This is a genomic window from Thalassospira profundimaris (assembly GCF_003326755.1).
GTDB classification, from domain to species: Bacteria; Pseudomonadota; Alphaproteobacteria; order Rhodospirillales; family Thalassospiraceae; genus Thalassospira; species Thalassospira profundimaris_B.
The window spans coordinates 286341-401683 of record NZ_JPWH01000001.1; the positions used below are offsets into that span (position 1 = coordinate 286341).

96 protein-coding genes, 1 tRNA gene and 1 pseudogene (1 of these 98 only partly in view) are annotated in these 115343 nt (G+C 51.7%); 39 read left to right on the forward strand and 59 right to left on the reverse strand.

Annotation, left to right across the window (positions count from 1 at the left end):
• Positions 1-23 precede the first annotated feature (23 nt).
• Positions 24-2846, reverse strand: a complete 2823-nt coding sequence (polA, locus tag TH25_RS01335; protein ID WP_114086616.1) for a DNA polymerase I — start codon at positions 2844-2846, stop codon at positions 24-26.
• A gap of 192 nt (positions 2847-3038) precedes the next feature.
• On the opposite strand from polA, the gene TH25_RS01340 reads away from it, so the two are divergent.
• Positions 3039-3773, forward strand: coding sequence for a hypothetical protein (locus TH25_RS01340; protein WP_114086617.1), 735 nt, complete (start codon positions 3039-3041; stop codon positions 3771-3773).
• A gap of 485 nt (positions 3774-4258) precedes the next feature.
• Here TH25_RS01340 and TH25_RS01345 read toward each other — a convergent pair whose 3' ends face one another.
• The 6 genes from TH25_RS01345 to TH25_RS01370 form a co-directional block, all read right to left on the reverse strand.
• Positions 4259-5926, reverse strand: coding sequence for a methyl-accepting chemotaxis protein (locus TH25_RS01345; RefSeq protein WP_114086618.1), 1668 nt, complete (start codon positions 5924-5926; stop codon positions 4259-4261).
• A gap of 282 nt (positions 5927-6208) precedes the next feature.
• Complete coding sequence (locus TH25_RS01350) at positions 6209-7510, reverse strand: bifunctional folylpolyglutamate synthase/dihydrofolate synthase (RefSeq protein WP_258548980.1); 1302 nt, start codon at positions 7508-7510, stop codon at positions 6209-6211.
• Between the two features lie 8 nt (positions 7511-7518).
• The gene (gene accD, locus TH25_RS01355; RefSeq protein ID WP_114086620.1) at positions 7519-8451 is read right to left on the reverse strand and encodes an acetyl-CoA carboxylase, carboxyltransferase subunit beta; all 933 of its coding nucleotides are present in this window, start codon (positions 8449-8451) and stop codon (positions 7519-7521) included.
• A gap of 51 nt (positions 8452-8502) precedes the next feature.
• On the reverse strand, positions 8503-9351 hold the full coding sequence (trpA, locus tag TH25_RS01360) for a tryptophan synthase subunit alpha (RefSeq protein ID WP_114086621.1): 849 nt from the start codon (positions 9349-9351) through the stop codon (positions 8503-8505).
• A complete protein-coding gene (trpB, locus tag TH25_RS01365) occupies positions 9348-10571 on the reverse strand; it encodes a tryptophan synthase subunit beta (protein ID WP_114086622.1) in 1224 nt (407 codons plus the stop codon). The genes trpA and trpB overlap by 4 nt, the downstream gene beginning before the upstream one ends.
• A gap of 127 nt (positions 10572-10698) precedes the next feature.
• Positions 10699-10875 (reverse strand): zinc-finger domain-containing protein, encoded by a 177-nt coding sequence (locus TH25_RS01370; RefSeq protein ID WP_073955172.1) that lies wholly within the window; start codon positions 10873-10875, stop codon positions 10699-10701.
• A 135-nt stretch (positions 10876-11010) separates the two neighbouring features.
• Here TH25_RS01370 and TH25_RS01375 point away from each other — a divergent pair, with 135 nt between their 5' ends.
• The 4 genes from TH25_RS01375 (at position 11011) to TH25_RS01390 (ending at position 15559) form a co-directional block, all read left to right on the forward strand.
• Positions 11011-11985, forward strand: a complete 975-nt coding sequence (locus tag TH25_RS01375; protein WP_114086623.1) for an ABC transporter ATP-binding protein — start codon at positions 11011-11013, stop codon at positions 11983-11985.
• 221 nt (positions 11986-12206) lie between these two features.
• The gene (locus TH25_RS01380; RefSeq protein ID WP_258548981.1) at positions 12207-13262 is read left to right on the forward strand and encodes an alpha/beta hydrolase; all 1056 of its coding nucleotides are present in this window, start codon (positions 12207-12209) and stop codon (positions 13260-13262) included.
• Positions 13263-13400: 138 nt separating this feature from the next.
• The gene (locus TH25_RS01385; protein WP_114086624.1) at positions 13401-15137 is read left to right on the forward strand and encodes an adenylate/guanylate cyclase domain-containing protein; all 1737 of its coding nucleotides are present in this window, start codon (positions 13401-13403) and stop codon (positions 15135-15137) included.
• A gap of 345 nt (positions 15138-15482) precedes the next feature.
• A tRNA-Arg gene (locus TH25_RS01390) sits at positions 15483-15559 on the forward strand.
• A gap of 465 nt (positions 15560-16024) precedes the next feature.
• Here TH25_RS01390 and TH25_RS01400 read toward each other — a convergent pair.
• The 7 genes from TH25_RS01400 to TH25_RS01435 form a co-directional block, all read right to left on the reverse strand.
• Positions 16025-17128 carry a glycosyltransferase family 4 protein gene (locus TH25_RS01400; protein ID WP_114086626.1) on the reverse strand — a complete coding sequence of 368 codons (1104 nt, stop codon included), beginning with the start codon at positions 17126-17128 and terminating at the stop codon, positions 16025-16027.
• Complete coding sequence (locus tag TH25_RS01405; protein WP_258548982.1) at positions 17128-18246, reverse strand: glycosyltransferase family 4 protein; 1119 nt, start codon at positions 18244-18246, stop codon at positions 17128-17130. The genes TH25_RS01400 and TH25_RS01405 overlap by 1 nt, the downstream gene beginning before the upstream one ends.
• A gap of 3 nt (positions 18247-18249) precedes the next feature.
• Positions 18250-19203: a glycosyltransferase gene (locus tag TH25_RS01410; protein WP_114086627.1), complete on the reverse strand. Its 954-nt coding sequence runs from the start codon at positions 19201-19203 to the stop codon at positions 18250-18252.
• The gene (locus TH25_RS01415; RefSeq protein ID WP_114086628.1) at positions 19200-20186 is read right to left on the reverse strand and encodes a glycosyltransferase family 2 protein; all 987 of its coding nucleotides are present in this window, start codon (positions 20184-20186) and stop codon (positions 19200-19202) included. Before TH25_RS01415 ends, TH25_RS01410 begins: the two co-directional genes overlap by 4 nt.
• A 372-nt stretch (positions 20187-20558) precedes the next feature.
• Positions 20559-21809 carry a lipopolysaccharide biosynthesis protein gene (locus tag TH25_RS01420; RefSeq protein ID WP_258548983.1) on the reverse strand — a complete coding sequence of 417 codons (1251 nt, stop codon included), beginning with the start codon at positions 21807-21809 and terminating at the stop codon, positions 20559-20561.
• A gap of 409 nt (positions 21810-22218) precedes the next feature.
• Positions 22219-22614 (reverse strand): class I SAM-dependent methyltransferase, encoded by a 396-nt coding sequence (locus TH25_RS01425; RefSeq protein WP_114086630.1) that lies wholly within the window; start codon positions 22612-22614, stop codon positions 22219-22221.
• A gap of 287 nt (positions 22615-22901) precedes the next feature.
• Positions 22902-23513, reverse strand: a complete 612-nt coding sequence (locus TH25_RS01435) for a methionine biosynthesis protein MetW (protein WP_114086632.1) — start codon at positions 23511-23513, stop codon at positions 22902-22904.
• A 459-nt stretch (positions 23514-23972) separates the two neighbouring features.
• Between TH25_RS01435 and TH25_RS01440 the strand changes: the two genes are divergently transcribed.
• The gene (locus tag TH25_RS01440; RefSeq protein WP_114086633.1) at positions 23973-24590 is read left to right on the forward strand and encodes a 5'-methylthioadenosine/S-adenosylhomocysteine nucleosidase; all 618 of its coding nucleotides are present in this window, start codon (positions 23973-23975) and stop codon (positions 24588-24590) included.
• A gap of 151 nt (positions 24591-24741) precedes the next feature.
• Here the strand turns inward: TH25_RS01440 and TH25_RS01445 are convergent, their stop codons facing one another.
• Complete coding sequence (locus tag TH25_RS01445; protein WP_114086634.1) at positions 24742-26409, reverse strand: thiamine pyrophosphate-binding protein; 1668 nt, start codon at positions 26407-26409, stop codon at positions 24742-24744.
• A gap of 463 nt (positions 26410-26872) precedes the next feature.
• Here TH25_RS01445 and TH25_RS01450 point away from each other — a divergent pair, with 463 nt between their 5' ends.
• Complete coding sequence (locus TH25_RS01450; protein WP_114086635.1) at positions 26873-27697, forward strand: SH3 domain-containing protein; 825 nt, start codon at positions 26873-26875, stop codon at positions 27695-27697.
• 90 nt (positions 27698-27787) lie between these two features.
• On the forward strand, positions 27788-28579 hold the full coding sequence (locus TH25_RS01455; RefSeq protein ID WP_114086636.1) for a metallophosphoesterase family protein: 792 nt from the start codon (positions 27788-27790) through the stop codon (positions 28577-28579).
• A gap of 76 nt (positions 28580-28655) precedes the next feature.
• On the opposite strand, the gene TH25_RS01460 is transcribed toward TH25_RS01455, so the two are convergent.
• The 5 genes from TH25_RS01460 to TH25_RS01480 form a co-directional block, all read right to left on the reverse strand.
• Positions 28656-29189 carry a polysaccharide biosynthesis/export family protein gene (locus tag TH25_RS01460; protein WP_114086637.1) on the reverse strand — a complete coding sequence of 178 codons (534 nt, stop codon included), beginning with the start codon at positions 29187-29189 and terminating at the stop codon, positions 28656-28658.
• An 88-nt stretch (positions 29190-29277) separates the two neighbouring features.
• Complete coding sequence (locus tag TH25_RS01465) at positions 29278-30543, reverse strand: outer membrane beta-barrel protein (RefSeq protein WP_181847309.1); 1266 nt, start codon at positions 30541-30543, stop codon at positions 29278-29280.
• 51 nt (positions 30544-30594) lie between these two features.
• Entirely contained in the window at positions 30595-31566 is a 972-nt protein-coding gene (locus TH25_RS01470) for a hypothetical protein (RefSeq protein ID WP_147252964.1), read from the reverse strand.
• A gap of 641 nt (positions 31567-32207) precedes the next feature.
• Complete coding sequence (locus tag TH25_RS01475; RefSeq protein WP_114086640.1) at positions 32208-32900, reverse strand: hypothetical protein; 693 nt, start codon at positions 32898-32900, stop codon at positions 32208-32210.
• 2 nt (positions 32901-32902) lie between these two features.
• On the reverse strand, positions 32903-35113 hold the full coding sequence (locus TH25_RS01480; protein ID WP_114086641.1) for a GumC family protein: 2211 nt from the start codon (positions 35111-35113) through the stop codon (positions 32903-32905).
• Between the two features lie 313 nt (positions 35114-35426).
• Here TH25_RS01480 and TH25_RS01485 point away from each other — a divergent pair, with 313 nt between their 5' ends.
• Together TH25_RS01485 and TH25_RS01490 are read left to right on the forward strand one after the other, a co-directional pair.
• On the forward strand, positions 35427-36815 hold the full coding sequence (locus TH25_RS01485; RefSeq protein ID WP_181847310.1) for an O-antigen ligase family protein: 1389 nt from the start codon (positions 35427-35429) through the stop codon (positions 36813-36815).
• A 230-nt stretch (positions 36816-37045) separates the two neighbouring features.
• On the forward strand, positions 37046-38017 hold the full coding sequence (locus TH25_RS01490; protein WP_181847312.1) for an NAD-dependent epimerase/dehydratase family protein: 972 nt from the start codon (positions 37046-37048) through the stop codon (positions 38015-38017).
• A gap of 78 nt (positions 38018-38095) precedes the next feature.
• On the opposite strand, the gene TH25_RS01495 is transcribed toward TH25_RS01490, so the two are convergent.
• From TH25_RS01495 to hutC, 12 genes are all read right to left on the reverse strand, one after another.
• Positions 38096-39538, reverse strand: coding sequence for a mannose-1-phosphate guanylyltransferase/mannose-6-phosphate isomerase (locus tag TH25_RS01495; RefSeq protein ID WP_181847314.1), 1443 nt, complete (start codon positions 39536-39538; stop codon positions 38096-38098).
• 4 nt (positions 39539-39542) lie between these two features.
• Entirely contained in the window at positions 39543-40568 is a 1026-nt protein-coding gene (locus TH25_RS01500) for an NAD-dependent epimerase/dehydratase family protein (RefSeq protein WP_181847316.1), read from the reverse strand.
• Complete coding sequence (locus TH25_RS01505; RefSeq protein WP_114086645.1) at positions 40565-41692, reverse strand: glycosyltransferase; 1128 nt, start codon at positions 41690-41692, stop codon at positions 40565-40567. Before TH25_RS01505 ends, TH25_RS01500 begins: the two co-directional genes overlap by 4 nt.
• Before the next feature lie 28 nt (positions 41693-41720).
• The gene (locus tag TH25_RS01510) at positions 41721-42773 is read right to left on the reverse strand and encodes a glycosyltransferase family 4 protein (RefSeq protein ID WP_181847318.1); all 1053 of its coding nucleotides are present in this window, start codon (positions 42771-42773) and stop codon (positions 41721-41723) included.
• Between the two features lie 47 nt (positions 42774-42820).
• A complete protein-coding gene (locus TH25_RS24680; RefSeq protein WP_147252965.1) occupies positions 42821-43342 on the reverse strand; it encodes a hypothetical protein in 522 nt (173 codons plus the stop codon).
• A gap of 914 nt (positions 43343-44256) precedes the next feature.
• Positions 44257-45450, reverse strand: coding sequence for a glycosyltransferase family 4 protein (locus TH25_RS01520; protein ID WP_114086648.1), 1194 nt, complete (start codon positions 45448-45450; stop codon positions 44257-44259).
• Between the two features lie 13 nt (positions 45451-45463).
• Positions 45464-46945: a hypothetical protein gene (locus TH25_RS01525; RefSeq protein ID WP_114086649.1), complete on the reverse strand. Its 1482-nt coding sequence runs from the start codon at positions 46943-46945 to the stop codon at positions 45464-45466.
• Between the two features lie 19 nt (positions 46946-46964).
• Positions 46965-47702, reverse strand: a complete 738-nt coding sequence (locus TH25_RS01530; RefSeq protein WP_114086650.1) for a hypothetical protein — start codon at positions 47700-47702, stop codon at positions 46965-46967.
• Positions 47699-48997, reverse strand: coding sequence for a lipopolysaccharide biosynthesis protein (locus TH25_RS01535; protein WP_114086651.1), 1299 nt, complete (start codon positions 48995-48997; stop codon positions 47699-47701). Before TH25_RS01535 ends, TH25_RS01530 begins: the two co-directional genes overlap by 4 nt.
• 38 nt (positions 48998-49035) lie before the next feature.
• Positions 49036-50394: an undecaprenyl-phosphate glucose phosphotransferase gene (locus TH25_RS01540; protein ID WP_181847326.1), complete on the reverse strand. Its 1359-nt coding sequence runs from the start codon at positions 50392-50394 to the stop codon at positions 49036-49038.
• Between the two features lie 463 nt (positions 50395-50857).
• Positions 50858-51334 (reverse strand): VanZ family protein, encoded by a 477-nt coding sequence (locus TH25_RS01545; protein WP_114086653.1) that lies wholly within the window; start codon positions 51332-51334, stop codon positions 50858-50860.
• Positions 51335-51432: 98 nt separating this feature from the next.
• Positions 51433-52224 (reverse strand): histidine utilization repressor, encoded by a 792-nt coding sequence (hutC, locus tag TH25_RS01550; RefSeq protein ID WP_181847328.1) that lies wholly within the window; start codon positions 52222-52224, stop codon positions 51433-51435.
• A gap of 320 nt (positions 52225-52544) precedes the next feature.
• Between hutC and hutH the strand changes: the two genes are divergently transcribed.
• From hutH to TH25_RS01585, 6 genes are all read left to right on the forward strand, one after another.
• Positions 52545-54077, forward strand: a complete 1533-nt coding sequence (hutH, locus tag TH25_RS01560) for a histidine ammonia-lyase (RefSeq protein ID WP_473243019.1) — start codon at positions 52545-52547, stop codon at positions 54075-54077.
• A gap of 135 nt (positions 54078-54212) precedes the next feature.
• A complete protein-coding gene (gene hutI, locus TH25_RS01565) occupies positions 54213-55442 on the forward strand; it encodes an imidazolonepropionase (RefSeq protein ID WP_114086657.1) in 1230 nt (409 codons plus the stop codon).
• A 509-nt stretch (positions 55443-55951) separates the two neighbouring features.
• Entirely contained in the window at positions 55952-56548 is a 597-nt protein-coding gene (locus TH25_RS24845) for a helix-turn-helix transcriptional regulator (RefSeq protein ID WP_181847330.1), read from the forward strand.
• Between the two features lie 110 nt (positions 56549-56658).
• Positions 56659-57900, forward strand: a complete 1242-nt coding sequence (locus TH25_RS01575; protein ID WP_181847332.1) for an MFS transporter — start codon at positions 56659-56661, stop codon at positions 57898-57900.
• A gap of 91 nt (positions 57901-57991) precedes the next feature.
• A complete protein-coding gene (locus tag TH25_RS01580) occupies positions 57992-60109 on the forward strand; it encodes a TonB-dependent receptor (RefSeq protein ID WP_114086660.1) in 2118 nt (705 codons plus the stop codon).
• Positions 60110-60117: 8 nt separating this feature from the next.
• Positions 60118-61113 (forward strand): methyltransferase, encoded by a 996-nt coding sequence (locus tag TH25_RS01585; protein ID WP_258549009.1) that lies wholly within the window; start codon positions 60118-60120, stop codon positions 61111-61113.
• 56 nt (positions 61114-61169) lie between these two features.
• On the opposite strand, the gene TH25_RS01590 is transcribed toward TH25_RS01585, so the two are convergent.
• From TH25_RS01590 to TH25_RS01605, 4 genes are all read right to left on the reverse strand, one after another.
• On the reverse strand, positions 61170-62264 hold the full coding sequence (locus TH25_RS01590) for an AbrB family transcriptional regulator (RefSeq protein ID WP_114086662.1): 1095 nt from the start codon (positions 62262-62264) through the stop codon (positions 61170-61172).
• A 153-nt stretch (positions 62265-62417) separates the two neighbouring features.
• Positions 62418-63935 (reverse strand): tripartite tricarboxylate transporter permease, encoded by a 1518-nt coding sequence (locus TH25_RS01595; protein WP_114086663.1) that lies wholly within the window; start codon positions 63933-63935, stop codon positions 62418-62420.
• A 1-nt stretch (position 63936) separates the two neighbouring features.
• Positions 63937-64368, reverse strand: a complete 432-nt coding sequence (locus TH25_RS01600; RefSeq protein WP_114086664.1) for a tripartite tricarboxylate transporter TctB family protein — start codon at positions 64366-64368, stop codon at positions 63937-63939.
• A 67-nt stretch (positions 64369-64435) separates the two neighbouring features.
• A complete protein-coding gene (locus tag TH25_RS01605; protein WP_114086665.1) occupies positions 64436-65422 on the reverse strand; it encodes a Bug family tripartite tricarboxylate transporter substrate binding protein in 987 nt (328 codons plus the stop codon).
• Between the two features lie 110 nt (positions 65423-65532).
• Here TH25_RS01605 and TH25_RS01610 point away from each other — a divergent pair, with 110 nt between their 5' ends.
• The 3 genes from TH25_RS01610 to TH25_RS01620 are packed head-to-tail and all read left to right on the forward strand — an operon-like array spanning position 65533 to position 68770.
• Entirely contained in the window at positions 65533-66228 is a 696-nt protein-coding gene (locus tag TH25_RS01610; RefSeq protein WP_114086666.1) for a response regulator transcription factor, read from the forward strand.
• Complete coding sequence (locus TH25_RS01615; protein WP_114086667.1) at positions 66225-67616, forward strand: sensor histidine kinase; 1392 nt, start codon at positions 66225-66227, stop codon at positions 67614-67616. The genes TH25_RS01610 and TH25_RS01615 overlap by 4 nt, the downstream gene beginning before the upstream one ends.
• A gap of 17 nt (positions 67617-67633) precedes the next feature.
• Complete coding sequence (locus TH25_RS01620; RefSeq protein WP_181847336.1) at positions 67634-68770, forward strand: ABC transporter substrate-binding protein; 1137 nt, start codon at positions 67634-67636, stop codon at positions 68768-68770.
• 16 nt (positions 68771-68786) lie between these two features.
• Here TH25_RS01620 and TH25_RS01625 read toward each other — a convergent pair whose 3' ends face one another.
• Positions 68787-69758 carry a DNA-binding response regulator gene (locus TH25_RS01625; protein WP_114086669.1) on the reverse strand — a complete coding sequence of 324 codons (972 nt, stop codon included), beginning with the start codon at positions 69756-69758 and terminating at the stop codon, positions 68787-68789.
• 165 nt (positions 69759-69923) lie between these two features.
• Between TH25_RS01625 and TH25_RS01630 the strand changes: the two genes are divergently transcribed.
• From TH25_RS01630 to TH25_RS01640, 3 genes are all read left to right on the forward strand, one after another.
• Positions 69924-71105: an EAL domain-containing response regulator gene (locus TH25_RS01630; protein ID WP_181847338.1), complete on the forward strand. Its 1182-nt coding sequence runs from the start codon at positions 69924-69926 to the stop codon at positions 71103-71105.
• A gap of 70 nt (positions 71106-71175) precedes the next feature.
• Positions 71176-71658 carry a putative pterin-binding protein gene (locus TH25_RS01635; protein WP_114086671.1) on the forward strand — a complete coding sequence of 161 codons (483 nt, stop codon included), beginning with the start codon at positions 71176-71178 and terminating at the stop codon, positions 71656-71658.
• Positions 71645-73120, forward strand: a complete 1476-nt coding sequence (locus TH25_RS01640) for a sensor histidine kinase (protein WP_114086672.1) — start codon at positions 71645-71647, stop codon at positions 73118-73120. The genes TH25_RS01635 and TH25_RS01640 overlap by 14 nt, the downstream gene beginning before the upstream one ends.
• Before the next feature lie 297 nt (positions 73121-73417).
• Here TH25_RS01640 and TH25_RS01645 read toward each other — a convergent pair whose 3' ends face one another.
• The 5 genes from TH25_RS01645 to TH25_RS24685 form a co-directional block, all read right to left on the reverse strand.
• The gene (locus TH25_RS01645; protein WP_181847340.1) at positions 73418-74638 is read right to left on the reverse strand and encodes a response regulator; all 1221 of its coding nucleotides are present in this window, start codon (positions 74636-74638) and stop codon (positions 73418-73420) included.
• Between the two features lie 114 nt (positions 74639-74752).
• Positions 74753-74992 (reverse strand): hypothetical protein, encoded by a 240-nt coding sequence (locus TH25_RS01650; RefSeq protein WP_147252966.1) that lies wholly within the window; start codon positions 74990-74992, stop codon positions 74753-74755.
• 168 nt (positions 74993-75160) lie between these two features.
• Positions 75161-75634 (reverse strand): DoxX family protein, encoded by a 474-nt coding sequence (locus TH25_RS01655; protein ID WP_114086675.1) that lies wholly within the window; start codon positions 75632-75634, stop codon positions 75161-75163.
• A gap of 69 nt (positions 75635-75703) precedes the next feature.
• Positions 75704-76399 (reverse strand): pirin family protein, encoded by a 696-nt coding sequence (locus tag TH25_RS01660; protein WP_114086676.1) that lies wholly within the window; start codon positions 76397-76399, stop codon positions 75704-75706.
• A gap of 105 nt (positions 76400-76504) precedes the next feature.
• Positions 76505-77014 carry an anti-sigma factor family protein gene (locus TH25_RS24685; RefSeq protein WP_147252967.1) on the reverse strand — a complete coding sequence of 170 codons (510 nt, stop codon included), beginning with the start codon at positions 77012-77014 and terminating at the stop codon, positions 76505-76507.
• Between the two features lie 75 nt (positions 77015-77089).
• Here TH25_RS24685 and TH25_RS24690 point away from each other — a divergent pair, with 75 nt between their 5' ends.
• Entirely contained in the window at positions 77090-77455 is a 366-nt protein-coding gene (locus TH25_RS24690) for a hypothetical protein (RefSeq protein WP_147252968.1), read from the forward strand.
• A 144-nt stretch (positions 77456-77599) separates the two neighbouring features.
• Positions 77600-78394, forward strand: coding sequence for a CbiX/SirB N-terminal domain-containing protein (locus TH25_RS01670; protein ID WP_114086678.1), 795 nt, complete (start codon positions 77600-77602; stop codon positions 78392-78394).
• A gap of 118 nt (positions 78395-78512) precedes the next feature.
• On the opposite strand, the gene TH25_RS01675 is transcribed toward TH25_RS01670, so the two are convergent.
• Together TH25_RS01675 and TH25_RS01680 are read right to left on the reverse strand one after the other, a co-directional pair.
• Positions 78513-79436, reverse strand: coding sequence for a LysR family transcriptional regulator (locus tag TH25_RS01675; protein WP_114086679.1), 924 nt, complete (start codon positions 79434-79436; stop codon positions 78513-78515).
• Positions 79437-79516: 80 nt separating this feature from the next.
• Positions 79517-79708 carry a hypothetical protein gene (locus TH25_RS01680; RefSeq protein ID WP_114086680.1) on the reverse strand — a complete coding sequence of 64 codons (192 nt, stop codon included), beginning with the start codon at positions 79706-79708 and terminating at the stop codon, positions 79517-79519.
• Between the two features lie 286 nt (positions 79709-79994).
• Here TH25_RS01680 and TH25_RS01685 point away from each other — a divergent pair, with 286 nt between their 5' ends.
• A complete protein-coding gene (locus TH25_RS01685; RefSeq protein ID WP_114086681.1) occupies positions 79995-80450 on the forward strand; it encodes a PaaI family thioesterase in 456 nt (151 codons plus the stop codon).
• Positions 80451-80547: 97 nt separating this feature from the next.
• Here the strand turns inward: TH25_RS01685 and TH25_RS01690 are convergent, their stop codons facing one another.
• Positions 80548-82125, reverse strand: coding sequence for an aldehyde dehydrogenase (NADP(+)) (locus TH25_RS01690; RefSeq protein ID WP_114086682.1), 1578 nt, complete (start codon positions 82123-82125; stop codon positions 80548-80550).
• A gap of 658 nt (positions 82126-82783) precedes the next feature.
• On the opposite strand from TH25_RS01690, the gene TH25_RS01695 reads away from it, so the two are divergent.
• Positions 82784-84382 carry a gamma-glutamyltransferase family protein gene (locus TH25_RS01695; protein ID WP_114086683.1) on the forward strand — a complete coding sequence of 533 codons (1599 nt, stop codon included), beginning with the start codon at positions 82784-82786 and terminating at the stop codon, positions 84380-84382.
• A 139-nt stretch (positions 84383-84521) separates the two neighbouring features.
• Here TH25_RS01695 and TH25_RS01700 read toward each other — a convergent pair whose 3' ends face one another.
• Entirely contained in the window at positions 84522-85253 is a 732-nt protein-coding gene (locus tag TH25_RS01700) for a GntR family transcriptional regulator (RefSeq protein WP_114086684.1), read from the reverse strand.
• Positions 85254-85566: 313 nt separating this feature from the next.
• On the opposite strand from TH25_RS01700, the gene TH25_RS01705 reads away from it, so the two are divergent.
• The 9 genes from TH25_RS01705 (at position 85567) to TH25_RS01750 (ending at position 96876) form a co-directional block, all read left to right on the forward strand.
• Positions 85567-86652: an ABC transporter ATP-binding protein gene (locus TH25_RS01705; protein ID WP_114086685.1), complete on the forward strand. Its 1086-nt coding sequence runs from the start codon at positions 85567-85569 to the stop codon at positions 86650-86652.
• A gap of 32 nt (positions 86653-86684) precedes the next feature.
• On the forward strand, positions 86685-87998 hold the full coding sequence (locus TH25_RS01710) for an ABC transporter substrate-binding protein (protein ID WP_114086686.1): 1314 nt from the start codon (positions 86685-86687) through the stop codon (positions 87996-87998).
• A 76-nt stretch (positions 87999-88074) separates the two neighbouring features.
• Positions 88075-88932 carry an ABC transporter permease gene (locus TH25_RS01715; protein WP_114086687.1) on the forward strand — a complete coding sequence of 286 codons (858 nt, stop codon included), beginning with the start codon at positions 88075-88077 and terminating at the stop codon, positions 88930-88932.
• 1 nt (position 88933) lies between these two features.
• Positions 88934-89752: an ABC transporter permease gene (locus TH25_RS01720; protein WP_220151325.1), complete on the forward strand. Its 819-nt coding sequence runs from the start codon at positions 88934-88936 to the stop codon at positions 89750-89752.
• Between the two features lie 17 nt (positions 89753-89769).
• Positions 89770-90513, forward strand: coding sequence for an aspartate/glutamate racemase family protein (locus tag TH25_RS01725; protein WP_114086688.1), 744 nt, complete (start codon positions 89770-89772; stop codon positions 90511-90513).
• A gap of 196 nt (positions 90514-90709) precedes the next feature.
• Complete coding sequence (locus TH25_RS01730) at positions 90710-91510, forward strand: nucleotidyltransferase domain-containing protein (RefSeq protein WP_114086689.1); 801 nt, start codon at positions 90710-90712, stop codon at positions 91508-91510.
• A 651-nt stretch (positions 91511-92161) separates the two neighbouring features.
• Positions 92162-94054, forward strand: a complete 1893-nt coding sequence (locus TH25_RS01740; protein ID WP_258548984.1) for an OpgD/OpgG family glucan biosynthesis protein — start codon at positions 92162-92164, stop codon at positions 94052-94054.
• A gap of 73 nt (positions 94055-94127) precedes the next feature.
• Complete coding sequence (gene mdoH, locus TH25_RS01745) at positions 94128-96221, forward strand: glucans biosynthesis glucosyltransferase MdoH (RefSeq protein ID WP_114086691.1); 2094 nt, start codon at positions 94128-94130, stop codon at positions 96219-96221.
• Between the two features lie 175 nt (positions 96222-96396).
• Complete coding sequence (locus tag TH25_RS01750) at positions 96397-96876, forward strand: hypothetical protein (protein ID WP_114086692.1); 480 nt, start codon at positions 96397-96399, stop codon at positions 96874-96876.
• A 244-nt stretch (positions 96877-97120) separates the two neighbouring features.
• Here TH25_RS01750 and TH25_RS01760 read toward each other — a convergent pair whose 3' ends face one another.
• The 13 genes and pseudogenes from TH25_RS01760 to TH25_RS01815 all read right to left on the reverse strand — a co-directional run bounded on the left by TH25_RS01760 (position 97121) and on the right by TH25_RS01815 (position 110372).
• The gene (locus TH25_RS01760; protein ID WP_114086694.1) at positions 97121-98026 is read right to left on the reverse strand and encodes an SDR family oxidoreductase; all 906 of its coding nucleotides are present in this window, start codon (positions 98024-98026) and stop codon (positions 97121-97123) included.
• 54 nt (positions 98027-98080) lie between these two features.
• Positions 98081-98887, reverse strand: coding sequence for an enoyl-CoA hydratase/isomerase family protein (locus tag TH25_RS01765; RefSeq protein ID WP_114086695.1), 807 nt, complete (start codon positions 98885-98887; stop codon positions 98081-98083).
• Between the two features lie 104 nt (positions 98888-98991).
• A complete protein-coding gene (locus TH25_RS01770; protein WP_114086696.1) occupies positions 98992-99525 on the reverse strand; it encodes a thioesterase family protein in 534 nt (177 codons plus the stop codon).
• 62 nt (positions 99526-99587) lie between these two features.
• Positions 99588-101372, reverse strand: coding sequence for an acyl-CoA dehydrogenase C-terminal domain-containing protein (locus TH25_RS01775; RefSeq protein ID WP_114086697.1), 1785 nt, complete (start codon positions 101370-101372; stop codon positions 99588-99590).
• 11 nt (positions 101373-101383) lie between these two features.
• Complete coding sequence (locus TH25_RS01780) at positions 101384-103708, reverse strand: 3-hydroxyacyl-CoA dehydrogenase/enoyl-CoA hydratase family protein (protein ID WP_114086698.1); 2325 nt, start codon at positions 103706-103708, stop codon at positions 101384-101386.
• Positions 103708-104844 (reverse strand): thiolase family protein, encoded by a 1137-nt coding sequence (locus TH25_RS01785; protein WP_114086699.1) that lies wholly within the window; start codon positions 104842-104844, stop codon positions 103708-103710. The genes TH25_RS01780 and TH25_RS01785 overlap by 1 nt, the downstream gene beginning before the upstream one ends.
• A 43-nt stretch (positions 104845-104887) precedes the next feature.
• Positions 104888-105295, reverse strand: coding sequence for a MerR family transcriptional regulator (locus TH25_RS01790; RefSeq protein WP_114086700.1), 408 nt, complete (start codon positions 105293-105295; stop codon positions 104888-104890).
• 101 nt (positions 105296-105396) lie between these two features.
• Positions 105397-107085, reverse strand: coding sequence for a long-chain-fatty-acid--CoA ligase (locus TH25_RS01795; protein ID WP_309471278.1), 1689 nt, complete (start codon positions 107083-107085; stop codon positions 105397-105399).
• 105 nt (positions 107086-107190) lie between these two features.
• Positions 107191-108063, reverse strand: a pseudogene (locus TH25_RS01800) (OmpP1/FadL family transporter).
• A 17-nt stretch (positions 108064-108080) separates the two neighbouring features.
• Positions 108081-108467: an outer membrane protein transport protein gene (locus TH25_RS25665; protein ID WP_404969408.1), complete on the reverse strand. Its 387-nt coding sequence runs from the start codon at positions 108465-108467 to the stop codon at positions 108081-108083.
• A gap of 54 nt (positions 108468-108521) precedes the next feature.
• A complete protein-coding gene (locus tag TH25_RS01805; RefSeq protein WP_309471279.1) occupies positions 108522-109097 on the reverse strand; it encodes a DUF6134 family protein in 576 nt (191 codons plus the stop codon).
• A 115-nt stretch (positions 109098-109212) separates the two neighbouring features.
• Positions 109213-109512 carry an SCP2 sterol-binding domain-containing protein gene (locus TH25_RS01810; protein WP_114086703.1) on the reverse strand — a complete coding sequence of 100 codons (300 nt, stop codon included), beginning with the start codon at positions 109510-109512 and terminating at the stop codon, positions 109213-109215.
• Positions 109513-109733: 221 nt separating this feature from the next.
• Complete coding sequence (locus TH25_RS01815) at positions 109734-110372, reverse strand: glycine zipper 2TM domain-containing protein (RefSeq protein WP_258548985.1); 639 nt, start codon at positions 110370-110372, stop codon at positions 109734-109736.
• Positions 110373-110996: 624 nt separating this feature from the next.
• Here TH25_RS01815 and TH25_RS01820 point away from each other — a divergent pair.
• The 4 genes from TH25_RS01820 to TH25_RS01835 form a co-directional block, all read left to right on the forward strand.
• Entirely contained in the window at positions 110997-111641 is a 645-nt protein-coding gene (locus TH25_RS01820; protein ID WP_114086704.1) for a LysE family translocator, read from the forward strand.
• A 133-nt stretch (positions 111642-111774) separates the two neighbouring features.
• The gene (locus TH25_RS01825; protein ID WP_114086943.1) at positions 111775-113046 is read left to right on the forward strand and encodes a CynX/NimT family MFS transporter; all 1272 of its coding nucleotides are present in this window, start codon (positions 111775-111777) and stop codon (positions 113044-113046) included.
• A gap of 366 nt (positions 113047-113412) precedes the next feature.
• Entirely contained in the window at positions 113413-114324 is a 912-nt protein-coding gene (locus tag TH25_RS01830) for a heme/hemin ABC transporter substrate-binding protein (protein ID WP_114086705.1), read from the forward strand.
• On the forward strand, positions 114321-115343 hold the 5' portion of the coding sequence (locus TH25_RS01835) for a FecCD family ABC transporter permease (protein WP_114086706.1). 84 nt of this gene lie beyond the right edge of the window; only the first 1023 of its 1107 coding nucleotides appear in the window; the start codon lies at positions 114321-114323; the stop codon falls past the right edge of the window. Before TH25_RS01830 ends, TH25_RS01835 begins: the two co-directional genes overlap by 4 nt.

The window sequence follows — 115343 nt, forward strand, 5'->3', positions numbered from 1 at the left end:
CCAAAGCAATCCAATTGATCTTACTAATGTGCATCGGCCCAGCTATCGCCGATGCCGGCATCAGCGATGAGCGGCACACTCAGATGGGCGGCGTTTTCCATCACGTCGCGAATGATTTTGATCGCCTGTTCGGTTTCGGCTTCCGGGGCTTCAAAAATCAGTTCATCGTGGACCTGCAACAGCATGCGGGTTTTCAACCCGGCATCTTGCAGGGCATCGGGAACCGCGATCATGGCGCGTTTGATGATGTCGGCCGCACCGCCCTGGATCGGGGCGTTGATGGCCGCACGTTCGCCAAAGCTGCGGCGCATGCCGTTTTTATCATTGATGCCATTGATGAAAATCTTGCGGCCAAACAGGGTGCGTACCATGCCATGGGTTTTGGCAAAGTCCTTGGCACGCTCCATATAATCGCGAATGCCGGGATAGATTTCAAAATAGGCGTTGATGAATTCCTTGGCTTCCTTTTGCGGAATGCCAAGCTGGTTGGCCAGACCAAAAGCCGAAATGCCGTAAATGATGCCAAAGTTGATCGCCTTGGCCTTGCGGCGGACCATCGGGTCCATGCCTTCAATCGGTACCCCAAACACCTTGGAAGCGGTGGAGGCATGAATATCCTCGCCATTTTTAAAGGCGGTGCGCAGGGCATCAATCTCGGCGACATGGGCCAAAAGGCGCAATTCGATTTGCGAATAGTCGGCTGAAATCAGTTTGCAGCCTTCATCAGCGATAAAGGCGGTACGGATTTTACGGCCTTCTTCACTGCGGATGGGGATGTTCTGCAGGTTCGGATCGTTCGAGGACAAACGGCCGGTATTGACATTGGTCTGCCCATAACTGGTGTGCACCCGCCCGGTTTGCGGGTTGATATGGTTTGCCAGCGCATCGGTATAGGTGCTTTTGAGTTTGGAGAGCTGGCGCCAGTCCAGGATGCGGGCGGGCAGGTCATGGCCCTGTGCGGCCAGCCCTTCGAGCACATCGGCCCCGGTCTGCCAGGCGCCGGTTTTGGTTTTTTTGCCGCCCGGCAGGCTCATGCGTTCAAACAGAATTTCGCCAAGCTGTTTGGGGCTGCCAAGGTTAAAGGTTTCGCCCGCCATTTCATGGATGTTTTTTTCCAGGACCTCCATACGGCTGGCAAAGTCCGATGACAGTTCGCGCAGTTTATCTGCATCGACCTTGACGCCCAGAGCCTCCATTGTTGCCAGAACCGGCACCAGGGGGCGGTCCAGCGTTTCATAAACGCTGGCCATATGTTCCTGGGCGATGCGCGGTTTTAACAGCCGATGCAGGCGCAGGGTGATGTCGGCATCCTCGGCGGCGTAATCAAGCGCCTTGTCCAGCGGGACCTGATCAAAGGTCAGCTGGTTTTTGCCGGATCCGGCAACATCGGCGAATTTGATGGTTTTATAGCCCAGATGCAGATCGGCCAGTTCATCCATGCCATGACCGTGGCTGGTGCCATCGAGCACATAGGACAGCACCATCGTGTCATCAATCGGTGCCACATCGATGCCATGCCGGGCAAAGATGATTTTATCATATTTGATATTCTGCCCGACCTTGAGGACACCGCGATCCTCCAGCAGGGGTTTCAGCAGTTCGATGGCGCGGTTAAGCGGGATCTGTTGGGGGATGTCGGCCTTTGCTGTGTCATCGGCAGTGTCGCTGCCAAAATCAAACCCGCCCTGGGCCGCCTTGGGTTCGGTTTCTTCGTCACCCATGCCATGCGTCAACGGGATATAGCAGGCCTCGCCGGGTTTAACGGCCATGGAAATACCAACCAGACGCGCCTGATGGGCATTCAGCGACGTGGTTTCGGTATCAACCGCCAAAATGCCTTCATAATCGGCCTTGGCGATCCATTTTTTCAGGCTTTCTTCATCCTGCACCAGTTCATATTCCGCCTTGGTGACGGAAACGTCATTCACACCGGTTCCGGCTTCAACAAGGCCGGTTTCGTCAATATTGCCGCCAAACTTGGCTTTTACTTTTGCTGTTAGCGATTTGAAACCATGTGTGGCGATGAAAGACAGCAACACATCGGCATCCGGGTCGCGCAGGTCAAAATCATCGACCGGATGTGTGACCGGAACATCGGTTTTCAAACGGACCAGATCGCGCGAAATGCGGGCCATTTCAGCATTCTCGATCAGCTTTTCGCGGCGTTTGGGCTGTTTGATTTCGCCCGCACGTTCCAGCAGCGAATCGAGGTCGCCATATTCGGTGATCAACTGGGCGGCGGTTTTAACGCCAATGCCTGGCACACCGGGCACGTTATCGACCGGGTCGCCAGCCAGAGCCTGTACGTCAATGACTTTGTCCGGGCCGACACCAAATTTTTCCATCACCTCGCTCGCGCGAATGGTGCGGTTTTTCATCGCATCAAACATTTCAACGCGGTCGGTGACAAGCTGCATCAAATCCTTGTCCGAGGACACGATGATCACATCGGCACCCTGTTCGGCGGCCTGGCGGGCATAGGTTGCGATCAGGTCGTCGGCTTCATAGCCTTCAAGTTCGATGGAGGGCAGGTTGAAGGCACGCACGGCATCGCGGATCAGGCCAAATTGCGGGACCAGTTCTTCGGGGGGCGGCGGACGGTGCGCCTTGTAATCGGGATAAAAGTCGTTGCGGAACGATTTGCCCTTGGTGTCGAAAATAACCGCCATATGGTCGGGTTTTGTATCTTCGCGCAATTTCATCAGCATGGTGCAAAAGCCATAAACGGCATTGACGGGGGTTCCGTCGGGGCTGTTCATGGGGGGCAGGGCGTGAAACGCACGGAAAATAAAGCCGGACCCGTCAACCAGGACGACGCGGCGGGGGGGCTGGGCAGTATCGGTCATACGATGGATGCTCGTTTTTCTCGATGAATTGAATGGGCGCAGAATGCCGCATAAGGTGCGAGAAGTCGAGTAGGGCAAGGCTGATTTGTCAGGATCCGTGCTTTGTGCTGACAATATCGTGTTTGTGTTGATATGGTTTGCAACCAAAGGCTTCTTTTGGAGGTCGCCCCAAAGTGCGAGGGACAGGGCCAGGTGACGCGGCGCAACGAAAAAAACGTAAGTAAACGGGGAGAAAAACCCGTTTATCGGCCTTTTGGAAAAGGAGTCGAGGCGGCGGGTTTTTCGCGCGAAATTCACGATAATATGAAGCTGGCAAACCGTCGCAAGGGGCGCAAAAAAGGGCAAAAGAAAAAAAACGACCGGCGGCTTGGCAATGGCAGCGAGGAAAAATGGCTGTCACGCGGGCCGGTTTTACGCACAGTGTTAACCCTTGCGCTGTTTGGCGGGATGCTACACGGGCTTTTTCGGCTTTTTGGCATTTATGAACGCAACCAGAGCCTGTCAAATGGCGACCAGGTTGTTTTGCTGATCAAACTGCTGGTTTTTGTGGTGCTGATGCACCTGTTTTATCTGATGCTGATGCACTATCGGCCGATCCGATCGCGGGTACGGGGTTTGTTTTTTATGGCTTTGGCCCCGGTGGCGGCCGTTTGCATTTTCATGATTTATGGCGGCGCGGGCATGTTTGGCCGCTTTTTGCCCTTGCTTCAGTTTCTGACCCTGACCATCGGTGTCGGGGGTTTTATTTTATATGTTGTCATTTATACCTGGTTTTCGCAAAGGGCGGTGCGCCGACGCGATATTTCCGCGCCCGATGATGAAGGCGGCACCAATGGTGATACTGTCAGACCAGGGGCAACGAGCCCTGCCCGCCGCGATAACAGGAATTTATCCAGCCGAAAAAATGCGTCCTATGATGCAAGGTGACGGGATTTAGTTCTACGAGGATGGAATGACGCTGCCATAAATGCGCTGCAGGGCGGTTTTTTTGACGGGATTACACAGCATTCACACCGGTTGGTATGTTTTAAATATTTGATATTAAAAAATTTATTCTCAAATTCCCATTAAGATGGCATCGCATCTGTTTGCTGCGGTTTTGCGCCGTCCTGATGCGGGTCTTGTGTCGTGTTTTGCGCCAAATTTTGCGGTATTCGTTGTTTTCACCCGTGTTTCATATGTCTTGACGGGCTTTGCACGAACTCTGCTTGCAGGGGGAAAATCGTGTGTTGAGGGCGGGTGTTGGAGAGAATACGGATTTTATGTCGGTATCGAAACAAGAGGGTTTGGACCTCATTTCTGCTGCCAGGACAGGGGATGGATTGCTGAAGCGAACGCGAATTGACGCAGGATAGATACGGAATTGACCGGTGTATGATGTTGTGCCGGTCAATTCCGCAGCCTGTTTGCGGTTACTGACCGGCTGTTTTGGTCTTGATCAGTGCATCAAGCAGACGAATGACCTCGACCGAGGCCTTTTCGACTTTGCCATACAGCTCAAGGGCGCCTTCGACGTCCCCTTTATTGTACAGCCGCACGGCTTCGATTCCGCAATCATGGACAATTTTGTGGGGCTCTTCGAGCTGCCGGAAAGCCGGGGTATCGCGCAGGGGTCTGGCATCTTCGCTCCGATACCAGCGGCCAAGGTTACAACTGGTGTGTTGTGCCAGCTCGTCGGCTTTCAGACTTTCGCGACCAATCAGCATATCGGCCAGACGTTTTTTCCAGATCACATGGTCCGACTTGGCGATCCGGATGCTTTTGTTCGGAACATCGAATTTGGCGAGGATGGCGATTTGTTCGCCAACCTTGTCAACGACATGATCGGTGGCATTGGCACTGGTGCGGATGACGTTGACATTATCGGCGGTTTCACCGGCAATTTTGCTGATTCGTTGGGAAACCTCGGTCGAGGCCTGTTTTTGTTGCTGCAAGATACCGGCAATTTCAGTGGACCGGCGCGATATATCGCTGATCAGATTGCGGATCTGTTCAATGGATTTGACCGAATCCTGCATTGATTCCTCGCCAGCACTGACGGCTTGTGCCCCCTTGTTCATCGACTGAACGATACCGTCGATCTCGACGGTCAGTGCCTCGATGGTATTGCGAACATCGACTGTGACCCGGGCGGTCTGGCTGGAGAGGTTTTTGACTTCACCGGCAACAACGGCGAAGCCCTTGCCAGCGTCACCGGCGCGCGCGGCTTCAATGGTGGCGTTCAATGCCAGCAAATTGGTTTGCGAGGCGATGTCGTCGATAATGCCGATCATATCGACAATACGGCTGGACGTTTCGGCCAGCAATTCAACGCGCTGGCTGGCCTCTGTCACAGCCTGGGCGACAAGGTGCATGCTTTCGGCGGTGTCCTTGATAATGCTGCTGCCGTTTTCTGCGGTCGAATTTGCCGTTTCTACCTGTTGGGCAACCTGGGCGGTATTTTCGCTGATTCCGGCAATGCCGGTCGCCATTTCCTCGACAGCGGTGGAAATGGACTGGGTTTGGGATTCGACTTCACCCATTTCGCGCATCATCGACGCATTTGAACTGGCAACTTCATTGATCGACATTGATAAATCGACATTGTTGTCGAGCATTTGATCGGCAAAACGATTTCCGGCATCCCGGATGGCCTGGTCACAAGACACCTTGAAAAAATCCCGCAGGGTTTCTTCAAGGGACAGGGTCATGACGTGATTGAGGTTTTGGGTCAGGGTTTCAAGATGAGCGTGTTTCCAGCGGCAATGGTGCGACAGATCGTTTGCCAACAGGGTAAAGGCGCGGTGATAAAGCCGGGAAATATCGCGGCTGTCAAAATCGAGTTGATAATAAAGTTGCCCCAGTTGTCCGGTGTTTTTCGGCATATCGGACGACGGTTCAAGAGCGTGGATCCAGGTGCGAACCTGATTGGCGACCAGTTGGTCTGCGTTTTCCGTTCCTTTGGGCAGAACAGATTCGGAAACGTTATCAAAAGCTGCTTTCAGGATGGGATCAAGGTCATCAGAGAGCTTGTGACGCAGGGCGCGAACATCAATTGCAGGGTCGTCATTTATCTTTGACTGAAAGGATAGTTTGTTCATCTCTTGGCACCTCTCTATCAGGTCGTTCGGCCAAGGCCACAAGGCCGGCCCTTGACCATATGTCCGGATTTAATTTTGGCGTGCCTAGAGGTTTATCGATGAAATGACGGTTTTTAAATGTAAAATTAAACCGCTATTATTTTCTTGTTAAATTTGAAATTAATATAATGAAAGGGTGTGTTTTAAGCGCAGCAAAGCAGGGGGATTTATAAAAAATTCCCCGGAAATTTATTTTTGCAAATCAGGGTTGCCATAAACAGGATTGTTGGAAAAAGCTGACTTTCAGGCGTTTTCCGCCAGAACAAGCCCTGCCAGATAGAGAGACCCCAAAATCAGAAACCGGCGAGCCTGCGGATGGGTATGGCACAGGGTTTCGATGGCGTGGGTTGTCCCCGAACAGGCCGTGGCGGGAATGTTGAGTGCGGTGGCGGCATCTGCCAGGGTTTGCGGCACATGGGCCTGATGTTCACCGGGAATATCCACAGCCGCCAGACCGGAAACAAAAGGCGCAAGCGGACGTAAAAAGGCCAATGGGTCGCGGTTGTTAAGCATACCCATGACGACCACCGTATCCCCTCTGGCGGGTGTACGTTCCAGCCATTTGGCAATAACATCGGCGGCAGCAATATTGTGGCCGCCATCGACATAGAGTTCCGCTTCTTCGGGCAGAAGGTCGATCAGCGGGCCCTGTTCAAGGCGCTGAAGGCGGGCGGGCCAGCGGGCGCTTTTGAGGCCCGCAGAAATCGTTTCGGTATCAATATCATTGCCATTTGCCGCCTTGATACCGGCTGTGCGCACGGCAACGGTGGCGACCATCGCATTGACATATTGGTGGCGGCCCGGCAGGGCCGGGGCGGGCAGGCGCAGGGCTTCGTCATTAATATGAATGTCAAAACCGTCGTCATCTTCGGCGGTGATGGCGAAATTGGTGACGAGGGGGGTATCAATTTTGCTGGCGTGACGTACCAGCACATCAAAGGCGGGCAGCATTTGCGGGGCAACAACACAGGGAATGCCCGTTTTCATGATGCCGGCCTTTTGGAAGGCGATTTTTTCCACCGTGTCGCCCAGAAAAGCCTGGTGGTCGATCGAGATCGGGGTGATGACACTCAGCGCCGGATTGGACAGCACATTGGTGGCGTCATAACGCCCGCCCAGCCCGGTTTCGAGCAACAGGACATCCGCTTCCACCCGTGAATAGGCCAGGAAAGCGGCCGCCTGGGTGATTTCAAAATAGGTGATTTGGGCGCCATCATTGATGCGTTCGACTTCTTCGAGCAAATCGCAGAGATCGTCCTCGCTGATTTGCTGCCCTGCCAGAACAATGCGTTCATGGAAAGTGACAAGATGCGGCGAGGTCGAGGTATGGACCCGAAGACCCGCTGCCTCGTAGATGGCGCGCAAATAGGCAAGGGTTGATCCCTTGCCATTTGTCCCGGCAATATGAATGACAGGCGGAAGTTTAAGGTGCGGGTTGCCCAGTTTTTGCAGCAATGTGGCAATACGGCCCAGGGATAAGTCAATTATCTTGGGATGAAGCAGGCCGAGCCGGCCCAGAATGGCACTGCTTCTTGGTGTGGGCACCTGCATCTTCAGTCAGCTTTTTCCGCAGTTGTGGTTTTCTTTTTGTCGTCGGCTTTTTTATCGTTCTTGATCGGCACCACGGAAGCGCCGGGTTTGGGACGACGGATCATGTCGATCAGGCGACCAAAGGTTGCGTTAAGTTCGCTGCGCGGCACCACCATATCAACCATGCCATGTTCCAGCAGATATTCAGCCGTCTGGAAGTTATCCGGCAGTTTTTCGCGAATGGTGTTTTCGATCACGCGGCGCCCGGCAAAGCCGATTTGTGCGCCCGGTTCGGCAACCTGAATATCGCCCAGCATGGCAAAGGAGGCCGAAACACCCCCGGTGGTCGGATCGGTCAGCAGAACGAAATAGGGCAGGCCCTTTTCCTTGACCTTTTCAATCGCGGCGGTGGTGCGCGCCATTTGCATCAGCGACAGAATACCTTCCTGCATGCGGGCCCCGCCCGATGCCGGAACGATAATGAGGGCGGCGTCCTGCACCACGGCCAGTTCGGCTGCGGCAACAATGCCTTCGCCAACCGCCATGCCCATTGACCCGGCCATAAAGGAAAAGTCAAATACGGCAATAACGGTGTCATGGCCGCCAACGGTGCCATGCGCAACGGCCAGGGCATCCTTGAAGTCGGCCTTGGCCTGGGCGGTCTTCAGGCGGTCGGTATATTTTTTCTGATCGCGAAAACGCAGCGGATCAACCGGGACGGAGGGCAGTTCGATGGTCTGGAATTTGCCGCTGTCAAACATCAGCTCCAGACGGTTGCGCGCGGAAATCCGCATATGGTGGCCGCAATGCTGACAGACATGGTTGTTCTTCGCGAGATCGCGATGAAAAATCATCTGTTCGCAGGACGGGCATTTGTGCCAGAGATTTTCGGGCACATCGCTGCGGCGAACCAGTTTCTGAATTTTGGGTCGGACGAATTCAGTCAGCCACGACATATCGGATATTGATCCTCGGTTTTGCCTATATCGGTCTTGCGGCGGGCAACATTATTTGCGGGCGTTGCGCACGCCGTCGGCCAGTTCACGTACCAGACCAGTGACCACACGGGCGGTGTTATCGGTGGCCTTGCCGTTTTCGTCAAGGCTTTCTGCGATTTTTGATACAATCGCCGAGCCAACAACAGCGGCATCGGCCTCTCGCGCGACGTCGGCGGCCTGGGCAGGCGTTTTGATACCAAAACCAACCGCGATGGGCAAATCGGTATGGCGCCGCAGGCGGGCCATGGCCTCGACAATTTGCTCATTGGTGGCCGAACCGGCCCCGGTCACACCGGCAACCGACACATAATAAACAAAGCCGCTGGTGTTCTGAACCAGCTTGGGCAGGCGTTTGTCATCGGATGTCGGGGTGGTCAGACGAATGAAGCTCAGTCCCTTATTGTTGGTGGGAATGCACAATTCGTCATCTTCTTCGGGCGGCAGGTCCACCACGATCAGGCCATCGACACCGGCATTGCGGGCATCTTCCAGAAACTCGTTCACCCCGTAAATAAAGATGGGGTTGTAATAGCCCATCAGGATGATCGGGGTTTCGTGGTCCTGATCGCGAAAGCCGCGTACCAGCGAAAGTGTTTTGCGCATGTGCATGCCCGCAGCAAGGGCGCGGTTCGAGGCCTCCTGAATCGCGGGGCCATCGGCCATCGGGTCGGTAAAGGGCATGCCCAGTTCGATGATGTCGGCACCGGCCCCGGGCAGGGATTTCAGAATTTCAAACGATGTTTCCGGGTCCGGGTCGCCCGCCGTTACGAAGGTAACAAGACCGGCACGATCTTCCGCGCGCAGTTTTTCAAACCGTTTGGCGATGCGGTCCTGGCCGCCGATGATTGCGTCACTCACAGTTTGACTCCCAGTGCTTCAGCCACGGTAAAGATGTCCTTGTCGCCGCGTCCGCTCAGGCACATCAGAATGATCTGGTCTTTGTTCATTTTGGGCGCGGTTTTCATAATTTGCGCAATGGCATGGCTGCATTCCAGGGCGGGAATGATGCCTTCCTTTTCCGAACACAGAGTAAAGGCATCCAGGGCTTCCTTGTCCGTGATTGAGACATAGGTGGCCCGGCCAATATCCTTCAGCCAGGAATGTTCCGGCCCGATGCCGGGATAATCCAGCCCTGCGGAAATCGAGTCGGCTTCCTTGATCTGGCCGTCATCATCCATCAATAGATAGGTGCGGTTGCCATGCAGAACCCCCGGGCGGCCTGCGCTCAGGCTGGCGGCATGGTGGCCGGTATGAACACCGTGGCCTGCGGCCTCGACACCGGTAATGGCAACATCCTTGTCATCCAGGAAGGGATGAAACAGGCCCATCGCATTTGACCCGCCACCAACAGCGGCAATGACTTCATCGGGCAGGCGGCCTTCGGCGTCCAAAATTTGTGCGCGGGCCTCGTTGCCGATCACGCACTGGAAATCACGCACCAGTTCCGGGTAGGGGTGCGGGCCTGCAACCGTGCCGATGATGTAAAAAGTATCGGCAACGTTCGTAACCCAGTCACGCAGGGCTTCGTTCATTGCGTCCTTGAGCGAGCGGGAACCCGATGTGACCGGTTTGACCTCGGCGCCGAGCAAACGCATGCGGAACACGTTGGGCGACTGACGTTCGATGTCTTTCGCACCCATATAGATCGTGCAGGGCAGGCCAAAACGGGCGCAAACCGTGGCGGTTGCCACTCCATGCTGCCCGGCACCGGTTTCGGCGATGATGCGGGTTTTGCCCATACGTTTTGCCAGCAAAATTTGCCCGATGCAGTTATTGATTTTGTGCGCGCCGGTATGGTTCAGGTCTTCGCGCTTGAAATAGATTTTGGCCCCGCCCAGATGGTTGGTCAGGCCTTCGGCGAAATAAAGCGGGTTGGGACGCCCGACATAATATTTCAGGAAGTAATCCATTTCCTTGCGGAATTCGGGGTCTTCCTTGGCATCCTTGTAGGCTTGCTCCAGCTCCAGGATCAGCGGCATCAGGGTTTCGGCAACAAAGCGACCGCCAAAGTTGCCAAAATGTCCGTCAGGGTCGGGCATGGAGCGAAAACTGTTTACGGAAGTCGGAGCAGACGTCATGGAAAGTCCCCGGTTTGGGCCGCAGTATGAGGGCTGCGACGGGTAAGGCAGGCAAATGAAGGTAACACCGTATTGTCTACGCAGTCAGGCGTGGGTTGGATGACCGGCCCGTTGCGGACGGGCGACCTTAGTGGTCGGCGTGAGCCAGCTCTTTGTCAAAGATATATTTCTTGGAGCAATAGGGGCAAACAACTTCGCCCTTTTCTTCAAGATTGAGATAAACGGTCGGATGACCAAGGTGGCCTTTGCCACCATCGCAGGCGATATTCAGGCTGCCAACTTTGATTTCTTCGCTGATCTTCATATATCAAGTTCCCAGTTTGCGGCGATATTGACCCCGGTTTGACCGGGATGATACCCATAACGCATATTCAATCAACACTTCCGCATCGGTTTAGCGCAATTGCGCCATGTGGAAAAGAGCGGAGATCATTCATTTATGAATGCCATGCCTGATTATGCCATCGAGGTTGAAGGACTGACCAAGATCTATAAAAGTGCCCAGGGGGAAAAGCTCGCCCTTGATAATGTATCGCTGAAAATTCCCCGTGGCTCGTTTTTTGCCCTGTTGGGGCCAAACGGGGCGGGAAAATCGACCTTTATCAACATTTTATCCGGTTTGGTGACGAAAACTGGCGGTTCGGCCAAAATCTGGAATTATGATATTGTCGATCAAATGCGCCAGGCGCGCTGTTCGATTGGTATCGTGCCGCAGGAATTGAACCTGGATGCCTTTTTTACCCCGCGCCAGGCGATGGAATTGCAGGCCGGGCTGTATGGCGTGCCCAAATCCGAACGGCGCACCGAAGAAATTCTGAATGCGATTGGCCTGCTGGACAAGGCGGATTCGTATGCCCGTTCGCTGTCGGGCGGAATGCGTCGTCGTCTGTTGGTGGGCAAGGCAATGGTGCATAATCCGCCGGTTCTGGTGCTTGATGAACCCACCGCCGGGGTGGATATTGAACTGCGCCAGCAATTGTGGGCTTACGTCAAGGAACTGAACAAGGCGGGTGTGACGATTGTTCTGACGACCCATTATCTGGAAGAGGCCGAAGAGCTGTGTGATGAAATTGCCATCATCAACAAAGGCAGGGTCATTGCCCATGAAGACAAGAAAACCCTGTTGCGCCGCATTGATCACAAGGCCCTGGTGCTGACCGTGAAGGGCACCCTGAATGCGGTGCCCGATGCTCTGGCCCCGTGGGGGGCGGAGCAGAAAGGTGAAAACCAGATTGCCCTGCATTATCGCCCCAGTGAAAACAGCATGTCCGATATTTTGCATGCCATTCAGACCAGCGGTCTTGAGATCAATGATCTTTCGACCGATGAAGGCGATCTGGAAGATATTTTCCTGATGCTGACGCGCGAGAACAACAAATCACTGGCTGAAGGCACGTCCGGTCAGGCGGCCTGATACGGTGAGATGCGTTTGTAAAAAACGGACATATTGATGTTGTGCATCCCTCCCGGCGGGAACTGTTTCCCTGCCGGGAGTTTTGTTTTGCCGGATATTTTACGGTGGTTATGATCCGGGATTGGAAATAAAGCCCCTAAAACCGGTAGCAGGAGAACAGGCAGGTGGGCTGGAAACGAAATCTGCGATGCCAGCGGCGAAACGGCATAGGTCAGTATTTGGTGCGGTTTGCGATTCTGCCAGTTGGGTTGCTGGTCGCCGCCTGTGCGCCGACCCTTGAGGCGGCGGATGACCCGGTGGCAACGGTTTCGTTTGTTGCGTCTTCGGGTGTTTCGGATGCGTCTGGTGACGTGAAGACATCTGGACATCTTCTGAACAGCACGAATAAAGATTATCAGACCGCCGATGGTACCTTGCTGGCCCTGCAACGCTGGCTGCCTGGCAAGGCAACAGAGGATCGTCGGCAGGCCGAACCCAGGGCGGTGATCCTGGCGTTGCATGGCTTTGGCGATTATGCCAATGGCCTGGATGAAGCCGGGCAGATTTTGCGCCAGCACGGTATTGCGGTTTATGCCTATGACCAGCGTGGTTTTGGCCGTTCGCCCACCCGTGGTTTTTGGCCGGGAACGGCAACATTGGTGCAGGATGCCAGCGACGCGCTGGGGCTGTTGCACCACAAATATCCGGGGCGACCGGTGTATCTGGCCGGGGTTTCGATGGGTGCGGCGGTGGCAACGGTAACGGCGGCAACGCGCCCTTATTTGATGGATGGGGTGATTCTGGTGTCGCCTGCGGTGTGGGACCGTGACGACATGCCGTGGTATCAGACGCTGCCCCTGTCGGTTTTGTCGTACAGTTTGCCGTGGTTGCCGGTATCGGGCCGGGGGCTGGATATTTGGCCGTCGGATAATATTGAAATGTTGCGCCGACTGGCCCGTGATCCGAATATGTTATCGTCGGTCAGGGTTGATATGGTGGCCGGGCTTGCCAATTTGATGGATGAGGCCCGCAAACGTGCCAGCGACGTGCAGGTGCCTGCATTGATCATGATGGGGCGGCATGACCAGGTTATTCCGCCGGACGTGATGGCGGCCTTTGCCCGTGATGTTGCGGAACATGACAAAGATGGTGACGTTGATAAGGGATCGGCAACAATTTGTGTGTATGACAAGGGATATCACATGCTGCTGCGCGATTTGAACGGGCCCCGTGTGATTGCCGATATGGCGGCGTGGGTAAAAGGTGGCACGGATTCAAAACCGGCTGATTGCCGGTAACGGATTGCTTTTTGACCGCAGAGCCATGATCAGGTAACATTTTGAAGCGTTTGAAAAATAAGGGCTGACAGGCCATTGGGCGGCATTTTGGGATGCGGTTGTGATGGGTCAGTCCATTGCGGAAGGATCAGGGCCGGTATGCTGCGGACCGTTCGAGCAAAGTTTGTGGGGGTCGCGGCGTTTTTTGTCGTTTGCCTGACCATTGGAACCGGTTTCTCCGTTATTCAGTCGCTGGGCATTAATGGGGATCTTGAGGCGGTGTCGCGCTATGTAACGCCGGTAAAGGATGCCCTTTCCGATGTGCGCGCCCGCCAGCTTGAACAGATTGCCCTGCTGGACCGCTATATGCGGGTGGTGGAAAGCGAGGGTGCTGATGCCTCTTTGCTCAGTGGCCTCGAGATTGAGATCAAGGCCAAGCAAACCCAGATTGAACAGGCCTTTCGCAAGGCTTTTACCTCGGCCGCACTGGGGCGGGCGCAGGCCAGTTCGCATTTTGACCAGGGTGTTTTGCTTAATCTTGATGTGCGGATGCGCGAATTTGCCGATATTTCGTCCCAGTTCAATATCGGGATGGAAAAGCTGCTGGATGCGGTGCATGAAGGCAATATTGCCACCGCCCAGCGCCAGGAAAATGTCGTGCGCGGTATTCACCGCAACATTGTTCTGAATTTGCGCAGCGAGATTTTGCGCCTTGAACGCTATGTTGCCGAGACGGTTGAGGCCGTTTCGATGCGCGAGGATTTCCTGATCCAGGCGGAATTCATCATGATGCTGATTGCGGCGGTGGCGGGGCTTGGCATTGCCTATTACCTTGGCATTGGTGTGGCCCGCACGGTGAATGACACCACCAAGGCAATCAACAATGTGCAGTCTGGCCAGCTTGATACCAGCCTGGATTTCAAGGGGCAGGGCGATTTTTCCGCGCTGGCCAATGCCTTTAACCGCATGACGCGCGAGTTGCGGGTGCGCTTTCGCATGCGCGAACGGTTTGGCAAATATGTGGATCCCAAGGTTCTGAACAATCTGCTGTCGCAGGAAACCGCGCTTGAAACCTCGCAAAAGCGGGTGATGACGGTCAGTGTGGTTAACCTTACCGGCTTTGACTGGCTGGCGGAACATACCGCGCCGGAAAAACTGGTGGATTTTCTGAATGACTATCTGACCGCGATGACAGAGCCGATTTCCGGCCATAGTGGCATTATCGACAATTTTATCGGCGACCGGGTGATGGGCTTTTGGGGCCCGCCTTTTTGCAATGAAAAAAGCCACGCGATGCACGCCTGCAAGGCGGCACTGGAGCAGATGGCGCGCTTTAACGCGCTTAAAACCAAATATGCCGATTTGATTGGCGATCATGGCCTTGATATTCGTATTGGCATTGCCACGGGAGAGGTGGTTGTCGGCTCGATCGGGACTGATAAATCGCGGGCTTATACGGTGGTCGGCGATTGCGTGAACTATGCCCACCGGCTTGAAAAGGCCAACCGCATTTATGGCACACGCATTCTGGCCTCGAACGAGACGGCCAGCCTGGCGTCATCGGATGTCGAAATGCGCGATCTGGACCATGTGGTGCTGCTGGGCACGGAAAAGGTGGTTTATCTTTACGAGGTGCTGGCTGAAAACGGGCAGCTAAGTGACGAACGCCGGGAATGGCGCAAGGATTATGAAACGGCGATGGGTTTTTATCGCGAGGGGGCCTTTGAGGAGGCGACGCCGCTGTTTGAAAAGGTGCTGGATTTCAACAATGGTGACTTTGCCGCCCAGTTGATGATCAATCGCATGGAACGCCTGCGTCGCCGTGAACAGGACCGTGAATGGAACGGCACCTGGGTGGTGCGCGATCCTTATGAACGGCGGGATGTTGAAAGCTGATGTGATGATATGATGTCGCGGCTTAGCGGGTATTGAGCCGGCGTCGGCGTGACGATAATGATGTGTTGTGCCGAGCTTTCCGTACAATGTCGTTCCATTGCAGTTCTGCTATGGTCAAAAGTCGACACCCCCGGTTTTCGCCGTGTCACTATGTGTGCTTGTGCTGCGGATCAGGAGAGGTTGATTGCCTGGCATGAGGCCAGGGCGGGCTTCTGACTTTTGATAATCTGTGCGGTGGATCGTCCTTGACGGGTTATTGTGCGAAAACCTGTCAAAAACCCTTGCCCGCACGGCGCAAAACCTGTATCACCCAAACCGCTTGGTGAGCTTTCACCAATGCCCTGCGCACCCGTAGCTCAGCTGGATAGAGCGTTGCCCTCCGAAGGCAAAGGCCACAGGTTCGAATCCTGTCGGGTGCGCCATTTTCCCCATGCACATCTCCGAAAAACCAACTGATTTCATTGATGAAAATCGCCCAAATAGCGATGTTGGTGCGACGCATGGTAGAGCAGTTTTTAGGTCAAAGCTTGGTCTATACCTTTCGAAAGAGGGGTATTTTCTATTTTTCTTATCGAGTGCATGCTGGCATAAAATTAAAATACGCCTTTAAGTGCATCTTCCTTAAGCTTATAACTCGGCCAGAAAGCGAATATAAAGCGCACATGGATGATTTCTAGTGAGTTAGAGATTTATTTGGACGATTTTTGTTGGGGAGATCTGCTAGGGTGTTTTAAGGTTGGGTTTTAAGATATTAATGATCTTAAAAAATGGGATATTCCTTAACCTGTCGCCTGATGCTGGTATGTGTCATTAAGGAATCTTATTTTAAGTATAATTAAAAATATTGTATCGTGAAAATTATGGCGAAATTAGTTTTGCGAGGTTTTTTATTTCTCTTTTCTCGTCGATTCATATATTAATTTTTCCAATCGAGCGCCTATTGTCTTTATGTTGAATTTTTCCAAAACATCATCTTTTGCTGATTCGCCTAGTTTTTTCCTAAATTCATCGTTTTTTATTAAATTTCTTAAGCTTGCTGCTAGTGTTTCTGGAGTCATAGGGCCAGATGCAAGAAGACCGGTTTTACTATTTTGAATAAGGCTGTTAACTCCAGGGCAATCGGCGAAGGCTACACAGGGTATTCCCGCGGACATGGCTTCGACCAATACGATTCCAAAACTTTCGTAACGTGAAGCTAGGGCAAAAATTTGAGCCTTTTGAAGCTCGGGTTCTACAGGATGAGTTATGCCAGGCATTGCCACTCGTGATTCGAGTTTCAGCTCTTTGACTCGATGAAGTAGGCGAGGACGAAGAGGTCCATCACCTAAAATCCTTAGATCCCACTGAGGGTTTTCGTCTGCTATACTTGCAAAAGCTTCCAAAAGTACTTGATGGCCTTTTGATTCGTCAAATCGACCGATAGATATAATTCTTTTTTTTCGTTGGAAAAAAGGAACAAATGACTGAGATTTTGTATTAACTGGATTGGATATAACAGTCATTTTTTTTCTTATAGATGCAGGGTATTCTGCGCGAACAGATTCCATAGGAATGGTTATGTGGCGCAAAAAAGGAAGTGCTATCCAATAAAGAAGTCTTTCAATTGGTCGGTTTTTATAATGTTCAATGCTTGTATGTTCGCAGGCAATGACGGGTATTCCGCTACCGACTAAAGCCAAAGAAACAGGTATAAAGCTGCTATGCATAAAAGCAAGAACTACATCAGGTTTGTATTGAATTATTTTTTTTCTTAATTCTATTGTGCGGCGTATTAGAACTATTGCATTGGAAGGTTCGTGTGGGTCTCCTATACCCATGCTAATGCGTTCAATTTTTGGTGGGAAGGGGTAAAATGGTTCCTGTCCAATAGCGTCAGAAGTTAATGATATTACCGTGTGTTTACTATTAAGATATGTGGCAATTTCACAGAAAACATTTTCTGCGCCTCCAACTGCTTGATGGAGGCCCTTTATCACCATCATTATTTTCATCACTTAGGCCTTTTTGCCAAATCTGTGAAAAGCTTCTGCCATCTATCAAATATATGAGAGGCTTCGTAGTTTTTCACAGATTCAATAGCCATCTTTCCCATGTCTTGGAGCATATCAGGAGAGACAATCATGCGCTGCATTGCGTCTGCGAAAGCTGCCTCTGTAGATGTAACGAGTAAACCATTATAGCCATCTTGAAGCAGTTCATTGACGCCAGATGTAGATTGTAATCCAATTGCAGGAATTCCATGGCTCAGGGCCTCAACCAGCGCATTTGGGAAGCCCTCCCACAGAGATGGGAAAGCCAGAAAAGCACTTTTTTCGTACCAATCTGATACGTTTTTCACCGAGCCAGCGAAGATTACTTGATCTGTTAGTTTAAGTTCATCTGCAAGTTTACGTAATTCCGAAGCTGCTTCGCCGTCGCCCACCAGAGCCAGCGTCCAATCGGGGTTTTTGTTAGCTATCAATGCAAATGCGCGGAGCAGGAAGGTTTGGTTTTTTTGGTAAGACAATCGTCCCATGCTAAGGATTAGCTGTTTGGGTGCAGCCTGACTATTGATATGGGGTGACTTTAAGGGCTGCCATACCGGATTTGGAATAGAGACGATACGTTTGCGCAAGAATGCTGGGTATTTCATACGGTAGCTTTCTAGTTGTACCGTAATGCAGTCTGATGTTGCCAAAAATAAATTCGACCTGCGGCGAAGCCGTTTGCCATGTTGAATGTGGTCAAATAAGTCTGGAGAGTTACGTTCTGCTGCAATGATTGGGATTTTCGTTCCCAGCAATGCAGTTTTTGTGGCGATGAAGGCCCCGACTTGAAAAGCAATGGTTACATCAGGTTTGAAGTTTTTGATTAAGCTCCGAATACGGATTTGCCGGCGCAAACGTAAGCGCCACCCTGCTGCTTTGTCAGGATGGCCCATATCCAGTTGCATCCATTCAATTTGGGGGGCCAGATCGTAATGTGCTTCAGCGTTTTTCTCATCCCAAGTGAGCAGACCTACTTTGAAGCCCCGTTTGACCATCTCGTTCATCATCGCCGTTGCCATGCGTTCAACGCCGCCAGCCATACGATGAAAATTACGGCAGACGAATAAAACAGAGATAGACATTTTTCACGCTTTCATTCGATGTTCGTGAATAAAACGAGCTAGCGCCGTTCGGGAGAAGTGACGCATGGTACGGAGCGGATGTGTAAAGAGTAATTGAATTAGAATACTTGCTGCGGCTGCGGGCCGACCGCTGAAATGTCTAAAGCGAAGCTCTGCCCAGCGCCGCATGTAGGTATAATCTCGATTTTTTAGCAAGTATTTTTTATTCTTTTCCAGGAGGTACAGAAAGCTCTCGTGTTCGTGTCGTGCAGTTTTGTCTGAACCTTGGGACGCATATTGTGTTAATACATTTTCAGAGACGCCTATGAAGTGACCTCCGCAAAGAGCAAGCCTGATAGCAAAATCGGCATCTTCCTGCCGGCGCATGTTTTCGTCAAATTTTCCGACCTTTTGGAAGATCGTTTTGCGGGCCATCAGGGAGCAGGTCGGAGTACCTCCGCCATAAAAAATGCCGCTACGATAGCGTGCACATAATAAATAGTCGGCCAACTCTGTTCCAACCGGTCCCGGCCCTCTTGATCCAATAGCTTTGATAGGCATTTCATAGCCATTGTCGTAAATTCTTTGACCAGAAGCATAGCAGGCGATCAAGTCTGTTTCTATGGTCTGCTCGTATGTAATGATTCGCGTATATTGGAGGCGAAGCCGGTCTTTCCGACTGACGTCATCGTCGTCGAAAAAGGCGATAAAATCGCCTTTTGATTCGTTAAGAAGTGTGTTGCGTGCCGCGGCACATCCTTTGTTTTCAGGATGTTCTATTATTCGAAGCCGATAATCTTGTGCTGCCCTTTGTCGCAGTATCTTTTGACTGCCATCATGAGAAAAATCATCGACTACTAAAACCTCAAAGTTTTCCCAGTCTTGATTTAATGCACTGTCTAAGGCGCGATCTATTGTTTTCGCTGCATTGAAGCATGTCATTCCGATGGTAATCAGAGGAACTGGCTGGGGTGTCATGGCGATTCCGCTATATTATGCGCATTGTGCCAACGTTTCTGTTGCCGTCGGGTTTTGGAGGCTGGCAGGGACCAAAGTAATTTTTGTACCGTTTTTAATGGGTATCGAATACCGATTAAAGCGAGTTTTCTCAATAGGGCGGCCTTCTGACCTTTTAGATGAAGTAAGCGAGCATCTTGCCATAGTTCAAAGAACCCTAGCCAGCCGTGAAGAGCAAGAAATTCGCGGTGTTTGTGTAGCAGTGCAACATAGGCTTCATGTTCGGCTTCCAGGCGCTTTTCAGTGCCAGGAGTTATTAACTGTTGCACTAATGCTTCGTCTACACCTGCAAAAGCGCCCCCTGCCAACGCAAGTCGGATTGCAAAGTCAGTATCCTCGGCTCGGCGTAGTTTTTCGTCGAAGCACCCCAGTCGCTGATAAACCGTCTTGCGTCCTAATTGTGAGCATGTTGCGCACGAGCCAATGACATTGGGCGTTACGCGGCCAAGAAGAATTCGTTCAACGACAGCATCACCTGAAGGTATTTCGCCAGTCTGTCCGCCCATTGTTTGCTCATAGTGTATCACCCCATTGGGATAAATCTGTTGGCGTGCAGAATGACAAATTGCCAAGTCTTTGCCGATAAAAGCTTCTGCTTCTGCGAGTCTCGCCATCTGTATTGAAATACGTTGTGGCTGACTAATGTCGTCATCGTCGAAGAATGCAATAAATTCGCCGTTAGCAGCATCTATAAGGCGATTGCGACAAGATGCCACGCCAAGATTCTCTTGGTTTTGTAAGACGCGAATTGGCGGGTTTTTTTTGTTGTTCTGAATGAATTCTTCTATCGCACTAAGGGTGTCGTCAGTTGATGCGTCATCAATTACAAGCACTTCCAAGGCTGGCCAGTCCTGCGAGGCTGCTGAACTGAGCGCTGAAGTAATGGTTTGCGCTGCATTAAAACTGCAGATCGCGGCTGTTACCATTGGCGTTGAAAGTGTCATCGACGTATTTTACCTGGGTGAAGCTTTAATAAAAATGAGTAACTGGTGCGCAGCGTATCAGATCATCCTGGACGGTAAACATTTTGTCTTGTCTACGAAAGTTCTTTTAAGTTGAGGAACTGGTTCTTTGTGTGTCTTATGCTTCTGAAGAGGGCCGGTAGATCTGTGCTTCAGTTGGTTATGGAAAAGGGCCAATGTTAGAGGTTCAATATTGACGTTCTCAAGTTTATGATAATAAATTAATTTTTCCTAAAAGTTAGGTATTCAGTGGCCGTAGTCTCGTGGTTCTTTATGCACGGAGAGCAGGATTGGAACAACCAAAATCAGTTATGTGTCATTGCTCCCTGGTCGGTGACAGGAATAAATTTTCCGTCATTGGTCTTCGTTGCAGATGGGTGCTGATTTTTGATGGTATTTACGGTAAACTATAAAGGCAGTGATTAAGCTGATGGTCACACCTTTCAGGATGAAAGCAGCAACAGCTCCTTTTATGCCAAAATAAAACGTCAGTAAAAGTATGGTTGGTCCATCGATAGCTGCTTGGGTCAGCGTAATCTGTAGGAATGCCTTGCTGTCCAGTTTTGACTTTACATAGCGAAAGTAGATTTGGCCGATTGTCCCAATAGCAATTCCTGTTGTTAATATTTGTGCGTATAAAATAGAGTCATCGTATTTGGGGCCTGAGAGAAGTGGCAAAATGTATGGTATGGCTATAAACGAAAATAATAAACAGGCAGTAAGAAAGATTGCGGTAATTAGAAACGTAAATCGATGCAAAGATCTGTCATAACTTTCTTGGCGCGCAAATACTGGTCCAAGAACAGCGATCGCCTCGCCGATCATGGCTTGCAATAATTGAGGAATACGTACAGCTACGCTGTAAACTGCCAGAGCCTCTGGGCTAATAAAGTAAAAAAGCGCAATCCGGTCGAGCTGTTGAACTGCCAGAGAAGGGATTTCATACATGCTCACCTTGATCCCATAACGAAGTGCATTTGGTTCTCGTGATGCAGATATCGGAATCTGGTGCGCTTGCCAAAATGTTGCAAGAATGTTTACTAATGCGGGCATGAGAAGAGCAAGAAGAATAACTAGGAATATATACTGAGGAAAAGTAAGGGCGCATATTGAAACCGCGACAGAGCGTAGAGTAAAAGAGGCGCTATCGAAAAATAGCAATCGCCAAAATTTCTCGTCGCCAAAAAGAGTATTGCGCCAGTAGAGAAAACCGGAATATAGCGGAAAGCCAATACTTGCAGCTAAAAAAGCAGAAGCCATATTCTTGTCCCCGGTATACATGTGCCACCACGCTGCGATAGCCAGTACGAGCATACCGAGTAGAGATGTTTTTGCTGATAATTTTACCGCACGACGGAAGTCACCTCGATGGCCGCGCGCAAATGACTGGGCGAGTGCAACGCCAATTCCGGGAAGAGATGTTAGTCGTGCGAAGCTGATGAGGCCTAAAATCAGGCTGTAGATTGCGAAATTCTCAGGTGACAATGCGCGTGCTAAAATAGCAAACGTAGCCATTCCGCAAACTAATTCAACAATTTTTCTGCTTACAAGTACTGGCGCTCGCTTGCTAATATGGTATGCTAGATTGCTTAATCTTAAGGCCAAGATTCTTATTTCCCCAAGAGTTCCAGCAGCTGATCCGTTGATCGAACATCTACGGTGTAAGATCGGTATGGAAGATGTTCGGTCGCTTCATTTTGTGCTTTTATCAAAATAACAGTTAAAGCGAATTTGTGTTTGTTTTTCCTTGTTAAGGATCGTACGTGTTTCAGTGATCGAGGCTTGTAAACTGACTGGATCGTTGAGCATAACTTTCATCCATTTTCGGGGATTATAAGTAATTATCATAAAATATTTCTCAGATGTGCTTTTGAAAGGATTTTGAGTTGTGGTAGGATATTTAATAGGGTGCGTTTTTTGATGTAATATCTTGTTTTTTGATAGTATTATTAAACTTGTGAGGTCTTGGGTGACTATCTGAATTCGGCATTAGATGGGTGGAGGTGGATGCTGATTATTTTTTTCTCGCTTCTATGAAAAATCCAAGGGAGAAGTAAGATATATTTTTAATAAAAGGTTTTTGAAGGTTTTGTCCCAGTTGGATATAGAGCCAATCTTTGAGTAATGCAATATGAAGACGCATCGTTTTGAATGGACCAGGAGTGCCGGAGCAAACCAAGCCAGTGCTAAAATGTCCCCATAATAGTGGTGTAACTTTTATATCAATAAATCCAATTTCCTGTAGTGTTTCTTTCCACCACATATCTGTGGGTCTGAAATAGTCTTGAGGGTAAGCGTGTATCGGATAGAGAAATGGTGTCGCGCATACTAGTTCCCCACCTTCTTTAAGTGCATTATGAAGCTGTTCTAGAGAAAATCGCGCGTCAAAAATATGCTCAAATGTGTTCATTGAGAGTGCGGTGTCATACCCTCCCTGAGGGCAAGATAGTTTTTCTCCAATAGAGCTTAGTCATGTAGGGTCCATAGAATCGTCTATGTTTACCGATTCATATGTTTCAAAGGAAACAACTTGGTGGTAATCAGATTTGGCTCCACCTCCAAAATCAAGAGTTTTCCCTTTGAATGTCTTTTTTCTTAATATCTCATATTGTAAAATACGTAAAACGCTGAAATTTTCAGTCTTAAAGAAAGATAGGTCTTTGTATCGTTGCCATGAAGGGAGAACAAAGAGATCTATCATTTTTCTTGCTTTCTGATCATAAACAAAACTCCGTAAGAAAAAGTGTCAGGAAAATTTTCTGACAGCCAGGTTTCAATAGGTTCAGCAATCATTTTCATGCGACCGCGCGCAGGGATAATTTTATGAATACTGACTTCATGTTTTTTCGTGTTTTCTTGAATAAAGTTTACAGCTTCAGAGAAAGAAAGAACCCAGCGATGTCTATCCATGATAGGTCGGGTAGGGAAAGCATATTTGCCGGATAGCCCTTTACCCATCAGAAAATTCAACCGAAACTTGATGTAGTACATATTTGGCAGGGATACAAAGACAGCCTTCTTTGCAACGCGCAGAGCTTCATCAAGAGCTTTATGAGAATTTTCAAGATGCTCAAGAACATCTAGGGCCGTTACAATATCGAAGGAATTGCTTTCAAATTGAGGTAACCCTTCTTCTAAGTTGCATTGAAATACACCTTCTGCAGCAATAAAGTCTGTTCCATGGTATTCTTTGCAGCTGTGCAGGAGTGGTTTTAGATCCATGGTTCTGCAACCTAAATCTAGAAGGCTGTAATCTTCAAAGTTCTGATTGATGAGGTCTGCGCACATAGGTAAACGGCTAAGAGACATTTGGTTTTGATCCCGTTCTGGTTGTCAGCTAGAAGACAATTTTTCTTTTTCCATTTGGATGTTTTATATCGGTGATTTATATAAATTATGAATCTTTCTTCTTTAAAATATTAATCAATTTATTTTTTGATTAAAACCATTTAGCCCAATTTTAGATTCTGCCTGTTTGATGCCAATCTTTGCGTGGCAAGGCCATCCAGGCGACCTGTTTTGCGAGGTTTCCTCGGCGTTCCTAGAAATAAGAGGGATCAGCTGCTGTCACAGGTAGCCCTTAGTGCTTATCTATGTTTTGATTGGTCGTAGATATTGTGTTGACTGCCAACTATAGTAAAGTGCTATCGTATAATGATAGTACGCTGGAGTGTCAATCACGACTGAAGTTCCAATATAGAATTGCGCTCTTGTGCGAAAAGTTTGATCAATCGTTATGGTATTGCTTGTCAAACTGGATGAGGAAATATGAAAGACAGTGTGCTTTGTGTCATGGCTGCCCCTGCTGAATATGGTCCTCATCTGCAGGCGCGGATCAAGCCGGAGATGATTGGGGTTGGCCCGGTTGAGGCGGCAGTCAACTTGACGGCGGCAATAGCCAGGCGCGAAGCGCAGGGGCAGCTTCCGGATGTGGTTGTGTCTTTGGGGTCGGCTGGTTCGCGTGATCTGGTTCAGGCGGAGATTTATCAAGTGACCGCCGTGTCCTACCGCGACATGGATGCGTCGCCTTTGGGATTTGAAAAGGGGTGTACTCCCTTTGTCGAGTTTCCGGCAATTGTTGCGCTGCCTCATCGTATTCCCGGTATCGCAGAGGCAACCCTGTCGACGGGCGGCAATATCGTCTCTGGTGCGGCCTATGATGCGATTGCTGCCGATATGGTGGATATGGAAACCTATGCCGTGTGGCGTGTTTGTGAGAAATTTGGTCTGCCTTTGATCGGTCTGCGAGGTATTTCCGATGGCAAAAAGGAACTGACCCATATTTCCGACTGGACCGAATATTTGCACATCATTGATGAGAAAATGAGCCTGGCGGTTGATCGGCTGGAACGAGCGATTGAGAGCGGAGATGTCGTTTTGTCGTAAAGCGGTTGGATGGCTTCATCGACCTGACCGTCTTTGTCGTTCAGTGGCAACGTGAAAGCGAAATATACCTTTTGGGTAGATGAAACTGCCGCCAGGAAAAACAACTGGCGGCAGTTTCAATAACTATCAGCGTTGGGTCCAAGCGATTTGCTTAACAACCATTTCTTATCTCATCCAGCGTCTTTACCGGTGTTAAGGCCTGCGGGTCGACTTGCACTTCGATGATTGCCGGTTTGTTGGCGGCGATTGCGCGTTCCAGGGCTGGGCCGAAATCCTCTGTCTTCGTGACGGTTTCGCCGTGACCGCCAAAGACGCGGGCATAGCCGGCGAAATCGGGGTTGTGTAATTGGGTGCCAGAAACGCGGGCCGGATAATTGCGTTCCTGATGCATGCGGATCGTGCCGAACATGCCGTTATTGACCACCACAACAATGATATTGGCGCCATATTGCACAGCTGTGGCAAATTCCTGGCCGTGCATCAAAAAGCAGCCGTCGCCAGCCAGGCAAACTACCGGGCGGTCCGGATGGTGCAATTTTGCCGATACCGATGCCGGCAGGCCATAGCCCATCGAACCCGATGTCGGGGCCAATTCGGTACGATAGCTGCGATAGCGATAAAAACGGTGCAGAAAGGCGGCATAATTGCCCGCACCATTAGTGACAATGGCATTATCTGGCAGCACATCGCGCAAATGGCCGATGACATGGGCCATTTTCACATCGCCCGGGGTATCGAGTGGGGTTGAAAACGCCAGATAGGCGTCCCGTGCCTGTTTGATCTGCTCTGCACGGGCAGAACCATCCACCGGCTCCATATGGGCAAGGGCGCGCATGAAAGAACGCTGGGATGCATTGATGGCGATATCCGGGCGATAAACCCGGCCGAGCTCATCGGGGCCTGGATAAACATGGATCAGCCGCTGTTTGGGGCAGGGAATTTCGAGCAGGCTATACCCACTGCTGGTCATTTCCCCCATGCGCGAGCCGACCAATATGACCAGATCGGCATCGCGGATAAACGTAGCCAGCTTGGGATTGATGCCAATGCCAACATCGCCAATAAAATTGGGATGGGTGTTGGGCATATAATCCTGACAGCGAAACGAGGTGGCAATTGCCACATTGTTGGCTTCGGCGAAGGCAACCAGATTTTGGCTGGTTTCGGCGGTCCAGCCGCCGCCGCCCACAATCATTACCGGCTGGCGTGCTTTTTCCAGCTCCGCACGGAACAGGGTGATGTCTTCTGGCGCCGTTCGGGCTTCAACCTCGACATAGGGTTTGCCATCGGCAACTTCTGCACTGGAAGACAGCATGTCTTCGGGAAGGGCGAGCACAACCGGCCCGGGGCGGCCAGAGGTGGCAATATGATAGGCGTGGCTGATATATTCGGGAATGCGTTCAATACTGTCGATCTGGCCGACCCATTTGCAAAGGGGCTCGAACATTTTGCGATAATCGACTTCCTGGAACGCTTCGCGGTCCACCATGTCCCGGCCAATCTGGCCGACAAACAGGATCATCGGGGTTGAATCCTGATGCGCAACATGAACACCGGCAGAGGCATTGGTCGCGCCGGGGCCGCGCGTAACCATGCAAATGCCGGGTTTGCCAGTGAGTTTGCCATAGGCCTCGGCCATGATGGCAGCACCGCCTTCCTGACGGCAGACGACAGGGGTGATTTCAGGGTGATCAACCATGCCGTCAAGCACGGCCAGAAAGCTTTCGCCAGGCACCAGAAAGGCGCGTTCACAGCCATGAATTTGCAGTTGATCGACAAGGATGCGACCGCCGTGGCGCAAACCGGGTTGTATGGACATGTTATTCCTCGTTGGTGGCAGATGGTGGCGTTAGTGAATTGTCCTAACGCCAAGGATATCACCATGACCAGCGCGTAAGGTAAAGAACGGATATTTGATAAAGCACCGGATAAGGGATGCTTTCTTATGCCTGGAAAAGAAGGTTGCCGTTTTGGACGCTTTCACATGGTCGACGAACGGCATCGCTGTGGGTGGCGATGGTGCAAATCGTCTTACCTCGAGCTTATAATCATTCTGTTTTGGGGTGTGGTTTTCGCATATGCCACGGTGTTGTGGCCGTAATGGGCTTTAAAACCGTGGCAATCGAGATTTAATCGTGCAGATTGCATGAAATTTCAATTTGTGACTGGATTCAATGGGATCAGGTTCATAGGATGCGGTCAGGATAACTGGTAGTCTGGAACGGACTGGGAAATCAGGTTGATTTCCCGATGTGTCAGATAATCGATAAAAGCGGGTGCGAATGAAAAAGCTGATCGTCGGAATCGTTGTTTTTGGGCTTGTCGTTGCCGGAGGGGTCTTTTACTGGACCCAGCAACAGGCAAAGCAGCAAAAAATGGCCAATCACTTTCAGCCATCGCCTGCCGCGCTTTATACCGGTATGGCAGATCAGATTTCGCCTGTTTTTGATTTGCACGGCTATAAAATTGCCATGCTGGTTCCGGGTGACCGGACCAACGGGGATAGCTGGGTTTTTCGCGGGACGGCGCGCAGCGGCAATCTTTCGCCAGCCTATTATGGCCAGGTGGATTATACCTGCGGACCAACGGGGGGAGATACTGGAAACTGCTGGAAATTGAGCCAACTGGTAGTTGATGGCCGTCCGTTAAAACTGGTTGGCACGGTGTCTGACGCCGGGGCGACTGGCGATGCGGCCGATACGCCTGATGAAACAGCAGCCCTTGAAAGCCGCGAATCACAAGCCCTTGGCATGAATAACGCGCTTGATACCGAGATGCCAGGCGATGATGCGGATCAGCCCGTTGCCCCGGAGGCCGGAGCGGATTCTGCTGATACAACGGCACAAGTGACGGCAGATACAGCGGATGCCGATTCTGCCAATGGCGATGTAAATCCGATAAAAGTCGATGTCTGGCGCACCACGTCAGACAATGTCAATGCCCGCATGGGGCCGGGAACGGATTATGAAATTGCCTTTGCCATGCCGCAAAGCACGCCGATGCAATTGCTTGAGCAGAAAGATAATTGGGGCCATTTCTCCTATGTCGGGCCGGATGGCAAGACATATCGCGTTTGGATTTATATGAATCTGGTTGCCAAAGACTAGGCCCCTCAGGCGCTGGCGGCCATTGACCGGGGAGGCCCGGTTTGTTGCTTTCGGATTGTCCTGATTCGGAAGAAAAAACGAGGATATTTTATGTTTGGGTGGTTCGGCAAAAAGAAGCAGCCGACGGAAACGACAATCAGGTCAAAGGCCGGAAAAGTCGGGCTTGACCAGGCTTCTGTGCCCGAAGGTGTTGTTGTTTACGCCATTGGCGATATTCACGGTCGGGCGGATTTACTTGAACAGAAGCTGGCGCGGATTATGGCCGACCCCGTGACGGGCAGCCAGAAAAAGACGGTTATCTATCTTGGGGATCTGGTGGATCGCGGCTTGAAAAGCCGACAGGTCATTGACCTTATTCTTACCCATGAAGAAACCCATGAGATCGATCAGGTCTGGCTGATGGGAAATCATGAGGAATTTATGGTGCGTTTTCTGGAGGACCCGGAAAACAGCATGGAATGGCTGACCTATGGCGGGGCCGAAACCTTGCTGAGTTACAATATTTCGGTCGCGGCGGGGGCTTTTAACGCCCAAAAGGCCATCAAGGCGGCAGAAGATTTACAGGTCGCCCTGCAGGAAGCAGGACATGACCGCTTTTTTGCCCGGTTTAAAGACAGTTTCGAGCTGGGAGATTATCTGTTTGTTCATGCCGGGATTGACCCGGAAAAGCCAATTGCCGGGCAGGGGCCAGAGATTCTACGCTGGATACGTGAGCCGTTTCTAAGCTTCTCGGGCACCTTAGCCAAGGTTGTGGTGCATGGACATACGGTGACGGAAGAGCCAACAGTTCGCAATCATCGTATCGGGTTGGATACCGGGGCCTATTATTCCGGCCAATTGACGTGCCTTCGCCTGGAGGGGCGGGACTATCGCTTCTTATGACCGGGGCGTGATGATAAAAAGACCGGCACGGGGCCGGTCTTTGATGCTTTGAGGTCTCTTATTTCTTTTATTTCGATCAGAAGAAACGTTCTTCAACACGGACAATATCGCCCGGTAAAACAATGGTTTCTGGCGTTGCCTTTTCCGGTTTGCGGCTTTCATCGCCCCCCCGAATGATCAGAATATCGTCCTTGTCCGCCCGGTAGGTGAAACCACCGCCAAGGGCGACTGCATTGAGAACGCTCATGCCATTGACAAAGGGATAGCTGCCCGGTTCCTTGACTTCGCCCAGAATGTAAAATGGGCGGTAATTCATGACTTCGGCACTGACTTTCGGGTCAACCAGATACCCGTCTTTCAGTTTGGTTTCGATGTCGGAGCTTAGTTCGTGCAGGGTTTTGCCGCCTGCGGTAACAATACCGATCAGGGGCAGGGAAATCTGGCCTTCGCCAGAAACTTCAAATTCCCCTGATAAGTCGGGTTCGCCAAATACCGTAATTCGTACCTTGTCGCCTGAACCGAGTGTGTAAACCGGCTGCGCCCCATAGGCCGCATTGATGGCCATCAGCGACATGAACAGGGCGAAGATGAATCCACATAATTTACGCATAACCAACCTGTCTAAAAGAAATCCCTTCGGGCGAACCCGAAGGGATCATAGCATCTATAATGAGAATGCGGAACGATATCTCGTCAGCTTAGAACTGGCCGCCGACTTTTACCATCACCACATTCTGATCATATTCATTGATGGCATTGTCGGAATTGCGCGTTTCGTGGGTCAATTTGACGCCACCATAAAGGTTGCGATTAAGCTTGTAATCCGCGCCAACCGAATAGGTGTATTTGTCGTCTTCGCGCGAAATACCCTGATAATCCGAATTGTAGTATTTCGCATCGGCATTCAGGATCAGGTTGCGCATCAATTCGTGATCAACACCAACACCAAGTGCGGTGCCTACCGTTGAAGAGGCACCATTGGTGGTGGTTTCGTTGATGGTCCGGGATGCAAGCGCGCGAAGCGTGGTCAATTCGGTGATGTTCCAGCGAATGCGGGCATCGGCCGAATAACCATCGACATCCTTCAATGAGGGATTGTCGTAATCCTGTTCCATCCAGCCCACACCAAGATCGGCACGGATCAGACGGTCAAGGTCAATGGCGATACCTGCTTGGACTTTGTAACCGCTGGAATCACGGTTCACACCGACATTGGGGCCGGATGTTGCCGTTTTATCATAGTTGCGGTCATTGACCGAGCTTTTGATAAAGGCTTCGTATCCGTTCTGGATTTCGTAACCGAAGCGGACTTCACCTTTGGTTTCGGTGCGATCACGACCGTCGTTGCTGGTGGTCGTGCCGTTGATGTTTTCATTACTATCGTAATTATAATCATCAACCGTGCCGGTCAGGCCAACGCTGAAGCGGTTTGGTTTGTAGGTGCCACCGATCACACCGGTCAATTTGTCATATTCAACCGGTTCTTTGGCATTGGCCGGGACATCGTCGCCACCACGTTCTTCATGCAGGTGCTGCAGGCGGGCATCGGCATTGAATTTCAGGGCTTCGGTCGCATCAGCACGGCCGGTCGCGCGCAAATTATAGTCGGTATAATTATCGTCGCTGCTGTCCGCATAGATGCCAAATTCCGACGAGGCTTCAAATTGCAGGAAATGACGGTTCCAGTTGGAACGCAGCTGCAAACCCGGCGAGATTTTGGTGATGTAATCATCTTTCTCGTTGGTGTTCGACTTGTAAATATTGTCGTTATATTCTTCGGCCGCTTCAACCTTCGGATAAAGACGGAAAGAGCCAACGGGAATACCGTTCGGTTCATATCCTTCAGGTGTGCGTTGCGTCACCGCCTGATCCGGATTGACCGATTCCTGTGCTGCTGCCGGAAAAACCACCGTCAACGCGCCAACTGCTACGGATGCAAGCAGTCCCCCTTTAAGAAATTTCACGTTGTATCCCCTTATAAACTTCTTGCGTTCAATATTTGTATCATCACCGAATTAGCCTTGGTTCTGAGGCTTGTTCTGGCTGGCATTGTTTTGTGATTCACTGTCTTGGTTGGTTTCGGCAAGTGTATCATCATCAGTGCCGCCAGTATCTCCGACATCCCCACCAGTCTGCTGGTTGGCCTCTGCAGTTTCGGTGCTGGAATCAGCCTGATCATTGGCTGAACTGGCGGTTTCAGCATCATTTTGTGCTGTCTGCACCGTGTCAGTCGAACTGTTCACAATCTGATTAATCAGTCGATTGTTTTCCGCACCCGCAGATTGGGTGGCAACAGTAGGAAGCGCTGTGTTTGTTGCAGTTGCAACGGCGCGTACAACATCCGTGCGGTTAATACCAGCACTTTCGGCGGATACTGCCGCGATCATTCCCGGGGTCGCCGTTGAGCCGCTCGTCTGGGCCTGAACGGCAACCGAGCTGGCGATCTGGCTGGCTGCTTGCGGGTTTGCCCGCGAAACAGAAGCGGCAATTGCAAGGGCGCTATTGGGGGATGCTTTGGTCGCGGCAGCGGCAATGGCAGCAGGCGAGGTTGTACTTGCTGTGCCGGTTGCGGTCGCAGAATTTTGTGCTGCTGTTGTCACTGAAACGGCGACCTGTGCCGCCGCCGCCGGGACTGCCGTGACAACTTCGCTGGTAACCGTTTCGGCCGCAGCCGGAACGGCGGTAACAACCGAAGCAGCAATCACACTTGCTGAATTGGGTGCGGCGGCAGCCGCGGCACCGGCAACACGTGCTGCGGCTGCCGGGTTGGCTTTTGCTGCGGCGGCTGCAATGGTGGCCGCTGCGGCCGGGTTTGCGCGGACCAGATTACTGACGGCTTGAGCCAGAAGTTCTGGAGATGTACTTGCGGCGTTAAGTGTCGCAATAACCGATGGGGTAATTGCCGCACTCTGTGCATTGGCGAGGCCATGGACCCCCAAAAGCATTCCGCCAGCTAATGCAGTGACGGCTGCAAACTTGCTTATCATCTTCATGTTCCAGCGACTCCCTTTCGTGCGCTTTATTCGGTCCCCATCAGGCAAGCAGGCACAAAAAACCACGCTTCTTAGCCCTAATACATGAGGATAAATCTATGGGAGGTATGCACTAGACGCAAACAATATTACACGTTCTGCGAGATTTATAAAGATAACGGGTCAGGACTGTTGCTGATTTACAACATAATTTGAACTATTGCCCTTTCCTGCTCAACTTTCAGATAGGTTTTTGCATCGGAAAGCTCAGGTTGAACGTTTTTCTTTTGTTACGATTCTAGGTTATCGACTTTGTTTCGTAAGCGCGCATTTGCCAGAATCGATAAAAGTGAATCAGCATCTTTATGACGGCATATGAAATGCTTGAGAGGCATTTCAATGGGACCGAATGCAACCAAAAGATGTTGTGTGGCGTGTGGGTGACGTGAATGCAAGACACCCTTGCTTATCGATGGTTCAGCAGTTCTATAGCGGTTTTGTGTACTTTTGGGATGTGTGGGCTGACGTCATGTGTGGCCTGGATGTCACAGGCTATTTGCTTTGGCAAAATATGCCTAAGCTCAGGAAGCAGGTATTATTGATCGCTGTTTGGTGTCGCAACGACAGCCGTCGCGTTCCGGGTATGGTTTATAAGGTTACGATGGCTTGTTAATATCGCGAATAAAGCGTGAAAAACGCTTTGTTGGCGCCTTGGTCATCGCTTCCACGGTAATGCCAATATTATTCAAATTTCGTTTTGCCAGATTGACCAAAGCACGATGTTCCAGTGTATCGATCCAGCGGATTTTTTTGCGAATATCTTCCTGTTCGGCGGTCGTGAGCTGCGACCACAGGCTGATGGCATAGTTGATTTGGCTGATCGCGATGTTGCGTTCATAAGGACCGGTCAGAAGTGACATGCGCAAGGCTGCGACGGCGGTGCCGTCTTCTTTTCCGCCGGTTTTAAGGCGGGTATATGTCAGACGGGCCCAGGTAAATGAGTCCATTGGTGAAATGGTCAGTGCCTGGGTGAAAGCCTGGTCGGCTTTCAGGTAATGATCCGTTTTATCCGTGGGTGTTGTGGCGCGCTTGGCGCGTTGCAGTTCGAGATAACCAATCCGCGTCCAGGCCTTTGAAGTTGGCACCCAGTCAATGGCAGCCATTGTGGTGTCATATAGCTCATCAATGGTGGCGTCGGTGGTGTTGGGATTGTTGATATAGTCATAACGCTGCGTTGACAGTGCGAGGAGCATCGCTGCCATTGTGTGGGGAATGGCGAGAACAAGCAGCCCTGTCCCCGCCAGTAACCCGATGATCGCAGGTAACCTGCGCTTTGAGATAAAGCGCATCCTTATCCCTTGGCGTAATAGTCTTTGTAACGGCCATAATAATAACCGTAGTCGCCATATCCGTATTTGGCGTGCTTCTTGACATTGACCTGGGTCAGCACCGCCCCGGCAAGGTCAATTCCGGCTTCGGCCGATTCCTTCAGCCCGGCCTTGACCAGACCGCGCGGGGTGCTGTCCCATTTAACGACATACAGCATTTTATCGGCCATCAGACCAATGACCTTGGAATCGGAAACCGCAAGGATTGGCGGCGCATCCAGCACGATAAAATCGAAATGCTCGCGCAGCGCCATCAGGGTTTTCTGCATATGGCTTGAGGACAGAAGATCCAGCGCATTGGCCTGAGTTGTTTTTGCCGGTAGCAGATAGAGGCCGGTTTCGTCATCCTTTTTGATCGCCTGATCGATGGTGCATTCATCGGCCAGCAATTCAACAAGGCTGTGTGTGTTATCAGCACCAAAGGTTTTATGCACAGTGGGACGACGCAAATCGCAATCCACCAAAAGCGTGCGCTGCCCAGAATTCGACGTCACCTGTGCGAGCCAAGCTGCCAGGGTGGATTTACCTTCCGACGGCACAGTCGAGGTGATGCCAACAATGCGCGGTGGATTATCCACGTTTGACAGCATCAGCGATGTTCGCAGACTACGCACCGATTCGGTGGTTGCCGAGCCTGGCTTGTGGGTCGGAAAACGCCCCACGTCGGTTTTACCCAGCAGGTTCCCGGTCAGAAGCGGGATCATGCCAATGCCGGGCACGCCAGCAAGCTGTTCAAGCTGTTCGGTGCTGCGGAAGCTGTTATCAAGCTGTTCAAGGACAAAGACCAGCACCACACCGAGGAAGATCGAACCGACAAAGGCAACGGCAATAATAAGCTGCTTTTTCGGTGCCGAGGGATCAACCGGCACTTCTGCGCGTGAAATGATGCGGGCGTCGGCCTGCTGCAAATCTTCCTGGCTGTTGGTTTCCTTGAAGCGGTTGAGGAAGTTTTCATAGAGCAGGCGGTTGGATTTCGCTTCGCGTTCCAGCTCACGCAGACGGATTTCAGCCTGGTTCTGGGTGTTGTTTTTACGTTCCAGTCCGTTCAGGCTTTGTTGCAGGGTGCTAACACGAGCCTGGGCAACTCCGACCTCATTTTTCAGGCTTTGGGCAATTTTGCGCACTTCACGTTCGATTGACACGCGCAGATCGGCCAGTTCGGCCCGGGCCTTGATCATGGCCGGGTGACGGTCGCCATATTTCGATTCAAGCTCGGAAACCTTGCGTAGAAGTTCGGCTTCCTGATCGCGCAGGCGCTGAATCAGGGGTGAGTTGAGGACTTCAGCCGCCGAGGATAAATCGGCTGAATTGCCCAGCAGGCGCTGGACCTGGTTGAGCCGCGCCTGGGCTTCGGCGCGGCTGGCCTGGGCCAGGATCAGCTGCGAATTCAGCTCGGAAATCTGCTGTTCGGTCATTTTGGAACCCTGACCGACCTTCTTCGATATGGATTCCTGATAGGCCTGAACGGCGGCTTCGGATGTTTGAACCTTGTCGCGCAGGGCGGCTAGCCGGTCATTCAACCAAGAGGTTGCGCGGCGGGTGGCCTCGAACTTTGCTTCAAGCTGATCGACAATATATTGGTCAGCGATGGTATTGGCGATGAGCGCTGCCTTGCGGGCATTGGTCGAGGTAAAGCTGATGGCGATTACCTGAGAGCGGCCAACAATGCTGACATTCATATGTTCTTTGACATCGTTGATAACGCGGTTGATGCGCTCTTCAGCCTGTTCGGTTTCGCTTAGCAAAACTTCGGGTTTTTTCAGGCCGATTGAGATCAGAAAATCGTTGCTGACATAGGTTTCCGGGTTCAGCAGCGTTTTGTACCACGGGATGGGGCGGAGTTCGGCATTGAATTCCGGGTCTTTTTGCAGGTTCAGGTCTGTCACCACCCGGCGGATCAGCGAGCTTGACTTGATCACTTCCACTTCACTGAGCAGCGCGCCCATTTCGGAGGAAACGCCGCTCATTACGCTTTCAATATCGACAACCTGGTTTTTTCGGCCATCGATGATGACATTGCTGGAAGCGGTATATTTTGGCGCGATCTGGAAGACGACCAGCGTGACAAGAACGGTGAGCAGGATGACGATTGAAAAAATAACGCCCTTGCGACGCCACAGCGTCCGCAGAAGCTCCTGCAGATCGATCTCGTCATTTTCGCTGTTCGGTGTCATGCTGCTGGCCAGCGATTTCAGTCGTGACCTCTTTTCTTCCGCCTGAGTGTTTGCAGTGACGGAAGGTGTTGTGGTGGAGTTGCTCAAACTGGCCCCCGGTATGTATCCCTTTGTTCCGGATTGTCCCAAATCCGGATTTATTGATTAGCTATACGGAATTTTCTGGCATGCAGCAACCAGTAGGCGATGCAGTATGATGAAAATTTATGTTTATTGCTGACGTAGCACGCTGATACCGGTAATGATGCCATCGGAATTGAAGGCTGCACAAAGGGGATTGTGCGCCCATAGCGCCATAAACGGGGAGAATAAATTGGCCCGCCTTTTACGCCGTATTGTGTTTTTCGGGTTGCTCGCACTGGTTGCGCTGGCCCCCTTGCCCTATGGCAGTAATCTTCCCTGGGCGTGGTCTTTGCTTTCGCTATGGGTCGGCATTCTGGTGGTGGTGGACGCGATTGCCTGTCTGATGTCGCCGCCTGAAGGCGAAAGACAGTTTTTCAAGCGCATTAAAATCCCGATGGTTCTGTTCTTTATTGTTGTGGCCTGGATTGTTGTTCAGGCAACACCGGGCATTGTGCCCGCCATCGCCCACCCGATCTGGGCAGAGGCCAGCGCGCAACTGGGCATTCGGCTCGCCCCGCGTGTGACCATTGCCCCGGACCTGACATGGGATGCGTTGATGGTGCTGTTGGCTTATGCTGGCGTATTTTGGCTTTCGGCCCGCTATGGCCGCAAGCGAGAGAATGCTTCGCTGATGCTGAAATTCTTTGTGCTGGTCTCAACCGCCTATGCGGTTTATGGCCTGGTGGTTTATTTCGGCGGCTGGGAGACGGTGCTGTGGTATCACAAAACCGCCTATCGCGGTGATTTGACCAGCACCTTTATTAACCGCAACAGCTATGCCACCTATGCGGCGATTGGCCTTGTTGCGTCGCTGGTTTACCTGGTTAAGATCCTCGCCCGCGATTTCCGCGATGGCGGTACCGCGCGGCAGATTACCCGAAAAATGCTTGATGGCACTTTGGTAAGTGCCTGGTTGCCGTTGGTGGGCGTGCTGACCACCGGCACAGCCCTGATGCTCACCCATTCCCGCGCTGGCTTTGTCAGCGGCATGATTGGTGTGTTTGTGGCGCTGTTATGTTTCAGGTTCAGTAGGGCTGTATCGTCGCGCTTTGGCAATGTAATGATCGCCGGGGCGGTTTTGTTGGCAATTGGGGGCTTTGCAATCAGTGGGGCCGGATTGGAGAAGCGGTTTGAGTATCTGGAAGGGGCGCAGAAACAGCGAATGCACCTTTATGATGCCGTATCTGCTGCCGGGACACAGGCATTATCTACGGGGTATGGTTATGGCAGCTTTGAGTCGGGCTTTCGACCATTCAAGGATGTGAAACTAAGCCCGTATACCTGGAGCCTCGCCCATAACAGTTACCTCGAATTTTATTTTGGCACCGGGCTGTATGGGCTTGTGACTGTGCTTGCCGCTTTCCTGCTTGTTTTTTATCAAATTACAAAGGGCGTATTTTCGGCCCGCAAAGATACTTTCTATCTGATTATTGGCACATCGGCGATGGTGATTGTCGGTGCACATGCCTTGACGGATTTTAGCCTGCAGATGCCCGCGATGGGCATAGGGTTTGTTTTTGTGGTGGCAATGGCTTTTTCACGGAATGTGATCGAACAAAACCGGCGCCAGCAGGTGTAAAAACAAAATTGCAGATTCTTGCTATTAATCGCCCTACTCGTTTGAATGGCTGTTGTACATTTGATTATTTGGTAGCTGTTTTTTGTCCACACACGATGTGCGCCTGAAGCGTATTTCGGTGTGGATTTTTTTATTTCCGCAACATCACAGGATACGAGACACCAACTGGACGCATGTCATGCGCCCGGAAGGGATAACTGTATTCTGTTGGCAGAACAGGGATGCTTTTAATGGCCTGGTTGAACTACGACATTACGGGAAAGCGGATTTTTATTGCCGGTCATACTGGTATGGTTGGTGCTGCTCTTGTGCGCCGGTTTGAGCAGGAAGATTGCACAATTTTAACTTGCCCGCGTCCTGAGTTGGATCTTCTTGATCAGGCTGCTGTTCATGATTGGCTGCAAAAGGAAAAACCCGATTTGGTGATTATTGCAGCGGGTAAATCGGGCAGTGCCTTGGCCAATCAGAATCGTTCGGCAGATTTCATGTATGAAAATCTGGCAATCTCAATGCACCTGATTCATGGTGCATATCTGGCTGGTGTTGAGAAACTGATCAATATTGCCGCGCCTCATATTTATCCGGAAATGGTTCATGTACCCACTTCCGAACATAGACTTATGTCAGGGCCGCTTGACAAAGCCTATGAATCCTCGGCAACGGCACGCCTGGCGGCTTTGCATCTTTGTGATTGTTATTATCGCCAGTACCAGAAGGATTTCCTCACAATTGTGCCAGCGGAAATATATGGACCGGGTGATAATTATGATCCGTTATCGGGCCGGGTGATGCCCGCATTCATTCGCGGTGCAGAGGAGGCGAAAAAGGCCAATCTGACGCATATGCCAATATTGGGCCATAGTACGGCAGTGCGCGAATTTATATATGTTGATGATTTCGCTGATGCGCTTGTTGTTATCATCAAACATCACCAGAGCCACCACTTGGTTAATGTTGGCGTGCGCGAGAGCATTACGATGGCGGATCTTTTTTATAAGGTAACCGATATTGTCGGCTTTGATGGGCAGCCTAAATTTTTACGCAAAATACCTCATGGCGTAGCTGAACGGTTTTTAAGCAGCTCAGGCGCAGAATTTTGTGGTTGGCGTCCGAAATATACCCTCGATGAAGGGATTGAAAAGGCGTGGCAGGCTTATTTAAAGGGTGATTATCGGGAATATGACTTGAATCTTAAAGTTTAAATTTTACGTTGTGCCAAGATCACAGGTTGCAATAGTAATACTAATTCTAATGTGTACCCCGTTTAAATTCAGGGAAGGTCACGATTGTGACCTTCCGTATCGATCTTCAAACCTGACGATATCATCTTCGCCAAGGTAGCTTCCTGATTGAACCTCAATCAATTCAAGCGGAATTTTACCAGGATTTTCAAGGGCGTGAACGTCACCAAGGGGTATGTAGGTTGACTGGTTTTCCCCAAGAAGGATCGTTTTTTCCCCAATCGTTACCTTGGCGGTGCCACTCACAACGATCCAGTGTTCTGCACGATGATGGTGCATTTGAACCGATAGTTTCTCGCCCGGCTTCACCGTAATGCGTTTAACCTGGTATCGTGCGCCTTGATCGACAGAATCATATTTGCCCCAGGGTCGGTAAACCTCGCGATGATCGCTTTGTTCGCGCCGGTTTTGATCTTTAAGTTTGCCAACGATGTTTTTAACATCCTGAACCTTGTCTTTGGCGGCGACCATTACGGCGTCTTTGGTTTCCACAATCACGACATCTTGTACACCTATGGCCGTGACGAGCCGAGATGTCGAGTGGATGTAACTGTTACTTACCTGATCGGTAATCACGTCGCCAACATAAACATTGCCATTCGGACACTGGTCTTTGAGTTGCCATAATGCCGACCATGACCCGATATCGCTCCATTCGATATTCATGGGAATGACAGCGGCGTTTTGGGTGCGTTCCATCAATGCGTAATCGACGGAAATATCTTTCGCCTTGGCGAAACTCTCGGCGTCAATACGAATGAAATCAAGGTCTGTCGTTGCTTGCTCAAGGCTGGTACGACACGTTGCCACCAATTCTGGCTCATATTTGTTCAACTCATCAAGAAATACCGATGCTTTGAACATAAAGATTCCGCTATTCCAGCAGAACTCACCCGATCGAATGTAGCCTTCGGCAGCGTCCTGGTTAGGTTTTTCCGTAAACGCCTTCACATCAAAGGTGTTATCGGCGATGGCAGTAAGTACCGCACCTTTTTCGATGTAACCATATCCCGTTTCAGAATAAGCAGGCTGAATACCGAAGCAGACGATTTTTCCTGCATTCGCGGCCTTGGTCCCATCTTCGATATAGGCAGAAAATTTTCTCGCATCACCGATGAAATGATCGGCGGGCATCACCAGAAGGATCGGATCGGATGATCCTTCCTGAGATAAAGCGTGAAAAGCAGCCAATGTAATGGCTGGAGCTGTATTGCGGGATAGGGGTTCCAATAGAATATCTGCATTTGAAATATTGGCTTCGCGAATTTGCTCAGCAGCCAAAAAGCGATGATCTTCGTTGCAAATCACAATCGGGCAATGATTGGATATTTGGGCACCACGTATAAGTGTACCTTGAATCATTGTTTCTTCTGCGGAAACAAGCGGTAGGAATTGCTTAGGATAGCTTTTCCGGGAAAGAGGCCATAAACGGGAACCTGATCCACCACTTAGGATTACAGGAATAATTTCTTGATTTTTCATGACTTTAGTCGCCTCCCCAATCTGAAGGTTTTTGCTTTTTCCATCTTTCGAAAGCTTCAACAAGAGAGTATTTATAGCAATAACCTGTCGAAATAAGGTTTTGCGGAATGATGTTATTGTCACGAACTGTCTTACGCACTCGCGTAGGATTTATTGGAATGTTGATTTTTAAAAGTTTAGATATTATTTTCAATAAATAAGAGGATATTAATATAATAAACAATGGAAAGCTTGGGGTAAATCGATTTGATGAAGAAACCATTTTGATGGCAGAGACATATTCAGCTAAAGATATTGGGTCTCTCATTCCAAAATTGAATATACAAGGTAGGTTTTTATTTTCATTTTTTTTGTTTAGGCACCAAAAAATCGCACGGCAAAGTTCTTCTACATAAATACCGGCTTTTTTTGTTTTTTTATTTCCGGTGAAGGCAAAGTATCCACCCAACACAGATTTGATCAATCTTGTAACATTTCCGCCCTCTCCGGGGCCAAAAACGACCCCTGGCCGTGCGATAAGCAAATTTCGGTCTTGAAGTTTTTTTTCCAACCATCCGATATGAATATACTCCGAAATTAATTTGGAGTTTCCATATGGGGTGAATGGAACAGTTGTTGTTGTTTCTGTTGCTGGTTTTGTTGCGGTTCCATATACTGAAATAGAACTTGTAAAAACTATGTTTTTACAGTTAACTTTCTCCGCAAAAGCACATACATTTTTTGCGCCTTTAATATTTGTTTCATAGTATTCAATAGGGGCATGACCCGGTTCTCTATGGATCGCTGCAAAATTTGCTATTAGCGTTATTTCTTCATTTGGACGCCAGGTAATTTCATCGCGAACATCACCTTTTATAAAAGTAATATTTTGACTCATTTCGGCCAAAAGATTGATTCTAAATGGATCTTTTTCTTTTAATGGCGCAATATCATATAAATACACATGACTAAACCCCATTTTTTCGATCGCGTATTTGGCGAAGAATACGCCGATAAATCCGCTTCCACCAAACAAAACGGCTGTTTTCAATTTAATTCCCCTCTGGTAGCATTTTCCATAAATTTATTAATTTTTTCATTGAAAACATCGATGGAAAATTTATGAGAATGATTGTGTATTTCTTGTGCATTGAGTCTAACACCCCCTTCTTCAAATAATAATACTGATTTCAATAAATTTTCATAACCTGCAGATTCGTATAAAATGCCTGTTTCACCTGGTATAACTGTATCTAAAATGCCGCCTTCCTTCAGAGCAATAACCGGTGCACCGCCTGCCATAGCCTCAACTGGGACTATTCCAAAATCTTCTTTTCCAGGAAAAATTAGCGCCTTGCACGTTTGGAAAAGCGTTTGAAGATCGTTATCGCTCACCTTACCTAAAAATTGAATATTATTATTAGCTATTTTCTTTAGCCTTTTCTCGTCTTCACCCCCGCCGACGACTTTTAGAGGGAGGTTGGCCTTGTTAAAGGCTAGAATAGCATCTTCGGGTCGTTTGTATTTGGTGAGTTGCCCCGCATAAAGATAAAAATCACTTCTGGCATTATTTGGATGAAATTTCATCACATCAACCGGCGGATGAATTATAGTAGATTCTCTGCGATAAAATTTTTTTATTCTCGCGGAAATAAAACTTGAATTGGAAATAAAATAATCAACACGATCTGCTGATAATCTGTCCCATATTCTTAATTTATGAGATATTATAGTAAAGAAAAGTCTTGTTAAAAATGAAGAATCCTTTTTATAAAGATGATACATATCCCAAATATAACGCATCGGAGAGTGGCAATAACAAATGTGTATAGTATCAGGATTGGTTATTATACCTTTTGCAGGACCGGATTCGCTAGATATAACTATATCATATTCGGACAAGTCAAGTTCCTCTAAGGCAACAGGCATTAAAGGTAAATATTTTTGATAATATTTTTGTGATAATGGTAGTTTTTTAATAAAAGTATATCTAATATTTCCCGTGTAATTAACAGGCAAGCTTTTTTTTATGATTTCATCGCGTCCGGTATGCAAAAAAACATCAGCTGTTGGGAACATTTTTAAAAGTTGCAATAAAACCTTTTCTCCACCTCTGTTGTTTATCCACCAGTAATGGACAATTGCTAATTTTTTTTTCTTTAATTTTTCTTTCATCTTTCCCTGCTTCAAAAAAATCATTCAATTATATAACTTGTTTTTGAATGGCGTTATATATTTTTTCCGCGGATCGTTGCCATGAATATTTTTCCGAGTTAATCAAGCCTCTATTTTTAAGTTCTTCACATAAAGAGACATCTCTTATAAGGAGCTCTATTTTATTTGCTATATCACGATAGTCGAATGGATTGCAGTATAAGATGCTCTCTCCTCCAACTTCATGAAAAACTGGAATGTCAGATGCGATTACTGGGCACTGACACTTTTGAGCTTCGATGATTGGAAGTCCGAATCCCTCTGAAAAAGACGGATAAATTAGGCATTTCGCGTGTTGATATAAGTTTTTGAGCTCAGTATCTGTGACTCTACCAATAAATTTTACATTTTTTAGTTCTATGTCGTCTTTCGAAAAATTAAAATTTTTGTTAGGTGTGCCGGTAATGATAAGTTGGTAACTTTTGTCCTCAAGAGACAGAAATGATTTAATGATGTTTGAAAAGTTCTTGTGATAGGAAAATGGCGAGATTGATAGAATATATTTTTTTTTGAATGTTTCAGTGATCGCGTTGGAAGAGAATGTTTCTGATGTTGCGTTGGGTGCTATTATAATTTCCTTTTTTGTTTTATAAAATTTCAAAATATCTTTTTTGCTCTCGTGACTGACAGTGATTATTGGCGAAGATCTTTTGAGTGCTAAAGGGATTATCGCTTTATATATAGCGGTAAACAAAAAAGAATGTATACGTGGCTTTCTTGCAAACTGTATGTCATGTAGAACTAGGGCATTCTTCGTTCCAAAAATCGGTGCGGTATTTGCTAAATTTAGAAGTATGTAATTTCTCTTTTTTATGAAATAAAATGGTAATACAAATTGTTCCCATATATGGCCATTAAAAAATCCAAAGTTCACTATTTTAATGGATGTGTGATTTTTTAGCATATATTTTTTGGGTGGAGCAACAAATATCAAATTTTCATCAATTTCAGAAAGTTTCTTACATATTTCTTCTGCGTAACGCTGAACACCGGTTGTGTGCTGCGTGAGATAACGACAATTTACGTAAATTTTTTTGCTCATTCTTGACATCACGTTAGTTTTGTTTGTTGTCGATAAAATTTTTTTCATCACATAGTTCGCTGTTTTGATTCACGTATATGTTGCCTTAATGCATAGCTTAGTAAAAAGCATTTTCCTCCAACGACAGCATTTAATGGTGTGGGTGATAAAAACATAAACTCCAATAAAAAATGAACCAAAGGAAAAGACAAGAGAGAAAATTCTAATATTGACCCGGAAGAAAATCTGATCAAAAATTTATATGAAAATGCAATGCTTGCGAGAACAAAAACTAATAGACCAATAATTCCTACTGGTTTAATTATTTGAATTAACGTAAATTGAATCGCTGTGCGAATGAACGGGTTTTTTTCTTGGTCAATTTCTTTCATCTCTCCACCGTCATTTGATGTATCGGAAATAATATTATAATATCCACCATCTCCTATTCCGAATAATTGTGCATAATACCCATAATTCTCTACTGCAATGAAGTAATCGTTTAATTGTCCTTTTCTGGTTTCTATTGCGGTGCTGTTTAAAAATAATGATAAAAAGGCAGAAGCAAATACAATGGAAATCGCAATCATTATGTAAGCATGAACGGATATTTTTCGGTAAATGAAATTTATCAATGTATATGAAATCATAATCACCAGTATTATTACGTAAATATATTTGTAGAAATTTACAAAAACAAGAATTGATATCAATCCGGATGTTGCCAGTAATTTTTTATTTTCAAATCTCTTTGGGTAAAGTATATATAAGAAAAAATAAGCTAAGTAAGTTATGGACAGGTAATATATGTTGTCTTGATCTATTACTGTTGTGTTTAAGAAGTATCTTTTCCACGTATAATTTTGAAACAAAAAGGAACTTATTAAACCTGATGAATAATTTATCAAATCAATCATACAAAAGAATAGTAACAACTTCGTAGGGTTGTTGACTTTGCAATTATCCCGTAGGATTAAGACTATTGTGATCATGTATAAGTAGCCACGATACGGCCTTATCTGATTAATCCATTGTGCTTGATTTGCTGGATCATCATGTCCTAGAAATACGATAAAAGAAAGTAACGATAATAATGATAAAGAGACGTCTCTAAAAAAGCAAAACTTAATGAATCCATATTCATCGAATTCATTTATCCTCGTTATGTTTTTTCTCGTTATTAACGTCTTGGCCAAATAAAACACAAGAAAGGCAAAAAATATTATATCTATCCAGCTTAAAGGGCCAACTGCTTTTTGATGGTAAATGTAGTTTCTGGCGATTACTATGTTGAAGTCATGTATTGGTTTTACCATGATATTGTATGAAGAGTAGGTGGCTATTATGTATAAGAATATTAGATTAAAATTGGATCTTTGATTTATAAATGCATATATAAGTGCAGCGACAGTCAATCCACAGAAAACATAGTTGTCGTAAAATATTGCTGATGAAATGCCCATGAATTAATACCGTATTCTGCCTTTAGCGTAAAAAAATTATGTTATATTTTTTTTGAAAAAAAACTGATAGTCTTTTGGTATGCTGACATGTATTTTTCCTTCCATTCTGTAATCTTGATATAATGTGCTCCTTTCCTTTGAGCGCATTCAGATAATTCAATGTATTTTTTACTATCGTTTATTAGTGTTTCTATTTTATGACGTAAGTCTCCCGAAGCTTGTGGGTCAAATATAAAGCCGTTTATCCCGTTGTCTATCATTTCGGGGATGCCACCTCTGTTTGATCCGATCACCGGGCGTCCATATATGAACGATTCAAATACCACACCAGGAAGTGTGTCTGGCCAAATCGATGGTACAATACAGCAGTCTATTCTTTCAAAAAATTCGTCGGGTGCTGTATGGCCGATGAATATAATATTATTGGGGGAATTCCTTTTAATATTTTCGATGTACCCTTCGTCTCCAGAGCCAGCAACTAATAATTTTATGCTTTCATCTGATATCTTTGAAAACTCATTTATTAATAACTCTACGCCTTTTGCTTCATTGATGGTACCTATAAATCCAAATGTTGATGCATTCTTTGATGTATAAACTATTCTTTTTTCTATCTTGCGTTTGTTCTGGATGCTGAATTCCAAGGGGACTGATTTATAATATCCAAGTTTTTTGTGCCGTTCTAATATGTTTTTGCTAACACCCAAGACTGCTGTGATTTTCGAGCTCTTTAGTTTATGTCTATGCTTAAAAACCTTGCACGTAACGCACTGTTTTTTGCATTGGGAGCTATTTTTGAACATATTAGAGTTTAGGCACGTATTGTATAAGTCATGTAAAACTTGAATAACCGGAATTTTCGATTGGTCCAATATGTCAATTAATGTAGGGCCGAACCCGGATAGACTATGGATTGAAGCAATATCTGGGTTTTCGGATTCTATAATTGATTTAATGGTTTTGTTCTTAAATATATTAAATCCTTCCGTTGCGTGCCAAATTATTTTTGCTATGCGCGCTCTTTTTTTTCTATAATTTCCGTTGTAAATATTCCTCTGTTGAACTCGATACACCTTCACATTGTCAACATAATCTATACGTTCTTCTCCCATGGTTGTGGTAATTACAACCACCTCATTTTCTTCTTTCAAAGCGTCAATTAATGTTTTGAGGCTTATTTCAAGTCCTCCCCCTATATCTGGATAATATAGAGAGTTTATAAATAATATTTTCACTTCTTCCCCTTTCTTATGTTCTGCTTTCTAGCCACTTGGCTATGAGAAAAAGTTGATTTATTAATATAGATGAAAAATACGATTCGCGGTTGTCTCGCTGTAGATTTAAAAAAAGCCTGTCAGCTATAGTCGCTGTTTCTCTTCCTGAAAACAGTCGGCAGTTCTTAATTGTTTTGGAGAAATAATTCTCATTTTGTTTTATAATTCTCTTTATTTCGAAAAAGTATGTTCTTTTTCCAATTTTGTCCGGATCAACAGAAGTTTTTGAATTGACCAGGTTCCTTAAAAAAATCTTGTTTCGGAGATTTTTTTCATCATACTTTAAATGTTTAGGTATTTTCATACAGTATGATATTAAATTTTCGTCTGTCCATGGAAACAAAATGTTACTGTTATAAACATCGCCGAAATTTCGAACCTTCCTCATGTAAATTTCTTGATCAATGATTTTTCCGCGAACAGCGGATCTAAATAAAAAATAATTTTGAGGCAAATCTTGATTTTTCCAATATTCCCTTGTGTTGAAACTTTCTGGAAAAATTGATTTTGATTCTTTATGAGTAAATCCAATTAAACCTGTCCATTCTGGTCTTGATCGTGTAAGGCTATTAAATTTTCCCTCGGATCTGATAGGTAAACTTGATAGTCTTCCATGCTGAAGTATATTTGAAATATTTTGAAACTTGTATTCTATTTTTCCTGGTATGTGCCCGAGGTAAATGTCATTTCCCATGCCATCTAAGAGGTTACTTTTGGCAAGAAATGGGTAGTTGGAGTAATATAAAGGGTAGGCTAATGACACTGGGTCCGTGCAAGGCAGAGGAGCATGGGCGAAAAAATTTTCTATTTCTTCTAAATGTTTTAGGCCTAATTCTTTCGGTTGATGTAATATATGATGCTTGAAACCCAGTTTCTGAGCTATTTGTGCTGATAAGTTGCTTTCATCTAAATTGGCATCATTTGTGGATTTGTTTGTTATTAATGTAAAGCGGTCCTGCGCCCCAGCTTCTGCAATTGCGATAGCCAGAGCGTTACTATCTTTTCCTGCGCTGTGGAATAAATAGTTTTCTTTACCTTTATCAAGTTTTTTTGTTATTGCTGAGTACAGAGTTTCTAGTAAATCTCTATCGTTGTAGTGGCCGTCTGGGTTATCTGCATAGCTATTTTTAATCAAATTTTTGTTATTTCTTGTGGTTAATGTTATAATTCCTTCGTTTTTTTTCAGTGTTGCAGTTGTTTCAATGGAAATTAGAAACAAATTGCAAAAAACCGTATTCGGGGGGGGGATGACTCCATTTTGCAACAGAAATGAAATCGCTTTTCTGTCAATTTTTAATAATATTTCTTTTTTATGATTGCTGACTATATCTTTTAGGGATGATGAGTAGATTGCAAAAGTTCGGTCTGGCGATATATATATATATATTGGTTCCCCGCCGCCAATATCGGAAGATATTTCAATTTCTGAATCTGGTTCGTTGAAATATTTTATCATTTTATCGTTCCAAAATTTTTTACTTTAAAGTTGATATCGAAATTTCACCATACTGTCTTGTATTCCAGTTTGGAAATTCAGTTTTTAGTAATTTTTTAGTGTTGTTATGATCTTCTACTATATATATGAAGTTTTTGGATAGAAATGACTCTACTGACTTGGCCGTATTAATGATGCTTTTGTCAGAGTGTAGGCCATCATCTATGCATAAGTCTACTCTCCTATTCTGTAGTATATGTTTTACTGTTTCATGGTTGTCTTCAAGTTGGTCAAATTCATATAGTTCAACTTCATGTTTTTTAAATGCGCCTAAATTCTTAAGGTTAGGTATGTTTTTTTTTGTATTGGTGAGATCTATATCTAATCCTATAATGGTCGAGTTAGGAAATAGTGTTGACCAAATTGCTAAACCGGTGCCTTTTAGGATGCCCACTTCGAGGATTACATATTCTTTCTCCCTATTATTGATCATATTTTCTAGGTGCTGCGAATAATATTTCGCATACCCATGGTGATACATTCTGTCACCACCAATCATTCCACCTTTGATCAATTCAGAATTGGAGCGGGTGTCGGATGGAGACACCTTGCGTCTTTTTACATTACTCTGATAACCGCCGAAATGCTTTTCTATGTGAATGAACCAGTTGGGAGTCCCAGGAGGGAGTGTTGTGTCCGGCTTTATTTTTGAGTAGTACTTTTTTTTGATTTCATTGTGAATTCTGCGCTTTAACCTTAAAAAAATATTGTATTTCATTTCTCTTCCACTTTCTCTTTTTTTAACATCATGTTCGAGTAATATAATCCCATTGCTATTAATATGACATTGAAAACGATTCCAACTGTAGCATAAGCAGCCACAGTTTGTTCCATGCCATATTGTAGCGGGACATATAATAACGTTGCGGTGCGAGCCGTGAAGTGAAAACTCTCCCAACAAAGAAGTTTCTTTTGAAGTTTGAGTGCCTGGATTGCGCAGGTGGATGGTATGTTGGAAAATCCCATTATTATCCAAGGGGCTATCCATTTACTGTATTCTCCTGCCTCTGTCCAATTTCGGCCAAATGCTAACGTAAATATTTCAACACCCCAAATAGCTACAGGGGCTAACATTATCGTGCCTATGGTAAATAGGATGATGCTGTACTGAATTATGATGTAACTTGAAGGCTTGTTCTGATTTTGTAGGGAGCAGATTTTCGCGTAAAGGACTTGTCTTACTGAATTGCCGATTATAGTGCTGGGAATCTGTAATACTTTTATAGATAGCCAATAAAACCCGATGTGTTGAGGGCTGAAAAAGAAGGGCAATATTAAGTTTGGTAAGTTTTGAGATAATGTATTCAATAATTCTTGTGGTGCGGCAAGCTTTGGCAAGAATGCATATTTTTTGATTAGTTTTATTATTATCGGGATATTTCTTTTTTTTGCTGAAAATATTTTTCCGTTTCGCTGAGCCCATGTTGCACTGAAAAGCATTGCACATACTTGGCCGGCGAAATATCCGTATAAAAGAAAGATGTTTGTGCTTTGAAATAACCCTGATGAGATTTGAAAAAGTGCAATCGTGCTGGTTCTTATTATCGGAATAATAGCTGTTATAGTATAGCGTTCGATCTTGCATGTCCATTGGGCTATTGTCAAGTTTATTGACGAAAATAATATGTATAATGGAATAAGATTTTTGAATTCATCGAAATTAATTTGAATAAAATAGTTGTGATTTATTTTCTCAGCTATTGGTATCGCCACGGAGAGAAAAATGCAGGATACAGCGGATATTATTAAGCATAATAATACAACATTTTTTGATCCGATTTTTGTTTTTTCTAGGGGGATCGCAATCTCATATCTTAATGAAGCTATGCTGCCTATAGTTGATGTTACGGCGGTAAATAACGCTAATATCCCAAATGCACTTGGATCGAATAGTCTGCTAATAATTGGGGTCGATATTAAATTTATCGCTTGTGCAAACGCTGCTCCAATAGAAACAAGAGCTATTTTTTGAAATAAATCATTTTTTATGAAAGTTACTAAATTTCTGTTCATCTTTTATTTTTTGATGCGTGTAGTTTACATTTGAAATGCTAATATGCATTCCGATGAACAAAACCATTCAGCAGGGTCATAAACATAATCCGCATATCGAGCCATGGCGACCAGTTCTGGATGTAATACATGTCGTGCAGCACGCGCTGGCGCATTTTTTCGTCCGTGTCGGTTTCGCCGCGCCAGCCATTGACCTGGGCCCAGCCTGTAATGCCGGGTTTTACCCGGTGGCGAGCGAAGTAGCCGTCAATTCGGGTGCGGTAAAGCTGGTTATGGGCTGTGGCATGGGGGCGCGGGCCGACCAGCGACATGTCCCCACGCAGCACGTTGAACAGCTGTGGCAGCTCGTCCAGGCTGGTTTTCCGCAGAAATGCGCCCAGCGGTGTAATGCGCGGGTCGTTGCGGCGCGCCTGTTGCACTTTTTCCGGGGTGTCGGTCATTTTATCCACATACATGGATCGAAATTTCATCACCCGGATTGTTTCGCCATTAAATCCGTGACGCAACTGCGCAAATAATACCGGCCCCTGGCTGCTTGCCTTTACCGCAATGGCAATGGCGAGCATGAAAGGTGAGAGCAGTATGAGTGCCACAGATCCAAGTATAACATCTTCCAGCCGCTTGACCCACCAGCCGCGATTGCCAAAGGGTCGCATCGCACGGCGCAAAAACGGCAGACCGGCGAGAATAACCCATTCGCTCGCCACATCTCCGGCCTGGCCTTCATTTAAATCGGAAATTTCCACCAGGTCCGATGAAATGGCACCAATATCGTCGAGAATATCGGCATAGCGGATTTTATCGCTGGAATTGACGGCCATCACCACGATATCAGGCTGGGCTGTTCGCATATTGTGCAGGGCATCGCGCAGGCTGTCATCAGCTTGTGCGCCTGGAACAATGCGATGGTTATGCACAATATTGAAGCTATGGCTTTCGGCCCGGGCGCGTAATTGCGAGATGATCAGCGGTTCTGGCGCACTATTAATGAGCGCCACGCGCGGACGGAAATGCCCAGCTTTGCCTTTGCGCCGTAACCACACAAAAACGCCAACACGTAGTGCGATTAACAAGAAGGTCCCGGCGAGTAATGAATAGCCCGTCCAAAGGCGGGAGAAATCTTCGGAAACCTTGGCAAAATAGGCAAAGACCAGTAGCAGCGCATAGGTGCCGAGTTGCGCTGTAAGTAACCGGAACAAGCCGATTTGCATGGTTTCAGGGTTTAGCGTCTGATAGCCGCGGATCATGATCATGATCATGAGATACAGCAACGGCGCCATAAAGGTGGGCACCAGAAAACCGTCGGGCGGGAAAAAAGTATCAAATCTTAGCAGGGAGGCAATAACCGCACCCGCCAGCAGGAGGAACACATCCCCCAGCGTAAAAAGGTCGCGCAAAATTGCCTGATTTCTGCCGTGTGTTAACACCCAGCATTCCCCCCGTTAAAACCTGACAAAGCGCACCCCGCACTTTGCCAGTCATCGTCCCTGTGCATGTTTCGGACGCACTGCCGTTTACCAAAGCAGGTTTCCGTCTTCCTGCTCGTTCCCCAAACTGGTCAAACGTATAAATTAGTTAACGCTTTGCCTAGCAAGCTGACAAGCGAAATGGAACTGTCCATAAGAATAGCAAAATTGCGGTTGCAATGTCACTCAAATGAGAATGATCTTTTTGATCCCTTTGGAAGGCGGGTAAGATATTGAAAAAATATATCAATTTTGAATGATATAAATTCCGCGACAACAAGCACTTGTCAGAAAATTTTCATGGTTGTGAGGATCCTGAAGTCGCCTGTCTGACTGACAGGTTTGGATCTACACTCATCCCAGAGGCACTAGATGATTTCGCATCGGCGATGGTTCAACCCGCCCGGCGCACCAATGCCGCCAAAATCATGCCGGCCCCAGCACCGCACAGGCTGGCCGTCATATCGGCGAGCGAGGCAATGCGGCCATTGCCAAAATGGGCCTGCATCAGTTCCAGCCCCGGCGCACCGAGAATAACCAGCAGGACAAAGAACAAGCCGGTTTTGCGCCAGCCGCAGACCATGATCGGCCAAAAGGCCATCCCGGCAAATACGCCAACATGGACAAATTTATCGAGATTGTGTTTGTCGGTCACGGCGAAGCGGCGTTCCACCCCGGCATAGCCAATCACGACCATTGCCAGGACCCATAACAATAAACACCAAACCCGATAACGATACAAAAACGCGATCAGTTGCCCCAGAAAGCCATCGCCGGGCGCAGCACTATGTGGTGTGGCTTCGGAAGAGTTTTGTTCATGCCCGGATGTTTGCGGTAGGTCTGTGCCGGATTGTGCAGTTTTGTCAGGCATGAAACATCCATTTTAGAGCGTCTGAACGACTTGATAAGCCTAAGCAATATATCAGGGCATCCATGTCGACAACTCTCTGTTGATGTTTAACGTCAATCTTAACCATCACTGGGCTGATTTGGGGCAAAGTGCCCGCCCAGCTGATAGCTTTCACCGGGATGAATGAACTTTGCCACCGTAATCGGTGTGCCATGAAACCAGGTGCGCCGGTGCAGCACCAGGCAGGGGGCGCCATAGGCAATATCAAGCCGTTTCGCCGTGATGTTATCGGCGGCAACCGCCTCGATCAGATGTTGGGCATCGGAATAGGGCGCATTTTCCAGAAGCCAGGCGGCGGCGGTAATATCGCGAAAATCCTGGCGGGCAAAGGCCGGGGCCGCTGCCAGATTAACCCAGCGATCCTCGATCTGAACAGGCTGTCCATCCTCCCGGTGCAGGCAGATAAAATGACTAAGCATTTCCCCCGGCGTCAAACCGAATTGGGTGGCAAGGCCTGCATCGGCCTCAATCGTTTCAAAGGTGATGATTTCGCAGTCATGGCGATGCCCGCGTGCGCGGATATCACGCTCGATCGCCCGGATCTCCAGAAGCGGCGATTGTGCCTTACGGTCCGCAACATAGGTGCCCGCCCCCCGGGTCCGGGTCAGCACGCCTTCGGCCACCAATTCGCGTAAGGCGCGGTTGACCGTCATACGCGATGCCTGAAAAACCGTGACCAGTTCCATTTCGGTTGGAATTTGCTGCCCGGCAATCCAGTGCCCGGAAATAACCTGGCGCGCCAGCACACGTTTGATCTGGGCATAAAGTGGGCCATTGCCATCAAGGGTCAGGTTGGTCGCGGGCAGGGGTGCAGGTAAATCCTGGGTCAAGGAACGGGCCTTTTTCGTCATGTCTGATGTTGTCATCGGCGTAAAAGAGGCAATGGAACCAGAGAGCTAAACACGATTTCGTTAAATGTATAGATCTTTTGGGCCCGTATGATGCCGGGACATATCAAAAATATCGCAATATTCAGGCATTTTGCATCCGAAAACCTTTCTCTTGCCAAGTTGACAAAAGGCAATTTATATATTTGTATATACATATTAGATCAAAAGAAGGCCTATGGCCCGGCAATTCACGGGCGGCGGTCTATTGATGCCGGTTATGCCGGATATGACATTGCAATCACCGTGCCCCAAACAGGGCCTCAACCTGCCGATGGTGAAAAATCATGGAAACGATCAAATTAATCCCGGGCGAATTGACACTGGCCCAATTGCGCAAAATTGCCGCAGGCAATGTGCAGATCGATATTGACGATACCTGCTGGGAGCGGGTTGCCATCGCCGCCGGTACGGTGGAAGAAGTGCTCAAACGCGGCAAAAGCGTTTATGGCATCAATACCGGCTTTGGCCTGATGGCAAAAACCCGCATCGATGAAGACAGCCTGCGCGATTTGCAGCGCAATCTGGTGCTCTCGCACTGCACGGGTACGGGCGATCCGGTGCCTGACGCGGTTGTGCGTCTGATTTTGGCCTTAAAAGTCACAAGCCTTGCCGCCGGGCATTCCGGTGTGCGTCCGATGGTGATTGATGCGCTGATTGCCCTGTTTAATCATGGTGTTTACCCGATCATTCCGGCCAAGGGATCGGTCGGGGCCTCGGGTGATCTGGCACCGCTGGCACATATGAGCCTGGCCCTGATCGGCGAGGGGGATGTGCGCCAGAGCGGCACCATGATGCCCGCCGTTCAGGGCTTGGCAAAGGCCGGGATCGAGGCCGTCACCCTTGCACCGAAGGAAGGCCTGGCCCTGTTAAACGGGACCCAGGTTTCAACCGCGCTAACCCTTTCGGGCCTGTTTGCCATAGAGGATAATTTTGCCGCCGCCGTTTTAGCCGGTTCGGTGTCGGTGGATGCAGCCAAGGGCAGCGATACCCCGTTTGATGAACGCATTCATAAACTGCGCCGCCAGCCGGGCCAGATTGCGGTTGCCGCGAAATACCGTGAATTGCTGGCCGATTCCGAAATTCGCCGATCCCATGTTGATTGCGAACGGGTGCAGGACCCGTACTCCCTGCGCTGTCAGCCCCAGGTGATGGGGGCGTGTCTGGATCAGATCAATCATGCCGCCGCCATTCTGGAACGCGAGGCCAATGCCGTAACCGATAACCCGCTGATCTTCCCCGATCAGGGCGATATTCTTTCGGGGGGGAACTTCCATGCCGAGCCAGTGGCCTTCGCGGCCGATATTCTGGCGATTGCGGCATCGGAAATTGGTGCCATTGCCGAACGACGCATTGCCCTGTTGATTGACCCGGCAATGGTCGATTTACCGGCATTTCTGGTGGAAAATGGCGGTTTGAATTCCGGTTTCATGATTGCGCAGGTCACAGCGGCGGCCCTGGCATCGGAAAACAAAACGCTGGCCCATCCGGCATCGATTGACAGTTTGCCAACCTCGGCCAATCAGGAAGACCATGTGTCGATGGCAACCTTTGCCGGGCGGCGTTTGGCCGATATTGCCGATAATGTGAATGGTATTTTGGCAATTGAAATGCTGGCCGCCTGCCAGGCCATTGAATTTCGCCGCCCGATGACCTCTAGCGAAGCACTGGAAAAAGTGATTGCATCGGTGCGGGCGGTGGCCGCCTTTTATGACAGGGACCGCTATTTCGCCCCCGATATTGCCGCGGTAAAGACCCTTTTGAAATCATCGGTCATTCACGGCTATGTCGATGATCTTTTGCCCAGCTTTGCCTGATCAATTGGCTCCCCCGAAAGGGGAAGGCCGGTCAGGATGAGCCTGAAAACATGAGCGACTGCGCCATTGACGTTATTACGTGAATGGCGCATGCTTATGTATATACATATAAACTGCCAGGACAGGGATAAAACCATGTGGGATCATATCTGGATCAACGGTCAATTTGCCACCATGAACCCGGCCATCGAGACGCCTTATGGTGCCCTTGAAAATGGGGCCATCGCGGTAAAGGACGGCAAGATCGCCTGGATTGGTTCGATGGATGACCTGGCAGGGGACCCGGCAAAGCTGGCCGCAAAAGTCAGCGATTTGGCCGGGGCCTGGGTCACACCCGGTCTGGTCGATTGTCACACCCATCTGGTGTATGGCGGCAACCGGGCAGATGAATTTGAAAAACGCCTGAATGGCGTAAGTTACGAGGAAATTGCCCGGGCGGGTGGCGGCATTCGTGCCTCGGTCACGGCAACCCGTGCCGCAAGCGAAGACGAATTGGTGGCAAAAGCGCAAAAGCGTTTGAATAATTTGCTGCGCGAGGGGGTGACCACCCTGGAAATCAAATCGGGTTATGGTCTGCGCACCGAAGACGAAGCCAAAATGCTGCGCGCGGCCCGTCGCCTTGGCCGGGAAAATGACCTTGATGTGGTGACGACATTCCTTGGAGCGCATGCGCTGCCACCAGAATATGCGGATGATGCCGATGGGTATATCGAGCTTGTATGTTCGGAAATGCTGCCGGCCATTGCGGCCGAGGGGCTGGCCGATGCCGTGGATGCGTTTTGTGAAAATATTGCCTTCAATACCGAACAAACCCGCCGCGTGTTCGAGGCCGCGCGCAAGCTGAACCTGCCGGTGAAATTGCATGCTGAACAGTTAAGCGATCAAAAAGGCAGCATCCTTGCAGCGGATTATCACGCCCTTTCAACCGATCATCTGGAATATCTGGAAGAAGACGGTGTGGCGGCGATGGCAAAGGCCGGGGTGACGGCGGTGTTGCTGCCCGGTGCCTTTTATTGCCTGCGTGAAACCAAATTGCCGCCGCTTGACCTGTTACGCCAGCATGGGGTGAATATCGCGATTGCGACCGACAGCAACCCGGGCACCTCGCCCGCCTTGTCGCTGCTGTTAATGGCCAATATGGCCTGTACCCTGTTTCGCATGACACCGGAAGAATCCCTGGCGGGTATTACCCGCAACGGTGCGCGTGCCCTGGGGCGTGGCGACACCCACGGCACCCTCGAAACCGGCAAGGTTGCCGATTTTGTGGTCTGGGGTATCGATAGCCCGGCTGAACTGTCCTATGCCATTGGCGGTAATCCCTGTCAGACAGTGATTTATAAAGGCATCGAGCGTACGCCTGGCTGATAGGGGGCTTTACTTTCCTGACAGGTTTTTGCGGGAAACATACATCCAGCGACATTACTGAGTATCATTATCATTCTTAATAACCTACAATTGGTAATGCGATTGTGTGTTGTAAGAAGGTTCCTCTGATGACTCTTTCTCCGGCGCTGCAAGATATGCCATCGGGCATATTAAATGTGAATGCAGATCATTTGTCCGGTTTTGTTGCGGAACGTGGATGGCGGGAAAATCAGCTTTCTGTGCGTCATGGCCGTACGCGTTTCGTCACAGGAAATATTGCGTCGGGAATTTCGATTACCAAAAGCGATTGTCTTCTAAAACAGGATTTTCGATCCCGTGTAGATCATGACGCGCCGGTTGCGATTTTGGGCTTCGGCATTGCAGGACACAGTAATTTTTCCTTTGGGCGTCATTCAAAATCGTCTTTGGTCCGTCCGGGCGATATTTGGCTTTATACGCCTGATGATCAGGCAATGTGTCGCCACACACCTGCCGGTCAGGGGTGCCAGATGGTGGCCGTTAAATTTGGTGGTCATCGCATTGCATCGGTATTGGATGAAATGGCGGATAGCGGGGTGAGTTCGGTTCAATCCGGCGGTCATGCGATACGCTTGAATACCGGTCTGGACATGCCGGCGACCTTGCGTGATTTGCTTGCCAATCCGCTTGTCACAGCGTTGGATCGTCTTGCGGCGGAAAGTGCTGCCTTGGCGCTGCTGGTCGATTGTTTGCAAACAATGCCAATAATCGATCCAGGCCTGCCCGGTGCCGTTTCGGCAGAGGAAAAACGGGTGATCGCGCAGGTTCGTGACGTGCTGACCAAGGATCTTTCCTGCCCGCCGGACCTTGAAACACTGGCCCGGATGACCGGATTTACCCATACCCGGCTTAATCGGTGTTTCCGCAAGGTATATGGCACAACCGTGTTTGCCTGGTTGCGTGAATACCGGCTGGAACAGGCCAGAATATTGCTGGGCCGGGACCATCAAAGCATTACCGATATTGCCTATTTTTGTGGCTTTAGCAGTTCCAGCCATTTTGGCAGTTGTTTTCGCGCGCGCTTTGGCCTGACACCACAGCAATATCGTTGTTGCCCTGAAAAGTGAAATGATGTTCGCCCGATGATGGTGGATGTTCGCCATATGATAGCGCCGGAAAACAGACCTTTCTACGAGACGGGATGACTATTTCGTCACGGATCATGGGAAGGGATCAGATGGATCGGAACATTGCCAAACCGGAAGGTTTTAGCAGAACAGACATGATTGCCCGGAGATGTCTGGTTGGGGCGCTGATTGCAAATGCAACAGGACATTCATTTATCCTGATTGTGATGCCGTCTTTGGGCCGGGTATTTGGGTTTGGTGATATGCAGACGGGCCTTTTGGTTGGCATGTCGGCATTGTTATTGGCCCTGTCCGGTCCGTTTTGGGGGGCCATTAGTGACCGTAAAGGCCGTCGCCCGGTTTTATTGACGGCTTTGATTTCCGCGGTTGGGTTTTTGCTCCTGTTAGCGGGAATTCTATATAAACGCGCGGCATTTGATCATCCTGGCAGTTTGTTCGCCGTTTTGCTGTGCGCACGGCTTGTTCAGGTGGGGTTGGGCGGTGGTTTGATGCCGGCCGCCCAGGCGTGGCTGGCTGATCGTTCCGGTCCGCAACAGCGGGCTTCTGCAATGGCACTGATGGGAAGTGCCTTTGGGCTGGGGTCCATTCTGGGCGGTATTGTTGCCTGGCTGATGAGTGCGACAGCCCTGCTTCCGGCATTGGGTCTGATTGCGGGGTTTATCCTGTTTACCATTGTGGGGCTGGTCTTGACCCTGCAGGATGATCCACACAAAGTCGTGCCTCAACAGGCGTCATCTTTGTTCCCGGCAAACGGGGGGCGGATCAATTTATATGGTTTAGTGCCGTTTTTGATGGTTACTGTCTGCGGCTTGTCTGTTTACGGGCTGTTGTATCAGGTCACACCTTTGCGGTTGCAGGATGTGATGGGTTTTTCAGCGGAACAGGCCATGCAGCAAAGCGGCAGGATGATGATGCTGTCACTGGCAGGCATGGTGGTGGCCCAGGGCATTGGTGTGCGTATGTTGCGCTGGCGTCCGGCTGTTTTGCTGCAAAGCGGGGCGATCATGGCGATATTGGCCATGATCGGTGCTGTGGCAGCGCCCACATTATTGCCCCTGACATTATCAATGATTTTTTTGGGCATTTCCCTGGGGTTGTTAATCCCGGGAAATCTGGCTTTGTTAAGCCTTGCCGTGGGGCCGGATGCGCAGGCACGTGGGGCGGGAATAAATGCCATTGCCCAGGGAATTGGCATGGCAGCAGGCCCGGTGGCCGGGGCGGGGCTGTATCAGGTCTCCGAAATCGCACCTTATGTGCTGAATGTTTTTCTGTTGGTATTGATTGGCGTCATCTCCCTGTTTTTGCGCCGTAAATATGCGTTCGCCGTTTGATATTCCCGTGTTCGGCATTTGATCGCGGCTTTTTCCAACACGCACTAAGCCTTTTCACCGGATTAACCTGGAAAAGGGAAGGGTACAAAGGATGCGTATCGGGAAAAGAGGCCTTGGTGCCACGGTCTCTGTTATGGCGGTTTGTTTGGGCAATATGGCGGCTACCGCCCAGGAGGGCGCAGGGCCAAAAACGGAAAAGACAGACGATCCCGTATCGGTTTTTCAAACGGAACCGGTGGTGATTGATGCAAGGCGTTGGCAGGAAACGCTGGATCGTATTCCAGGCAGTGTTTCGGTCTTCGGGAAATCTGCCCTGGACCGGCCGATGGTGGATGATCTGGCCGTGATCGCAAAAAAGGTGCCCAATGTTCAGATCGAACAAAGCACCATTTTAAAGCGTGTAGTGATTCGAGGCATGACGGCCACGGATACATCCATGCAGGACCCGGTGGGATATTTTGTTAATGATGTGGCTTTGCCGCATGGTGCCATGCAGGCGCCGCGCCTGTTTGATGCCGACAGCATGGAAATTATCAAAGGGCCGCAGGGAACCCTGTATGGGCGCAATACCGAAGCAGGCGCCATCAAGGTTTCTACCGCAACACCGGACTGGTCAAACAGTGCCGAAATGGGGCTGGAAACCTATTTTGAGGATGGCGCGCGAAACTGGGTGCCGGGCTATGTTGCCAATGCCAGGGTTTCAGGTGTGATTGTGCCGGACAAGGCCGCCGTAAGTTTTGCCCTGCGGGGGGAAACAACGGATGGCGTCTATTACAACCAGTATGATGACAGCAAAAAGGGTGGTGATGATAATAATTTCACCAGTTCGGCCGGGCTGAGTATTTGGGCCGGTGATGATACCGAAATCACGTTAAAAAGCGTGATTGACCGGCAAAATCTTGGCAAGCAGCGTATTCGCTATACCGACGGGGCACGGGCGACCGACCGTTTTGTGACCAACTATAATTCAACAAGTTATGATGACAGTTTAAGTGCCGTTCAATCCCTGCGGGTGGATCATGACTTTGATGGTTTGAAGCTGACATCGGTTTCGGGCTGGGCGCATTATGACCGTGACTTTGAGATGGATCTTGATGCCTGGACCCTGCCATCCTTGCCCACGCAGCTTTCCAATCAAAACGATGCCCTGTCCCAGGAAGTGCGCCTGTCATCCGATCAGCCTGGTTCGGACTGGCGGTGGCTGGCGGGTTTGTATGGTTTTTATGAATGGTCAAATACCGATTTTCGCTTTTCCACCCCGCGCACAACCCGCCTGACAGATATTGAACAAACCGGGGCGGCTGCGTTTGGTCAGGTGGAAGTCAATGTGACGGAAAAAGTCCGCCTGGGCGGTGGGGCACGGCTTGAGCGTATCAGCCAGGAAGGATCTCAGCATTATGACAGTGGTACGGGCAACCGCGCCTATTATGCGGATCATACGACGACAACCACCGTCTTGCCCAAGGTTTCGCTTTCTTACGATGTTTCCGATGGTGTGATGGCCTATGCCTCTTATGCGCGGGGCTATTTGCCCGGCGGGTATAATTATGCGCAATCAACCGATATTTCCGGTTTTACCTATGACCCTGAATATAGCTGGACGGCGGAAACCGGCGTGAAATTAGCGGCCTTTGATGGGCAGTTAACGACGGATCTTTCCCTGTTCCACACCAAAGTCACCGACATGCAGATCATTGATTTTGTGGTTGGGGGAAACCAGAAAGTTTCAAATGCGGGTGAAGCGGAAATTTATGGCCTGGAAGTCAGTGCCGATGGACGCGTAACCGAGGAATGGTCGGTTTATGGCTCGTTCGGGTTGCAGCATGCCGAAGCAACATCCTATCGGACGACAACGGCCATGGGCGCGACACAGGATTTTTCGGGCAACAGATTGCCAATGGCAGCGAGCTATACCTATGCGGCGGGTCTTTCCTATCGGCAAAATGGCGAAAATGGCTGGTTTGGTCAGGCCGGGCTTAACGGGTCGGGGCCGTATTATTTCAATAGTCAGAATACCGCCCGTCAGGATGCTTATGCCATTACCGATGCGGAAATCGGCTATCGCCTCGGGCGGTCGGAAGTTTCGCTTTGGATGTCCAATATTTTTGATCAGGAAACCTACCGCCGGGCGACGGCAACAATGGCGGGTATGGTTGTAGAAGACGGGCAAGCCCGCACAATCGGGGTGAACTGGCGGGTAAAATGGTAAATTCCGTGATGAATAAACAAGATAACCTGCTGCCCGCCACATTGTTTGATTTGGTGCAGGCCCCGTTGCGCTGGCAAGTTGTCAAAATTGCCTTTTCACAGGGTATTTTTGATCATTTGGTGACCCCTTTAACAGCGCAAGACCTGGCGACAAAACTGGGTTTTGATGCGGTGCGCTGTGAATTATACCTGAATGCCCTGTGCGCGATGGGACTGATTGAAAAACAGCAGGGACTGTTTGCTAATCGCGCCGAATATGGTGATTTCTTGCGAAGCGATGGTAAAAAATCCATCGGTGAATTGTTCCTTCAGCTCTCGCAAACCCGGCATGATGATCTTGAACTGTTATTGCGGGGGGCTGAAAAGACGGTACCTCTGGATATGAACAGTGAAGAGCACTGGGATGGGGCTGCCAAAAGCTTGTTGGCTTTTCATCGGGCCGTGGCCGGAAAGCAGATGTTTGCCTGCCTTAGTGAATTGCCGGAATGGGAAAATGCCCGGCATGTTCTCGATATTGGGGCGGGGTCATCGATTTTGGCGCAAGGAATTGTGACTTCCCACCCGGCGCGGCAGGTCACAATCATTGATTTACCGCCTTTGGCCCGGCGGATGAAGCAAGAACAATTGGTGGATTTCCCTGCCCGTGAGCGTGTTAACGTGATTGAGGGGGATTTTAACCTTGTTGATTTGCCCGAGAAGCAGGATGTGATTTGGGCGTCGATGACGCTTTATTATGCCCGCGACCTTGAGGCGCTTTTGCGCCGTTGCCACAAGGCCCTGGCCCCTGGTGGGGTGTTTGTCAGCTTTCATGAAGAATTGTGCCAAGAACGAACAGCACCAGAATCCCATATTGTTGGGCGGCTGGTACCGGCCATGAAGGGCAACGCCACGTCATTTGACAAAGACCAGATCGCACAGGCGGTGCGGGCGGCCGGTTTTGCCAGTGTTTCGGTCCGCACGGTACAAACCGTCGTTGGTCCAATGGCCGTAACAGTTGGACGATAGCCGGTTTTGGCATATGGCTGCAAAGCGCTTTAGCGTAAAGGGTAGGGTATGGATTTTCAGCCCTGCAATTTACGCAAATGCCGGTTTTGCAGCCATTTTGCCAGCATCGGGGCCAGCAGCACGATTTCAAAAATGCGGACGATATGGTGAAAGGCGACAAAGCTGGGTTCGATATTCAGCGCAAGCGCAATGAGCGACATTTCGGCCACTCCGCCCGGGGCAAAGGCCAGTAATACCGCCATGAAATTCAAATTCAGCCACAGCGAAACGCCATAGGCCACCAGCCCGGTAAATCCGATAATCACGATGGTTGCCAATATGGCATAACCCGACAGTCGGACCAGAAAAGCCAGTTTGACCCCGGCAAAGCGGCTGCCAATGGCCGCCCCCAAAATAAGCAGGCTGCCCGACAACAGCCAGTCGGGCAAATTGCCCACCACAATACCGCTGACATGCAGGGAGGCACTGGCAAGCATCGCGCCGGTCATTTCGGCCGCCGGAATGCGCAGGCGCCGAAACAGCAATATTGTGGCAAGGGCGCAGGCCGCGGTAAGCAGGCCTTCATTCAGGGTCATGATGGCGGCATGGCCGTCGCCGTGGCTGTTGGCAACAACACCGGTCATTAATAACACGATCATGGGGGCGGACATCACCAGCAGCAAAACACGCAGGCCCTGTGTCAGGGCGATTTCCTGTTCATTGCCGCCAGCCGCAGCGCCGAGGACCACCATCGGGGTTAATCCACCCGGCGTGGCGGAAAATAGCGCGGTGGCGGGGTCCAGGCGGGCCACCTTGATGTAAAACCAGGTAATAATCGCGGTAATAACGGGCACATAGAGCAAAACGGCAATCATGCTGGCAGGCCAGCGCGCGGCATGGTCAAAGGTATCGGGGGTAAAGGAACCGCCAAGGAAAACGCCGATAACCCCCAAAATCACGGCGCGAAATTTCATCGGCACCGCCATTGGCAGGCGTAACAGGGCCAGAACAAAGGTTGCCAGCATCGGCCCCATCATCCAGGCCAGGGGCATGGCGATATAATCGGCAATAAGCCCCCCCAGCAAACCGACAAAAAGGGCGGTAAACAGCAAGCGGAAAAAACGCGGTGTCAGACCTGACAGGAAAGTGTTCAAACCGGATGGCACAGCCATGTTCTACCTGATCTGTTTATGGGGGGACGTTATCATTTAACCTGAATAAACAGGTTTTAGGGGCCAAATCTATCTTAATACGTGTAAATCCCCGCATAATAGATACAAAAAAGGCCGGGATCCTGGCTGTGATCCCGGCCTTTGATGAAATGCTTAGGGGGCGACGGTCGGGTCTTTTTTCGGCCGCAGGAAGCGACCCACCACAAACGGCGCAACGAAACCGGCAATTGCCAGAATCCAGATGCCAATCGTCAGCGGCGATCCCCACAGGATGTTGACATCCCCATTGGAAATTTCCAGCGCCCGGCGCAGGTTCGTTTCCATTTCATTGCCCAGCAAAATGCCCAGAATGATCGGCACTGTCGGGATATTGAGCTTGCGCAGCACATAACCGACGACACCAAAAATAATCATCATGATCAGGTCAAAGGTTGAACCCGAAATGCCATAAATGCCGACAAAGGAAATCATGGTGACGGCAGGCATCAGGTATTTGCTTGGCACACGCAACACGCGCACGAACAGGCCGACCAGCGGAATGTTCAGGCACAAAAGCATGATATTGCCGATAAACAGGGCGGCAATCAGCCCCCAGACCACATCGGGACGCTGGGTAAAGAGCAGCGGACCCGGCGTGATGTTCAATGCCATCAGCATGGCCAGCAGAACCGCGGTGGTGCCGGAACCGGGCACACCCAGGGCCAGCATTGGCACCAGGGCCCCGCCGGCAGCCGCGTTGTTGCCTGCTTCCGGGGCTGCGACACCGCGCGGATCACCGGTGCCAAAGGTGCCTTTTTTGTCGCTGATCTTTTTTTCGATTGTGTAAGACACAAACGAGCCCAGCGAGGCCCCGGCACCGGGCAAAACACCGGCCAAAAAGCCGATAATGGTGCTGCGGCCCATTGTGCCGGCGGTCTTTTTCAGCATCCAGAACGGTGCGGTGACACGGGCGAGTTTCTGGTTGGCTTCGCTTGGGGCCGACCCGGCCTTATGTTCCAGGAACAACAGGACTTCGGAAATTGCAAACAAACCGACAATCGCGACCAGGAAGTCGATGCCTTCATAAAGGTGGATATTGCCAAAGGTCATGCGCGGCACGCCGGTTTGATGATCCACACCCACCATGGCAATGCCCAGACCAATCATGGTGGCAATAACCGCCTTTCCCTGATTTTGCGAGGCAATCCCGCCAAGCGTTGCGAAAGCCAGGGTAAACAGGGCAAAATATTCCGCCGGACCAAACAGCAGGGCAACCTTGACCAGCTGCGGGGCGAGAAAAACCAGGCCCCAGGTGGCAAAAAAAGCACCCACGAAGGATGCAATCCCCGACAGGGCCAGGGCTTCGCCCGCCTGTCCCTTTTTGGCCATCGGATAGCCGTCGAGGGTTGTCATCAGGGCCGGTTCGTCACCGGGAATATTAAGCAGGATCGAGGAAATGCGCCCGCCATACATCGCCCCGTAATAAACCGAGGTCAGCAGGATCAGGGCAGGTGTTGCCGGAAGACCCAGGGTAAAGGCGACCGGGATCAGAATGGCGACACCGTTGGACGGGCCAAGACCGGGCAGGGCCCCAATGATGGTGCCAATGAAACAGCCAACAAGAGCGAGTGCCAGATTCTGGAATGTCAGGGCGACGGCAAAACCGTCGGCGAGTTGAGAGAATACATCCATGTCAGAACCCCCAGGGCCCGCGGGCCAGCGAGAGTTGAAGAACAAGGTGGAACACGACGTAAATGCCCACGGAGATCGATACACCGGCAATGGCGGCCGCAATGGGTTTCGCCCCCAGACGCCAGCTCAGGATGCCCGATGTAATGGCGGTTGAGAGAACAAAACCGACCACGGGCAGGGCATAGGTGTAGGCCACCATCACGGCAACGGCGAAAATGATTTCGACGAAACGTCCGATTCCGGGCCAGTCCGGGTCGGGATCGGGTTTGATGATCGGAAAAATGGCGGCAATTGCCAGCAGGCTGGCAATCAGAATCGGGAAAAATTTCGGGCCCAGATAGTCCGTGATAAAGCTGGTTTGAATCTGGGTCGCCATGAAAATATAGAATGCAGAAAGCAACAGGCATGCAACGCCCAGAACTCTGTCACTCATGGCACGTCTCCAAAATGACGAGAGCGCCGCAGCCAAAAAGGGTGCGGCGCTCCGTAAGGGCGGGAAATTACTTGATCAGACCGATTTCGCGGCTGAGTTGCTGGGTAGAGGAGATCTGGTCGGCAACGAATTTTTCAAAGTCCGGACCAAATTTGGCAAGCGGCATCAGGCCATTATTGGCCATGATTTCTTTCCACTCGTCGCTGGCATAGGTGTCTTTGATCGCCTTGACCCAGTAGTTATAGGCGTCATCGCTCATGCCTTTGGGGGCATAAAAACCACGCCAGTTTGCGCCAACGGCGTCAATACCCTGTTCTTTGGCGGTCGGGAATTTGTCGAATTCGGCACCCGGCAGGCGTTCTTCTGAAAGAACGGCCAAAATCTTCAGATCACCCGAATCAACAAAGCCCTTGGCTTCGGAAATGTCACCGGTGAAAGCCTGCACGTGACCGCCCAGAAGCTGGGTCACGGCTTCCCCGCCGCCTTCAAAGGCGATGTATTTGACAGCGCGGGCATCGGAAATGCCTGCCGCCTTGGCTGCGATCAGAACCTTCAGGTGGTCCCAGCCACCGACAGCCGACCCACCGGCAAAAGCAACGCCGCGCGGGTTTTCTTTAACTTTTTCAAAAAGTTCCGGCAGGGTGTTGATCGGCGAATCCTTGGCAACGGCGATCACGCCATAATCGGCACCAATGGTACCAACCCAGCGCACCTGATCCATCGTGGAGCCGGGGAATGCCCCCTGGGCCAAACGGGTAGTGGTGGCCGAAGAAGCAGCAACGATCAGGTCATTGTCGTCATTGCGCTTGGAAACGACTTCGGCATAGGCAACACCACCGCCGCCCCCTGCCAGGTTCACAACCTGCATCGGGCTGGCAATGGTTTTCAGGTCATACAGGGCCTTGCCGATCTGGCGGCAGGTAAAGTCCCAGCCACCACCGGCATTGGCCGGGGCAATACATTCGGGCTGTTCGGGCTCGTAAGCAAAGGCGGAAGATGTAAAGGACAAGGCAGCAAAGATGGTTGCTGCACCAAGTGCGGCAATCTTTTTCATGGTTATTCCTCCCAGTTTCTGGTCGCACCTTTCCGGTACGACGGTGTATAGGAGATTAGCGGCTCAACCTTTCACCAACCTGTCATCGTAAAAATTACAGGAGCAGCATCTTGAGAATACTGATCGTCGAGGATACCGAAGATGTGGCGGACGCCATCCTTTCGCATTTCTCGCGTCAGGGGCATGTCTGCGAGGTGGCCGCGACGATCGAGGATGCGGGGCACTTTTTGCGTCTGGAATCCTATGATCTGATGATTCTTGATATTAACCTGCCCGATGGCTCCGGGCTGGATTTTCTTAAAAAACTGCGGGCGGCAAAAAATAGTGTATCGGTTTTGGTGCTGACGGCGCGCCTGCAGGTGGATGATAAAATCGATGCGCTGGATTTTGGTGCCGATGATTACCTGGTCAAACCCTTTGACCTGCGCGAGCTGGAAGCCCGGGCGCGGGCTGTGACCCGGCGCAAGCATGGGGCGAATGAAGCCGGTATTTCAGTGGGGAATTTGCATTGCAATTTTGCCGATCATTCCGTGCGTGTGAATGACAGCGATATCGAACTGACCCGGCGCGAATTCATTTTGCTCGAAGCCTTCATGACCAATTTGAACCGTGTTTTGCAAAAAGAAGAGCTTTATTCCCGGTTATATGGCCTGACCGGCGAAGCCGGGCTGAATGCGGTGGAGGTATATGTGGCGCGCCTGCGGCGCAAGCTGGCGGATGCCAGCCTGGAAATTCGCACCCTGCGCGGGCTGGGCTATCAGGCCGTTCCCGGCGAACAGGCAGAAAAAGCAGAAAAAGCAGAATGAAACCACCTCCCGTCCTTCCCATAACCCATCCCCGCCAGTCGGTTGCCGTGCGCTTGGGCATGGCAATGGCGGTGATTTTGGCGGTGGTATTATTGGGAACGATCTTTGCCGCCAATAAATACGGGCAGGATGCGGCGGATGAAACATTTGATCGTTTGTTACGTGGCGCGGCCCTGCAAATTGCCGAACGTATTTTGGTAACGGATGGTCATGCCAATGTCGATTTGCCGGTTTCCGCCTTCGAGCTGTTGTCGCTGGCCCGTGCAGACCGGGTTTTTTATCGCATAATCGGACCGGATGGCAAAACCCTGACCGGGTATGGCGACCTGCCACTGCCCAAAGATGACAAGCATGGTGCCGGATCGGACCAAACCTACAATACCCGTTACAAAGGCGTGGATGTGCGTGCCTATATGTTGCGTCGGCAATTGGCCGAACGGTTTGTGACCGGTGATGTCAAAGTGATTGTTGCACAAACCACATCCGAACGCCTGGCGCTGGCGCACAGCATTACCGCCCAGGCGGTGCTGACCATTGCCGCCGCCGGGATCGTTCTGCTGTTGCTGGTGGTGGTGGTGATGCGTATCGCCCTGCGTCCGCTGGCCCGGGTGGAACGCACCATCCTGGAACGGGATGTCAATGATCTGTCCCCCATCGATATTGCCGCCCCGGCCGAAGTTGCGGTGTTGCTAGAGGCGATTAACCGTTTTATGCGTCGCCTGGACCGGCGGATTGAGGCGATGCAAAATTTTGTTGCCGATGCCGCCCATCAGATCCGGACACCCATTACGGCCCTTCGGGCACAATCGCAACTGGCGCTGGAGGAAACCGACCCGGATGTTTTGGCCCGCTTGCATCGGCGTTTGCATGAACGCACTGTCGGGTTGGGGCGGTTGGCCGACCAGCTTTTAAGCCATGCCCTGATTGCGCATCGGGCCGATATGGCGGTGTCGGAAGAACTGGATCTGCGGCGTCTCGCCCTGGAAGCGGAACGGGAAATCCGGGCCGTTTCCGAGGCTGATATTGCGGTTGATTTGCCCGACGAACCGGTGATGATTACCGGTGATCCGATCAGCTTGCGCGAGGCGATTAAGAATTTGCTGAACAATGCCCTGAAACATGGCAAGCCGCCGGTCGGTTTGCGTGTCACACCGGTTGAAGCCGGTCACGCCAGCCTTTTGGTCCGCGATGGCGGACAGGGCATAGCCGCCGAAATGTCTGCCCGGATCGGAGAGCGGTTTGCAGCCAACGGGATCGGACCGGACAGTGCGGGGTTGGGGCTTTCGATTGTATCGTCGGTTGCGGCATCGCACGGGGCGGTTCTGGTGCGGCGTAGAACCGCCAACGGTTTTGAAATCGGCCTTGAATTTGCGGTGATCACATCATGATCGGATCCTGTGGCAGAATGGCACGCCAGATGTGGTGTAATCGCTATATCCGGGGGCTGGTGTGGGGGCTTATGGGCTGTTGTGCCGCGGCAACCGGCATGTGGGCCTTGGCCGATAAGGTTGCCAGTGCGCGTGATCGCGAATTTCCCGTCCCGACCGATATTTCCGGCCGACTGGTTATTCAAAGTACGACCGATTACATGGTTATTGCGCCCGTGATTGAAGCCTTTCAGGAACGTTGGCCGGGTATTTTGATTACATATAATGAAATAACCACCAATGAACTGAATGCCGCTGTTGAACAGGCCTGTGCGCAGGATCGGTTTATCGGAGATTTGATCATATCCTCGTCGATTGATCAGCAATTGAAGCTGGTCAATGACGGGTGTGCGCAATCGCCAGGACCAAATGTGGGGGGAAACCTGCCCGATTGGGCCAAATGGCGCGATGAACTGTTTGGCCTCACCTATGAACCGGCCGTAACGGTGTATAACAAGGCCTTTTTTGCCAATCGCCCCCCGCCGCAAAGCCGGTTTGATCTGATTGATCTGTTGCGGGAAAGCGACACCTTCCGCGCCAAAGTTGGAAGTTACGATATCGAAACATCTGGTGTGGGCTATTTATTTGCCTTTCAGGATGCCATTCAGGCCAGTACCTGGGGCCGCCTGGTGGAAGGCCTGGGCCGGAATGAAGCGCAGCTTTTTTGCTGTACCGGCGAGATATTGGACAGGGTTGCCGATGGCCGGTTGCTGCTGGGTTATAATGTCCTGGGGTCGTATGCGCTCTCGCGCATTGGCCGGGATGACCGGGTGGGTATTGTTCTGCCCAGCGACTATACCCTGATCATGTCGCGGGCGGCCTTTATTTCGCGCAATGCCGAACGGCCTGGTTTGGCGCGTGCCTTTATCGATTTCATGCTCTCGCCGCCGGGGCGGGCGATTTTGTCACGCGATGCCGGGTTATTATCCCCCATTGATGGCCCGGCGCGGCTGGCAAGGCTGGTGGGACGAACACCAAATACCGACCCGCAGGAATTACGCCCGATTGCGTTGACACCCGCCCTGCTGGTGGGGCTGGATCAGGCAAAACGCAATATTTTCCTGCAACAATGGCGGGCCGCCTTGCCGCCCCGGCAATTATCCAAACATCCCTGATGCACCTTGCTGGGTTTTAACCGCGCAGGGACGGAATGCTGGAAAAGACGGTTTTTAACAGTTGCGGCTGCCGGTTGACCCCGGTTTTCATGAAAATCGCCTTCAGATAGGTGCGCGCGGAATGCACCGAAATGCCAACCGCTTCGGATGCCTCGTCCAGGGCAACGCCTTCGGCCAGTTTCTGGGTCAGCCGGGCTTCGGACCGGGTCAGGCCAAAAACATCCATCAAATTGTCAACCGAGGGCGGACCGACGGTTTCCGGTTCGACCAGAATAAAAATGAAGCCCGGTTTTTCGCCATTTGCTGTTGAAATGCGCTTAAGAAAGATGGATACGGCCATATCCTCCGATTGCAGCGAAAATCCCTTTTGCTGGGGAAGCGATCGTCCGGGCGGCGGGTTTAAAAACTTGTCGAGGTCTTCCGGGGCACGTTCCAGAAGCAGGCGGTTATCGGACTGGATATGCAAAAGCGGACAGCGCCGTAACAGTTCGGCGGCCTGGGCATTCATATGGCGGACCGACAGGTTTTCGTCGGTTGCAATCAGCCCCAGATTGAAAATGTCAAGAAAGGCCGACGAGATCTGGTTTTGGGTGTTGCGGTTCTTTGTGACGGCGTCGGATATGCCCTCAAGCAGGGTGCGTAATGGTGTGGGTTTGGGATAAAAACGGTACACGCCATGTTCGTTAACCGCTTCAAGGGCGGATTCAAGGTCGGCATAGCCCGTCAGCATGATGATAATGACGTCTGGCCGGGACTTGCGCAATTTTGCCGCCAGCTCCAGCCCGGTCATGATCGGCATGTGAATGTCGAGAATGGCAGCATCTATGCTGACATCATCGGAAATAACGTCCAGGGCATTCTGGGGATTGTTAAAAAACAGGGCTTCCCAGTCCAGGGCCATGCCGCGCAAACTGCGGCGATGTGCCGCCAGAAGGTTGTCGTCATCATCGACAAAGGCAACTTTGATGCCCGAACTGGATAGTTTCATTAAAATCCCTCCTCGTTTGGGGATATTGCCGTAAATCCGGATACCCTATCTTGTTGTGACTGAAGCCTATCTGTTCTGTCCACCGATACGCAATCATATCGCACAGGGATAACAGGCAGGCGGTCGCCAGATCGGTACGATTCGTGCAACGGGGTAATGATCAAGATGCAACACGCAGCCCTTAATTTTCGGCCCACCATTTTGATGGTGGATGACGATGACATGCTGTTGTCTTCCGTGCGTCGTACCCTGGGCGGAAGCTTTCATATTATTACCAATAATTCTGCTGTTGCAGCCTTGGACTGGTTGTCGAAAAATTTTTCGACGGTTGATGCCGTTCTCGTGGATTTGATGATGCCGGAAATGGATGGCATCGAATTCCTGCATCGTGCGTCCGAAATTGCGCCGACTGTGCCGCGCATTTTGCTTTCGGGCAATGTTTCTTTCCTGTCCCTGCGCGATGCCATTAACCGCGGGATGGTCAGCCGCGTGCTGGCGAAACCGGTTTCCCCCGCCATTTTGCGTGAAGCCCTGAGTGACAGCATGTCCTGTCCTTTGCCAAGTGGGGCACGACACAAGGTGTCGGCGCTTGAGGTGGGGGATGCCATTGAAAACAATCGTCACAGTATTGTAGTTCAACCACGGGTTTCAGCAAAGGATTTCAGTATTGTTGGGGGCGAAGTGCTTAGTCGCTTTGCTTGCCTGCAGCAGCGTTTCACCCTTGAGGATATTATCGGGGCGAGCGAAGATCATCCGGTGATGAACCAGATGACCTCAAACATGCTGTATTTGCTTGAAGAGGCAGCAGAGACCCTCACGGCCAAATTGGGTGTTCCGACACGCATTTCGGTCAATTGTTCGCCCTATTCGCTGGGCAATATGGATTTTGTCCAGTTTCTGATGCAGCGTGTTACCGATTTTCGCCGCAGGCATATCGAACTGGAATTTGAAATTACCGAGCATAATCCAAAGGTTCTTTCTGCATCCTTTATGCGCAATGCCCGCTTTTTGAAGGAGCAGGGGGTTCAGCTGCTGATTGATGATTTTGGTACCGGAAACAATTCGATCCAATTATTGCGTCACAATTTTTATACCGGCATCAAGCTTGATCGCGGATTGGTGTCACGCATGATGACAGAAACGCTGGATAATTCGTTTGTGGAATGGACCATTCAGATTGCCCACAAAATGGGCCTGAGCGTGATTGCCGAGGGGGTTGAAGACCTGACGGTTGCCAAGCGTTTGCAGAAATATGGCGTTGATGAAATGCAGGGCTATTATTTTTCGCGACCCGAAACACCCGAAAATTTGATGATGAATAACGTTGCCGATATTGCAACGTCTTGATCTTGTGCATGATGACCCCCAAATCTGATCAAGGTTTGGGGTTCGGAACGATTTCCGAGAGGGGGGATAGATGAGAGCTTTTGGAAGCGGACTGGCAATTCTTGTGGCTGTTGCGATGTGGTTGCTGTCAGCAAACCCGGCACTGGCCCGCAATGAACTGACAGTCGTTGCACTGGACGGAACAAAAACGGTTTTTTCCTATGACGAACTGGTGAAAATGCCGGTAACAACCATCACAACATCCACACCCTGGACAGAGGGAAAACATGATTTCACCGGTGTTTCCTTTGCCGAACTTTTGAAAAATAACGGGATTGAAGGGGGCAATATCCGGGTTTTTGCCCTGAATGATTACAGTGTTACGGTGCCGGCCGAACGCCTGACGGCAACAGGGGCCATTCTTGCCTATCAGATGGATGGTAAAGCGATGTCGGTGCGCGACAAGGGGCCATATTGGGTTATTTTCCCCTTTGATAGTGACCCTGATTTACAGACGGATCAATATTGGTCCTATGCTGTCTGGCAGGTAAAAAGCATTAATGCCCAACCGTAAAAACAACCGCAAAATTGCACTGGTTTCAAACGGGGTCACGATATTGCTTCTGACCCTGTTTGTTGCCGTTTATTATTTTTATTCAATGACGATTGTGCGCAAACTGGAAGACGAACGGTTTGCCTATCGTGAAAATTTTGCCTGGGCCATGTTCCAGATACAAAAACAGTATCTGGTGCTTGATCGCGACATTCTTCAGTTTTCGGAAGAAAAACGTGATGGCAGCCTGTCTTATGATGACATCCTTTTTGATTATGACCTTTTTGTCAGCCGCGTTGCGATTGTCCGCGATGGCAGCGGTTTTTCGACCCTTCAGGAAATTCCCGAAGCGGTGAAACTGCTCCAGGACCTGACAGCGGTTATTGCCGATATTGATCAGAAAATCCGGTCTGACATGCCACCAGCCCAGGTGGTGCAGTACATGGACCGCATACTCGAAAACAGGGCCGAGCAAATTCAGGATGTGGCGGTTTTAACGACCAATTATGTGTCAGTTTACAATTCGTCAAATATTGCCGCCGTGAAAAGCGATATCGAGGAATTGTCCTATTTGTTCATCTTTGGTCTTTTGGTGATGATTGGGCTGTTGGCAATTGTCCTGCATAACCGGCAGCGCGCCCTTCATGCGGATATGGATGCCCAGGTCGCCCGCCAACAGCAGAATGTTGTCGAAGAAGCCGCCGAATATGCCAAAATGCACGCGCTGGGTACACTTGCAGGCGGGGTCGCGCACGAGATCAATACGCCTGCCCAGTATATTCACAACAATCTTGAATTTCTTTCTGACAGTTTTAACGAACTGACCGGGGCGATCCGTTACACCGATGACGGGACGGCACGGATCGAAATTGATCGGGACCGGGTTGAATTTATGGCCGAGGAAGTGCCACTGGCCTTGCGCGAAAGCCTTGAAGGGCTGGAGCGCATTGCCGGAATTGTGCGTGGTATTCGCAAATTTGCCCATCCGACCAATGAGTCGATTGAATCGGTTTCGGTGCCCGATGAAATTGAAACGGCCGTTACCCTGACGCGCAACCAGATCAAGCACACCGCCCAACTGGACTATAGCTATCATGCAGACGTGACGGAAGTTGTGGGCCGACGGAATCATTTGTCCCAGGCATTGATCAATCTGATCGTTAATGCCGGACAGGCGATTAAAGGCAATGGTGTGCGCAATGGACAAATTTCCATTACGGTAACGCAGGCTGATGCACTGATTGAAATTCGCGTGCGTGACAATGGCGGGGGTGTTCCAGAAGAATTGCGCCATCGTATTTTCGATTATTTCTTTACCACCAAGGAACATGGTGTCGGTACGGGGCAGGGATTGCCAATTTGCCGCAAATTGATTCAGGATGATTTTGGCGGTGATCTTGTTCTGAGCGAGGGCCTGATCGGTGAGGCGGAATTTGTCATCAAGCTGCCGGTATCGGCCGATCGGCCGGAGCGTATGGGCTGATACCAGTTCTCTATGAGGAAAACTCATTGAGAACTGGTTAAGCGCGACGGCACTGCGCGGCCTGAGAGCGATTGGCAAGGGCTTCAGAGAAGCCCGCCTGCCGATTGAGGGCTACACTGATCGGTTTCGATCAGTGTAGGTTGGCATGATACGTCCTGTTCCCGTTGGGCAAGGTTCAACGGCGATTTCGGATAAACAAGAAACCCGGTTTCCCCGACCTGTCTGCCTGACAGGAAAGGAAAACCGGGTTTTGTATGTGATAGGCCGTGCGATCACGGGTTTTGTTGTGAACCCGTTTTATCGTATTTCATGCAGTCGGATTGTATCGCGGGCGATACTCGACCATGCCGTCCATTTTTCACCCAGGCCAACAGCAGCCAGATAGCGTTCCGAAAGCGGGTATTTTTCTTTTACCAAACGTCCCGAATGGCCATATTCGCGCGCAAAATGCTGGGCGGCATAAACCACGGCCAGTGTCGAAGACCGCCCCGACGGGGCTGATTCCGGCCGGTGATGGAAGGCAATATCCTCGATAATTTCGTGCTTGAAGCTCCAGAGAGCGGCCATGCAGGCTGACAGTCCGGCATGGCTGATTCCCATCACATCAATTTCGGCCGATATGATGTCACACTGGTTTTTGTCTGCGATGTGGCGGGCAGACATGCTCTGATTGGGCAATACCATTTCAATCAGCTTGCTGCCGACATGCGCCAAAAGGGCTGCTGCCCGACTGGCATCAATATTTTCAAATCCGTTTTTATCATGGCGGCCCAAACGGGCGGCTATTTCGGCCATGATCAGGGTGCGGGTCAGATCGGTGTCTTTTTCGGCGGTTTCAAGGTCGGCATTGCCATAGATTTCAAACAGCAATGTCAGGGCTTTTACGCTTTCCACCCCCAACACCTCGAACAAATGATGCAGGGTGGGTCTGCTGTGTTCGCCAATCAGACCTTCGCGTTGGGCATAGTGCTGAATAAAGGTCACGCAGTCGCGGTGATCCATCGCATAATGCGACAGGCTTTGTTCTGATACAGGACCATCCTGATACAGCGTAATTTGCAGGCTGCGAAAAGATGCCGGCCACAGATAGTGCGCGGGCAGGCAGGACATGACACCCAGAAGATACGGATCGCGCAAATAGGACCGCAAAATCAGGGCGCGTTCGATCGCATTGATGATGGACTGGTCATCACAGGGTTTCATCAAAAAATGATGTGTGGCCGATGTGCCCAGCAGATTTGCATGTTCGTCGGCGTATCCGGAAAGCAGGATGCGGCCGATTTCAGGGTAAAGCTGCGAGACCTGGCGAAACAGTTCTGCTCCATCCATGATTGGCATGCGCATGTCAGATACAATAACATCGGCACTGTGTTGCGATTTTAGCAGATTCAGCACTTCCTGCCCGTTGTCGCAAAACTGCAAGCGCCAGTTTGGCCGCTTGGCACGGACGCGACGGCGCAGGCCGCTCAGAACATTTGGATCGTCATCGACGAAGATGATTGACGGTGCGTCAGCCATGAGGAGGTCCCTTATATGGCACATGCCTGATGATGCGCCAGAATATGACAAACAGTTGGATTTTTGCCGCGGCTGTGATGTGAGTGACAGCGGCTTGCGGGTATGGGGGCCTGATTACGCGCAAAGCCAATGCGCAAACAGGGTGTGACGTGCTGTTTTATGCGTCTGGATGTTCCAGATAATAAAGGCCGGCAACAGGTCATCCTCACGTGTTTGCAAAGTCGAATTGTCCGCCAGTGACTGTGCCCTGTCAGCGCCGCTGACAATAATTTGCGAAACAGCGGTCCGCTCCGCAGGGCAGGATGTGCGCGGGATCGGTGCCAGTTTTGTCATGTGGTCAGGTGTACGGTTCATGGCTTTGGCTTCTCTGTCAGGTGCATCTTGACTGCAACCTTAGGCAGTTTCGTCTTTTTCCTATATCCCTATTTGAGGAGTGTTGTAAGACACTGAAAAACAAAGAAAAGCGGGGGTTCCCGTCAGGAATCCCCGCTTTTGCAAGTTTGGGTCATAAAAATGTAATGATTAAAATTCGTAGCCGAGCTTGTGATCGAGCGAGAATCGCCCGCCACCTCGAATAAGAACGGCCAGGGCCAGCATGCCCCACATGATCGGCATTTCAACACCGGCATTGATCCAGGCATAGCCGTTGGGCAGGTGAATGAAAAACGCAACTGTCATGAAGACAACCACGGCTGCGGCTACCGGACGGGTCAAAAGGCCAAGAACCAGCAGTGCGCCGCCAAAAAATTCCAGTGTTCCCACCAGAAGTGCAAACAGATAGCCGGGATGGAAACCGATACTGTCAAAATAACCACCGGTTCCCTCGAGGCCATAACCGCCAAACAGGCCAAAAAGTTTGCCCGCACCATGCGGCATTAACAGGATGCCTGTTGTTACCCGCAGGATCAGCCAGGACAGAGGTTCCAGGGCGGTCCAGAGCGTGGAAAGGGCGGGAATGATCGGACGGGTGTCAGACGGGTTATGGGAATTGCTCATTTTAAAATCTCCGTATTGTGCGAGGCATCGTTGCACGATGCAAAGGGGTAAAGACCGGTATCCATGCCGTTAGGCTGCCATATCAAAAAGCAGGGCTTCGGTATCGGTTTGGGACTGTAATTTGAGGATATCTTCCTGGGTGATGGCAGCACCATCACCGGCATTGAGTATGGTTTCACCACACGCCAGTGTGCCGCTGATCATTTGCAGCCAGGCGATCCTGCCCTTTCTCAGGGGGTGTTCAACCACGCTGCCTTTGCCAAGGCGGGCGGCATAAAGATCCACATCCTGATGAATGGTGATGGAGCCATCGCGACCCGAACGGCTACCGGCAAGTTGCAGGCTGTTTGAGGGGGCCGCAATGTCCTTTTCTTCATAACCCGGTTCAATGCCCTGTTTTTCAGGGATGATCCAGATTTGCAGGAAATGCACCGGATCGGTTTTTGAGGCATTGTATTCGCTATGACGAATGCCGGTTCCGGCACTCATGCGTTGCAGGCGACCGGGGCGAATGACCGACCCGTTGCCAATGCTGTCCTTGTGTTCCAGTCCCCCCTCAATGACATAGGAAATGATTTCCATGTCGCGGTGGGGGTGGGGGTCAAAACCGGCACCGGCAATGACCCGGTCTTCGTTGATAACCCGTAACGGACCCCAGCCCATGTGATTGCGGTCATAATAATGGCCGAATGAAAAGCTGTGGTGTGAATCCAGCCAGCCAAAATTGGCGCGGCCTCTTTCGTCTGATTTGCGTATCGTAATCATTGTCGGCTCCTTCATCAGGGGACATGTGTTGGAACCAGATTACGGTGTTTTTAATTATGCACAATCAACCAAAGGATAGACAAACTGTTTCCATATTGCCCCTAATCATCCGCCGGTCTGGCGATAGACGACCAGGGCAATATCCTTGAGTTGTGCCGGGTCTGGCGTGCCGCTTACGGCATAGCCGATGGGGCCATCGACCCAGTAAAATGCTTCTTGTTCTGCGGTATTCCAGGTGCTGAAATCGACAGAACTGTTATGGGGATTACGGGCAATGAATATGACGATGCGCTGGTTCTGATTGTTTTCATACATCAACAATGCGCCGGGTGTATCGCCGATCGGTACGACGCGTCCGCCCAGTAACTGGAAGTGTTTCGAGGATAGGTCGGGTATCGAAAATGAAAGACCCAAACGATTGTTCAGCCAGCCTGCCAGATGATCCTTCCGATCTGCGGACACCTCAACAGGATGTTCTTTGTCATTGGCATATAGACGATATGCGCGACTGGCGGTCATCGGCAGGGATGTGAAAAAATCGGGGCTGGCCGATTGATGCGACAGGGAGGCTTTCATCATGGCAGCTCCGCCAATGCCGCCGGCAACAATAATCATCAACATTGCCGCCATGTGCCGTAATGAATAACGGCCCGCGCTTCGCCGCGTGGCAGGCCCGACTGGTGGTTCGTCATGTCCGTTTTCAAAAAGCATCGTGGAAAATGGTGTTCTGCGACCCATATGGGGTGGGTGTCGCAAATTGCGTGTCAAATCGGCGCGATGGGACGGACGACGTTTTTCGCGGTCGGATATGTCGGCACCCAGGGCCGCATTCGTCTGGTTTTGGGGGCGCGTATGGGTATCAACTTCGCCCGAATGACGATCTTTTTCCGGAAATGCTTTTTGTTTTTCAGGGTCTTGCCGGTTTTCCCCGGGTGGCCCGTTGGCAGCGTCATGCCGTTTATGTTCGTCACTGTCATCATGGTCGTGGCGGGTCATTTTGATCCCTGCGCTGCAATTGGACTGGTGCCGGGGGTGTTTAATCAAGCGGCATTTTGATTGTCGGTCGATGAAGAAATTTACGCCAGGGGATTTTTTGCCCGGATCTGGTGAATAGAATGATCGGCTGATAAAAATGCACCGTATCAAGTACAGTTGCAAAAATGCTCCTGGTTCTAAGGGGCTTTATTGGAAACATGTCTTATGCCTTATCGCGGTAAAACGACCTTATTGATTGTTGCCCACGGTACCAGCGTTGAAAATGGCGATCCGGCAGGGGATCTTGCACGCAAGCTTGCACCAGCCTGGTTTGGCGATGTCGTGCCTGCTTATATGCGTTCCGAGCCGGGGCTGGAACAGGTGCTGACCGACCTTGCAGCGCAGGGGAAAACCGACCGTTTGCTGGTGGTGCCGCTGTTTTTTAGTGCGGGGTATCTGGTCACGGAAGAATTGCCCAAAATGCTGGCCGGTGCCGGTTTGTCACATGCAATGGTGTTGCCGCCCGTGACCGGTTTGAACGGCTTTGTGCCAATGGTGGCCCGGTATCTGGAACAGACCTTGCTGATACAGAATTGGGCAGCCAGTGACACAACCCTGTTTTTGATTGCGCATGGCCTTAAAACCCTGCGCGAACCGACAAGCGAACAAATCTGGCTGGCACAGCGTGTTGCCAATGTTCTGCCGGAACTCTCGGTGCGGGTGGTCAATATTGAAGGCCAGCCGTCCTTGCTGGACTGGCGACAAAAAACGGACCGGCCCAATCGGCTGTTTTTGCCAATTCTGGCCGGTGGCGGTGTTCACGCGCGCGAAGATGTGCCCGACATGCTGGCTCTGACCGGGCAGGATCAGGGTGTCTTGCTTGACCCTGTCGGGACCTGGCCGGTATTGCCACCGATTATTTTGGAGCAGGCGGCCCAAAAAGCCCGCCGGACCGTGGTATTGGCCAATTATATGATGCCGCCGCTTGGCAGCCGTGACCATAACAGCCCGCTGTCCTGACCTGCCTGTTTTGCGCATGCTGTTTTGCATATGGAGATGACAGGTGGCTGGTGTGCCCTGTTGCTTTGGCTGATGTAAACTCCGCCAAAGCCGTCCAACTTTCCGGGGTTCTGGTCGGTTATTCCGGCGACATGGCGGCGTTCGACTTTTTCAACAGATAGTCGCGAAACATGCGTGTGGCCGAAGACAGGTTCTTTTCGGCCTCATGCACAATCAGCAATTGCCGTTTGGCCCAGTCATCGGCAATCGGGGTGCCGGAAATATTCATATGCGATAAATGCTCCTCAACACTGGAGCGCCGCAAAAAGCCGATACCCAGCCCCGCCGCAATAACCCGGCGTAACGAGCCAAACCGCATGACCTTGATATGCGGGTGCATTGCCAGGCTCAGTTTGCTGGCAGCTTCGCTGATCAAATCGTCAATCACGCCGCCTTCATGCAGCGAAATGATCTGGTATTTGATGGCATCGGCGAAATATACCGGTTGCGGATTTTTCGGATCGGGAATGAGCGGATGGCCCCTGGGCGTGACAAGCCAGATCGGGTCATCGCAAAAAACATGATAATCAAGGTCGTAGCGTCCGATATTGTCGGCTACCACGGCCAGATCGGCGCGACCGTCGCGCACGGCATCAATCGATTCGCGGCTGGTCAGCTCGCTGACATCAACCGTAATATCGGGAAAATCCCGGCCAAAATCGGCCAGATAGGACGGAAGTCCCGTTAGAATACCGGATGTGACCGTGGCCAGAAAAATCTCGCCTTTTTGTCCGGCATTGTAATCGCTGAGTTCGTTTGACAGATGGCGCAAATCACCCAGCAGCTTTTCGCCATAGCGGGCAAAAATCGTACCTTCCGGCGTGGGTTCGACACCACGGGGCAGGCGACGCAGCAGGCGCACGCCCAAAAGGGCCTCAAGCTCGCCAATACGCCGACTGACGGCGGACGTTGCGATATGTTCGCGCCGGGCGGCTTCATTAATGCTGCCGGCCTTAACAATGGCGACGAACAGCCTGATCGTGACGATATCAAACTTTTGCATATAATCGTTTAGGTCGCCCGGGCCAAAACGGTCAAGCGCGATTATTCCCCATCGCGATCAAGAGAGGCAGAGAAGAACGATCAGTTCTTCTCGCCAAGCATTTGTGCACGCCATTCATTGACCAGGGCGGAATGATCGCGTGCCGGGCTGTTTTCCATGATCCGGGCAATACGGACAGCTTCAAAGAAGTCGGCAAGCCAGGCAAATTTCGGTTTTGCCGCTTTCGGCTCTTTGTGGGAAACAGAGGCGCTGTTAAATGCGAGAGTAGCCATTTTCAAATCTCCTTTGGCAAGGAAGTGCGGTTTGTTTTCCGTGATTTGAAAGCTAGCAAAGGTCGGTTGGGTCCACTATCACCGGTTTGCGGCGTCCCCGTTCTTGTTTGGAGAACGATAATGGTTAAGTTATTGAAACTGCGCGATATTGATTTTTTACGGCACATATGGAAAACGCATTATTTGTATTTTTCCTTCAAAGGAATTGGAATTATTTCTGTTATTATGTGTAAATAATTCATCAATCATGTGAGAGAATGGCACATATCGGCAAAGAAGGGCGCCTATGAATAACGACGCTGATCACGACAATCTTTCGTATGAGCAGCAACATGGCAGTGGCCTGCAGGAAATGCTGGGATATCGTCTGGTGGAGTGGCAGGACGACCGTGCTGTTGTTGAACTGCATGTTGCGCCCCGGCATTGTAATCGCGCCGGGATTCTGCATGGCGGTGTCCTTGCAACGCTGCTCGATACAGCTTCCGGCTACGCGTGTTGTTATTGTCCAGTCCCGGGAAATGTCCGTCGCTGCCTGACCTTGTCACTGACCACGCAGTTTATGGGGCAGGCTGTTGATGGCGATATTGTGAAGGTCGAAGCGCAGCGACAGGGCGGTGGGCGCAAGATCATTTTCACAACCGCCACGGCCTATAACAATAAGGGTGACATCATTGCGTCTGCTACCGGCACATTCCGCTATCATCGTGGCAGTGAAGACAAGGCTGGTGTTCCGCGCGATTAAACGCGACCTACCCTAAGGTTTTGGCTGTAGGCGAGGCACACAAAAAGGCGCTGCCCGATGACAGCGCCTTTTGTGTTAAAGATTTGATATTTATCGATTATTTCGGCATCTGCCATTTGCCATCGACCAGACGCGGAATGTTCAGCGGGTTGCTGTCTTTCAGCGCGTCGGGCAGCAGGGCATCGGCGAAGGCCTGATAGGCCACCGGGCGGACGAAACGCTTGATCGCCAGCGAACCGACCGAGGTTGAACGCGAATCCGTGCTTGCCGGGTACGGCCCGCCATGTACCATTGAATGGCAGACTTCCACACCGGTCGGCCAGCCATTGACCAGGATACGACCGGCGACTTTTTCCAGAAGCGGGCGCAGTTTGGTGGCAAATGCGGCGTCGGCATCGTCCATCTGGATGGTCGCAGTCAACTGGCCGAACAGTTTGGCCGAGATTTCCAGAATCTGCTCTTCATTGTCGCATTCGATGATGATCCCGGCGGGACCAAACATTTCTTCGGCCAGTTCGGGGTTTGCCTGCCAATCGGCGGCCGACACGCGGTAAACTGCCGGGCTGCCTTCAAACGGGCCATCGGTGTCCCGGCGTTTGAGGGCACAGGTGACTTTCGGGTGTTTTGCCATGTCGTCATTGACATGATGATAGGCGCTGGAAACCCGGTCCGTCAGCATGGCCTGGCTGGCAACACCGCCCAGTTCTTCGACAGCGGTGGTTACAAAGGTATCGAGGTCCGCGCCCTTAACAGCCAGCAAAAGCCCCGGATTGGTGCAGAACTGGCCCACACCCATAGTCAGCGAGCCTGCCCATGCCTTGGCAATGCCAGCGGCATTTTTCTTCATGGCATTTGGCAGCAGGTAAACCGGGTTGTTGCTGCCCAGTTCGCCATAAAACGGGATCGGGTCCGGGCGGCTGACCGCGATGTCAAACAGGGCACGGCCGCCACCGGTTGAGCCGGTAAAGCCAACCGCCTTGATCAGCGGATGGGCGACCAGCGACTGGCCGACAATACGGCCGCCGCCATGCACCATGCTGAACACGCCTTTGGGCATGCCGGTTTTTTCAACCGCTGCGGCAATGGCCTGGGCGACGATTTCCGAGGTGCCGGGATGGGCGGCATGGGCCTTGAACACCACCGGGCAACCCGCCGCCAGGGCAGATGCGGTATCGCCCCCGGCAACCGAAAATGCCAGCGGGAAGTTTGATGCGCCAAAAACGCCAACCGGCCCCAGGGCCTTGAACATCGAGCGGATGTCGGGCTTGGGCAGCGGGGTGCGGTTGGGCTGGGCGGTTTCGATGCGGGCTTCAAACCATGAACCTTCTTCGATCCAGTCGGCAAAGAAACGCAACTGGCCGACGGTACGGCCGCGTTCCCCCTGCAGGCGGGCCGCGGGCAGGGCGGATTCAAGGTTGCCCATTTCGGTCAGTTCGTCGCCGCGCGCGTCAATTTCTTCGGCACAGGCGCGCAGGAAGGCCGCCCGTTTTGCCGGTGCCATCGCGGCAAATTCCTCGGCACAGGCATCGGCCGCACGGGCCGCCTGATTGACATGTTCTTCGGTACCCTGCTGAAATTTGGTCGGCAGCTTCTCGCCGGTGGCAGGATTATCCGCCTGAAAAACATCGGGGCCATCCAGCCATTCACCAGCAATATAGTTTTTTCCGCTCAGCATCGGGTTCTCCTGTGAGTTGGATCTCTGTATATCCGTTATCCAGAGGCATGCCCGGGATCAACAGACAGCTAAAGCCATAAAAATATTCGCAATTCATGACGTTATTGTCCGTCTATACCGTAAATTCTCTCCAGATTCCGTAAAAATCATACAATAGTACTATATTGCATGGAATCTGTCACCCGGGCAGCAAATTGGACGGGTATTTTTGATGCCCGGAATGTATGGGGCAGGTGCGTCCCTGTAAAGGCATCAAGTAAAAAGTCCCGCACGTGAATATTGTCAGGACAGCCCAAAGGGGGATGGAGTAAAATTGTTCCATACCAATCGCTTATCGAAACCGGGTTCCGGGACATAACACATTGATGAACTGACGGGGGCAATGCTGCGGACAAATCGCAAGCGGTGACGGGTGCCAGCTCTCTTGCAAAATCCCGGAAGATCAATACGCGTTTCTATCTATGTGGATGAGGTGTTCTTGCGACATCCATCTGTTATTCTTGTGAAAAAGCAGACAAAGTTTTCGTGTTCAGGCGTGGTTCGGAAGCTGTAAATGGGCTGAAGATGTGGCCCGGCCTGTATTCAGGGTGATGGCGAAGCAGGTTCGCGCAAATTTCCGAAAAAGGGTGCTGATTCTGGGCGGCAAGGAGGAACGATTATGAAATTTACCACCGAAGGTCTTTATGCCTCGCGCCGGTCCCCGGTGATGGCGCGCAATATTGTTTCGACATCGCAACCATTGGCGGCGCAGGCAGGTTTACGGATGCTGGCTGCGGGTGGCAATGCGGCTGATGCGGCGCTGGCTGCGGCCATTGCCCTGCCGGTGGTGGAGCCCACCGGCAACGGTTTGGGCTCTGATGCCTATGCCATTATTTGGGATGGGAAGGAAATTCATGGGTTGAATGCGTCGGGCCGGGCTCCGGCGGCCTGGTCGCCCGAACGCTTTGCCGGGCAGGAAACAATGCCGCAGCGGGGCTGGGAATCGGTCACGGTGCCCGGTGCGGTGTCGGCCTGGCGGGCGATTTCGGACAAGTTTGGCAAATTGCCGTTTGAAAAGCTGTTTGACCCGGCCATCGACTATGCCAGCCGGGGCTTTGCCGTATCACCGATCATTGCCCAGCTTTGGGCCAATGGCGCGAAGGTTTTGCAGGATCAACCCGGCTTTGCCGAGGCCTTTATGCCTGGTGGCAAAACACCCAAAGCAGGCGAGCTGTTTGTAAACCCGGCCATGGCCGAAAGCCTGCGCGATATTGCCGAGACCGGTGGGGATAGTTTTTACAAAGGCCGCCTGGCAAAGAAAATTGCCGATTTTGCCCGCCAGCATGGCGCGGCCCTGAATGAAGAAGACCTTGCCAACCATAAGGCGGATTGGTGTGGCACCATCAGCCAGGAATTTGGCGATGTGGCCCTGCATGAAATTCCGCCCAACGGGCAGGGCATTTCGGCCCTGATGGCCCTGGGCATTTTGCGCCATTGCCAGCTTGAACGCTTTGGCCCGGATGACCCCGAAGCCCTGCATCTCGAAATCGAGGCGATGAAACTGGCCTTTGCCGATTTGCACACTTATGTCGCCGATCTGGATCATATGCGTGAGGTGACGGTGGAACATTTGCTGTCCGATAAATATCTGGCATCGCGCGCCGCCCTGATTGATCCGGCGCGCGCACAGGATTTCAAGGCCGGTGCGCCCGAACATGGCGGGACGGTTTATGTCACGGCGGCGGATGAAAGCGGCATGATGGTGTCGTTTATTCAGTCGAATTATCTGGGTTTTGGCTCCGGTGTTGTGGTGCCGGGTACGTCAATCAGCTTGCAAAACCGGGGGCATGGCTTTTCGTTGCAGCCGGGGCATCCCAACCAGGTTGCGGGGGGCAAACGCCCGTTCCAAACCATTATTCCGGCCTTTTTGATGGGCAGGGATGGCAACCCGGTTATGAGCTTTGGCGTCATGGGCGGGCCGATGCAGGCCCAGGGGCATTTGCAAATGACGTTGCGCACCCAGCTTTGGCGCCAGGACCCGCAAACCGCCGCCGATGCCCCGCGCTGGCAGGCCATTTCCGGGCTGGATGTGGCGGTCGAGCATGTGTTGGGGGATCAAACCATCACCGCTCTGCGCGCCAAGGGCCATAACATTCTGGTGGAAACGCCGGATCAAACCAATTTTGGCTTTGGCGGTGCGCAGCTTATTGCCAAAACCGATGCCGGATATGTCGCCGGGTCTGACCCGCGCAAGGATGGCTGTGCGGTTGGTTTTTAAGGCTCGTTTGCCTTTTTGGGTACATTCCCGCTCGCTGTTCTGGCGGGAGAGTAAAATGGGACGGGGTGTTTGGCACCTCGTCCCTTTCTATGTCGGCGAAGGTCATAAAGGCAGGTTGCTGTGGGGTGGCGCTTGCCTGTTAGCTCGCCTTGCTGCTGGGCTGGCGGCCAAAGATGCTGGCGAAATCGGTTTTGCCGGGTTTTTCGCGATGAAGCTGCAATCGGTCGCGGATGTTATCAAGGTGGCGGGCCATGCAGGATGCAGCTTCGTCGGGGTTGCCGCCGGTTAGGGCGCGCAACAGTTCGTCATGGTCATCATGCGAGCAATCGGCGGGTTGCGGGCTTTCATACATCGCAATGATCAGCGAGCTTCGCAAAATCAGCCGTTCCAAAAATTCCTCGATCACCAGATTGTTGGCAAGGCGGGCCAGCAACAGGTGAAATTCGCCTGATAGAATAATCGCGGCGCGATGGTCGCCCTCATGGTGGGCTTTGTGCTCTGCGGCCAGATGGGCGCGGATCTGTTCAGCACGATTTGCGGTCATGTGCGCAGTGACCTTGCGCACCACGCCATCTTCGATCATGCGGCGGGCGGAAAAAACCTCGATCGCTTCGTCAATGGTGGGTTCGGCCACAAAGGCCCCGCGATTGGGCACCAGATTGATCAGCTTGTCATGGGCCAGTTGCAGGAAGGCCGCGCGGATGCGTGCCCGGCTGACGCCAAAGGTTTTGGTAAGGTCTTCTTCCACCAGCTTCATGCCGGGTTCCAGGCGCCGGTCCAGGATGGCGCCCAGCATTTCCTGATAAATCTGTTCTTCCGGCCGTAATTTGCCGCTGCCGGTAAAGCGTTGGGGCTCGGCGGGGTGGGCCATAGTGGCGCGTCTTTCCTGAGGATGGGGAGAAAGTGTCATATGAATGTTTTACAAAATTGTTGACGATTTAGACAACAAAAAACCGACGAAACAGTTTCGCCTTGTTCTATAAAGCCTAAAATATACGCGGAATGCCGTAATTGGTTAAATAATGCACACTAAATGTGCATAAAAATGGCACTTATGGTGCGCCCTGATCAAGGTGAGGACCCGGAAAGCCTGCTTTTGTGCGTTCTTTCTGATGTGGCATAGCATTTGCTAACAATCCAAAACACAGATTGTTGACAATTTGCATGCAGTATCGGGTGGGCGGATGACGGGTAACGGGGCCATTGAGCTGATCGCTGTCAGTAAATATTACGGCAGTACAATCGCAGTCAAATCGATCGATCTCAAAATACCGGCTGGCGCCTATTGCTGTCTGATCGGTCCATCGGGCTGCGGCAAGACAACAACCCTTCGCATGATTGCCGGTCACGAGGTGATCAGCGAAGGGGATCTGTTGATCGGGCAGCGTAATGTAACGGAATTGCCACCGGTAAAGCGCGGCACGGCCATGATGTTTCAGAATTACGCGCTGTTCCCCCATATGACCTGTGCGGAAAATGTGGCCTTTGGCCTGCGTATGCAGGGTGTTGCACCAGCCGAGCGGGCCGAACGTGCCACCGAAATGCTTGCCCGCGTGCATATGGAAAAATTCGCCGACCGTAAACCCGACCAGCTTTCGGGTGGGCAGCAGCAGCGTATTGCGCTGGCCCGTGCGTTGATTACCCAGCCCGAAGTTTTGCTGCTTGATGAACCGCTTTCCGCCCTGGATCCGTTTTTGCGCGCCCGGATGCGCGATGAACTGCGTCGCTTGCAGCAGGATTTGGGCATTACCTTTGTCCATGTCACCCACGCCCAGGACGAGGCCCTGGCCCTGTCGGACATGGTGGTGGTGATGGAAGATGGCGTTATCCGCCAAAAAGGCAGCCCGGAAGAGATTTTTAACCGGCCCAAATCGCGCTTTATTGCCAATTTCATGGGCGGACAAAACATTTTTAAAGGGCGGGTTCTTCGGGCCGATGCTACCGCCACCATTATCGAACGCGGGCCGGACCAGTTTGTGTTGCCGGTGCATGGTGATGCCAGAACCGGCGAAGACCTTGAATTTACCATTCGGACCGATCTGATCGGTCTGGCATCCGAAATCCCTGCCGGGGCGGAGCAATGCCAGATCCCGGTTGAAATCACCACTGTTGAATATTTGGGACTTTGGGTGCGGATTGTTGCCACCACGATGGACGGCAAGGACATCACCCTTATGAAGACCGAAAGCGAATTTCGGCGCGCACCTGTGCACAGGCAGGAGAAGTTTATCGCCTATTGGGAACCGGAACACGCGCATGTTCTGGCCTGAAATCAAAAACAGCGTTTTATCAGGAGCTTCACATGACGACCGACAAGACCAAATTGACGTCGATTCTGCCGGGCAAGGATGTTACCCGCCGCGGTTTTCTTAAGGGCGCAGCCGCGACAGCCGGTGTTGCCATCGGGTCTGGCGCGATTACCGGTTTTCCGACCATTTGGGCGCAGAATATTAAAAATGTGACGTTGCGCCAGTTTGGCACCGGGGTGTCCAACATCAATGCCGTGGCCGAAAAGGTAAAGGAAGATCTCGGCTTTACCCTGCAAATGACGGCCCTTGATTCCGATGCCGTGGCCCAGCGCGCCGTGACCCAGCCCAATTCGTTTGATATTGCCGATATCGAATACTGGATTTGTAAAAAGGTTTTCCCGGCGGGCACCCTGCAGCCGATGGATACCACCAAGATCAAGAATTACGATAAAATCTCGCCGTTATTCATTACCGGCAAGCTAACGCCGGACTCCAAAATTGCCCAGGGCACGGCACCAAACACGGTTGGTTTTGTCGAAGGCCCGGACAGCACCGATTTTGCCAGTGCGCCGACCCAGTGGATGACGCTGATCCCGACCATTTACAATGCCGATACCCTGGGTATTCGCCCTGATTTGATCAATCGTCCTGTCAATAGCTGGGCGGATTTGCTCAGCCCCGATTTCAAGGGCAAGGCATCGATCCTGAATATCCCGGCAATTGGCATCATGGATGCGGCAATGGTGTCCGAGGCGATGGGTGAAATCACCTATGGCGACAAGGGCAACATGACCAAGGACGAAATTGACCAGACCATCGCGCTGATGATCAAGGCGAAAAGGGATGGCCAGTTCCGCGCCTTCTGGAAGAGCTTTGATGAATCGGTCAATCTGATGTCGTCGGGCGAGGTCGTGATTCAGTCGATGTGGTCGCCGGCCGTGGCGGCTGTGCGCTCCAAGGGGATCGAATGCAAATACCAGCCGCTCAAGGAAGGGTATCGCGCCTGGGGTGGCGGTATTGGTCTGGCCAAGCATCTTTCCGGCCTCGAGCTTGAGGCGGCCTATGAATATATCAACTGGTATCTGTCGGGCTGGGTCGGGGCGTATCTGAACCGCCAGGGCTATTACAGTGCCGCACCGGAAACGGCCAAAAAATTCATGACCGCCGATGAATGGGGCTACTGGATGGAAGGCAAACCCGCCCAGAGCGACATTCTTAGCCCCGAAGGCAAGGTGATGGAAAAGGCTGGTGCCGTGCGCGATGGCGGTTCTTATGAAGAGCGCATGGGCCATGTTGCCTGCTGGAACTCTGTAATGGATGAAAACAAACACATGGTTCGCAAGTGGAACGAATTTATCGCCGCCTGATGCGGGGATAATGTGCCGGGCCGCCCATGTGTGGCCCGGTACTCCTTTGGAAAATTTCTGAATGTGGCGGAACGGTATGTCAGCATCCAATTCCAAACGCGGTTCCTATTTTCTGATCACGCCTATGGCGCTGGTATTTGCCATTTTTCTGGTGATACCGCTGCTGACAATTGTGGTGGTCAGTTTCTGGGATTATGACGAATATCGCATCCTGCCCGATTTTATTCTGGAAAATTACAGTTACCTGCTGGGCTCCTCTGTGACCTGGCAAATTTATCTGAACACCTTTAAATATGCCGCGCTGACCTGGGTATTTACGCTCGGTATCGGTTTTACCGTGGCCTATTTTCTGGCCTTTCATGTTCGCAGTCTGACCTGGCAGATTATTCTGTTTATGGTCTGCACCATCCCGTTCTGGACGTCGAACATCATCCGCATGATTTCGTGGATTCCGTTTCTGGGGCGTAATGGTTTGCTTAATCAGGCGCTGATGGGGACCGGGATCATTCACGAACCGCTTGAATTTTTGCTGTTTTCCGACTTTGCCGTGGTTCTGGCCGATGTGCATTTATACACCCTGTTTATGGTGGTGCCGATTTTCAATTCGATGATGCGCATTGACCGTTCATTGATTGAGGCCGCGCGTGATAACGGTGCCAGTGCCTGGGCGACATTGCGGCATGTGATTTTGCCACTGTCCAAACCCGGTATCGCCATTGGTTCCATTTTTGTCATCACGGTGGTGATGGGCGATTTCATTACGGTGCGGTTGATGAGCGGCGGGCAAAGTGCCTCCGTCGGGTTGCAGATTTCCAATGAAATCGGGCTGTTGCAATATCCGGCGGCGGCGGCCAGTGCGGTTGTGCTGCTGATCACGGTATTGCTGATCGTCACCGCCCTGTTGCGCCTCGTTGATATTCGCAAGGAGCTTTGACATGGCGATAACCCGTGAAAAACGTCCGGTGGCCTTTTATTTCCTTGCCGCTTTTTTTGCCCTGTTTGTGCTGTTTTTATACGGGCCGATGCTGACCATTTTCATTCTGTCCTTTCAGGGGCCAAATGGCGGGCTGACTTTCCCGATGAACGGGTTTTCCTTTCACTGGTTTGTAAACCTGTTTCAGCAACAGGCGGTGGGGGATTTTGGCGGGTCATTCATGCGCTCGCTCAAGCTGGGGCTGATTGTCATGGTGGTGACGGTTGTCGTGTCCTTCATGGCGGGCATGGCTTTCCGGCGGCGCTTTCGCGGTGATACGGTGGTGTTTTACCTGGCGATTGCCAGTTTGATTGTGCCCTCCATCCTGATCTCGCTGGGCATTGGCCTGTTGTTCAATATCTTTGAAATACAGCCCCACTGGTATAGCTCCGCCCTGGGCGCGCATCTGACCTGGACCTTCCCGTTTGGTCTGTTGATCATGTTTGCGGTGTTTAACCGCTTTGATCCCTCGTTTGAGGAAGCGGCCCGGGATTTGGGGGCATCCAACTGGCAAACGGTGCGCCATGTGGTGCTGCCAATGGTCGCCCCCAGCCTGATTGGCGTTGCGATGTTTTCCTTTACCCTGTCTTACGATGAATTTGCCCGCACCTTGATGACGGCAGGATCCTTAAACACCCTGCCTTTGGAAATTTACGGCATGACCACCAATGTCACCACACCGGTGCTTTATGCGCTGGGTACGTTAACAACGGTTTTTTCCTTTGTTGTCATCGGCCTGGCCTTTGGCGCGGTGGTGTTGTTACGCCGTCGCAAGGCGTGATCAGGGGGCGATAGAAAATGTCAAAAATCGCGGTGATCAACCCGAATATGTCGGCCGGTTTTACCGATAAAATCCGCACTCAGGCCCAGCGTACCGTTTATCCCCATAATCAGGTGGTGGCCCTTAATCCCGATTTTGGCCCCGACAGCATCGAAGGCTATTACGACGAGGCCTTTGCCAGTGTTGGTTTGCTCTCTGTCATCCGCAAGCTCGACCCGACCGGGATTGATGGCTATGTCGTGGCCTGTTTTGACGATACCGGCGTGGATGCCGCCCGTTGCCTGACCCAGGCGCCGGTGATGGGGTTGTGTGAAGGTGCCATTCGCTTTGCCCAGGCTCTGGCTGGCCGATATGCCATTGTCACCCCCATGTTTGTGTCCGTGCGTCCGCTGGAACATCTGGTGCGCAAATATGGCGCGGATCGCGATTGTGTGGTGCGCGCCGCCGGGGTCCGCACCCTGGATTTTGAAGGGGAAAATGCCACCCGTGCCTATAATGCCCTGTATGGCGCGGCGCAAAAAAGCCTGCGCGATGACGGGGCGGAGGCGATTGTGCTGGGCTGTGCCGGGATGACGGATGTTGCAGAACACCTGAGTGCTGACTTGGGCGTGCCGGTGATTGACGGGGTGCAGGCCGCGATTAAAATGGTCGAAGGTTTGGCCGCCCTGCAATTGACGACCAGCAAACACAGCACTTATGGCACACCACCTGCCAAATCCTATCACGGTATGTTTGAAGGTTTTGCGCCAGCCTCTATTTAGGATGTATTGTGCATTCGTGTTGCGCCTTTTGACGCAACTTTGCCCGGTTTTGTCGGAACTTCCTCCAGTAATTGAATTCTTAATACTTATTCGCCAAAAGATTGACATGTGTTTCAACAGAATCGCACTGTCTGCGAATAGGACGTTCGATTTCTGGTTGATCTGACGGAAGCCAAACCGACGACATGGGCAAGGGATGATACAAAAAGATCTTTTTACGATTGCGCCGGAAATACGTGCCGACATCGAAGAGCGTCTGGCCCGTGTGGCGCGCGAGGATGGCGTGCGCCTGTTGATGGCGGTTGAATCCGGGTCGCGCGCCTGGGGATTTCCCTCGCCCGACAGCGATTATGATGTGCGTTTTCTTTATATCCGCCCGCGCCGGGATTATCTGGCGCTTAAGCCCGTTCGCGATGTGATCGAACGGCCGATTGTTGATCTGATTGACCTGAACGGCTGGGATATTCGCAAGGCGCTTGGCCTGTTGCTCAAGCATAATGCGGTCTTGTCGGAATGGCTTGAAAGCCCGATCCGCTATATTGCGGATGACCCGGCAGTGACCCAACTGGCGGATCTTGCCAGTCGTCATTTTGATCCGCATGGTTATGCCCGCCATTATGCCAGTCTTGGCAAGGGGATGGTCAATCGCTGGCTGGATCCGGACGGGCAGATCGCCGTGAAGCGATATTTCTATGCGTTGCGTCCGGCACTGTCGGTGCGCGCATTGCGCCTTGACCCGTCACAACGTCCGCCAATGAGCATACAGCCCTTAATGCAGGCGGCAAAACTCGACCCGGTGCTGGTAAGCCAGGTTGATGAACTGATCGCGCGCAAGGCAGAAACCCGCGAGGCAGGAAGCACGATCCGGTTGCCCGAGATTGAGCAGTTGATACAGGATGAACTTGATCGGGTGGACGAGGTTCCCAAACGCGCCAACGTCGAGGATTTTACCAGGGAGGCCGAGGCGCTTTTTCTGGAATGGGTCGAACGCGAATGATCAAGACCCGCTGCATCAAAAGAGGCGGGCACGTTCGTTATTATGCGTTCTGGTCATGCCATGAATCGTGATGTCTGAAATCCTTGCGTTGGCACCAAATTGGCGGATGCAAGATAACGGACAATCCGAATCCGTCATTCAATCACGGGATGTTGCTGTCCTGCAACATGGCGGGTGGGTTGTGACGGGTCTTTTGGCCCTGATTTGGTCCAAAGCGGTTTACGGGAAGGAATCTGGCGAATTTTCTTTTGTTTTCAAATGGCAATCTGTGGTTTTTACCGGAAAAAGATAGCAGAAACAGAGGGGAGCTTTGCAGGGCGTCAAAGATATTTTGCGCCGCAAAATGTCAAAAAATCCAGCTTTTCCATATCTTTGAACGGTGTGATGGAAACATTCACATCCCTGTTGCGTTGAACACGCGAAAAACCGGCTTTTCAAGACCTTAAACAGGGCCTAAATCCGTATGGTCATTTGGAGGCAATTGGGGGTAAAACCCTGTTGGTTCAATACTGTCACATTGCTGCCCCGTTCATCGTGCAAAAGCCCGCAAGGCATATCAACAAAGGTTTCGGCGTGAAAAAAATGCAAATTTGCCAGCAGGTTGACTCGCAATGTGTCCCGCACAAACGATTTCCTCTGTTCCGGTTGGGAATGGCATCGGCCTGTGTGCTGACCACCCTGTGTCTTGCCGGTCAGCCCGCAATGGCGGCGGCCACCAAGGCACATGCAACGAACAAGCAAACTGCCGCAAATGCAGCCGACGCCCCGGCTTCCGGGCAGGACGCACCGGCATCGGCTGACGCGGACAAACAAAGCGCACCGGCCGGGCAGGGCGATAAGCCAGCTTCTGCCGATGGGGATAAAGCGGCGCCTGATGCGTCATCCGGATCCGCTGCGCCTGCGTCGGAAAAGGCACAGGCTCCCGCTGAAAATAGTGGTGCAGATGGTGATCAGGCTGCGCAAAATGCGCCGACCGGCAACGGCGAGGCCGATCAGGGTGCAACGCCGCCGGCCCCCGGCAATGATCAGGCGCAGGCTGGCAACAAGGCACCGGCAGGCCAGGGACAGCAGGCGGAACAGGCCACGCAGACCCCGCCCTTTAGCCCGCAACTGGTGATTGATCGTGCCCGCGAATTGGCAAAAAAGCCGTTTGAAAACCCGCATCGTGAATTGCCCGCTGCCCTGGCCGATCTGGATGCGGCGAAATATGCCAAAATCAAATTCAAGTCCGATCAGGCTTTCCTGAAAGACCCTGCAACCGGTTTTTCGATGGAGCTTTATCATCCCGGTTACATGTATGACGTGCCGGTGGGGATCAATATTGTGCGTGATGGCAAGGTGCAGCCTGTGCCCTATTCCGCCAGCCTGTTTGATTTCGCCGATACCGGGCTTTCGGACAATAATGTCGGCGCACAGGGATATGCCGGTTTAAAGTTGAAATACCCGCTTGATTCGGTGACAAGCAACGAAGAGCTGGCCTCGTTTCTGGGGGCAAGCTACTTCCGTGTGATGGGGCGTAATCAGGTGCGCGGGCAGTTGGCCCGGGCGCTGGCGATTGATCTGGCCGCTCCCTCGGGCGAGGAATTTCCGGTTTTCCGCGAATTCTGGGTCGAACAGCCGACCGATCCGTGGGGCAAAGTCACGGTCTATGCCCTGCTTGACAGTGCGCGTGTCACCGGGGCCTATCAGTTTGATATTGTGCCGGGCGAACGCTCGGTGGCCTCGATCAAGGCAACCCTGTTTTTCCGTGACCAGATTCAAAAGCTGGGCATTGCACCGTTAAGCAGCATGTTCCTGTTTGGTGAACAGAAACGTCGCCATTTCGATGATTATCGCGATGAAGTGCATAACAGCGATGGCCTTCTGATCCATAACGGGCAGGGGGAATGGCTGTGGCGTCCGCTGGATAACCCGAAAAACCTGCAGATCAGTTCTTTCCTGGATCAAAATCCGCGCGGTTTTGGCCTGATGCAGCGGGATCGTAATTTTGACCATTATCAGGATGCCAGCGCGCATTTTGAAAAACGTCCCGGTTACTGGATCACGCCGAAAGGTGACTGGGGCAAGGGCCATGTGGAACTGGTCGAAATTCCCTCGCCCGATGAAACCAACGAAAATATCGTTGCCTTCTGGGTGCCCGACGCCAAACTCAAGGCCGGTGATCAGTTGGAAATTTCCTATGATCTGACCGCCATGAGCGATGGCCGCGAACTGCATGGCATGGCGCGCGCCCTTGATACCCGTATTGCGCCGGTACCGGGTGGTGACGAGGATAATGGCGGCGTTCACCGCTTTATCCTGAATTTCCGCGGGGGTGATCTGGATTATTATCTGGATGATCTTGCCAATTTGCAGGCTGATGTCAGTGCATCCAATGCCAATGTCAGCAACGTGCATGTTGTCAAGGACGCCGAAAATGGCGGTGTGCGCGTCCTGTTTGATCTGGCGGGCACCGGCGAAGCACCGACCTCCAATCTGCGTGCCTTTTTGCATTATAAAGACCGCGTGATTAGCGAAACCTGGACCATGCCGTGGGCGTTCTGATTGCAAGAACGCCCCGGTGGTGCGGGTCGCCCGTTTATTTCTCAAACTGCCTTTCTGCCCAGGAACAAAATTGATGACCGACAGCCCGGCTATGCCCCGCTCCCCCGAAGAACTTGACCCGGCTGTAAAGCTGGCGGGGCCTTCCTCGACGGTGCGGCGCCTGTTTTTGTTTGGCGCATCGCTGGTGACAACCATTTATGCTGCCTGGCTGATGACCGATGTATTGGGCGCAGACCAGTTAACCGGCATGGAAATGGTGGTGATTACCTTTTTCACCATCAATTTTGCCTGGATTGCCCTGTCGTTTTACACCGGTGTTGTCGGTATTTTTCTACGCGCCTTTGGCATTGATGCCATCACATTGCGCCGCATGAAGCCGATTGAACGCAAAGGCAAACTGAAATCAAAAAACGTTATCGTGATCCCGGTTTATAATGAAAGCCCGGATCGCGTTTTTGCCGGTTTGCGCGCCAGTTATGAAAGCCTGGCAGCAACGGGCGAACTTGATGCCTTTGATTTTTTCGTGCTGTCGGACACCCGCGATCCCGATATCTGGATTGCCGAGGAAATGGCATGGGCGCGCACCTGTTCGGAGTTGAATGCGCGCGGCAAAATCTTTTTCCGCCGCCGCCCGGAAAATACCGAACGTAAATCCGGCAACCTCAAGGAATTCTGCGAAACCTATGCCTCGAACTATGATCATATGATCGTGTTTGATGCCGACAGTGTGATGTCGGGTGAGGCGATGGTGAATATGGCCTATCTGATGGAAAACAATCCGGATTCCGGGATTATCCAAAGCCCGCCGCAGCCAACCGGCCGTTCCACCCTGTTTGCCCGTATCCTGCAGTTCATTTCGCGCGTGCATGGCCCGACCATGTCGGCCGGGTTGGCATTTTGGTGCATGGGCAGTTCCAACTATTGGGGCCATAACGCCATTATCCGGGTGCAGGCCTTTATTGATTGTTGTGGGTTGCCGGTTTTGTCGGGCAAGCCGCCGATGGGCGGACATATTTTAAGCCACGACTTTGTCGAGGCCGCCTTTATGCGCAAGGCGGGCTGGCGGGTGTGGCTGATTCCGCAGCTTGAAGGCAGTTGGGAAGAATTGCCGCCCAACCTGATTGACTTTGCCGTGCGTGACCGGCGCTGGTGCCAGGGTAACATGCAGCATGCCCGCCTGATTTTTGCACCGGGCTTTTTGCCGCTGTCGCGTCTGCACTTCTTTATGGGCGTAATGAGCTTCCTGTCATCGCCGCTGTGGTTTTTGCTGCTGTTAAGCTCGACCATTGCGACGCTGCAAAATTCGCGCCTGACCTACAGCTTCTTCCCCGGCCAGTTCACCATGTTCCCGCAATGGCCGGTGGACCGGTCGATGGAAATGGTGGTGTTGCTGGTTTTCACCATCGGCATGCTGGTTTTGCCCAAGGTGATTTCGGTCTTCATGGTGTTTCTTGGTCGGGACCGGCGCAAATATGGCGGGGCTGCCGTGTTGCTCAGCGGTCTTTTAGAAATGATCTATTCCGCCCTGCAAGCCCCGATCATGATGACCCTGCATTCGCGCTTTGTGCTCTCGGTCCTGACCGGCAACCAGGTGGGTTGGGATGCCCAGGAACGCGATGATACCGGTGTGCCGTTTATGGCGGCGGTGAAAACCCATATCGGCATTATTCTGGCGGGTTTGGCCTGGGGCGCGATTGCGCTTTATGTGGATCAGGCATTTTTCTGGTGGCTGACGCCGATTTTGGCGGGCCTGGTGCTTTCGCCGTGGTTAACGCATTGGTCCAGCCTGCTGCGCCTGGGGCAGAAAACCCGGAAACTGAAACTGTTTTTAACCCCCGAAGAAACCGCAACACCGGAAGAACTGGCAGCGCTTTATCGCATCACCGCCCGGCATACCGGCGAAGATGTCCGCGATGGTTTGTTGCAATTGATCGAAGACCCCTATGCCAATGCACTGCATAGCGCCCTTTTGCCTGCGCGTAAGCCGGACCGCCGTACCCAGATTGAGGTGGGCATCATTTACGAAAAACTCGCGCGCCTGGGTGTGGAGTCGCTAACCAAGGAAGAGAAGCTCAAGATCCTGTCATGGCCGGTAAAGCCATTAGACCAGATCATGGCCGGACAACATTTGATTGGCGTGGAAGACCCTGAAAAAACATCTGTTTAGCCAGCGAAAAATAAGTGCGTAAATGGTATGGCCCCATGTAGGTACTGCATGGCCCGTGCCACAAAAACGTCTAAGTTTCGGCAAAGATTCAGACTATATTCCGGTCATTGTGAAGATTAACGATATCAAGAAACGGTTTGTTAACCTTCATATTCACCCGAATAGGGATTGCATCATGGTTGAGATGAGTAACGTGGAAAATTCAAAGTCTGGTCTGTCAAGCGAACCGGCAGCAATGTCCCGGTTACTGAGCGAAACTGCCCGCGCCTGGACCCGTTCGTTCGGGGTGAAAAGCGAAATTGCCGAAGACCGCCTGGTTTGCGAATTGCGCGCCGCTTTGCGTGACGACATGGTTGGTGCTGTTGCCAAGGGCAACCTGCAGGACATGCTGGATGAAGCCGCCCATTCTGCCATTGCAACCTGGCTGGCTCATGTGACAGGCGAAGAAGAAACCCATAGCGCAAACAAGTTTGCCATGCTGCGTTGTGCATTTCTGTCGGCCAATCAGGGCAAAAACTGGTGTGAGCGTTTTCTGGACCGTAACCAGAGCTGCCAGGATCTGAATATGGCCTTGCAGGCGCAAATGATGCTGCCGACTCCGGCGCGTCATGAACGCGTTATGCCGCGTCAAATCCTTGCCAGGCACGCGTCGTGACTGTTTGATCGCTTAACACGCGATGATTTGTTTGCAAAAGATGCCGTCCGGCTTACAGGCCTGGCGGCTTTTTTGTTGCGAAAGGCGATGTTTGACGGACTTGCATTTTGCAGGACCCGGGTAAAAAGAACCCGCCCGATAGGTTGGGCGGGTCGAGGTCGCGGGCGAATGAGGCCATCCCACGATGGTTTGGCCCCGGTAGGTGGCATTGACGATCATCGCCAATGCCAGGAAAAAAACTGTTCTATGCGTTAGAAGACGCGTGGTTGTGATAGTGCGCAATGACCCCGAGCAATTTGGCGACATGCGGGTCATTGGCACCGTTTTTATCGGGCTCGTAAAAGAAATCCGGATAAGGCTCTTTGCCCGGCGACAGGTTGTAGGATTCCAAATCGGTAATGCCGATGGCTTCGAGCACGCATTCATCGGTAAAGAAGCCCCCGCTTACCTGTTTTGCCGGGCTGGTCAGGATGGCATGGGCGGCATCGGCCAGAATTTCCGGTTTGCGGGCGCGGCCCGCTTCAAGGCCGGGGATCATATTAAGCGCGGCAGTTTCAATCACCGTGACGGGCCATAGTGAATTTACCCCCACCCCTTCATCGGCAAATTCCGCAGCCAGGCCAAAGGTGGCAAGGCTCATGCCGTATTTTGACATGGTATAGGCCGGATGGTTGGCAAACCATTGCGGACTCATATTGGGCGGCGGTGACATGGTCAGGATATGCGGGTTATCCGATTTCAACAGATGCGGCAGGCAGGCCTGCGCACAGGCAAAGGTGGCGCGGGTATTGACCTGGGCCATCAAATCATATCGTTTCATCGGTGTTTGCAAGGTCGGCGTCAGGTTGATCGCACTTGCATTGTTAACGAGAATATCGATCCCGCCGAACTTTGCCACGGTTTGGGCGACGGCATCGGCAATCTGGTCTTCGTCGCGAATGTCGGTCTTAAGGGCGAGCGCCTTGCCACCGGCCTGTTCGATTTCTTCAGCGGCGGTATAGATGGTGCCGGGCAGTTTGGGATGCGGCGTATCGGTTTTGGCGATGATGGCGATATTGGCCCCGTCGCAGGCGGCGCGCAGGGCAATTTCCTTGCCAATGCCGCGTGATGCGCCCGTAATGAAAAGGGTTTTGCCGTTCAGGTTGGCCATGTTTTATTCCCTATGACTGCTCTGGTTTGACGTCTTTTGCTAACGACGACCTGCTTATTTGCTGTTAAAAACCGGTTTGCGCTTTTCAACAAAGGCGCGAACGCCTTCCCGAAAATCCGGGCTTATGGCGCATTCGGCAAAGGCTTCGGCTTCGGCAAGGAGTTGGCCGTGCAAATCCCTTTCCGGCGCACTGTTTAAAAGCGCCTTGGTTTTTGCAAGTGCTGCGCGCGGGCCGGATGCAATGCGCATCGCCAGTTCGCAGGTTGATTTTTCAAGATCAGCGGTTTCCACAATCTGGTTGATCAATCCAAGGCGCAGGGCCTCGGCGCTGTCAAACCTGTCGCCCAGCAGGGCAATTTCCTTGGCCTTTTTCATGCCAACCAGGCGCACCAGCGAATGGGTGGCTCCGCCATCGGGGGAGGTGCCAATATGGCAATAGGCCAGGGTAAAAACCGTTTCACGGGTCGCAATTGCCATGTCGCAGGCATTCAGAAGGCTGACGCCAAAACCGGCAACCGCACCGTTGGCACTGGCAATAACCGGGCAGGGCAGACGAACCAGACGGGCGATGACTTCGTGCACCCTGTCGATCATGGCCCGGATTTGCGGCTGGGCTTCGTTTGCGGGCATGGCCCCAAGCTGGTGAAAAAATTTCACATCGCCGCCGGCCATAAAGGTGCCGCCGCTCCCCGCGACAATCACGGCGCCGATATTTTTCATTTCGGCTTCGATTTGATCAAGGGCTGTCAGCAGGCCGCTCACCATTGTGCCATCCAGGGCATTCATCCTGTCAGGGCGGTTCAGGGTCAGTGTGGCAATATCATTTTCAATTTTCAGCAAAACCGCATCTTGCGATGACATGTGGGTTTCCTTCCCGCCAAAATGGTGAATGGGCCGTTTGTTATTGTCAGGTTTCGGCCTTCTGGATTTGTTTTTTTAGTATCGTGTTCTGGTGGGGCGGTGCGTTAAATCGCGCCCAACCGTTGTTCAATGGCACTTTCAATATCTGGCCAACCGCTAAACCAGCTTGGGACCTCGGGTGACGGGTCGTCCAGACCGAGTTTTTTATAAATGTCCGTCGGGCGGACAACGCCAGTCCGGCTTATAAACACGGCCTTGACCACGGCCAGTGCCAGGGTTTTGCCATCGGCGACAAATCGCTGTTCCAGATAAAACCCCTGTTCATCCCAGTACAGGGCCTGTGTTTCGAGATGAAAGCGTTGAAAGGGCTTGATTGCGCGTTTGAAGCGTATGGTGGATACCGAAATAACGGGCTGCCATTTATGCTTTAACACCAGCCCGAAAATCCCGTTCCGCAGGATCAATTCGGTCCGCCCCAGATCCATCAGGGCAAAATAGCGCGAATTGGTCATGTGGATATTGATGTCCAGATCCGTCGGCCAGGCGCGAAAGGCAATGGCCGACGGGTCCATCGGGTGCATATTCGGCCGCAACCACCCCAAAAATAAAATGCGGATCAAGCGAAAGATCAAATTCATCGTCTGCCCCGAATTTGCCGCCAACAGGCGGTTTTAAAAGGAAGTTGCGAAACCGATATAAATTAGAAGGCGTCTTCGTCCATCGCCATCATGGTTTTGGAACCGGCCATGATGGATGAAAACAGCGCACCGGATTGCGGCATGATGCGTTCCATGTAAAACCGGGCTGTTACCAGCTTGGCCTTATAGAAACCGTCACTGTCATCATCCTGTTTTTTAAGCGCGATCTCAGCCATGCGCACCCACATGAAACCAACCGCCACCAGGCCAAACAGGCGCAGATATTCGGTTGCGGCGGCCCCGGCTTCATCGGGGTTTTTCATGCCGCGCTGGGCAATTTCGGCGGTGGCCTGTTGCAGGCGCATGAAAGCCTTTGCTAGCGGCTGGACAAAGTCGCCCAAACCCTCGTCGCTGACATGGGTTTCGATATATTCCTGAACCGGATGGAAGAACCGGCGCAGGTAACGCCCGGCCTTGGCCCCCATTTTACGCCCGACAAGGTCCAGGGCCTGAATGCCGTTCGTGCCTTCGTAAATCTGGGCGATCCGGGCATCGCGGACATATTGTTCCATGCCCCATTCACGGATATAGCCATGCCCGCCAAAAACCTGCACACCAAGATTGGCGGTCTCAAATCCCCAGTCGGTAAACAGGGCTTTGACGATGGGCGTCATCAATTGCACAAATTCGTCGGCTTCTTCGCGGGCTTTGGCATCGTTGTGATGCTTCATGGTATCAAGGGCACGCGCCACCCAAATACCCATTGCGCGCGTGCCTTCGTTATAGGCGCGCTGGGTCAGCAACATGCGCCTTACATCGGGGTGAACCAACAGGCTGTCGGCTTCCTTGTTGGGCGATTTGGGGCCGGTCAGCGCACGACCTTGTAGGCGGTCGCGGGCATAGGCTGCCGCTCCCTGATAGGCCGCTTCGCCGATACCCAGGCCCTGAATGCCCACCGAAAGGCGCTCCTGGTTCATCATGGTGAACATGGCGGGCATGCCCTGATGTGGTTCGCCCACCAGCCAGCCAATGGCGCCGTCAAAGTTCATTACACAGGTGGCCGATGCCTTGATGCCCATTTTATGTTCGATCGAACCGCATTTGACGCTGTTGCGATCACCCAGGCTGCCATCCTCATTGACCATGAATTTCGGCACGACAAACAGGCTGATGCCCTTGGTGCCCTTGGGCGCATCGGGCAGTTTTGCCAACACCAGATGAATGATGTTTTCCGTCAGGTCATGTTCGCCTGCCGAAATGAAAATTTTGGTGCCGGTAATGGCATAGCTGCCGTCATCACGCGGCTCGGCCTTGGTGCGGATAATGCCAAGGTCGGTACCACAATGCGGCTCTGTCAGGCACATGGTACCCGACCAGGTGCCTTCAACGATTTTTGGCAGGTAAATGTCCTTGAGCTCGTCCGAGGCATGGCTGTGCAGGGCCGCGTAAGCCCCGTAAGACAGGCCGGGATACATGCCAAAGGACAGGTTGCTCGAACAAATCATTTCCTCGACCAGGGCATTGAGCGTTTTGGGCGCGCCCTGGCCGCCATAGGCGGGATCGCAGGCAATGCCCGTCCAGCCGCCTTCGGCAAAGGTTTTATAGGCCTCCTTAAAACCTTTCGGTGTCGTAACAACGCTGTCATCCCAATGGCAGCCTTCTTCGTCGCCACTGCGATTGATGGGAAAAAGAACTTCTTCACAAACCTTGGCGGCTTCTTCCAGAACGGCGTCAACCACGTCAGGGGTGAAATCCTCGCAACCGGGAAGCTGGTTGATGTCGTTGTAATCAAACAGCTCGGTCAGGACGAAACGCATATCGCGCAGGGGTGCTTTAAATTCAGCCATTTTTCTGTCCTTTAGTTCCGCAGCGGTTTGCCGGTCAGCAGCATCGTTTCGATGCGCGCCAGCGTGCCGGGGTTGCGGGCCAGACGCATGAAGCTTTCACGTTCCAGTTCAAGCATGTCGTCTTCGGAAAGTTCGACGGTGACATCGGTATCACCGCCCGCCAGAACGGTTGCCAGTTCACCGGCGACCACGCGGTCATAATCGGTGGCTTTGCCAAGGCGGTAAAAACCATCGACGGCCATTTCAAAGGCTACCCGCGCGCTTTCGCCGGGCAGGCGATAGACCATTTCTTCTGGTGGTTCATAGCCTTCAACCATTGCCAGTGCGCGTTTCTTGGCATCAAACAGCAGGCGGTTGCGGTTCATGGTGATGCCGTCATCGGGGCGCAGGAACAGGTTTTCCTTGGCCTCATGGGCGGATTTGGCAACGGTCGCAACACTGATGATTTCAAATGCCTTGGCACTGGCGGCCATTGGCCCCTTGGGGAATTTGGGGTTTTCATGCCAGCGGCGGATCATTTCCTTGCATCCGCCCCAGGCCGGGACCAGGCCCACGCCGGGTTCCACCAGCCCAATATAGGTTTCCCCGTGCGCCTGGACGGCATCGGAATGCAGCACAATTTCACACCCCCCGCCCAATGCCAGGCCGCTGGGTGCTGCCACAACCGGGAAGGGCGCATATTTCAGGGCCTTGTAGGTCATCTGCCCGGTTTCAACCAGATTTTCAATTTCCGGCCAGACGGCAATATTGGCAGCAAACAGTGCCAGGCCCAAATTGGCCCCGGCGGAGAAATTGCTGCCTTCATTGTAAATGACCAGCGCCTTGTATTGCTTTTTGACGGTGCGAATGGCCGATTTGATAATCGCCATGACCTCGCCATCCAGCGCATTCATCTTGGTGTGGACTTCAAGGCATACCACGCCGTCGCCAATATCCCAAAGCGATGCGGAGCCATTGCCCAGAATGCGTTCGGATTTGCGCTTGATATCTTCAAGCAGCAACACGCCTTCAGGGCGGGTAACAGCCTGATAGCTGCCATCAAAGCCCAGATAATGCAGGGTGCCGTCTTCGACCTTGTAAAATGTTTTGCCTGCCGCGCGTTCCAGAAGCGGCGGCACATCGATGCCGTCTTCCTTCAGCATGGCAATCAGGGCATCAACCCCGATGGTGTCAATCAGCTCGAACGGGCCGGTTTTCCAGTTATAGCCCAGCTTCATGGCATCATCGACATCGACGATGTTCTGTGCGGCTTCCTCGGCAATGAAGGCGGCATAGGCCAGGGTCTTTGCCATCACGGCACGGCCATATTTGCCGCCCTTGTCCGGGTGCTGCATCAGGGCAAGCGGGTCTTTGCCTGCCGCCTTGACACTTTCAAGGCGGGCCTTTTCGGATTTGGAAAATTCACCCGTTTCGAGATTGACCGATTCCTTGACCTTGCCCCCATCGGCCCGGTTAATACGGTAAAAACCACCCTTGCCCTTGCGGCCGGTATAGCCATCGGCAATCAGTTTGGAAACCAGCTCCGATTCCCGGTAAATGGCATGGAACGGGTCCGATTTCGGCAGGGCACCGGCCATGCTCGATTGTACATGGGGCATCAAATCCAGCCCAACCAGATCCATCAGGCCAAAGACGCCGGTTTTGGGAATGCCAAACGGGCGGCCAATAACACTGTCGGCTTCTTCGACGGTCAATTTGGCATCCATGGCTTCGACCATTGCGGCCTGAATCCAGTAAACGCCCAGGCGGTTGGCAATGAAACCGGGCTTGTCATGGCAGACAACGCAGGTTTTACCCAGTTTTTCATCGGCAAAGGCGGCAACCATATCCACCACGCCGTCATTGGTTTCCCCGCTGGAAACCAGTTCCAGCAGGCGCATATAACGCGGCGGGTTAAAGAAATGGGTAATGATGAAATCACTGGCAAAGCTGGCGGGCATGCCCTCAATCAGGGTGGCCAGCGGAATGGTCGATGTGTTCGATGACACAACCGACCCTGCCTTGCGCACCTCGTCAATCTTGCGATAGAGGTTCTGTTTAATATCAAGGCGTTCGATGACGGCTTCGACAATCCAGTCGCAATCGGCCAGTTTGCCCATGTCATCTTCGATATTGCCGCAGGTAATCAGTTTTGCGGCACGCTTGTTCATAAAGGGGGCCGGGTCGGTTTTCAGCATTTTTGCCACCGCGCCCTCGGCCACCGCATTGCGGCTTTTGGCCCCTTCCGGCACGATGTCAAGCAACAGAACCGGCGTTCCCGAATTGGCGATATGGGCGGCAATCGATGCCCCCATAACACCGGCGCCAATCACGGCGACCTGTTTGATTTCAGCCATTACATTGCCTCCAGAACCGTCGCGATTCCCTGGCCGCCACCAATGCACTGTGATGCCAGGGCGTATTTTGCACCTTCGCGTTTCATCAAGGCCGCAGCCTTGCCAACGATACGGGCCCCGGTTGCCCCTAACGGGTGGCCAATGGCAATGGCACCGCCATCGATATTAACGGTTTTGGGGTCCAGGCCCAGTTCGGAAATCGATGCCATCGCCTGCGAGGAAAAGGCTTCGTTCAGTTCAACAACACCCAGGTCAGCAGCCGTAATACCGGCGCGTTTCAGGGCCTTTTTGCTGGCACCGACCGGGCCAATGCCCATGATCTCGGGCAGGCAGCCATCAACGGCAACCGATTTGATGCGCGCAAGCGGGGTGAGGCCATTGGCCTTGGCAAATTCTTCGGAACAGACCAGAACCGCCGATGCCCCATCGGTTAACGGCGAGGACGTCCCGGCCGTGACAACGCCATCTTCCCGAAAGGCCGGTTTCAAGTCAGCCAGACCTTCGGCGGTGGTGTCACCACGGATACAGCCATCCTGATCCACCGTACCATCAGGGCCGTTAATGGGAATAATTTCGTCGGCAAATTTGCCGGCCTGTTGGGCACTGGCGGCCCGTTTGTGGCTTTCAACGGCAAAGGCTTCCTGATCGGCGCGCGAGAGGTTCCATTTTTTGGCAACATTTTCGGCGGTATCGCCCATGCCGATATAGGCTTCGGGCATTTCCTTATACAGGGCGGGGTTGGGCATCGGGTTAAAGCCCATCATGGGAACGCGGGTCATGCTTTCAACGCCCGCGCAAATAAACGCATCCCCGGCGCCAATGGCAATGGCGCCTGCGGCCTGGTGAATGGATTGCATGGAAGACCCGCAGAACCGGTTGACCGTTACCCCGCCCACCGAGCGCGGCAACCCGGCCAGAAACGTGATCAGACGGGCAACATTCAGGCCCTGTTCGCCTTCGGGAAAGGCACAGCCCAAAATCAGGTCTTCAATGGTGTTCGGATCAATGCCGGTGCGCTCGACCAGCCCTTTGACAACCTGGGCGGCGAGATCATCAGGGCGCACCTTTGCCAGCGCACCCTTGCGTGCCGGAGTGAAGGGGGACCGGACATAGCCGGCAATTACTGCATTGGTCATAGCGGATCTTCCTTCCTGAGCGTTTCTGCGAATCCGTCGGTTTTCATTCCGTATCCGGATCGAGTCCTTTTTCTTTCAGTGCATCAATCGATTGCTGTTCGATGTCGCGTAATTCTTCGAGGGTGACATCCAGCGCCTGGCGCTGTTCGGTCAAATCCTTTATCCGATGGCGTACCTGTCCCAAAAGCATCCGGATCTGTTCGCTTTGCGTTGGGTCTGCTGCGTAAAGATCCAGATAATCTGCAATCTCGCGCAGCGAAAACCCCAGTCGCTTGCCCCGCAAAATGATCAGCATTCTGGCCCGGTCTGCTTTTGTATAAATCCGGGTGCTGCCAGCACGTTGCGGCGATACCAGCCCTTTTTGCTCATAGAACCGGATGGTTCGCGGTGTGACGCCCAAATCCCTGGCCAGTTCGGGAACGGTGTAGATTCGGTTGTCTGAGTTCGGCATTTTATGGCCCTATTGGTACATTATTTTATCTATACGTCAACAAGTTTACGTTAACGTCATATTGATTTGTTTTTTATGTCACGGTTCATGCTTCCGTCCATTCATTGCGGACGGGTCGACGATTTAAGCCGTTCTTCGTCGATCAATTCCTTTTTTGACAATTTACCGACCATCGTTTTGGGCAATTCATCACGTAATTCGATCTCGCGCGGCATTTCGATGCGTGAAATTTTGTCTTCGAGAAAGCTGCGCAGGGTATCGGATGTTATGGCTTTGTCTTTGGCAGTATCTTTCAGGCGAACAAATGCTTTGGGTGCCTGGCCGCGATAGGAATCGGGCACGCCGATTACCGTGACTTCGGCAATATCGGGATGCAGATAAAGGGCTTCCTCGATGGCACGAGGATACACGTTATATCCGCCACACATGATCACATCTTTTAGCCTGTCGACCAAAAACAGATAACCGTCCTTGTCCCGATAGCCAACATCGCCCGTCGCCAGCCAGCCGTCGTTCAGGCAGGCCGCTGTTTCGTCCGGGTTTTGCCAGTATCCGGTCATCACTTGCGGGCCACGCACAAACAATTCGCCTTTTTCGCCATCGGGCATCGAACGGCTGCGATCTTCAAGCGAGCGGATGTCAATTTCGCATCCGGGCATGGGAATACCGATCGATCCCTCGCGATTTTCACCCTCCATCGGGTTGCATGTGCAAACTGGGCTGGCTTCGGACAGGCCATATCCTTCCACCAGTTTGGCACCGGTTAGATCCTCGAACTGGTGTTTGACCTCGACGGGTAGGGGGGCACCGCCGGAAATACAGCAGCGAATCGATGACAGGTTGTATTTTACGGTTTCGAAGGAATTGTTAATGGCGGTGTAAATGGTCGGCACACCGGGGAAGATGGTGACTTTCTTTTTTTCCAGCGCCTTTAGCAGGGCTTCGAGCTCGAATCGCGGTTGCAGGACCAGTTCCGCCCCCAGATTGATCGACGTGTTCATGGCCACGGTCATGGCAAAGACATGGAAAAACGGCAAAACGCACAGGGTAACTTCCTGTCCCGGTTTGGCACTGGGCATCCAGCGGGTAAGCTGTTCGACATTGGCGCTTAAATTGGCGTGGGTCAGCATGGCCCCTTTGGGGCGACCCGTGGTACCGCCGGTATACTGCAAAACCGCCAGATCATCCGGGCTGGTTTCACAGGGTTTTTGCAGGGGCGGGCAATTGGCAAGGCGCGAATAGGGGATATTGCGCAAATCATGCGGCACATCGGCCAGCTCGCTGCGTTTGAACAGGGAAAACAGAACGCTTTTCACCGGTGGTAGAATGTCGCTCATTTCACAAACGACAATGCGGCGCAGGCTTGTTTCGTCCAGGCAGTCCGCGACTTTGGGGTAAATCTGTTTCAAATTCAGCGTGACCATGATCCGTACACCGGCATCATTGATCTGAAAGGCGATTTCACGTTTGGCATAAAGCGGGTTAAAATTGACAACCACGCCACCGCATTTCAATACGGCATAGTAACAAACCACGTAATACGGGGTGTTGGGCAGGCACAGTCCCACCTTGTCCCCTTTGCGGACACCAAGCTGGTGAAATCCTTCGGCCACCTTGTCGACTTGCTGGGAGATTTCGTCATAGTCATATATCCGGCCGAGAAAATCGATGCAGGGCCGATTGCCATATTTCCGGGCGGATTCATCAAAAATGTCATGGACCCGACGCGGTTTAAGGGGTGTTACCATATCAACACCCGGCGCGGCGGCGGTGGCTTGTTGGACGTTCATTTGAATCATTTGCGTTAACTCCATTACGTTAACGTCACTTTCGGGGCAGGGAAAAGCCGGTACGGTGCGCCCCACGCGGAAACGACCGTACCGGTATATATAGGATCAGAACTGGAACTTCGCTTGCAGGGCGATGATATCTACTTTGGATTCGTAGTCGCCCTGGAAGGTACCTATAGTCGGGTCACTATGGTTGACCGTCGCATTGTGGGCAAAGATGTGGGTGTAACCCAGGCTTACATCGGCCCAGTCGGCAACCTTGTAGGACGCGCCGAGTGACAGCCAGTACCGGTTTGAATCCGGAATACGGACGGAACGGTATTCATCCGAAATCGGTGTTTCATCGTAAGCAACACCGCCGCGGAAGGTCCAGTTTTCGTCATACCGGTATTTGGCCCCGAGCGAGAAAAACCAGGAACTGCTCCAATTATACACATCTTCTGAGGAGTTGTTGTTGCCTGGGAAGTTTACGTTGGTGTCCCCACCGTAATTAAAGCGCAGTACGTTAATCGAATTCCAGTTCGTCCATTGACCATCCGCCATGACGGTCCATTTTTCATCAAGATCCTGGGAAATGCCAAAGGTGACATATTCAGGCGTGGTGACTTCCGCCGAGGCTGTCTGATCACGATACCCGCCGGCTTCGGCGGCACTGTCAAACTTGATGTCCCCTTTCAGGTGATGGGTGATTTCCGATACATAAGACGCCCCGATGCGGGTACCGGTTGGCAATTCTCAGTTCAACCCGGCCGTCCAGCCAGCTGCAAGGTCATCACCGGTCACATCGGCATTGCCTTCGCCAGCACCAAAGCCAACGGCCTTGGCAAGACGGGCATCCATATACTGAATTTGGGCACCACCGCCGATGGCAAGGCCGTTATCGAAACGATAGGCCAGGACCGGTTTGACGCTGGCGGTTTTGATGGCCGATGTCGTGCCATAGAAGCGACCGGCAAAGTCACTTTCATAGTCTGTCACCAGCCCCCAGGGGGTGGTCAGCGACAAACCAAGATTGAGTTTGTCGGTAGTGCGTCCTGCCCCATATCGCCATAGGTGGCGTTTGATACACTTGATGCAGCAGGTGCTGTGCCTTGGGCGGTAAAGCTGCCACTTTTGAGCTTTACATTGGGCATGACAAGGCTGGCACCGGCGGAATAGGTGGAGTTGCGGAACTGGCCGACATTGCCGGGGTTAAAGAAAATTTCCGAGGCATCATCTGTTTCGGTGGACATGCCCGCCATAGCCGATCCCTGAAGGCTGCCACTGACTTCGCGAAGCTGGAAGCCAGATGCCTGGGCCTGCCCGCCCATCGCCAGTGCGGCCATGAAGGCGGTTGCCGAAACTGCCGCGCCGAGGCCGGCCTTGTTCAACGTCTTTTTCATTTGTTTCTCCCTAGAAACGAACTGTGAATGCAGGCTTTTGCCCGGTTTTTGGCCTTAATTGGCATCGACCCTGATAAAATCGATGTCATAGCCCTTTTTCTTGAAGCTGGTTTTAAGCAGCTTGCCGTTTTGGTCGTACCAAAGGTCACGGGTAACATCCCCGGTCATCACATAATGGGTGGCCGGAACGGTTTTGCCGTCGATTTCAAGGCTGTCATCGACGGTTTTGGCGACCGACACCTTGTAAGGCGCGGCGTCAATGACGCTATAGAGGCTGGTTTTGCTGGTTACGTCTTCGCGCCACAATGTCAGAGGCCAGGCTCCGTCACATTGTTCGCGTCTGGGGACCCCCTTGCCGGCAACTTCAAAGCATTTGCCTTCATATTCGGCCAGCCATTGATAGGGGGTGCCATCATCATCGGTTTCGGCCTTGACCGATACCAGATTATCCCCATTCCAGGTTTCGGTTCGGTCATGGTGATAATGGAATTTGAGAAACAGGACCTGTACCGAGGTTTCGGTAATGATATGCGCGGTCTGCCCGTCGCTGGTATCGCTCAGGATGACCTGTTCTGTTCCGATCGGTTCGCCGTCCTTGAACACCTTGTAATTCAGTGTCTGGTCGGCCATTGCCTGTGATGCGCACAGGGAAAATAAACCCAAGGTTGATAGTGCAAGCGAAATTCTTCGCAGTGTCGATTTTGGCATCCGAAATCCCCCGATCCCGAAAATTGAACGTCTGTTGTCAGTCAAGCCGTGATGAAAGCTTGGCTGCGATTCCCATTGATCCCTTTACCTTGAGCTTGCCCAGTGTAAAAGCGAGCATGGGATCGAGTTTGCCAGCGATCAGTTTTTGCAAGTTTGCCTGGGAGATTTTCAGAATGCAGTCCGCATCTGACGGGTTTTCGTCGCTTATTTCCGGTTCCGGTCCGGTGGCATCAATAACGATGCTGCCATCATTGCCGCAATCAAAAGCGACAACGGCATTCAGACCACGCAATTGCGGCAGTCTGGCTTCTACGGCTTCGAGGATGCTGCTATCCACGAAATCCTCCCTGGAATTGTTGATTTTGTTTTTGTCTTCTTATTTCCGTAATGTAGCCCAAAGTGACGTAAAGGTAAATTGTTTTACTTCAAAGTCACCAAATTGCTATTATCACGTTGATTGATTAGGGAAATTTTCGTCTGTGACGCATCGATATAGCGGGGTTGCAGTATTTTTTGCCTTCCGATTTTCTGTTTTTGACGTGCTTCCAGGGTGAAAATTTACGAAAGGATGCGCCACGAGCCATCGGGTTGCAGGCAGGCCGTGCCAAAGGTTTTCTGCTGTGCGCCATCAATTTTCACGGATGCGCTATATTCGCGGCAATATTGGTCCTCTTCATTTTTGAAGGTTTTGACCGGGGTAATGCCATATTGCTGTTTCGAGTCGGGATTGGTCCAGATCGCGGTCTGACCATCGGGAAGACGGTCCAGCGCATAGCCGCCACAGGCCGAATCGGTCGCATCCATGCCCGAACCGATGGCATTGCCCGCCAGCATGCCGAAAATCGCCCCGCCAATTGTTGCCAGGAGTTTGCCATCGCCCTTGCCGATTGTTGATCCGGCTGCGCCCCCGGCAATACCGCCGACAATCGTTCCAACGACATCGCGATTGCATTGCAGGTCATTGCCATTGGGCAAAAACAGATCACCATAACCGTCAGATCCGAAATTGTGCCCCTTGTTGAAGTGATCGCCATTACCCTGTTTGGCGCGTGCGCCATGTGCCGGTGCCCATGAGGGCGGGTCGGCTTTGGCCGGGGCGGCAACAATACCGCCCATACCCAATGCAAAAATTCCAATTGCGAAACGAATTTTGTTCTTTGCCATTTCCGGGTTTTCCTTGCTCGACAACGGGATCATTTCCAAGGCTCTTTGCCTCTATGCGGTTTACATCAGCTTTGTTTGGATCAGGCTGCCCAAAACCGGTTGGCGTCTCTCATGTCATGTTTGTCCTGACAGCCAGATCACAAATTACCGGCTAACGGGTGTCGCGGGCATCCGAACGCTGCCGGATCGGGCCGCATGACGTGAGCGTTTTGAAATGTCACCCCACAGTTCTGTACGGTTGAAAGTCTGAACGGCATTTGTGGAGGTGATGGGGCACAGTTAGGGCGAATTATGGCGCGAAATCCGGGTTTTTGAGGGGGCGGATCCGGTTTCTGGCGCAATCAGGGGGTAAAGCTGCTGAACCGTTGGCTGGTGTCAGGGAGGGGGTGTTGCGTCATTTTCCAGAACGATTTGTGGTGTTTTGCCGGGGATCAAAAAACGTATCTTGCCAAAATGTGCCCGGGATCGAGCTTCATACACGGCGGAGAAACGTGGTTGACGGCGGGCAGTACGATCAGGTCGTGATCAGGTTATGTCTGTTTGTTGCGTGGAAAGGTCCTATACATCTGACGGGGGTCATTTGCGTTGAAACACGTTGCCCGGGCAGATAGCTTTCTGGTTTGAGACTTAAAACACCAAGAATACCGGGGAAACGTTATGACATTCGCAGCGTGGTTGTCTGTTGCGACCATTTGCATTTTGGGGGCGATGACGCCGGGGCCCAGCCTTGCCGTGGTTTTGCGCCATTCTGTCGGGCAGTCCCGGCAGGCGGGATTTGCCTGTGCGCTGGCACACGGGGCGGGCATTGGCTTTTACGCGGTGATGACGATGGCGGGTTTGGGCGTTTTGTTCCAGACCATGCCGGTATTTCGCGAAGCGGTCAGCATTTTGGGCGCACTTTATTTGGCCTGGCTTGCCCTTAAGGCGTGGCGCGGAGCGGGCAGGGGGGCGCGGTTTGCCGCCGAAGGCTCCACGCGTGCGACGTCCGATACTATCGGCCATGCCGCGCGCGACGGTTTCATGATTGCTTTTCTCAATCCGAAAATTGCACTGTTTTTTCTGGCGCTGTTTAGCCAGTTTGTTTCCGCCGATGCAAGCTGGACGGCGAAAATCTGGCTGGCCGTAACCGCAGCGGGTATTGACTGTATCTGGTATTGTCTGGTGGCAATCGGGTTGTCCCACGGGGCGGTATTGCCGTGGTTGCAACGTAATTCCGGCATGATTGAACGGTTGATTGCCATTCTGTTTCTGGTTATTGCGGTGCGGGTTTTCTTGTCCATCATGCCTGTTTTGATGGGGTAACAACCGGCAACAAGGGCCGGTTTTGATGTTGGTCCGGTCTTTGGCGCGGGTGCTTTTCCTGCTGTTTTTCTGTTGTGTGACGATGGCCTTTTGCGGTTAATCATGCGTCGCCGGACGAATGGATTTTATAAAAATGCCTGATACACATGCCCTCGAGCCGCCCGTGACCGCCGCAACTGATACGCCCCGGGATGAAACGGGTGATACGGCATCAAATGCCAGCGACCCGGCCGAACGCGGCTTTCGCCGGTTATGGCCGCATCTTGGTTTTTTGGCAGCTTTGTTGCTGCTGGCTTTCAACATGCGGGGCAGCATTGTGGTTATGGGGCCACTGGCCGAAAGGGTCGGGCTTGACCTTCAGCTTTCCGGGGCGCAGCTGGGCCTGCTTACGACCATTCCCGTGCTTTGTTTCGGGGTGTTATCCATTTTCGCCCCCCGTTTGGGGCAGCGTTTTGGCCTGGAGACAACCCTGATCACGATGTTGGCGCTGGTGGCGGTGGGGCAGGGGCTGCGGGCCAGTGGACAATATGGTGTTATGGTTATGGGCACGGTTGTTTTGGGCGCGGCGATTGCGGTGATGAATGTGCTGACACCCTCCCTGGTGCGGCGCAGTTTCCCGGCCCGTGTCGCGCTGGTGACGGCCCTTTATACCTTTGTGATGTCAAGCGGCGCATCGATTGCCGCCTTTAGCGCGGTTCCCATTCGCAATAGCATGGCGGGGGACTGGCGCTATGCCCTTGGCCTGTGGGCGGTCGTGGCTGTTGTTGGCTTTGTCTGCTGGTTGCCGATGTTGCGCTATCATCATCACGCACAAGGAACGGCAACACGCATTTCGCTTTGGCGCAACCGCGAAGCCTGGTGGCTTAGTCTGTTTTTTGGCTGCCAGTCGATGATGTTTTATACCGGTGTCGCCTGGGTTGCGAAAATCTTCTTTGATTCTGGCATGTCCGAGGCCGAGGCAGCGACCCTTCTGACGGTTTTCAATATTTTTGGCATTCCGGCGGCCTTTCTCGCCCCGCTGATTTATTCGGCGATTCCCAATAAAAAACTTGCCATGACGGTGTTGCACATACCGCTCTTTATCGGCATTCCCGGTTTTGTGTTTGCCACCACCGATATGCCTTATTTGTGGGCGATGTGCCTTGGGCTGGGCCAGGGCAGCATGATCAGCATTGCCCTGACGCTGGTGGGCATGCGCGGGGCGGACCCGCAAACATCGGCCAAACTGTCGGGCATGTGCCAGTCTTTGGGATATTTGCTGGCTGCGACCGGGCCGGTTTTGTTTGGTGCCCTGCATGATATTTTGCAAAGCTGGCATATCCCGCTGCTGATTTTGTTTGGCGTGGTGAGCGTGCAGTTTCTGGCCGGTTTGCGGGCGGGATCGCCCGATAAAATATCGGCCTGACCAGCCTGATCTGGCTTGGCAGCAGACTTGCGCATCTGGTTTGATCTGCTGCCAGGTTCGGCGCGACATATCGGCGAATATCCCGATATGCTTTTCATATCGTTATCGAATTGAATATTTATTTCCTGATAATGATAATTAATAAAATTTTTTTTCGGAAATTATGGGCCGTGGCTCGTCTGAAAAGGTGTGGGGATGATCCCGCCTTTGATGACTGCCAGGAAATGACACCATGATGATGACCCTAATAGCCCGATTTTTGCGGCCTGCCAAATTTTCCGAAACATATTTCTGCCTTCGGGATCGGCTTGATTTTGGCCGGGGTGGCAATTTGCCACCTGTGTCTGTCGCGGGTCGGGAGGTGAAATGATGCGGTCCTATTTACTGGTCGTGGCGGCCCTGATCGGGTTTCTGGGTCTGTGTTTTCCGGCCTTTGCCCAGGGCAATAATGCCGGGCAGGAGAAAACATCACCGCAACGCATTGTTACCGTCGGGGCCCCGGCAACCGAAATAGTTTATGCCCTGGGGGCGGGGGGAAACGTGGTGGCGGTGGATGTGACCAGTACCTGGCCCGAAGATGTGCAGGCTTTGCCCAGGGTTGGCTATATGCGTACTCTTGCTGCCGAGGGCATTGTCAGTCTGCGGCCCGATATGGTCATTGCCATAGCCGAAAGCGGCCCGGTCGAGGCGCTTGACCGGCTGCGCGAACTCGGTGTTGCTGTGGTTCTACTGCCACCACTTAACAGGATCGAAAACCTGCCCGAAGCGATTGACACAGTTGCGTCCGCCCTTGGCCGGGATGAGGCGGGCGCGAAATTGCGCCAAAAGGTTGAAAGCGACATTACCGCCATTCACGCCCTTGCCGGGGCAGAGAATTCCGGAAAGGGGAAGACAGGCACCCATGAAAATATCGTGTTTTTAATGTCGGTCGGGCATGGACAGCCGATGTCGGCGGGGCAAAATACCACGGCCAACGAAATTATCGAGCTGGTGGGTGGTGAAAACCCGATGGCGACATATGAAGGCTTCAAGCCCGTCTCGCCCGAAATTATTGCTGCCAATCGGGCTGATTATGTGCTGGTGACATCCAGCACGCTGGATCAGCTTGGCGGTATTTCCGGTTTAAAGGCCAGCCCGGTTTTAGGTCTGCATCCTGCGATTGCCAGAGGGCATGTTTTAAGCGTTTCTGCCTCTACCATTTTGGGTTTTGGCCCGCGATCGGCCGATGAAATTCGCCAAATCGCCAGCCGCCTTCATCAGTTTGAAGGCGACCAATGACAGGGACTGTCAATAGGCGGGGCCAAGGGCGGCGTTTTGGGTCTTTTGTTCTGCCCGGCCATCATGCCGGGTTTTCCGTTCTGCCGGTGCTGATTCTTGCGGGCATATTGGCGGTGGTGGTGCTGGTTTCTCTGGGCATTGGTGGCGCATCGATTGACAGTGTCAAAATCATCAGCCATCTGGCCCACAAAACGGGTTTGGTCGGCACTGGCACGGATGATTTTACCGCCCGCATCCTCGATAGTCTTCGCCTGCCGCGCATTATGCGCGCAGTGGTGATTGGCGGGGTTTTGGGCGTTGCCGGGGCGGTGATGCAAAGCCTGTTTCGCAATCCCATTGCCGATCCGGGCATTATCGGGGTGTCGGCCAGTGCCGCCTGCGGTGCGGTTGCCATGATTGTCTTTGGTCCCGAAATTTGGGGTCGGTTTTACCCGATGGTCGGGCCCTATGGCGTGCCAATGGCCGCCTTTGCCGGGGCGGTTTTGGCAACGATGATGATCCGGGCGCTTTCGCGTCAGGAGGGCTATACCGATGCGGCACTGATGTTGTTGATCGGGGTGGCGATCAATGCCATTGCCATCGCCGGGGTGGGGATTTTTACCTATCTTGCCAATGACATGCAGTTACGCAGCCTTACATTCTGGCAAATGGGCTCCGTTTCCGGCAGCGGGCAGGCGGATTGGCCCGCCCTGCTGGTTATGCTGGCCGGGGCGGGCTATTTGCTGACATTGGGCACACCGTTAAACCTGTTTTTACTGGGCGAGGCCGAAGCCCGCCATTTGGGTGTTGAGGTCGAATCCCTGAAGCAACGGGCCACCATTATTACCGCGTTGGTGGTGGGGGCGGCTGTGGCGGTTTCCGGGATCATTGCCTTTGTCGGCTTGTTGGCCCCGCATCTGGTGCGGTTGGTCTGCGGGCCGGATAATCGCACGGTTTTACCGGCATCGGCCCTGTGTGGGGCGATTTTGCTGGTGCTGGCCGATGCCGTGGCGCGGGTCATTGTATTACCCGCTGAATTG

Coding starts and splice junctions, on each gene's coding strand:
- polA (WP_114086616.1), bottom strand. CDS start 2,846: ATGACCGATACTGCCCAGCCCCCCCGCCGCGTCGTCCTGGTTGACGGG.
- TH25_RS01345 (WP_114086618.1), bottom strand. CDS start 5,926: ATGAACAAACTATCCTTTCAGTCAAAGATAAATGACGACCCTGCAATT.
- accD (WP_114086620.1), bottom strand. CDS start 8,451: ATGTCGTGGCTGACTGAATTCGTCCGACCCAAAATTCAGAAACTGGTT.
- trpB (WP_114086622.1), bottom strand. CDS start 10,571: ATGACGTCTGCTCCGACTTCCGTAAACAGTTTTCGCTCCATGCCCGAC.
- TH25_RS01370 (WP_073955172.1), bottom strand. CDS start 10,875: ATGAAGATCAGCGAAGAAATCAAAGTTGGCAGCCTGAATATCGCCTGC.
- TH25_RS01375 (WP_114086623.1), top strand. CDS start 11,011: ATGAATGCCATGCCTGATTATGCCATCGAGGTTGAAGGACTGACCAAG.
- TH25_RS01385 (WP_114086624.1), top strand. CDS start 13,401: ATGCTGCGGACCGTTCGAGCAAAGTTTGTGGGGGTCGCGGCGTTTTTT.
- TH25_RS01400 (WP_114086626.1), bottom strand. CDS start 17,128: ATGAAAATAATGATGGTGATAAAGGGCCTCCATCAAGCAGTTGGAGGC.
- TH25_RS01405 (WP_258548982.1), bottom strand. CDS start 18,246: ATGTCTATCTCTGTTTTATTCGTCTGCCGTAATTTTCATCGTATGGCT.
- TH25_RS01410 (WP_114086627.1), bottom strand. CDS start 19,203: ATGACACCCCAGCCAGTTCCTCTGATTACCATCGGAATGACATGCTTC.
- TH25_RS01415 (WP_114086628.1), bottom strand. CDS start 20,186: ATGACACTTTCAACGCCAATGGTAACAGCCGCGATCTGCAGTTTTAAT.
- TH25_RS01425 (WP_114086630.1), bottom strand. CDS start 22,614: ATGAACACATTTGAGCATATTTTTGACGCGCGATTTTCTCTAGAACAG.
- TH25_RS01435 (WP_114086632.1), bottom strand. CDS start 23,513: ATGTCTCTTAGCCGTTTACCTATGTGCGCAGACCTCATCAATCAGAAC.
- TH25_RS01440 (WP_114086633.1), top strand. CDS start 23,973: ATGAAAGACAGTGTGCTTTGTGTCATGGCTGCCCCTGCTGAATATGGT.
- TH25_RS01445 (WP_114086634.1), bottom strand. CDS start 26,409: ATGTCCATACAACCCGGTTTGCGCCACGGCGGTCGCATCCTTGTCGAT.
- TH25_RS01450 (WP_114086635.1), top strand. CDS start 26,873: ATGAAAAAGCTGATCGTCGGAATCGTTGTTTTTGGGCTTGTCGTTGCC.
- TH25_RS01455 (WP_114086636.1), top strand. CDS start 27,788: ATGTTTGGGTGGTTCGGCAAAAAGAAGCAGCCGACGGAAACGACAATC.
- TH25_RS01460 (WP_114086637.1), bottom strand. CDS start 29,189: ATGCGTAAATTATGTGGATTCATCTTCGCCCTGTTCATGTCGCTGATG.
- TH25_RS01470 (WP_147252964.1), bottom strand. CDS start 31,566: ATGATAAGCAAGTTTGCAGCCGTCACTGCATTAGCTGGCGGAATGCTT.
- TH25_RS01475 (WP_114086640.1), bottom strand. CDS start 32,900: ATGCGCTTTATCTCAAAGCGCAGGTTACCTGCGATCATCGGGTTACTG.
- TH25_RS01480 (WP_114086641.1), bottom strand. CDS start 35,113: ATGACACCGAACAGCGAAAATGACGAGATCGATCTGCAGGAGCTTCTG.
- TH25_RS01490 (WP_181847312.1), top strand. CDS start 37,046: ATGGCCTGGTTGAACTACGACATTACGGGAAAGCGGATTTTTATTGCC.
- TH25_RS01495 (WP_181847314.1), bottom strand. CDS start 39,538: ATGAAAAATCAAGAAATTATTCCTGTAATCCTAAGTGGTGGATCAGGT.
- TH25_RS01505 (WP_114086645.1), bottom strand. CDS start 41,692: ATGAAAGAAAAATTAAAGAAAAAAAAATTAGCAATTGTCCATTACTGG.
- TH25_RS01510 (WP_181847318.1), bottom strand. CDS start 42,773: ATGAGCAAAAAAATTTACGTAAATTGTCGTTATCTCACGCAGCACACA.
- TH25_RS24680 (WP_147252965.1), bottom strand. CDS start 43,342: ATGATTGCGATTTCCATTGTATTTGCTTCTGCCTTTTTATCATTATTT.
- TH25_RS01525 (WP_114086649.1), bottom strand. CDS start 46,945: ATGATAAAATATTTCAACGAACCAGATTCAGAAATTGAAATATCTTCC.
- TH25_RS01530 (WP_114086650.1), bottom strand. CDS start 47,702: ATGAAATACAATATTTTTTTAAGGTTAAAGCGCAGAATTCACAATGAA.
- TH25_RS01535 (WP_114086651.1), bottom strand. CDS start 48,997: ATGAACAGAAATTTAGTAACTTTCATAAAAAATGATTTATTTCAAAAA.
- TH25_RS01545 (WP_114086653.1), bottom strand. CDS start 51,334: ATGCCTGACAAAACTGCACAATCCGGCACAGACCTACCGCAAACATCC.
- hutC (WP_181847328.1), bottom strand. CDS start 52,224: ATGACGAAAAAGGCCCGTTCCTTGACCCAGGATTTACCTGCACCCCTG.
- hutI (WP_114086657.1), top strand. CDS start 54,213: ATGTGGGATCATATCTGGATCAACGGTCAATTTGCCACCATGAACCCG.
- TH25_RS24845 (WP_181847330.1), top strand. CDS start 55,952: ATGGTGGCCGTTAAATTTGGTGGTCATCGCATTGCATCGGTATTGGAT.
- TH25_RS01575 (WP_181847332.1), top strand. CDS start 56,659: ATGGATCGGAACATTGCCAAACCGGAAGGTTTTAGCAGAACAGACATG.
- TH25_RS01580 (WP_114086660.1), top strand. CDS start 57,992: ATGCGTATCGGGAAAAGAGGCCTTGGTGCCACGGTCTCTGTTATGGCG.
- TH25_RS01585 (WP_258549009.1), top strand. CDS start 60,118: ATGAATAAACAAGATAACCTGCTGCCCGCCACATTGTTTGATTTGGTG.
- TH25_RS01590 (WP_114086662.1), bottom strand. CDS start 62,264: ATGGCTGTGCCATCCGGTTTGAACACTTTCCTGTCAGGTCTGACACCG.
- TH25_RS01595 (WP_114086663.1), bottom strand. CDS start 63,935: ATGGATGTATTCTCTCAACTCGCCGACGGTTTTGCCGTCGCCCTGACA.
- TH25_RS01600 (WP_114086664.1), bottom strand. CDS start 64,368: ATGAGTGACAGAGTTCTGGGCGTTGCATGCCTGTTGCTTTCTGCATTC.
- TH25_RS01605 (WP_114086665.1), bottom strand. CDS start 65,422: ATGAAAAAGATTGCCGCACTTGGTGCAGCAACCATCTTTGCTGCCTTG.
- TH25_RS01615 (WP_114086667.1), top strand. CDS start 66,225: ATGAAACCACCTCCCGTCCTTCCCATAACCCATCCCCGCCAGTCGGTT.
- TH25_RS01620 (WP_181847336.1), top strand. CDS start 67,634: ATGGCACGCCAGATGTGGTGTAATCGCTATATCCGGGGGCTGGTGTGG.
- TH25_RS01625 (WP_114086669.1), bottom strand. CDS start 69,758: ATGAAACTATCCAGTTCGGGCATCAAAGTTGCCTTTGTCGATGATGAC.
- TH25_RS01630 (WP_181847338.1), top strand. CDS start 69,924: ATGCAACACGCAGCCCTTAATTTTCGGCCCACCATTTTGATGGTGGAT.
- TH25_RS01635 (WP_114086671.1), top strand. CDS start 71,176: ATGAGAGCTTTTGGAAGCGGACTGGCAATTCTTGTGGCTGTTGCGATG.
- TH25_RS01640 (WP_114086672.1), top strand. CDS start 71,645: ATGCCCAACCGTAAAAACAACCGCAAAATTGCACTGGTTTCAAACGGG.
- TH25_RS01645 (WP_181847340.1), bottom strand. CDS start 74,638: ATGGCTGACGCACCGTCAATCATCTTCGTCGATGACGATCCAAATGTT.
- TH25_RS01650 (WP_147252966.1), bottom strand. CDS start 74,992: ATGAACCGTACACCTGACCACATGACAAAACTGGCACCGATCCCGCGC.
- TH25_RS01655 (WP_114086675.1), bottom strand. CDS start 75,634: ATGAGCAATTCCCATAACCCGTCTGACACCCGTCCGATCATTCCCGCC.
- TH25_RS01660 (WP_114086676.1), bottom strand. CDS start 76,399: ATGATTACGATACGCAAATCAGACGAAAGAGGCCGCGCCAATTTTGGC.
- TH25_RS24685 (WP_147252967.1), bottom strand. CDS start 77,014: ATGATTATTGTTGCCGGCGGCATTGGCGGAGCTGCCATGATGAAAGCC.
- TH25_RS24690 (WP_147252968.1), top strand. CDS start 77,090: ATGTCCGTTTTCAAAAAGCATCGTGGAAAATGGTGTTCTGCGACCCAT.
- TH25_RS01670 (WP_114086678.1), top strand. CDS start 77,600: ATGCCTTATCGCGGTAAAACGACCTTATTGATTGTTGCCCACGGTACC.
- TH25_RS01675 (WP_114086679.1), bottom strand. CDS start 79,436: ATGCAAAAGTTTGATATCGTCACGATCAGGCTGTTCGTCGCCATTGTT.
- TH25_RS01680 (WP_114086680.1), bottom strand. CDS start 79,708: ATGGCTACTCTCGCATTTAACAGCGCCTCTGTTTCCCACAAAGAGCCG.
- TH25_RS01685 (WP_114086681.1), top strand. CDS start 79,995: ATGAATAACGACGCTGATCACGACAATCTTTCGTATGAGCAGCAACAT.
- TH25_RS01690 (WP_114086682.1), bottom strand. CDS start 82,125: ATGCTGAGCGGAAAAAACTATATTGCTGGTGAATGGCTGGATGGCCCC.
- TH25_RS01695 (WP_114086683.1), top strand. CDS start 82,784: ATGAAATTTACCACCGAAGGTCTTTATGCCTCGCGCCGGTCCCCGGTG.
- TH25_RS01700 (WP_114086684.1), bottom strand. CDS start 85,253: ATGGCCCACCCCGCCGAGCCCCAACGCTTTACCGGCAGCGGCAAATTA.
- TH25_RS01705 (WP_114086685.1), top strand. CDS start 85,567: ATGACGGGTAACGGGGCCATTGAGCTGATCGCTGTCAGTAAATATTAC.
- TH25_RS01710 (WP_114086686.1), top strand. CDS start 86,685: ATGACGACCGACAAGACCAAATTGACGTCGATTCTGCCGGGCAAGGAT.
- TH25_RS01715 (WP_114086687.1), top strand. CDS start 88,075: ATGTCAGCATCCAATTCCAAACGCGGTTCCTATTTTCTGATCACGCCT.
- TH25_RS01720 (WP_220151325.1), top strand. CDS start 88,934: ATGGCGATAACCCGTGAAAAACGTCCGGTGGCCTTTTATTTCCTTGCC.
- TH25_RS01725 (WP_114086688.1), top strand. CDS start 89,770: ATGTCAAAAATCGCGGTGATCAACCCGAATATGTCGGCCGGTTTTACC.
- TH25_RS01730 (WP_114086689.1), top strand. CDS start 90,710: ATGATACAAAAAGATCTTTTTACGATTGCGCCGGAAATACGTGCCGAC.
- TH25_RS01740 (WP_258548984.1), top strand. CDS start 92,162: ATGGCATCGGCCTGTGTGCTGACCACCCTGTGTCTTGCCGGTCAGCCC.
- mdoH (WP_114086691.1), top strand. CDS start 94,128: ATGACCGACAGCCCGGCTATGCCCCGCTCCCCCGAAGAACTTGACCCG.
- TH25_RS01750 (WP_114086692.1), top strand. CDS start 96,397: ATGGTTGAGATGAGTAACGTGGAAAATTCAAAGTCTGGTCTGTCAAGC.
- TH25_RS01760 (WP_114086694.1), bottom strand. CDS start 98,026: ATGGCCAACCTGAACGGCAAAACCCTTTTCATTACGGGCGCATCACGC.
- TH25_RS01765 (WP_114086695.1), bottom strand. CDS start 98,887: ATGTCATCGCAAGATGCGGTTTTGCTGAAAATTGAAAATGATATTGCC.
- TH25_RS01770 (WP_114086696.1), bottom strand. CDS start 99,525: ATGAATTTGATCTTTCGCTTGATCCGCATTTTATTTTTGGGGTGGTTG.
- TH25_RS01775 (WP_114086697.1), bottom strand. CDS start 101,372: ATGGCTGAATTTAAAGCACCCCTGCGCGATATGCGTTTCGTCCTGACC.
- TH25_RS01780 (WP_114086698.1), bottom strand. CDS start 103,708: ATGGCTGAAATCAAACAGGTCGCCGTGATTGGCGCCGGTGTTATGGGG.
- TH25_RS01785 (WP_114086699.1), bottom strand. CDS start 104,844: ATGACCAATGCAGTAATTGCCGGCTATGTCCGGTCCCCCTTCACTCCG.
- TH25_RS01790 (WP_114086700.1), bottom strand. CDS start 105,295: ATGCCGAACTCAGACAACCGAATCTACACCGTTCCCGAACTGGCCAGG.
- TH25_RS01795 (WP_309471278.1), bottom strand. CDS start 107,085: ATGAACGTCCAACAAGCCACCGCCGCCGCGCCGGGTGTTGATATGGTA.
- TH25_RS25665 (WP_404969408.1), bottom strand. CDS start 108,467: ATGAAAAAGACGTTGAACAAGGCCGGCCTCGGCGCGGCAGTTTCGGCA.
- TH25_RS01805 (WP_309471279.1), bottom strand. CDS start 109,097: ATGGCCGACCAGACACTGAATTACAAGGTGTTCAAGGACGGCGAACCG.
- TH25_RS01815 (WP_258548985.1), bottom strand. CDS start 110,372: ATGATCCCGTTGTCGAGCAAGGAAAACCCGGAAATGGCAAAGAACAAA.
- TH25_RS01820 (WP_114086704.1), top strand. CDS start 110,997: ATGACATTCGCAGCGTGGTTGTCTGTTGCGACCATTTGCATTTTGGGG.
- TH25_RS01825 (WP_114086943.1), top strand. CDS start 111,775: ATGCCTGATACACATGCCCTCGAGCCGCCCGTGACCGCCGCAACTGAT.
- TH25_RS01830 (WP_114086705.1), top strand. CDS start 113,413: ATGATGCGGTCCTATTTACTGGTCGTGGCGGCCCTGATCGGGTTTCTG.